The sequence below is a fragment of the Actinotignum inguinis genome, assembly GCF_051265835.1.
Taxonomy (GTDB): Bacteria; Actinomycetota; Actinomycetes; order Actinomycetales; family Actinomycetaceae; genus Actinotignum; species Actinotignum timonense.
Genome location: NZ_JBOZDP010000001.1, coordinates 230106 through 317240, shown reverse-complemented (window position 1 = coordinate 317240; position 87135 = coordinate 230106). Strand labels below are relative to the sequence as shown.

The 87135-nt window shown below is 63.1% G+C and carries 66 protein-coding genes and 1 pseudogene (1 of these 67 cut by a window edge); 22 read left to right on the top strand and 45 right to left on the bottom strand.

From position 1 onward, the window contains the following. Positions 1-240: 240 nt before the first annotated feature. The gene (locus ACRQFC_RS01305) at positions 241-501 is read left to right on the top strand and encodes a hypothetical protein (RefSeq protein ID WP_284896036.1); all 261 of its coding nucleotides are present in this window, start codon (positions 241-243) and stop codon (positions 499-501) included. 234 nt (positions 502-735) lie between these two features. Here the strand turns inward: ACRQFC_RS01305 and pgm are convergent, their stop codons facing one another. Both pgm and ACRQFC_RS01295 read right to left on the bottom strand, forming a co-directional pair. Next, positions 736-2406, bottom strand: coding sequence for a phosphoglucomutase (alpha-D-glucose-1,6-bisphosphate-dependent) (gene pgm / locus ACRQFC_RS01300; RefSeq protein WP_284896039.1), 1671 nt, complete (start codon positions 2404-2406; stop codon positions 736-738). Then, positions 2403-3599: a glutathione S-transferase family protein gene (locus ACRQFC_RS01295; RefSeq protein WP_284896041.1), complete on the bottom strand. Its 1197-nt coding sequence runs from the start codon at positions 3597-3599 to the stop codon at positions 2403-2405. The genes pgm and ACRQFC_RS01295 overlap by 4 nt, the downstream gene beginning before the upstream one ends. 361 nt (positions 3600-3960) lie before the next feature. On the opposite strand from ACRQFC_RS01295, the gene ACRQFC_RS01290 reads away from it, so the two are divergent. Beyond that, positions 3961-4185 (top strand): hypothetical protein, encoded by a 225-nt coding sequence (locus ACRQFC_RS01290; protein ID WP_284896043.1) that lies wholly within the window; start codon positions 3961-3963, stop codon positions 4183-4185. After that, positions 4182-4436, top strand: a complete 255-nt coding sequence (locus tag ACRQFC_RS01285) for a hypothetical protein (RefSeq protein WP_274735777.1) — start codon at positions 4182-4184, stop codon at positions 4434-4436. The genes ACRQFC_RS01290 and ACRQFC_RS01285 overlap by 4 nt, the downstream gene beginning before the upstream one ends. Positions 4437-4497: 61 nt before the next feature. On the opposite strand, the gene ACRQFC_RS01280 is transcribed toward ACRQFC_RS01285, so the two are convergent. The 12 genes from ACRQFC_RS01280 to ACRQFC_RS01225 all read right to left on the bottom strand — a co-directional run bounded on the left by ACRQFC_RS01280 (position 4498) and on the right by ACRQFC_RS01225 (position 21030). After that, positions 4498-4857, bottom strand: a complete 360-nt coding sequence (locus ACRQFC_RS01280) for a fluoride efflux transporter FluC (protein WP_284896044.1) — start codon at positions 4855-4857, stop codon at positions 4498-4500. After that, a complete protein-coding gene (locus ACRQFC_RS01275) occupies positions 4854-5345 on the bottom strand; it encodes a fluoride efflux transporter FluC (RefSeq protein ID WP_284896152.1) in 492 nt (163 codons plus the stop codon). Before ACRQFC_RS01275 ends, ACRQFC_RS01280 begins: the two co-directional genes overlap by 4 nt. Before the next feature lie 64 nt (positions 5346-5409). Continuing rightward, on the bottom strand, positions 5410-7269 hold the full coding sequence (locus ACRQFC_RS01270) for a DUF2079 domain-containing protein (protein WP_284896046.1): 1860 nt from the start codon (positions 7267-7269) through the stop codon (positions 5410-5412). Continuing rightward, positions 7232-8962, bottom strand: coding sequence for a DUF2079 domain-containing protein (locus ACRQFC_RS01265; protein WP_284896047.1), 1731 nt, complete (start codon positions 8960-8962; stop codon positions 7232-7234). The genes ACRQFC_RS01270 and ACRQFC_RS01265 overlap by 38 nt, the downstream gene beginning before the upstream one ends. Then, entirely contained in the window at positions 8962-11790 is a 2829-nt protein-coding gene (locus ACRQFC_RS01260; protein ID WP_284896049.1) for a lysylphosphatidylglycerol synthase transmembrane domain-containing protein, read from the bottom strand. Before ACRQFC_RS01260 ends, ACRQFC_RS01265 begins: the two co-directional genes overlap by 1 nt. A gap of 118 nt (positions 11791-11908) precedes the next feature. Further along, the gene (locus ACRQFC_RS01255; protein WP_284896051.1) at positions 11909-14419 is read right to left on the bottom strand and encodes a heavy metal translocating P-type ATPase; all 2511 of its coding nucleotides are present in this window, start codon (positions 14417-14419) and stop codon (positions 11909-11911) included. Further along, the gene (locus tag ACRQFC_RS01250; RefSeq protein WP_284889779.1) at positions 14420-14665 is read right to left on the bottom strand and encodes a heavy-metal-associated domain-containing protein; all 246 of its coding nucleotides are present in this window, start codon (positions 14663-14665) and stop codon (positions 14420-14422) included. It lies immediately after the preceding gene. A gap of 94 nt (positions 14666-14759) precedes the next feature. After that, the gene (locus ACRQFC_RS01245; RefSeq protein ID WP_284896053.1) at positions 14760-16343 is read right to left on the bottom strand and encodes an Eco57I restriction-modification methylase domain-containing protein; all 1584 of its coding nucleotides are present in this window, start codon (positions 16341-16343) and stop codon (positions 14760-14762) included. Between the two features lie 86 nt (positions 16344-16429). Then, positions 16430-17680 (bottom strand): ATP-binding protein, encoded by a 1251-nt coding sequence (locus ACRQFC_RS01240; RefSeq protein WP_284896055.1) that lies wholly within the window; start codon positions 17678-17680, stop codon positions 16430-16432. A 114-nt stretch (positions 17681-17794) separates the two neighbouring features. After that, entirely contained in the window at positions 17795-18478 is a 684-nt protein-coding gene (locus tag ACRQFC_RS01235; RefSeq protein ID WP_016441929.1) for a DedA family protein, read from the bottom strand. Between the two features lie 104 nt (positions 18479-18582). Beyond that, on the bottom strand, positions 18583-20037 hold the full coding sequence (gene purB, locus ACRQFC_RS01230) for an adenylosuccinate lyase (RefSeq protein WP_284896057.1): 1455 nt from the start codon (positions 20035-20037) through the stop codon (positions 18583-18585). Positions 20038-20133: 96 nt separating this feature from the next. Beyond that, on the bottom strand, positions 20134-21030 hold the full coding sequence (locus ACRQFC_RS01225; RefSeq protein ID WP_284896059.1) for a fructosamine kinase family protein: 897 nt from the start codon (positions 21028-21030) through the stop codon (positions 20134-20136). 190 nt (positions 21031-21220) lie between these two features. Here ACRQFC_RS01225 and ACRQFC_RS01220 point away from each other — a divergent pair, with 190 nt between their 5' ends. Next, positions 21221-22333 carry a histidinol-phosphate transaminase gene (locus tag ACRQFC_RS01220; protein WP_284896061.1) on the top strand — a complete coding sequence of 371 codons (1113 nt, stop codon included), beginning with the start codon at positions 21221-21223 and terminating at the stop codon, positions 22331-22333. Here the strand turns inward: ACRQFC_RS01220 and ACRQFC_RS01215 are convergent. After that, a complete protein-coding gene (locus ACRQFC_RS01215) occupies positions 22330-23127 on the bottom strand; it encodes a hypothetical protein (RefSeq protein WP_284896063.1) in 798 nt (265 codons plus the stop codon). The two genes, ACRQFC_RS01220 and ACRQFC_RS01215, sit on opposite strands and share 4 nt — an antisense overlap. A 120-nt stretch (positions 23128-23247) precedes the next feature. Then, on the bottom strand, positions 23248-23703 hold the full coding sequence (locus tag ACRQFC_RS01210; RefSeq protein WP_284896064.1) for a (deoxy)nucleoside triphosphate pyrophosphohydrolase: 456 nt from the start codon (positions 23701-23703) through the stop codon (positions 23248-23250). A 185-nt stretch (positions 23704-23888) separates the two neighbouring features. Between ACRQFC_RS01210 and pulA the strand changes: the two genes are divergently transcribed. After that, the gene (gene pulA, locus ACRQFC_RS01205) at positions 23889-26687 is read left to right on the top strand and encodes a pullulanase-type alpha-1,6-glucosidase (RefSeq protein ID WP_410374569.1); all 2799 of its coding nucleotides are present in this window, start codon (positions 23889-23891) and stop codon (positions 26685-26687) included. A 42-nt stretch (positions 26688-26729) separates the two neighbouring features. Here pulA and ACRQFC_RS01200 read toward each other — a convergent pair whose 3' ends face one another. From ACRQFC_RS01200 to ACRQFC_RS01190, 3 genes are all read right to left on the bottom strand, one after another. Beyond that, positions 26730-27353, bottom strand: a complete 624-nt coding sequence (locus tag ACRQFC_RS01200) for a DNA-3-methyladenine glycosylase (RefSeq protein ID WP_410374568.1) — start codon at positions 27351-27353, stop codon at positions 26730-26732. 15 nt (positions 27354-27368) lie between these two features. Beyond that, the gene (locus ACRQFC_RS01195) at positions 27369-28340 is read right to left on the bottom strand and encodes an L-lactate dehydrogenase (RefSeq protein ID WP_026428978.1); all 972 of its coding nucleotides are present in this window, start codon (positions 28338-28340) and stop codon (positions 27369-27371) included. A gap of 136 nt (positions 28341-28476) precedes the next feature. Continuing rightward, positions 28477-29472 carry an acrylyl-CoA reductase family protein gene (locus ACRQFC_RS01190; protein ID WP_410374567.1) on the bottom strand — a complete coding sequence of 332 codons (996 nt, stop codon included), beginning with the start codon at positions 29470-29472 and terminating at the stop codon, positions 28477-28479. A gap of 159 nt (positions 29473-29631) precedes the next feature. Between ACRQFC_RS01190 and ACRQFC_RS01185 the strand changes: the two genes are divergently transcribed. Together ACRQFC_RS01185 and ACRQFC_RS01180 are read left to right on the top strand one after the other, a co-directional pair. Beyond that, positions 29632-30846, top strand: coding sequence for an amidohydrolase (locus ACRQFC_RS01185; RefSeq protein WP_035276970.1), 1215 nt, complete (start codon positions 29632-29634; stop codon positions 30844-30846). 36 nt (positions 30847-30882) lie between these two features. Beyond that, positions 30883-32604 carry an MFS transporter gene (locus tag ACRQFC_RS01180; RefSeq protein WP_087070033.1) on the top strand — a complete coding sequence of 574 codons (1722 nt, stop codon included), beginning with the start codon at positions 30883-30885 and terminating at the stop codon, positions 32602-32604. Positions 32605-32746: 142 nt separating this feature from the next. Here ACRQFC_RS01180 and ACRQFC_RS01175 read toward each other — a convergent pair whose 3' ends face one another. The 4 genes from ACRQFC_RS01175 to ACRQFC_RS01160 all read right to left on the bottom strand — a co-directional run bounded on the left by ACRQFC_RS01175 (position 32747) and on the right by ACRQFC_RS01160 (position 39708). Next, positions 32747-33343: a hypothetical protein gene (locus ACRQFC_RS01175; protein WP_320753853.1), complete on the bottom strand. Its 597-nt coding sequence runs from the start codon at positions 33341-33343 to the stop codon at positions 32747-32749. A gap of 4 nt (positions 33344-33347) precedes the next feature. Beyond that, a complete protein-coding gene (locus tag ACRQFC_RS01170) occupies positions 33348-34409 on the bottom strand; it encodes a DUF7224 domain-containing protein (RefSeq protein ID WP_410374566.1) in 1062 nt (353 codons plus the stop codon). A 152-nt stretch (positions 34410-34561) separates the two neighbouring features. Next, positions 34562-35323, bottom strand: a complete 762-nt coding sequence (locus ACRQFC_RS01165) for an ATP-binding cassette domain-containing protein (protein ID WP_320753851.1) — start codon at positions 35321-35323, stop codon at positions 34562-34564. 1289 nt (positions 35324-36612) lie between these two features. Beyond that, complete coding sequence (locus ACRQFC_RS01160; protein ID WP_410374579.1) at positions 36613-39708, bottom strand: choice-of-anchor M domain-containing protein; 3096 nt, start codon at positions 39706-39708, stop codon at positions 36613-36615. Positions 39709-39832: 124 nt separating this feature from the next. Here ACRQFC_RS01160 and ACRQFC_RS01155 point away from each other — a divergent pair, with 124 nt between their 5' ends. The 9 genes from ACRQFC_RS01155 to ACRQFC_RS01115 all read left to right on the top strand — a co-directional run bounded on the left by ACRQFC_RS01155 (position 39833) and on the right by ACRQFC_RS01115 (position 55905). After that, entirely contained in the window at positions 39833-41707 is a 1875-nt protein-coding gene (locus ACRQFC_RS01155) for a choice-of-anchor M domain-containing protein (protein WP_284901444.1), read from the top strand. A 92-nt stretch (positions 41708-41799) separates the two neighbouring features. Next, positions 41800-42354: an NADPH-dependent FMN reductase gene (locus tag ACRQFC_RS01150; protein ID WP_200807162.1), complete on the top strand. Its 555-nt coding sequence runs from the start codon at positions 41800-41802 to the stop codon at positions 42352-42354. A 203-nt stretch (positions 42355-42557) separates the two neighbouring features. After that, positions 42558-43598 (top strand): class 1b ribonucleoside-diphosphate reductase subunit beta, encoded by a 1041-nt coding sequence (gene nrdF, locus ACRQFC_RS01145; protein WP_284901446.1) that lies wholly within the window; start codon positions 42558-42560, stop codon positions 43596-43598. A 1317-nt stretch (positions 43599-44915) separates the two neighbouring features. Continuing rightward, entirely contained in the window at positions 44916-49691 is a 4776-nt protein-coding gene (locus ACRQFC_RS01140) for a Rib/alpha-like domain-containing protein (RefSeq protein ID WP_435734630.1), read from the top strand. A gap of 245 nt (positions 49692-49936) precedes the next feature. Next, the gene (locus ACRQFC_RS01135; protein WP_320753566.1) at positions 49937-50962 is read left to right on the top strand and encodes a Fic family protein; all 1026 of its coding nucleotides are present in this window, start codon (positions 49937-49939) and stop codon (positions 50960-50962) included. Between the two features lie 99 nt (positions 50963-51061). Continuing rightward, the gene (locus ACRQFC_RS01130; RefSeq protein ID WP_410374577.1) at positions 51062-51742 is read left to right on the top strand and encodes a TetR family transcriptional regulator; all 681 of its coding nucleotides are present in this window, start codon (positions 51062-51064) and stop codon (positions 51740-51742) included. A gap of 12 nt (positions 51743-51754) precedes the next feature. Next, entirely contained in the window at positions 51755-53578 is a 1824-nt protein-coding gene (locus ACRQFC_RS01125; protein WP_320753564.1) for an ABC transporter ATP-binding protein, read from the top strand. After that, a complete protein-coding gene (locus ACRQFC_RS01120; protein WP_320753563.1) occupies positions 53572-55344 on the top strand; it encodes an ABC transporter ATP-binding protein in 1773 nt (590 codons plus the stop codon). Before ACRQFC_RS01125 ends, ACRQFC_RS01120 begins: the two co-directional genes overlap by 7 nt. Positions 55345-55539: 195 nt before the next feature. Beyond that, positions 55540-55905: an SdpI family protein gene (locus ACRQFC_RS01115; protein WP_320753562.1), complete on the top strand. Its 366-nt coding sequence runs from the start codon at positions 55540-55542 to the stop codon at positions 55903-55905. Positions 55906-55937: 32 nt separating this feature from the next. Here the strand turns inward: ACRQFC_RS01115 and ACRQFC_RS01110 are convergent, their stop codons facing one another. The 19 genes and pseudogenes from ACRQFC_RS01110 to ACRQFC_RS01020 form a co-directional block, all read right to left on the bottom strand. After that, positions 55938-56495, bottom strand: a complete 558-nt coding sequence (locus ACRQFC_RS01110; RefSeq protein ID WP_284890122.1) for a hypothetical protein — start codon at positions 56493-56495, stop codon at positions 55938-55940. Beyond that, complete coding sequence (locus ACRQFC_RS01105) at positions 56480-57058, bottom strand: Panacea domain-containing protein (protein WP_320753561.1); 579 nt, start codon at positions 57056-57058, stop codon at positions 56480-56482. Before ACRQFC_RS01105 ends, ACRQFC_RS01110 begins: the two co-directional genes overlap by 16 nt. A 68-nt stretch (positions 57059-57126) precedes the next feature. Beyond that, positions 57127-57507: a hypothetical protein gene (locus ACRQFC_RS01100; protein WP_320753560.1), complete on the bottom strand. Its 381-nt coding sequence runs from the start codon at positions 57505-57507 to the stop codon at positions 57127-57129. A 98-nt stretch (positions 57508-57605) separates the two neighbouring features. Further along, complete coding sequence (locus ACRQFC_RS01095; protein ID WP_320753559.1) at positions 57606-58643, bottom strand: HNH endonuclease; 1038 nt, start codon at positions 58641-58643, stop codon at positions 57606-57608. 180 nt (positions 58644-58823) lie between these two features. Continuing rightward, positions 58824-59483 (bottom strand): hypothetical protein, encoded by a 660-nt coding sequence (locus ACRQFC_RS01090; protein ID WP_320753558.1) that lies wholly within the window; start codon positions 59481-59483, stop codon positions 58824-58826. Positions 59484-59485: 2 nt separating this feature from the next. After that, positions 59486-60097: a hypothetical protein gene (locus ACRQFC_RS01085; protein WP_284901798.1), complete on the bottom strand. Its 612-nt coding sequence runs from the start codon at positions 60095-60097 to the stop codon at positions 59486-59488. Continuing rightward, on the bottom strand, positions 60090-60890 hold the full coding sequence (locus ACRQFC_RS01080) for an ABC transporter ATP-binding protein (protein WP_320753557.1): 801 nt from the start codon (positions 60888-60890) through the stop codon (positions 60090-60092). Before ACRQFC_RS01080 ends, ACRQFC_RS01085 begins: the two co-directional genes overlap by 8 nt. Further along, positions 60883-62013, bottom strand: coding sequence for a FecCD family ABC transporter permease (locus ACRQFC_RS01075; protein WP_410374576.1), 1131 nt, complete (start codon positions 62011-62013; stop codon positions 60883-60885). The genes ACRQFC_RS01080 and ACRQFC_RS01075 overlap by 8 nt, the downstream gene beginning before the upstream one ends. A 28-nt stretch (positions 62014-62041) precedes the next feature. Continuing rightward, a complete protein-coding gene (locus ACRQFC_RS01070; RefSeq protein ID WP_274736337.1) occupies positions 62042-63196 on the bottom strand; it encodes an ABC transporter substrate-binding protein in 1155 nt (384 codons plus the stop codon). Positions 63197-63358: 162 nt separating this feature from the next. Continuing rightward, positions 63359-64627 carry an ATP-binding protein gene (locus ACRQFC_RS01065; protein ID WP_320753555.1) on the bottom strand — a complete coding sequence of 423 codons (1269 nt, stop codon included), beginning with the start codon at positions 64625-64627 and terminating at the stop codon, positions 63359-63361. Between the two features lie 221 nt (positions 64628-64848). Continuing rightward, positions 64849-66738: an ABC transporter ATP-binding protein gene (locus tag ACRQFC_RS01060; RefSeq protein ID WP_435731149.1), complete on the bottom strand. Its 1890-nt coding sequence runs from the start codon at positions 66736-66738 to the stop codon at positions 64849-64851. Further along, positions 66731-68605, bottom strand: a complete 1875-nt coding sequence (locus ACRQFC_RS01055) for an ABC transporter ATP-binding protein (protein WP_435731150.1) — start codon at positions 68603-68605, stop codon at positions 66731-66733. The genes ACRQFC_RS01060 and ACRQFC_RS01055 overlap by 8 nt, the downstream gene beginning before the upstream one ends. 100 nt (positions 68606-68705) lie before the next feature. Continuing rightward, positions 68706-71216 carry a YhgE/Pip domain-containing protein gene (locus ACRQFC_RS01050; RefSeq protein ID WP_435719991.1) on the bottom strand — a complete coding sequence of 837 codons (2511 nt, stop codon included), beginning with the start codon at positions 71214-71216 and terminating at the stop codon, positions 68706-68708. Further along, positions 71213-71968, bottom strand: a complete 756-nt coding sequence (locus ACRQFC_RS01045; RefSeq protein ID WP_435719990.1) for a TetR/AcrR family transcriptional regulator — start codon at positions 71966-71968, stop codon at positions 71213-71215. The genes ACRQFC_RS01050 and ACRQFC_RS01045 overlap by 4 nt, the downstream gene beginning before the upstream one ends. A 982-nt stretch (positions 71969-72950) precedes the next feature. Beyond that, the gene (gene codA / locus ACRQFC_RS01040; protein WP_435719989.1) at positions 72951-74297 is read right to left on the bottom strand and encodes a cytosine deaminase; all 1347 of its coding nucleotides are present in this window, start codon (positions 74295-74297) and stop codon (positions 72951-72953) included. A 51-nt stretch (positions 74298-74348) separates the two neighbouring features. Continuing rightward, positions 74349-75788, bottom strand: coding sequence for a cytosine permease (codB, locus tag ACRQFC_RS01035; RefSeq protein ID WP_435719988.1), 1440 nt, complete (start codon positions 75786-75788; stop codon positions 74349-74351). A gap of 204 nt (positions 75789-75992) precedes the next feature. Further along, the gene (locus ACRQFC_RS01030) at positions 75993-76643 is read right to left on the bottom strand and encodes a Cna B-type domain-containing protein (RefSeq protein WP_284883560.1); all 651 of its coding nucleotides are present in this window, start codon (positions 76641-76643) and stop codon (positions 75993-75995) included. Positions 76644-76703: 60 nt separating this feature from the next. Then, positions 76704-76925: pseudogene (locus tag ACRQFC_RS09240) on the bottom strand (Cna B-type domain-containing protein); the annotation flags it as partial. A 26-nt stretch (positions 76926-76951) separates the two neighbouring features. Beyond that, the gene (locus ACRQFC_RS01020; protein ID WP_284883561.1) at positions 76952-78664 is read right to left on the bottom strand and encodes a right-handed parallel beta-helix repeat-containing protein; all 1713 of its coding nucleotides are present in this window, start codon (positions 78662-78664) and stop codon (positions 76952-76954) included. Positions 78665-78995: 331 nt separating this feature from the next. Between ACRQFC_RS01020 and ACRQFC_RS01015 the strand changes: the two genes are divergently transcribed. The 6 genes from ACRQFC_RS01015 (at position 78996) to ACRQFC_RS00990 (ending at position 85886) form a co-directional block, all read left to right on the top strand. Further along, positions 78996-79562 carry an MptD family putative ECF transporter S component gene (locus ACRQFC_RS01015; RefSeq protein ID WP_016441893.1) on the top strand — a complete coding sequence of 189 codons (567 nt, stop codon included), beginning with the start codon at positions 78996-78998 and terminating at the stop codon, positions 79560-79562. A gap of 13 nt (positions 79563-79575) precedes the next feature. Next, positions 79576-80484, top strand: a complete 909-nt coding sequence (locus ACRQFC_RS01010; protein WP_435719987.1) for an energy-coupling factor transporter transmembrane component T family protein — start codon at positions 79576-79578, stop codon at positions 80482-80484. Then, on the top strand, positions 80481-82067 hold the full coding sequence (locus tag ACRQFC_RS01005) for an ABC transporter ATP-binding protein (RefSeq protein ID WP_435719986.1): 1587 nt from the start codon (positions 80481-80483) through the stop codon (positions 82065-82067). The genes ACRQFC_RS01010 and ACRQFC_RS01005 overlap by 4 nt, the downstream gene beginning before the upstream one ends. A 171-nt stretch (positions 82068-82238) precedes the next feature. After that, positions 82239-83777 carry an anthranilate synthase component I family protein gene (locus ACRQFC_RS01000; protein WP_435719985.1) on the top strand — a complete coding sequence of 513 codons (1539 nt, stop codon included), beginning with the start codon at positions 82239-82241 and terminating at the stop codon, positions 83775-83777. Next, entirely contained in the window at positions 83774-84349 is a 576-nt protein-coding gene (locus ACRQFC_RS00995; RefSeq protein ID WP_320753952.1) for an anthranilate synthase component II, read from the top strand. The genes ACRQFC_RS01000 and ACRQFC_RS00995 overlap by 4 nt, the downstream gene beginning before the upstream one ends. A gap of 52 nt (positions 84350-84401) precedes the next feature. After that, a complete protein-coding gene (locus tag ACRQFC_RS00990; protein ID WP_320753951.1) occupies positions 84402-85886 on the top strand; it encodes a DUF4232 domain-containing protein in 1485 nt (494 codons plus the stop codon). Between the two features lie 22 nt (positions 85887-85908). On the opposite strand, the gene ACRQFC_RS00985 is transcribed toward ACRQFC_RS00990, so the two are convergent. The 3 genes in view from ACRQFC_RS00985 to ACRQFC_RS00975 are tightly spaced (at most 46 nt apart) and all read right to left on the bottom strand, a layout consistent with a single transcriptional unit that may run on beyond the window. Beyond that, positions 85909-86784, bottom strand: a complete 876-nt coding sequence (locus tag ACRQFC_RS00985; protein ID WP_435731177.1) for a hypothetical protein — start codon at positions 86782-86784, stop codon at positions 85909-85911. Then, positions 86781-87011: a hypothetical protein gene (locus ACRQFC_RS00980; protein WP_035276963.1), complete on the bottom strand. Its 231-nt coding sequence runs from the start codon at positions 87009-87011 to the stop codon at positions 86781-86783. The genes ACRQFC_RS00985 and ACRQFC_RS00980 overlap by 4 nt, the downstream gene beginning before the upstream one ends. 46 nt (positions 87012-87057) lie before the next feature. Beyond that, positions 87058-87135: the 3' end of a hypothetical protein gene (locus ACRQFC_RS00975; protein WP_320753602.1), read on the bottom strand. The gene runs 315 nt beyond the window's last position; the window shows 78 of its 393 coding nt (coding positions 316-393); its start codon lies beyond the right edge, outside the window; the stop codon is at positions 87058-87060.

The window sequence follows — 87135 nt, the reverse complement described above, 5'->3', positions numbered from 1 at the left end:
CGTTTAGTTTTCGCTGACTCCATTAGTTGTAGCTCCTTCGCTCCCGGCCGCGTCGTCGTAAAAAGTGTGCTGCGCATAATGTATACCACGCCGCATTTTGCAATAGGCTGGGAGTAAGAGATTCTGTCGGTTTTTCAACCTGACTTGGCTCATCACCCACTGGCCCGGCCCGCGCCTCCACCTGCCGAAGTCTCGTCTTACCGCTCCCGAATCGAAGGATCTTCGCCTCCAATTGAACACGTGGAGAAGATCATGGCTGGCGAGCTTCCGGAAGACGACGCCGTTTTCAATGACCTCCACGACGGACTCAATTCCTTGACACTCTCGTCTAAGCCGTCCCGTTCTGAAGCGGCAGCACCACCCCGCAGTCAGCCGCCGCTAACAACCACTGGCAGCGGCGTTCACGAAGGCCAGTCGCGAGAGGTGGAAAAGGACCGGCCCTGGGCTCCCACCGAAGTGGGCAGCGGAACCGGTCATGTTGCGATCAGCTTAGCAAACTAATGCCCGGCATCCCAACAAAATAAATACTTTGATGAGAGCACGCGCCAGGCTCCGCCACGAGCCACCGCCCCGCTCCCTCATTCGCCCAGATTTCTGGAAGGCGCTTCGGGAATTGTCGGTCGCCGCACGGGGAAGAAGCTACCTGCCATTATTGGGCCGTTGGCAAGGGGACGGGGCGGGTGGCTGTGCCACCCGCCCCGCGTCGTCTTCATTCCTATGTAGTGACCTACTTATTTAGTTACCCAACGCGGCCGCAACCACGGCGCGTGCCTCCTCCTGGACTTGGGCCAGGTGCTCCGGGCCGCGGAAGGATTCGGCGTAAATCTTGTAGACATCCTCCGTGCCGGAAGGCCGGGCCGCAAACCACGCGTTTTCCGTGGTGACCTTGAGGCCGCCAATCGCCGCGTGGTTCCCGGGTGCCTCCACCAGCTTCGCGGTAATCGGCTCGCCGGCCAGTTCGGTGGCCGTGACGTCCGCCGGGGAAAGCTTGCCGAGCTTGGCTTTTTCTTCCTTCGTGGCCGGGGCGTCGATCCGGGCGTAAGCCGAGGAACCGTAGCGTTCCACCTGCTCATCGTGGAGCTGGGAGGGGGACTTGCCGGTCACCGCGGTGATTTCCGCCGCGAGCAGATCAAGCACAAGCCCGTCCTTATCCGTGGTCCACACCGAACCGTCCTTGCGGAGGAAGGAAGCGCCGGCGGATTCTTCCCCGCCGAAGCCGATCTCACCGCTCACCAGGCCGGATACGAACCACTTGAAGCCCACCGGGACCTCCACGAGGGTGCGGCCAATGCCGGCCACCACCCGGTCGATAAGCGAGGAGGACACCAGGGTCTTCCCGACGTTCACCCGCTCGGACCACTGCGGGCGGTGGGTGAAGAGGTATTCGATGGCCACCGCGAGGTAGTGGTTGGGGTTCATGAGGCCGGCGTCCGGGGTGACGATGCCGTGCCGGTCGGAATCGGCGTCGTTCCCGGTGGCGAGGTCATACGGGGCGCGGCCGCTCGCATCCGGTTCCATGCGGTGGAGCAGGCCCGCCATCGCGTAGGGCGAAGAGCAATCCATGCGGATCTTGCCGTCCCAATCCAGAGTCATGAAAGGCCAGGCCGGGTCCACCTCGGGATTGACCACGGTCAGGTTAATACCGTAGCGGTCCGCGATTTCCTGCCAGTATTCGGCCGAGGCGCCGCCCATCGGGTCCGCGCCAATGCGCACGCCCGCCTTGCGGATCGCCTCGAAATCAATGATGGTATCCAGCGCGGTGACATACGCATCGCGGAAATCGTAGGTGCCTACCTTCGTGACCGCATCCTCATAGGGCACGCGGGCGATGTTCTTCCACCCCGCGGCGATGAGTTCATTGGCCCGCGCCGCGATCCACTTCGTGGCATCGGTATCCGCCGGGCCGCCATTGGGCGGGTTGTACTTGAAGCCACCATCGCGCGGCGGGTTGTGGGACGGCGTAATAACGATGCCGTCCGCCAGGCCCGGGCCGTCCAGGCGCAGCGCGTGCGGGGCGCCGTTCGCCTCCAGGATGGCCAGCGAGACCGCCGGGGTGGGAGTCCACGAGCCGCGAGCATCCACCCGCACATCAGCGCCGTTGGCTACCAGCACCTCGATAGCGGTTTTTTCCGCTGGGAGGGACAGCCCGTGGGTATCACGGCCCACGAAAATGGGGCCGTCATAGCCTTGCTTGTTACGGTAGTCCACGATCGCCTGCGTGGTTGCCGCGATATGGGCTTCATTAAAGGCGCCATCGAAAGCTGAGCCACGATGGCCGGAAGTTCCGAAAACCACCTGCTGGAGGGGGTTAGTCGGATCGGGTTCGATATCGTAATATGCCGCCACCAGCTCATCAACATTGATGAGATCTTCGGGGCGGGCCGGGGTTCCTGCGCGTTCGTTCATACATTGAGTATCCCACGAATTGCGCTCCAATCGCGGGACTTGTTCCGCGGGTGGATAACATCGCCGTTGCTGCCGTGCGTGCGGCTGTGTTCGGTTCCCTGCGCACGGCTGTGCGCGGCTTCTGTGGCGCGCGCGAGTTCTTCGTGGATATTCCCCCAGTGCCCGGCGCGCGCGGCCAGTGGAACTTCCTCGCCGGGAGCAACCGGCCCGGGCGCGGTGGAGCGTTCCCCGCGGGTGGCCGGCCCACCAAAAGGCGAGCCTCCCAGGGCTGCGCGACCGTGCGGGCTGAGCCATCCGGAGGTATCCGGGCCCAGCGGCACGATCTGGTTGGGGTTCACGTCCAGATGAACCCGGTAATAATGCGAGGTGATGTGCTCAAAATCCACGGTGTCCCCGAACCCGGGGGTCTGGAAAAGATCGCGCGCGTAGGCCCAGAGCACCGGCATCTCGGTCAGTTTCTTTTCATTGCATTTAAAATGCCCGTGGTAGACGGCATCGAAACGCACCAGGGTGGTAAAGAGGCGCACATCCGCTTCGGTGATGTGGTCACCCATGAGGTAACGGCGGCCCTCCAGCAGCTCGGAAATATTGCGCAGCGCCGTGAAAAGGCGCAGGTAGGCGCGGTTATAGGACTCCTGACTGCCGGCGAAACCACAACGGTAGACGCCATTATTAATCTCGGTGTAGATATAGCGCATGAGCGCGTCCATGGGCTGGCGCAGTTCCGCGGGGTAGAGATCCGGGGCGCCCTCGCGGTGAAAATCGCGCCACTCGGTAGAAAAATCGAGCGTCATCTGCGCAAAATCATTTGTGGCGACGGCGCCGCTAGCAAGATCCACTAGGGCTGGAACCGTAATTCCCAAGGAGAAATTCGGGTCGCGGGCCAGGTAGGCATCCCGCAGGAAATGGATCCCGAGCACCGGATCCACCCCGCCCGCATCACGGTCAAAAATCCAGGACCGCTCATCGTGGGTGGGGCCGGGGATGCCCAGCGATATAGCATTTTCCAGCCCGAGCAAGCGGCGCACAATCAGCGTGCGATTCGCCCACGGGCAGGCGCGCGCCGCGATGAGGCGGTAACGCCCCGGCTCCACGGGGAAGCTGGCGCTGTCGCGGCTCACGCGCGTGGTGATATAGCGGGCGTCGCGGCTGTAGCCTTCGCCGCGGCGAGTGAATGTTGCTCCGATGGTCATATTCGCCTCCCTGCGCGTTGGTGAGTATGGGGTGTTGATCGGGGCATCGGTCTCTGACACCCCCTGATCGTTGAAGAATATATCAGATTGTGTGGGCGGGGGCCAGGCTTTCGCGCACCACGTGCTGCCGCCGCGGTTCGAGCCTGGCCTGTTGGCGGGTGGGTGGTATTTTCTGAGCTGTACTTCGTATGTGTTACGAGTGCAGTACAGGGGTGAAAACACGCAGGGCATCTGTGGAAAATAATGTGCTTTCTGGGGGATCTGAGGTTTATGTAATCGCGGGGTTATGTGTTGTGGAGATTCTCCATGCTCCTGGTAATTTTCGTTGACGTTCGGGGTTCTGGTAATTACTGTTGACAGTGTGGAGATAGAGGACAGCGCGTACCGGCACGGCATTGCAGCTGAAGATATTCGGCATGCCGCCCGTAATGCGATAAAAACGCATTACATGGACGGCTACGTGTTGATCATCGGGCCAAGCCAGTCTGGGCAACTGCTCGAACTGTGTATTAGCGATGATGACCGTATTTTCCACGCTATGAAAGCCCGTAAAAAATTTCTGCGACTGAAAGGCGATTTCTCGTGAAACGCTCTATTGAAGAGATGCTTGATGAAGTGGAAAACGCGAACGGTGGCGAGGGGCCAGATCCCATTGCGACCGTTGATGACCCGTATCTCGCGCAAGTTGCCGTGGCTCAAATTGAGCTACGAGCGGCGGACAATCGGCTAGACGCTGCGGTCGCTCGGGCTCGTGCCGCCGGTAAAACGTGGCAAGCCATTGGTGATGTTTTGGGTATGACACGCCAGGGTGCTAACCAGCGGTTTGCGGCCGCATAATCCTTGATGGCTTGAGTGTTCTGAACCAGGAGCTCGCCGGCTCTTGGTTTTCTACCCGGCTCTACCCGAGCGCCAGGCCGGCGAAGAACGCCGCGATGCCGAGGAGGAAATTCCCGAGCAGGAGGCTGATGCAGGCCCAGTAGCGGCGCTTTTCGAAGAGGCCGAGGGCGTCGGTCATCGCCGTCGAAAACGTAGTGAAACCACCCAAAAAACCGGTGGTGACGTAAAGACTGTACGGACCGATCCAGGCGGAAAGCGCCCCGCCGCCGGTTACTAGCCCGAAGAGGAAACAGCCGATCACATTCACCGTGAAAATCCCGGCCGGCCACGTCGGCTTGAGCCGTGCGGTGAGGAAAGAATCAAGAAGCCCGCGGCACAGGGCGCCCAGCCCGCCCGCTAGACCAAGAAGCAGGAGCGTCATGCCGCATCACCGCCCGTGCTCGTGTCCGTGTCCGTGTCCGTGGGCGGTGTACATGGTGCAGGTAACGTAGGCGGAGCCGGTAATGTGGGTGCGGCGGGTTGCGCGGGCGCCGCGAGGAAGTGCCGGCCCAGCGCTCGCCCGCAGGCCATCCCGGCAAAAGCCAGCAGGAAACCACCGAAAAGAGTGCCTCCCGCAGCCAGCCCGGCCAGCCGCGCCAGCTCGCCAGGCGCCCCGCTGAGGACCTCGCCGGTGGCCAAGTGGGCGCTGAGCGCCACGAAGCTCGAATAGGTGGTGAAACCACCGCAGAAACCGGTGCCGAGCAGCAGCCGCAACCGAGCCCCGTACCGGTGCACGCCCGTGGTGAAGAAACCGGTGATGAGGCCGAGGAGGAAAGACCCCGCGAGATTGACGATAATCGGCGCCGCCACGCTCGGGACGAGCGCGCGGGCTACCGTGCCGGCCCCGCCACCGAGGAAAACAAGGAGCAGCCCGGTCGCGTCGCGATAGAGCGGGCGAGCAGAAGACGCTGAGATAGATCTAGGTGCAGCCGTGTTATTTTCCTTCCTCGCGCGCGGGGGCTTCGCCGGGCAGCACGGTCACGTAGCCGCCTTTATCGCTAGCAATATGCCAGGTGCCCCCGAAGGTGGTGCTAGCCCAGTCGAGAATCTGCTGCGCATCCCCGTGGTTGGCCTTCGATTGAGGCGCGAAGACCACCGCGTTCGCCCCGGCATTCCCGCGGGTTCCCTCCCAGTACACCGTATTATTCGGCACCAGGTAGGCCAGCATGTGTATATCAGTAACCACGTGGGAACCATCCGGCACCGCGGCCAGGGCTTCCCGCGCGCCGGCTCGCTCCTCCGCGCTCGCTCCGTCGTAACGTCCCTGGATCCACCAGCCCACCGCGTTCGCGCGGGTACCGACCAGCGTGGCAATCACGCTGGCGGCCAACGCGAGCACGATCAAGCCGCGCTTGACGTGCCCGCTGCGCGTGGCACGTTCGCTGCCCGTGGCACGTTCACTGCGCGTGGCACGTTCGCTGCCCGTGGCGCATTCACCGCACGGGGTGCACTCGCCGCGCGGGGAGCACTCGCCATGCGTCGCGTGCTCGGCATGCTCACGCCGTGCCCGAAGCCATACAGAACGCTCCAGCCGCCCCAGCCCATCCAGCAGCGCGATGGTGGCAATCGGCATGAGCACAGCGGAATAATGCCAGTCCAGCCCCCAGTAGAACTCCACGTTTCCCGTGAAACGCCAGGCCAGAGTCGGGAGCATGAGCAGAATCCACGGGCTGGCTAGGCCCACCACTCCGGCGCTGCCCAGCAGCACCGCCAGGGTCATCAGCTTCGTAGCCGCTCCGGTGAAAAGCCCAGCATCGCCCGTGAGGCGATCCGTGTAGTCCCAGGCGCCATCCGGATTGAAAGCCGGCAGCAGCACCCAGATAGAAAGTACAAACCACACCGCGCCCCATATCGCCAGGCCCACCGCCCAGCGCCCCGCGGGGCTCGCCCAGACCGTCCGAGCTCGCGCACTCCGAGTTCGCGCCGCCGTGGCGGCGCCGTCGTCGTGCTGCTCCGTTACGCCCTGCACCGTTTCCGTGACGTTGCGGCCTGCGCCCGGTGCGCTACCGTTCTGCCCCGCTACGCCGCAAACCGCCCGCCTCTGCGCGAAAAACTCCGCCAGTAGCGCGGCCGCACCGAAAGCGATCAACGTGAGGCCGAGGTCTTCCTTCACGAAGACGAGCGTTCCGAGCGGGAGCGCGGCGCGCCGGTAGCGGCCCCCCACCCAGGCCGTCAGCCCGTAGGCGAGGAGGGGCACCGCGAAGGCGATCTCGTGGAATTGCGCGGCCACCGCGGCCGATAGCCCCCAGGACACCGCGTAGAGCAGGCCGAAAGCAGTTCCCGCCCCGGCCCCGCAGCGTGCCCGCGCCAGGCGGGTGAGTGGAATCGCGGAGATTGCGAAGAGCGCGTTTTGCACAATAAGCAGGGTGGCGCCGCTGGGCCACAGCGCGAAAATCGGGCCGAGCACCACCAGGATGGGATGGAAATGATCGCCCCACAGGTTGAAGCCGGGGCCTTTAATATCCACGGTGGGTGCTTCGAGATGCGCGTAACGCTGGGCGAGCTGCGTGAAAATGCCCAGATCCCAGGAGGAGGTTTGCATAGAAGCCCACTGGTACAGCGAAAAAGCGGTAAAAAGAATGAAGCTGAGGAGCGCCACCAGGTAGGGAACCGGGTCGGTGCGCAGCGGGCGGTACCAGGTCGCGGTGCGAGCCAGCTTCATGCGGGTGCCTCCCGTGCGGTGCGATACCAATACGCGGCGCGGCACCGGCATGCGGCGCGAAACTGCCGTGCGGCGAGCCATCATCATGCGTTCCTCACCTTCCGTCCGTGCCGTCGCGAGCCACCACCACATAGCCGGCGTCCTCCGTGACAATATGCCACTGCCCGCCAACTTTCGCGGTAATCCACGCCACCACCTGGGCGCCGTCGCCGTGGTTGAGCCGGTTGGAGAACACCACCGTGTCAATATATGCGCCGCCGTAGCTGTGCTCCCAGTACACGGTATTGCCCGGCACCACGTAGGCCATCATGACCACGTCGGCGAGGATATGCCGCCCGGTGCCTGCCGCCGCCACCGCCGCGCGGGCCCCGTCGCGCTGCTCGGCGGTTTGGCTGGCGCCGTAATCGGAAAAATACACGTATTGCTGGGTATTGGAGCGCCCCGTGAGCCACGAGCCGAAGCCGTTAGAGGCGGTGCCGAGCACACTGGAGGCGAGCGCGAGGGCGAGGGCCGCCGCGGCCAGGCGCGGGCGGCGAGCCAGCACACCTAAAGTTTCGTGCTGTGTGGTTGCGGCCGCGGGAGCTTCAGATTCTTGCGCCTCCGGTGGTGGTACGACGACGCCGCGCGCGCCCGCCCGCGCGAGCCCATCGGTCAGCGCGACGGCGATTATCGGCGCGAGCACCGCCGAATAATGCCACAGAATTGTCCAGTAGTAGGGGTTATCCCCCGCGAAGCGCCAGGCGAGAGTGGGCAGCAGCAGCGCCGCCCACGGGCTGCGCAGCCCCACGATTCCCAGGGCGGCCACGATATAGCAGAGGGTGCCCCAGCGGTTAGGCTCGAGGATCATGCTCGCCAGGTTGAGGCCTTCGCGCACCCGCCCGGCGTAGTCCCACTGCCCGGAATTATTGAAAGCCGGGAGGATGACCTGGGTGGCGGCCAGGAACCAGGCGGTGCCCCAGGCGGCCAGGAAGGCGCCAATGCCGGCCATCTCGGGCCAGTCGCGCGCGCCGTGGCCGCCGCACTGCCCTGCGCTGCCGGCCGCAGCCACGCCACCGGTGCTGGACGCACCGCCGTGCCCGCGCGCTCCGCGCCAGCTGAGCAGCGCCACCAGCACCCCGAAGCAGGCCACCGTGAGGCCGAGGTCCTCCTTGACGAAAACCAGCAGGGAGATGAGCACGGCGGCGCTCCGGTAGCGGCCCTCCAGCCAGGCTGTCAGCCCGAAAGCGAGCAAGGGCACCGCGAAGGCGATTTCGTGGAATTGCACCACGAGCGCGGACGTGAGCCCCCAGCTGGCCGCGTAGGCCACCCCGATGAGGGTGCCCGGCACAGCCCCCACCCGCGCTCGGGCAAAACGCGCGATGGGATACACCGAGATCCCGAAAAGCACCGCTTGCAGGGTGAGCAGACTCAACCCCGATGGCCAGAGCCAGAACAGCGGCCCGGTCAGCAGCAAAATGGGATGGAAATGATCGCCCCACAGGTTGAAGCCCGGGCCTTTAATATCCACGATGGGTGGGAATTGCCAGCGGGCGTACTGGTCGGCCAGCTGGGTGAAAATACCCTGATCCCACGAAGGAGAGGAGAAGTTCACCCAGGTATACCAGGAAAAGAACATGTACACGGCGAAAGCTCCCGCGGCCAGGAGCAGCGCCGTCGTATCACAGTGGGTGCGCGCCCACGCGAGTACCGCGCGCGGCGCCCACGCGCGCACCGGTGCCCTTCGGGAATATGCCCGCACCCCGCGCGCGTCCAGCTCCCGCACCCCGCGCACTTCTAGCTCCCGCACCCCGCGCGCGTCCAGCTCCCGCGCCGGCCCGCCGCGCATTAGATAATGTCCTTCTTCTGGAGGTGGCGCAGCGCGAACCAGCCGATGGGTACCCGCGCCCAGAAGGTGAGCAGGCGGTACAGGATCGCGGTGGAGAAGGCCACCGAATACGGTAGGCCCGCGATGGTGAGTCCGCCGGTGAGGGCCGCTTCCACCGGGCCGATACCACCGGGGGAGGGCACCAGGGAGCCCACCGAATTAGAAACCAGGTAGGTGATCGCGAGGGTGACCACCGGCAGGGTCTCGCCGAAGGCCGCCAGGGAGAAACCGAAGGCCGCCACGAAACTCACCGTCATGAGGAGCGAACCTCCGAAACCGGCGAGAATCCGGGACGGGTGGGTGGCCAGCCACACCACGCGCGGCCACACCTGCTCGATGGTGGGGCGCACCAGCTCAATGACCTTGCGGCGCAGCGGGCGAATGAAGTAGACGGCCGCGCCCAGGGCCGCCACCGCCGCCACGATGAGCATCACGGAGGTGCTCGGGATGGAAAGATTCCCGAAGTCGCCGGTGAGCAGCCCGAGGGCCAATAGCAGCAGCACCGTGGTAATAAATTGCGCGATCTGCACCAGGGACACCGTGGCCACCGCGACCGGGGTGGCCACCTGGTTGCGTTGCAGGTAGCGCAAATTGAGAGCGAGCGGCCCGATACCGGCCGGCATAACCAGCCCCAGCACCGAGGCGGCGATCTGCACCTCGCTGGTTTCCCACAGCGGCAGGCGTTCGGCCGTGTAGGCCTTCAGGCACAGCGCCGCGCCCACGTACGTTGCGAAACTGGCGATAAAGGCGGCGAGCATCCACCACGGGTTGGCGTTGCGAATCGTTTCTTGCAGCTCGGTGAAATTAATGGAGCCGAGCAGAATAAAGATGGCAAGCACCCCGATGACGATGGTAATAATCGTCTTCGCGGAGAATTTACGCAGCTGGATGGTTTGGGTGGCGGTGCCCATATCCTGCGGGAGGACCTCCAGGAGCACCTCGCGCATGCGCTGCACGCCCTTTTTATCCTCGAGTTCGGCCAGGGTTTGCGCCGGCATAATGGTGCGCTGGATCGTCGGGGCCACCGAGGAAAGCCGGTCGCGGGAAATGCAGCGCAGCGCGGAAGCGACGGCGCGCTCCGGGCCCACCGCCACCGCCTGGAGCAGGTACAGCTGCGCCAAATCAATATGCCGGGAAAGTTCATTGGAAGAAAAACTGCCGTTGCGCCAGTGGGTGATGAGGGCTTCATCCCCGCGCACCGCGACCACCCCGGCGCGAATATCGTGGTGGGTGAGCCCGCGTGCGTGCGCGCGTTCGAGCGTGGACCACATGGAGTCCAGTGCCGCGTCGGAGATATCTTCCGGCTCCAGATCCGTGAGGGGAACGGCCTCGATATCAGCAAAAGCGACGACGGCGGACGCGCCAGCCGCCGCGTAATGTGCATCGCGCCGTGGGGCCACCCCGGCGTTCACCGCGAGGGCTTCCATGAGGAGGGTGCGTTCGGCAGTTTCCTCCACGTTATCCCCGGTCCGCTGGGTGACCTGAGTGAGGGTGGCTCGCTGCCAGGCACTGGCCAGGCGCCCGAGGACCGCACGATCCGAGTCAATGAGGGCGGCAACGTAATGGGCGCCGTCGGCCAAAGTAACCACGTAGTGGCGGGAATTGACGTCCCCGATAAGCGGGCGGACCTCGTGGCGGGCCCGGGCGATGAGGGCGCGCACGTTAATATCGTCCTCCGGTTCGCCCAGCTGGTAGGCGCCCGCCGCGCTCGCGGGGAGTGCGCCCTCGGTTTCCGCGCCCGCGTCGGCGGCGAAAGCGGCGTTGGTCTGCGCGCTGCGGCCGGTATCGCCGCCCATTCCGCTGTGGCCGGTGAGCGCCTCGCGCAGTTCTTTGAGAATCGCGGTATCCACATATCCGAGCGGGCCGGTTACGGGAACGGACCACGCGTGCATATCGGCGTCGTCGCCCGCATCCACGCGGATAATGCTGCGTGCGTCCAGGCCGGCGCGTCGAATAAGAGTGACGACGGCGGCGCCGGTGGCGCGGTCGGGCGAATCCCCAAAAGCGTAGAGCGCGAAATAGCCGCAGGCCATCCCCACGAATACGGTGGTGAGCGCGCCGGTCAGGGTTTGGGCGCCCTGGAGCACGGACAGCACCAGCACGATTCCCAGCGCCCACCAGCCGGTGCGCACCAGCCGGCCCTGACGTTCGGAAGCGGCCACCACCAGGATGGTGGCGATAATCGAAACGTAGGGGAGCATGCCCACGGCGGCCTGTTCTTGGATGGTATCCGAGAGGTCGATAGTGATTTGCGAGGTGGGCATGAAACGCTCGAAAAGCCACAGGGAACCGTAGCAGATGGCGAGTGCGCCGGCCATGGCGACTAGCGCGGTCACGAGGGTGCGCCAGCGCCGGTAGCGGATGATATCGAAGAAAAGCAGGAGGGGGAGGAAAAGCGAGACGAGGCCCTCGAGCACGTTAATAGGCATGGAGAAAATGGTGCGGAGGGTATCCGGGGCGGCGTTGGCGACGTCGTGCGTGACGGCCACGGTGGTGGTGTAGCCGAAGCGGGAGATGAGGAGCATCCCGGCGATGGCCAGGGTGAAGAGGATGCCGCGCAGCAGGTTGGCGGGGCGGCGGGTCCAGCGCGCGATTTCGTCCACGAGGAGGACGCGGTGCACGGCGGGCTCGGCGGGTTCGGCAGGTTCGGTGTGCTCCTCAAGGGAAGTTTCCGCAAGCGCCGGTGAAGCGGCGGAAACGGAAGCGGGCGCTTCGGGCGCGCTTACCGCAGCCGGGGCGGCTTCTACCTCCGCCGGCTGGACCGGGCTCGTTTCCTCGTTGTGGCGCACCAGCCCAGTCTAGTTGATAGGTATTAGTTTCTCCTGTGACCTGGCGCGGTTATTCGGTGGGCGCGGTGCCGGTCGCGGTGCGCGTGCGGCGGCGTGCGCCCAGCGATTCGGAGCGGCACTACTCGGCCCGGCGCAGCCGCAGCGAATTGAGCACCACGATAACCGAGGAGGAAGCCATGGCCGCGGCGGCCAACCCCGGGAGGATAATTCCGGCCACCGCCGCCGGAATGGCGATGAGGTTATAGCCGAAAGCCCAGGCCAGATTCTGGCGGATGACCCGCAAGGTGGCGGCGGAGATGCGCAGCGCCGCCCCCACATTGCGCAGATCGGAATTGACGATGGTGATATCGGAGGCGGCTTTGGCCACGTCCGTGCCCGAGCCCATCGCGATGGAGAGGTCCGCGGCGGCCAGAGCTGCGGCGTCGTTCACCCCGTCCCCGACCATCGCAACCCGCCGGCCCTCCGCGCGCACCGCTTCCACCACCCGGACCTTGTCCTCGGGAAGGACTTCGGCGTGCACGATCTCGATGCCGACGGCCCGGGCCACCGCGCGGGTGGTGGCCGCGTTATCCCCGGAGGCCAAAATCGGGGTGAGGTCCAGGTTTTTGAGTTCGGCGACGGCCGCGGCGGAGGTGGGGCGCAGCTGGTCGCGCACCGTCACGAGGGCGAGCGCTTCGTGTGCGCCGGTTTCGCGTGCCAGCATCACCAGGGACGCCCCGCCACTCGCGGCTTCTTCCAACACAGCCTCCCACCCGGAGAGATCCACGCCGGCCTCCCGCAGCGCCCGCGGCGAGGCCGCGTAGTAGCGCTGCCCGCCGATGGTGGCGCGCACGCCCTGCCCGGCCAGATTCTCAAAATCGGTGGCGGGGGCGAGCTCCAGCCCCTCCTCGCGTGCCCGGGCCACAATGGCGCGGGCGAGGGGATGCTCGGAATAGTTCTCCACGCTCGCGGCCAGGGCCAACGCTTCTTTCGCTTCGTTGTGCGCGTTTTCTTCGTGGGTCGCTTCTTTTTCCGCCGCTTCTTTGTCCGCGGCTTCTTGTGTGGCGACGACGCCGCCAGCCGCGCCATCAGCCCCCGCCGGCGGGAGAATCACCCGGTCCACGGCCATGGTTCCGGTGGTGAGGGTTCCGGTTTTATCCAAGATGATGGTGTCTACGCTATGGGCGCTTTCCAGGGTTTCCGGGCCGTGGATAAGGATGCCGCGCTGGCTAGCCCGCCCGGAACCCACCATGAGCGCGGTGGGGGTGGCCAAGCCTAGAGCACAGGGGCAGGCCACCACCAGCACGGTAATGGCGGTCATGATGGCCAGGTCCAGGGGGTTGCCGAGCGCCAGGCGCACCCCGAACGTCGCGAGCGCAATGAGGATAACGGCGGGCACAAATACCGCGGAGACCCGGTCCGCCAGGGCCTGCACCGGGGCTTTCCCGGATTGGGCGCGGGTGAGGAGGCGGCCCATCTGCGCCAGGGTGGTATCGCGGCCCACCCGGGTGGCCCGCACCCGGATCGCACCGGCGGTGGTGAGGGTCGCCCCGGTCACCTCATCGCCCGGGCCCACGTCAATAGGGGTGGATTCGCCGGTGAGGAGGCTGGCATCCACCGCGGTAGTCCCGGAGACCACCACCCCGTCGGTTGCAATTTTCGTGCCGGGGGCCACGAGGAATTCGTCCCCGACGGCCAGGTCGCTGGCAGAAATAATTTCATCAACATCCGCTCCGGAGGCGGTGCGTACCCGGCGTGCGTCGTCGGCCCCTAAAGCGAGGAGGGACCGCAGCGCATCGCCGGCACTGCGGCGCGAGCGGGTCTCCAGCCAGCGCCCCAAGAGGAGGAAGGTGACGATCATGGCCGCGGTTTCGAAATACACGTGGGAGCCGTGCGCGGCCCCGGTGGTGAGCGCGTGGATGCCAGTCATGGACATGCGGTAGTCGGCGCCGCCGGCTCCGCCCCACAGTAGCGCCCAGATCGACCAGCCCAGCGAGGCCAGTGTTCCCAGCGAGATGAGGGTGTCCATGGTGGTGGAGCCGTGGCGCAGCGCGGCGGCGGCCGACCGGTGGAAGGGCCAGCCGCACCAGAGCGCGATCGGGAGGGTGAGCGCACCGATGGCCCACTGCCAGTACGGGAATTGCAGGGCCGGGATCATGGAGAGGGCCACCACGGGGATGGAGAGGGCCAGCGAGATCCAGAAACGGCGCCGCAGCGAGGCGATGCGGGCGCTCGCCTGAGCGTCGGCTGCTTCACGCGTAGCTGCTGCGTGGGCGGATTCGGCTTGCGTGCTCGCGGTTGTGGTGGCCGGGTGTGCGTCGTCGTGCGGTTTGGTAGTGCCCGTGCGGGCGCCCGCGCCTGTAGTAGTGCCGCGCCCGGCCGTTGGGGTGAGGTCCGTGCGGGAAATGAGCTGGGCCTCGTAGCCGGCCGCGCTGACCTGGGCGAGGAAATCTGCGGTGTCCAGCTGCGCCCCGGTTTCGCTGAGTTCGAGGCGGGCTTCGTCGGTGGCGAGATTGACGGAGGCGCGCACCCCGGGCAGCTTATTGAGTTTCTTTTCCACGCGCGCCACGCAGGAAGCGCAGGTCATCCCGGAAATCGCGAGGTTCACTTCGGCAACGGGAGCTGCGCTATCCGGCGTGGTGGATGTCATTTAGCGGATGATCTCGGTCACGGTATAGTCGCCGGCTTCGGCTACTGCGGCTTTGAGGTCGTCGTCGGAAAAATCGTGCGGGGTGTACACGAGCACCGAGGAGGTGCCTTCCGGGTTTAGGGTGACGAGCACGCTGTTGACATCCGGGAGAGCATCGAGTTCCGCGCTTACGTGCTTGACGCAGTTTTCGCAGGTCATCCCGGTTACTTTTAGTTCAATAGTGCGATCAAATTCTTCTGTTGCCATGGTGCGCCTCCTTCTTCAGCCCCGAGGTGGGGTGCACTCGGTTTAACACGATTCCTGGTGGTGCTATTCCCGCATGGCTTGCGGCTCGGGAATCCTAGTAGCGTTCTTCTTCGCGCATCTGTTTCAGAATCTCGCTTGCGGCTGGCTCATCGGGCGTAGGCTCGGCGGGCGTAGACGCAAGCTTACGAAGGCCCGGCCAGAGAATTGTTGCTTCCTGTACGTCGCCGTTTTTCCACAGCTGCAGCAGTGGAGAATCTTTCTGCTCGAGTGGCTTTTTATCCATGTTTTTCATTGTATGGCCCAAGGAATAGCTGACCAGCGCATGACGGTCCGGGAATTTAAGGAGGCGAAGATCGGTGGCATTCACTTGAGTATGGCCACTGAAAACACGGAAGTAGGCATCAATCTGCGGGGAGTTAAGCCAGAGTGCGATCCCGCGGGCCAGCACCGGGTCGAGGCCGCCACCGGATTCGTGGATGTAATTGAGCTTATTGTCGAAAGCCGAGGGCTCTGCGCTGGTCCAAACGGCCGATACAATCCTGCGCGCTTCTTCTTTGGAGGAGAATCTTTTTACCAGCACATAGCTTCCGGCCGGACATAACAGTTTTAGCCCGGCACTATCTACGGGGTGAATCCACTGCGGCTTTGACAGTGTGGCTCGCGGATGAACAACCCGGTGATCGACGATATTCGCCGGGTAGATCAAGCGTTGAGAGCGAAGGTCGGGATCAGTATGTACTATTTCTTTGCAGCGAAAACCAACCACCTTGCCAGTTGAAACACTGAGCCCGAGATCAGCCAAAGTATAGGGGAAACTTTCCATCCAGGAAACCGCATCGCTATCGCTTTGCGAGGCCGGCACAAAAATAGCGTTGGATCGGATGACCTCCGCGGCTGATACAGTGCGTTCACGAACCGGAGCGTAAGCATCCATGGAAGAACGGATGAGGATCCGATCTCCTTGGATTCCCGCGCTCACACACATAATGAGCGACTCTTGCAGAACATCCATATCCCCAAAAATCAGGGAACGAGACTCAAAGGTGTGAATCGCGTCAAGGGAAACCCTGTTGGTGAGATCCTTGCGGAAGTGTGAATAGTAGGTGCCATTCATCCACGAGCGCGGCGAAATAGCCACCATCTGGCCCTGCGGCGTCAATTGGCGAATCCCCAGTGCAATGAAGGCCGCATACACATTAGGAACCTGTATTCCATGCGCGCGCAGCGCTACATCATCCGGGCTGCCCACGCGGAGTTTGTGATACGGAGGATTCTGAATAATGAGATCGAAATATTGCCGCGCCCGCGGAGCCCATTCGATGTAATTTTCCGGCACAAGCGTGACCGTGGCACCCAAGCGGGCGCAGTCCTCCAGGGCCTCCCTGAGCGCGGGGAGAAGATCCGGATCGTTCTCAACCGCGGTGAGCTCAAGCGTGAGATTCGGGCGAGCCGCGCGCAGATAACTAGCCACCGCAACGCTGAGCATCCCGGTTCCCGCACCGGGATCAAGGATGCGGATCACGCCAGATTCCGGCAGACGCGACATCCGCACCATCCGTGCCATGATTCCAGCAACGGCAGGCGGGGTGAAGAACTGCCCACGCGCTGCTTGTTCGGCGGAATCCAGGCAGGCTAGAGCGGCATCACGCCTGTGTTCAGCCCGCTCCATCATCTCCATGGGGCAATCCTAACGTAGGGCCCCGACACAAATATGCCCCCGAATTCGTGATCGCTGCGCGGCCGGAGTGCGCGCCGTCGCCGAATTTACGCCCCCAATAGCGCGAGGGGGATAACGTAAATCCCGTCGGGGCGGCGGTATGCCTGGGTGCCGGTGTTGAGGACCATGAGCAGCGGGTCGTGTTCGGGAATTTGCTTGCGTAACCACAGCAGGTGCTGCACATCATGCTCGCTAATCGCGTTGGCGAGTTTCACCTCCACTCCGGCGATTTCTCCGCTCGGGCCCTCAGCTATCAAGTCCACCTCGTGGTCTCCGTTGCGGGTTCGTAAATGGAATACGCGGGCCCGGTTGGCTTCGGCTGCGACTCGCACGCTCAGCGCGGCTAGGGACTCGAATAATTGCCCCAAGAACTTCTGCCCGCGCGCGCCCAGCAATGTGGTTTCGTTCAGGTTGAGTAGCCGCAGCGCCAGTGCCGGATCAGCTAGCTGGTGTTTCGGGGCGAGCTGCAGCCGCTTCAAAGCGTTACTGGCGGGTGCCCAACCGGGGATGGGGTCCAAAATCCACAGTGCGGTGAGGTGTTCCCGGTACGTAATCGTGGTACTTTTTGCAGGCTGCGTGCCATCCCCACCGGTGGTGGCATCTAATAAATTGGCGTACGAGGTTGTGAGGGAACTCGCCGCCGCGTACGCAGCTAACCAGCGGTGCAATACTTCCGGGCGGCGCACCGTTGCCCCGTAATCAGGTAAATCACGGTCGATAATCAAGCGTAGATACGAATCCAGTAACTCTTGGGTCACTTCAGCGGATTTCGTCATGATCCCGGGGAAGCCGCTCCGGGCTATGGCGCGGCAATAATCCGGCAAAGCAAAATCCGTATGGCCGGCTATGTTTTGACTCGGGTTTCTGAGCAGTTCACCGAAACTCACGCTAGGCTCAACAAGGCCGCGTTCGAATAATGCCATTGGGCGCAGCCGTAAAGAGAGCACTCGTCCGGCCCCGCTGTGCAGCCCGCTGGCATCGAAAGGCGTGGCTGAGCCGGTCAGCAGGAATCTTCCCGCAGGTGCACCCCCGTCTACCTGGCGCCGCACAGAATCCCACACCGCCGGGACTTTCTGCCATTCGTCCAATAGGAGGGTGCCGGGCGGGACGGTGGTGAAATCCGGATCCGCGGCCGCCACATATTGAGTTTCGGGGCGGTCAAGCAGCCATACTGTATTCGCGCGCTGCAAGGCGGTGGCGGTTTTCCCCACGCCTTTCGCGCCGTCAATCGCGATTGCGGGAACCTCGGGAAGTAATGCGTCTAGCCGCTTATCAATTGCTCGCTTATGGTAACGCATAGCTCTATCCTACCGTTAGCAGGCGCCCTACGCTACCATTAGCCGGATTTCTATCCTACTTTTAGCCGAACTTCTACGCTACCTTGAGCCGGAATTGCTTGAGGGTTTTACTTTCTAACGCCCCCGCCGGTTCACAACCACGCGGTGAATAATCCACCCCACCGCGATCACCAGGCACACCACCGCCACGATCTTCGCGAAAATCCCCACGTAATCTTCCACGATGGTCCAATTCGCGCCCAGCAGGTAACCGGCGTAAATCAGAATCGTATTCCAGATCGCCGAGCCCACCGCCGTCAGCGCGGTAAATTTCAGCATCCCCATATTCGTCACGCCGGCGGGAAGCGAAATAAGGGAGCGGAAAATCGGCACCATGCGCCCGAAGAACACGGTCCAACTGCCGTGCTTATCGAACCAGGCCTCGGTTTTATCCACGTCGGATTGTTTGGTGAGCGGGAACCACAGCAGAATTTTGCGGGTACGTTCCCGCCCGAGCCAGGCGCCCAGCCCGTACAGCAGCCACGCCCCGGCCAGCGAACCGGCGGTACACCACAGAATCGCGCCGATGAGCGTCATATTCGAGGTGGGCGAGGAGGCCGTGAACCCGGCCAGCGGCAAAATCACCTCGGAGGGCAGCGGCGGAAAAATATTTTCCAGCGCGATAAGAAGCGCCGCTCCGAACCCGCCGATAGCGTCCATCACGCTGACCACCCAGCCGGTGATCCCGCCCATCGCGCCCGGGTCGCCGCCCGGCGCCGGTGCGGTCGCCAGGACGCTCGTCCATGCTGCTACGTTCACGCTTCTCCTCTGGTTGCGAACGCCGCGAAGTGCGGCACATATGCCGTATTTTTTACGACGACGCCGCCGCGCTACCGCGCGGCCTGCCGGTTACCTTAGCAGGCTTAGCTGGCTGCGGTCCCGGGCGTGTCTTCCAGGAAATCCACGAGGCGGGCAGCCAGGCCGGTGTACCCGGCCGGGGTGAGAGCAAGAAGACGTTTCTCCACGTCCCCCGGCAAACCCAAGCCCGCAATAAATTCCCGCATATCTGCCGCGGTGACTTTCCGCCCGCGGGTGAGTGCCTTGAGCCGCTCGTAGGGATCTTCCAGATGTTCGGCCCCACCCAGGGCCGCGGCCCGCATGGCCTGCTGGATCGGTTCGCCCAGCACTTCCCAATTCGCTTCCAGATCCGCGGCGAGTTTAGCGGGATTGGGATCCACTCCGGCCAGCCCGCGCCGTAAATTATCGAGGGCGAGGTAGGAATGCCCGAGCGCCACCCCGATATTGCGTTTCGTGGAGGAATCGGTGAGATCGCGCTGCATCCGGGAGGTCACCAGCGTCTGGCTGAGCACCCCGAAAAGCCCGGAGCTGATCTCAAGATTCGCTTCCGCATTTTCGAAGCGAATGGGATTGACCTTATGCGGCATTGTCGAGGAGCCGGTCGAGCCCTGCGCCGCCAGGTTCTGATGGAAATAATCAAGCGAAATATAGGTCCACATATCGGTGGCGAGGTTATGGGCGATGCGATTGACGTGCGCAATATCGTCGAAAAGATCGGCGAGTGCATCATAGGACTCAATCTGGGTGGTGAGCGGATTCCAGCTCAGCCCTAAGGATTCCACAAAATCGCGGGCCAGTTCCGGCCAGTTCGCCTCCGGAATCGCGGTGGCGTGCGCGGAGAAAGTCCCGGTGGCCCCTGAGAATTTCCCATAATATTCGGCGGCTTCTACCCGGCGCAGAGACCGGTGCAGGCGGTGCGCGAAAACGGCAAGCTCCTTGCCAACGGTGGTGGGCGAAGCCGGTTGCCCGTGCGTATGAGCCAGCATGGGCAGCTCCGCGTGGGTGCGAGCCAGCTCGCTCAAATCAGAAACCAGGCTCCAAGCGCGCGGCAACCAGCAGCGGCGTACCGCATCGCGCACGCCCAGCGCCCAGGCCAGGCTATTAATATCCTCCGAGGTGCAGAAAATATGGACCATCTCGCGCAGGTGGCCCAGCCCGCCAGCGTCCATACGCTTCTTGATGAAGTATTCGACAGCCTTGACATCGTGCCGTGTTTCCGCCTCAATGGTGGCCAGCTCGCGTGCCGCGGCGTCGTCGAACTTTTCAGGAAGTGACCGCAAATATACGACGGCGCTGCCGGGCAACGCCCCCACCCCGGGAATCACGGCGCGTTCGCACAGGAAAATCAACCATTCGACTTCCACGTGAATCCGGTAGCGGTTAAGCGCGGCCTCGCACAGGTAGGGCTGGAGCGGGGCGGTGGCGCTGGCGTAGCGGCCGTCTAAGGGGGATAGCGGCCCGGAAATATTCGGGACGGGGGTGGATTCGGAAGCTGATTCTGGCGCGCGCTGCTCACTCATGGCTCTATTCTGGCAGATCCGCGCCCGGCTGGCAGAACCGCGGGCGTACACCGGGGTGCCCGGTGGTGGCCGGGAATGCACGTTCGGCTGGAATAACTAGAGGTAGGGCCGGGCGGCGGCCAGGGTTTCCGCGCCGTAGGAACCGCCGAAAAGCGCGGCGTGGAGGATGAGGATATGGAGGCTGTGCAGGCCGATGCGGTGCTGCCACCCGGAAGCCAGCGGGGAGACCTCGTTATAGCCGGCGTAGATTTCCTCCACGAACGGCGCGCGGAAGACCGTGAGGGTGGCCAGGTCGGTTTCCGCGTGTCCGCCGTGGGAAACCGGGTCGATGAGCATCCCGCCGCGCTCCGTCCACATCACATTGCCGCTCCATAAATCGCCGTGGAGCAGGGCGGCCGGGCTGTGCACCAGGGCCGGCTGAGGGCTATCGAAAGCGCCGTCGCGCAGGCGCTCGCATAAACGCTCCAGGGCGTGGGTGCCGCTCGCATCCAACGCACAGTTGTCGCGGGCGGGGCCCAGGTAGGGCTCGATGCGATCCGCGGCGTAGAACTCCCCGAAGCCGCGGGTGGGGGAATCGGCGGGAACCACCGGCAAATCCCAGGAACCCAGCCGGATCCGGCGGGAGCGGGTAGTGGCGGGCGCGGTCGTTTTTCCGGGTTTGGCGGTTCTACCTGGTGAACCCGCGTTCCCGGGCGGGGCCGTGTTGGAGGGCGAAGCCGCGCCACCGGGAGCCTGCCCGAAAATCCGGTGCCCGGAGGGATCCCAGGCGTGGGTGTGGGCCAGGCGCGCCCCGAATTCCCGCGCGGCCAGCGCGGTGGCGCGCACGGAGCGCAAGCGTTCTTCACGAATAACACCGCGGTCGTGATCCGCGGCGGTGGACAGGAGGGGCACGACGGGCGCCCCACCACTCGGCGTGGCCTCAGCCAGCTCCGCCAGCGAGAGCGCCTCACCCCAGATCTCAGCCGGATCACCGGTTTTCACAAAGGTCTCCATACCCGCATCCTACGGCGCACCGAGCTGGGTGGCGCACCGTTTCGGATAACGGTGCGCGGCAAATGGGGTGTGCGCGGCCACGGTGCGCAGTATGGAGGCGCCGGTGCTGGCGGCCACGGTCCACGGCGCGACGGTGCGGCGGCGCGGAACGGCCCCGGGGTAGCCCGCAGCGATGGTGCACAATAGAAGAATGCAATGGTTCCGCCCCGAATTAGCCGATCTGCCCAGTTATGTTGCCGGGAAACGCCCCCGCAACGCCGATAGCGTCAAACTCTCCAGCAACGAAGTTCCTTTCCCGCCCACCCCGGCGGTGGCCGCCGCGCTCGCGGCCGCGGTCGCTCAGGGCGGGGAGCTCAATCGCTATCCCGATATGTCCTGCGCGCAGCTCACCGCCGCGCTCGCGGCCTACGAGAACTGGGATCCGGCAGGCATTGTGGTGGGCAATGGCTCCACCGCCCTCATCGAAAAATTCTTGCAAGCCGTGGTCACCCCGGGCGGTGAAGTAGTGAGTCCGTGGCGCTCCTTCGAGGCCTACCCCATTGCCACCATTGCCGCGGGCGGGCGTTTCGTGGGCGTGCCGCTGCGCGCGGATGGCACCCATGACCTGGACGCCATGGCCGCCGCCATTACGGACAATACCCGCGCCATCCTCCTGTGTTCGCCCAATAATCCCACCGGCACCACCATTCCGCATGCCGAGCTAGCCAGCTTCCTGGCCAAGGTTCCCGCCCGCATCCCGGTGCTTCTCGACGAAGCCTATATTCACTTCGCTCCCGCGGTAGGCGAAAGCCAGGCGAGCCGCGCCGTCGTACAAAACGGGAAGGAACTCGCGCGCCAGTACCCGAATGTGGCGGTGGCGCGCACGTTTTCCAAGGCATTTGCGCTGGCCGGGCTGCGACTGGGTTACCTGCTCACCAGCCCCGCGCTGGCCGAGCCGCTGCGCCGTATCGCCACGCCTTTCGGCGTGAATCACCTCGCTCAGGTGGCCGGCCAGGCCGCTCTCACCGAAGCGGATACCGTGCTGGAACGCGCCGCGCAGCTCGCCGGTGCCCGCGATGAGCTGGCCGCCCAGCTCGCGGCGGCCGGTTGGCACACGCCCACCTCCCACGCGAATTTCCTGTGGGTTTCCGCGGCGGAACTGGCCCGGCACGGGGTGAGCGCCGCGCGTTTCGAAGACGCTTGCATGGATGCCGGGGTGCTGGTGCGGGTGCTCGGCGACGGCGTGCGGATCAGCGTGGCCGAACCGGAAGGCAGCGCGCGGGTGCTCGCCGCCGTGCGCGCGCTCGGCGAACGCAGCAGCTAGAACACTTCTTCGGCGGCCCGCCGCACCGTAAAGCCGTGGCCGGTCAGCTCCGACCAGCAGGAAATCCCGGCGTATTGGTCGGCGGTGCAGGCGAAACCGTGCGCGGCCACCACGCTGCCGTAGGGCACCTCTTTGGCGGTGCTCACCTGGGTGGAACACCCGGAGGTGGTGGTGCCCGTCAGCCCCACGGTGTAATTGGCCGGTTCGCCTTCGCAGCCGGGCGGCGACACATAGTCATAGGTGAAAATCGTGCAATTGGCGGCTTTTTCGTCGAGGGAGCAGCGCACGTTATTCATCGGGGTGGTGAAAGATTCCAGCCGAGTGGCCTCCGGCGGGGCGGGCCGCACCAGTTTCCACCACTGGCGCGAGGCCGCGAAAGATTGGAAATCCGCCGGGGCGGCAATATCGCCGAGCGCCGTGCTCAAGCTCAGGGTGTATTCGGCCCCGCAGCTGGAGGAGAGAGTACGCAGGGCTTCGGTGAGCAGCGGCGCTTCGGCGGTATAGGTGCCGCCCGCGGCCGCCGCGGTGGCGTAATCAGCCAGGGTTGCCGCCGCGCTCTCCGGATTCGGGCAGGCGCCCGAGCGCAAGTCGTGAACCTGTTCGCGCAGCTGGGTGAGATCGGCGGAGGCGCTGCGCCCGGGTTCGGAACCGGCGGCGGTGGGCGCCGGCCCGGCGGCGTCGTCGCCAGAAAAATACGAAACCCCCACCAGGGCGAGCACGCCCGCGAGAACGGCAGCGGCGAAAAGCAAGAAATACAGCGGCCATCGCGCCGGGCCGTGCGCGCCGTGTTTCATGCGTACTCCTTGTGCTGGGGATTGTCCTCCTAGGTTACGGCACCGCGCGCCGTGCGTCATCTTAGGTACGACGGCGCAGCTAGGAAGCCTGCCCCATGCGGCCACCGCCGTGGCTTTCGGCTAGCGCCCACCCAGGGCGGCGCGCAGCACAGGCAGAATCTGGATATCGCCGGGCAACCACTCCACGCTATCGAGCTCCGCGGCGGTGAGGACGCGGGCATCGCGGTGCGCCGGGCCCAGGGTGATCTCCCCGAAGGGTCGCGCCAGCCACACCATCATCCGCAGCCCGGCGTTATGTTCCCCGGAACTCAGGTCCCAGGAGCCGTCCGGGCTATCGGGATTGGCCAGTTGCCTGCCGATATCAATACCGCAGCCCAGCTCCTCGGAAATCTCCCGGTGCAGGGCCTCGCGCGGGGTTTCCCCGGGTTCCACTTTGCCGCCGGGGAATTCCCACAGGCCGTCCGCCCATTCAGGATAGGAACGCTGGGTGGCCAGCACGCCGCTGGGATTGGTGAGGTCGGCGACGAGGGCCGCGCCCACCACCAGGCGGGGCGCAGCTTCGGATTCGGATGTCATATCGGATACCTCCTCGCCGCCCATATTAATTCCTGGGGTGGGCGGTGCGGATACGCGTTCACCTTGTGAGTGAGTTCTGCCACCGGATAAACTGGCCGCGCATTGCCCGCCCTGCGGGCGCCGCTCGCGCACCGTCCCCGCGCGTATCCGCACCGCTCCCATTTTGCCGATCACAGGAGATCACCATGACCCACCACTGGAGTTCTGAGGCGCTTTTCGGCTGCGGGGAGTTCCTCGCGCAATCGGTTAACCGCTCGTTGATTGCCTGGCCCGCGGAGCAGATCGCGGAGGGCGACAGCTTTGAGCTGTGGGTCTGCCCGGATGGGGCTGGGGTGCTCGGGGACAGTGCGCGTGGCGATAGGAGCGCAGAACAGCTCGGCGTCACGCGGCTTTGCGCCCTCACGGTGGACCCGGGAGGTATCCCGGCCGCGGCCATTCCCACGCGCGCTCACCTGGCCGGATATACCGCGCTGCGCCTGAGCGGCGTGCCTTCCCACCAGTTGCGCGAGGCCCTGCGCGGGCAGCTCCTCGTGGCGCGCCGTAGCAGCTCCGGTGAGCTGAGCGCCCTGACCGGGGTGCAGATTGCCGGGATGATTGATGATCTTTACGCGGGTGCCCGCCAGGCAAAGCTCGGGGTCGCGTGGAATGGGGATGCGCCCGCGGCGGCACTGTGGGCGCCCACCGCCCGCCGGGTTCGTATTGAGGTGACGGGTGCGGGCGAGAGTGCGGGCGATGGCGCGGGTGCGGGTGCGGAGACCACTGGCGACGGCGCTGGCCCCGCCACTGGTGCCGCTGCGTGCACCGCTAGCTCCGCCACGTGCGCCGCCACCCGCACCGCTGCCGCGTGCACCACCACGCACCCCATGACCCGCGATGAGCTGGGTATTTGGCACGTGCATGGCACCCCGGCCTGGAAGAACGCCAGCTATCTTTTCGAGGTCGAGGTTGTGGAACCCCGGGCGGGCACCGTGGTGACCTACCGGGTAACCGACCCCTACGCGGTGGCCCTCACGGTGGATTCCGAGCGCGCCGTCTTCGTGGATATGGATGACCCGGCCTACCAGCCAGATCTCTGGCGCACCGCCCCGCAGCGCACCCTCACCAACCCGGCCGCCCACACCATTTACGAGCTGCACGTGCGTGATTTTTCAATGTCGGATCCCACCGTTCCCGATCACTTGCGCGGAAAATACGGTGCGTTTACGCTGCCGGATTCGGTCGGGATGCGCCACCTGCGCGCCCTGGCCGCCGCCGGGATGACCACCGTTCACCTCCTTCCCACCTTCGATATCGCCACCATTCCCGAACGCCCCGAGAACCAGAAAATCCCGCGGATCCCGCCGGCCGCCCCGGATTCCCCGGCCCAGCAGCAGGCCGTGAGTGCGGTGGCGGATTCCGATGCCTATAACTGGGGCTACGATCCGTTCCATTACCTGGCGCCGGAAGGTAGCTACGCGGTGGAACCCTATGGCGGGGCGCGCATAAATGAGTTCCGTGCCATGGTGGGAGGGCTGCATGCGGCTGGCCTCGGCGTCGTACTCGATCAGGTCTACAACCACACGGCCGCTGCGGGCGGGGCGCCGGCCTCCGTCCTCGATAAAGTAGTGCCCGGTTATTATTACCGGCTGGACGCGCGCGGCGCCGTCGCAACGTCGACGTGCTGCCCGAATGTGGCGACCGAAAATCTCATGGCGGAAAAACTCATGGTCGATGCGGTGGTGCTGTGGGCCAAGTACTATCGCGTGGACGGTTTCCGTTTCGACCTCATGGGCCACCATGCGCGGGCAAATATGGAGGCGGTGCGCGCCGCTCTCGATGCCCTCACGGCGGAGCGGGACGGTATCGACGGCACGCGCATCTACCTCTACGGGGAGGGCTGGAATTTCGGGGAAGTGGCCGATAATGCGCGGTTCCGTCAGGCCACCCAGCTGGAGTTGAACGGCACCGGTATCGGGGCCTTCAATGATCGCCTGCGCGATGCCGTCCACGGCGGCGGGCCTTTCGATTCCGATAAACGCCACCACCAGGGCTACGGCACCGGCCTGTTCACCGACCCGAATGGCCACAGTCCGTGCTCTCCGGAGGAGAATCGCGCACGCCTCGGGCACGCCACCGACCTGGTCAAACTCTCCCTGGCCGGGGCTCTACGCGATTTTCGCTTCCGCACCCACACCGGGGAATGGAAAAGCGGTGCCGAGCTGGATTACGGTGGGCGGCCCGCCGGTTTCGCCTCCCAGCCCCAGGAAGCCGTCAATTACGTGGACGCGCACGATAACGAAACCCTGTGGGATATTGGCGCATACAAACTGCCGCTCTCCCTGAGCACCGATGACCGCATCCGGATGGCGCTGCTCTCTCTGGCCACGGTGGTGCTCGGGCAGGCCCCGGCTTTCTGGCACGCGGGCACCGAGCTGCTCCGCTCGAAGTCCCTGGACCGGGATTCCTATAATTCCGGGGACCATTTCAACCGCCTGGATTTCTCCGGGCAGAGCAATAATTTCGGGGTGGGCCTCCCGCCCGCCAGCCGCAACGAGGCATCCTGGCCGGTCATCCGGCCGCTGCTGGCGCGCCCCGAGCTGCGCCCCGGCCCCGAACAGATCGCCCGCGCGGGCGCCATTGCCCGCGACCTACTGCGCCTGCGCCATTCCAGCCCGCTCATCACCCTGGGAAGCGCGGAGCTGATCCGCGCGAAAGTGAGTTTCCCCAACGGCGGGCCGGGCGCCACCCCCGGCCTTATCATCATGCGCATCGACGACACCGCCGGCCCGGATATCGACCCGCAGCTCGACGGCATCATCATTGCCTTCAACGCCTCCCCGCGCCCCATCACGGAAAAAATCGAGGGCGTCACGGAAAGTTATGAGCTTTCGCCCATTCAGATTCATGGGTACGACGACGCAGTCCGCGCCGCCACGCTTATCAGCGGCACCGTTACTGTGCCAGCTCGCTCCGTCGCGGTGTTCCTGTTGGCCCAGCGGCCATGACCGTACTGTGCGGTGTGCTGTGCCCCTATCCCGCGAGGGGCGCTAGCTGCGCCGCCCACTGACGGTGGGATCCCCGGGTAGCCAGAAGCGCAGCGGTGCCTCTTTATTTCGGGAAATCCCGATGCGGGGGCCCACCTTGTAGGGCAGCGGCACCGGCGGCAACTCCAGCCACAGGGCCCGCCCCGCCAATCCCGCGGGAGCGAGCATCCCGCCATCCGCATCCCTCACCGTCAGCGGCAGCCCGCTCATGGAGATATCCAAAGCTAGCACCTGGCCCAAGTTGCCCGGCCCGCGCGCCAGGGCCTGGCGCGCGGGCGGAGCGGCCCCTGGCCGGGTCCGGCGCCGGCGGGCTTCCTCCAGCCCGGCCACGACCTCGCCGGCGCGCAAGAGCACCGCGCTGGCCTGGCCATCCGCCCCGCAGACGATATTGCCGATGCGATGGATGCCGTAGCTGAGATAGACATAGAGGTGGGCGGGTGGCCCGAACATGACGCGGGCGCGCGGGGTGGGTCCGGCGAAAGCATGCGAGGCCGGATCGCTCGCCCCGAGGTAGGCTTCCACCTCGGTGAGGCGCACCGCTACGGCACCGTCGCCTACCACCGCGCCCAGCAGCAGCGGGGCCAGCTCATCAGCCGGCCGGCTCAGGTCCGCGATGCTTGCTGACACGATGCTTGCCGCCGCCTAGGCGTCGTCGCCCATACCCTCAAGGTTGGACAGCGCTTCGCGAATCTGCGCGGCGCTGGCCCGCAGGGATTCCAGTTCCGCATCCGATGGCTTCATATCGATCTGCCGGATCGCGCCGCGCGCCCCCACGATGGTGGGCACGGACATGCACACCCCGGAAATCCCGTTCCAGCCGGTCATGAGCCGGGAAACGGAAAGCACCACGTGTTCGTCGCGCAGCACCGCCTGGATAATCCGGGAGGCCGCCAGCCCGATGGCGTAATTTGTGGAGCCTTTCCCTTCGATCACTTCGTAGGCGGCGTTGATGACGCGGTCGGCGATACCGTCGAGGAGTTCGTCGGTGACCGGGCCGGAGCGTAGCTCCCATTCGCGGATCGGCACCGTGGAAATCGACGCCATCGACCACATGGGAGTTTCGGAATCCCCGTGTTCGCCGCACATATAGGCGTGCACATTCGAGGTCGCCACGTGGAACTTCTGCGAAATAAGCTGGCGCAGCCGCGAAGAATCCAGCACGGTTCCGGTCCCGAAAACGCGCGCGGGCGGCAGCCCGGAGATTTTGAGGACGGCTTGGGTGACCACGTCCACAGGATTGGCGACGACGACGAAAATCGCGTTGGGGGAGAGCTCAACGAGTGGGGGAACAATGGAGCGCATCATCGCCACACTCGCGCCCGCAAGGTCCAAGCGAGACTGGCCCGGCCGCTGGCGCGCCCCGGCAGTAATCACGATAACATCGGAATCCGCGGTGGCCTCCACGTTATCGGTGCCCTCAATTTTGGCGGTCGGCATGAACTGGCCACCGTGCATAAGATCGAGAGCTTCGGCATGCACCTTCTGTGCGTTGATATCTTGAAGAACAACATGCCGGGCCACGCCTTTAATGAGCATGGCGTAGGCGAGGGAAGTTCCCACCGCCCCGGCGCCAATAATAGAAACCTTTGAGCCTTCAGTGCGCTGGTCAATCATATTTCACTATTTTAGCCGGTGCGGGCCGCGCCAAACGGGGGCTACGGGCCGTTCGCCGGCCCGCGGCCCCCGTCGGCCTCGGCTCATGCACGCCGCGGTCTGACCGGCGCTGCCCCGCAGGTCCGCGCTGCCGCCCTTAGCTAATCCGCACCGCCGTGCGGCCGTAACGCTGGCCGGCCAGCAGCTCGCGCCCAGCTGCGGGAACCTCCTCCAGCTCGATCACGTGGGTGAGGGAATCGAGCACGCTCGTATCTACGTGCTCGGCCAGCAGCTCCCAGGCGCGCAGGCGCAGCTCGCGCGGGGCCCGCACCGAATCCACCCCGGCCAGGGTAACGCCCCGCAAAATAAAGGGCAGCACCGTGGTGGGCAGCGCGGTGCTGCCGGCCAGCCCGCAGGCGGCCACCGTCCCGCCCCAGCGGGTTTGCGCCAGCAGATTCGCGAGCACCTGCCCGCCCACGGTATCCACCCCGCCCGCGAAGCGGCTCTTCTGCAGCGGCCGCGCGGAAGGCTCCTCGAATTCCGAGCGCTCAAGCACCTCGCTGGCCCCGAGTCCGCGCAGGAAATCCCCGAAGCGCTCCGCTCGCCCGGTCAGCGCCACCGGTTCATAGCCGAGCCGTGCGAGGAGATGGAGCGCGATACTTCCCACCCCGCCGCTCGCCCCGGTTACCACAACCGGGCCGTCCTTCGCCGCGTGATCACTGAGCGCCAGCACGCACAGCGCCGCCGTATACCCGGCCGTTCCCAGGGCCGCCGCCTGCGCGGCGCTCAACACTTCCGGCACCGGCACGCAGGCATCTCCCGGAACCAGCAGCTGCGGGGTGTAACCCCCGTGCCGGAATTCGCCCAGGCCCGCCCCGTTCACGCTGACCAGATGCCCCGGGCGCACCGGGCTGTCCGGGCCGGCCTCCCGCACCGTCCCCACCGCGTCAATACCGGGAATAAGCGGGCTGACCCTAGCCACACCCCGGTCGCCTTTCAGGCACAGCGCATCTTTGTAATTGAGGGAAGACCAGGAAATATCGAGGAGCACATCGCCTTCCCCGAAGGGGGCCGCATTCGCTCCACCGGCCTGAGTATCGAAAGTGAGCGTGGGCGCGGCTGCGTCGTCGCACCGCACAAAAATAGTAGCCATGCATTAAGCGTACCGGCGCGGCATCGGCCACGCTTTCCGGCTACTATCTGAAGTAGACCCGGCGCGTGAGCCGGGCACAAGGCGCAGATAGGGCCGGCCGCTACTTCCACGCATTCGCAACGATGGCGGTCCCGCCCTATCCTGGCGGAAAGGTGATTCATGATCAACATTAAAGAGGCGGTGGATTCTTTCACCTCCTGGCAAGAAGAGCTTTATGTCCACCTGCATCAGCATCCCGAACTTTCTATGCAGGAAAAAGAAACGTGTGACACTATCGACGCGGAACTGACGCGCCTCGGGTACGCAACGCAGCGGATCGGCGGCGGCGTCGTCGGTGTGCTGGAAAACGGGGAGGGGCCCGCGGTGCTGTTCCGCGCCGATATTGACGGGCTCCCGGTCAAGGAAGCGACCGGGCTCGAGTACGCATCCACGCAGACGCGCACGGATGCGGACGGCAACGAAGTCCCGGCCATGCACGCCTGCGGCCACGATTTCCATATTTCTTGCGCGCTGGGCGCGGCCCGTATTTTCGCGGAAAACCGCGAGGCCTGGGCCGGCACCTATATCGCGCTGTTCCAGCCCGGGGAAGAAACCGCGGCCGGGGCGCGCTCCATGGTGGCCGACGGCCTGGTCGATAAGATTCCGGCGCCGGATGTGGCTCTGGGGCAGCACGTGCTGGCCGGGCCGATGCGTGCCGGGCAGGTCGGCACCCACGCCGGGGCGATTCTCTCCACCGGCGCTTCCGTTAAGGTGACGCTGCACGGGAAGGGCTCGCACGGCTCCATGCCGCATCTGAGCATCGACCCGGTGGTGCTGGCCGCCGCCGTGGTGACCCGGCTCCAGAGCGTGGTGGCGCGCGAAATTAATCCCTTCAAGATGGCGGTGCTGACCGTGGGTTCCATCCACGCCGGAAGCAAATCAAATATTATTCCGGACACGGCCACCCTGCTTATTAATATTCGCGCGTACGACATGGACGTGCGCGAACAGCTCCTTGATGGCATTAAGCGCACCGTCACGGCCGAATGCGAAGCGGCTCGCGCCCCGCAGGCACCGGAGTTTGAGATCTACGATTCCTACCCGCTTACTAATAACGACGACGCAACTACCGCCAAGGTCACCCAGGCATTCCTGGCACACTTCGGGGAAGAGCGCGTGATGGACTGCGGCGAAGTATCGGCTTCCGAAGATTTCAGCGTGATCCCGGATGCCTTCGGGATTCCCTACACCTACTGGGGCTTCGGTGGTTTCGCGGAAGGCGCGCCCACCTACCCCAACCACAACCCCGCCTTCGGGCCGGTTCTCCAACCCACCCTCGCCACCGGCACCGAAGCCGCGGCCGTTGCCGCGCTCGCCTGGCTGGCGCGGGACTAGCGGGACCACATTTCCACGATGACAAAGGATAAAACTATGGCTACCACCAATGGCGCAAAGGCGCCGGCTGGTACGGCGCAGGCTGGCACGGCGCCGGCCGGTAACCCGCCGCAAGAAACTGGCTACCGCGGCACCGAAAAACTGCTGTGGGGCATCGTCCTCGCGGTGGTGACCTTCTGGCTATTCGCCGGAACTGCCGCCACCGTGGCACCCAATATTATGGAGGACCTCGGTAACGTGGACGCGGCCGGGATGAACCTCGCGGTTTCTATCACCGGCCTGTTCTCCGGCCTCTTCATGGTGCTCATGGGCGGCCTGGCCGATAAGATCGGGCGCGTACGTATTACCCTCCTCGGGATTGTGCTCAACGCGGCCGGTTCGCTGCTGCTCATTTTCGCGGCCGGGGGCGTGGCGCTGCCGCTGCTGCTGACCGGGCGCGCGATCCAGGGCCTGGGTGCGGCCTGCATTATGCCGGCCTCGATGGCCCTCGTGAAGGCCTACTGGGATGGCCCGGCCCGCCAGCGCGCGGTGTCCATGTGGTCGATTGGTTCCTGGGGTGGCTCCGGCCTGGCCGCGATCTTCGGCGGCACCGTGGTGCAATTCGTGGGCTGGCGCGGAATCTTCATCGCCTCGATTATTATTTCCGTGCTCGCCTTCCTCATGATCCTGGGCACCCCGGAAAACCGGGTGGAAAGCACCGGCCCGCGCAAGAGCTTCGACGCCATCGGCCTGGTGCTCTTCATCGCCGGCACCCTCGGGCTTATGATCGTGCTGCTCTACGGCTCGAAACTCGGCTGGGGCAGCGCGGCAACGCTCCTGCTCACCGCGCTCGCGGTGGTGTCCTACGCGCTCTTCTTCGGGTGGGAACGCAAGCAGGCGAACCCCTTCATTGATTTCGCGCTTTTCAAGAACACCACCTTCACGGGTGCCACGATCTCCAACTTCCTGGTGAACGGCACCATCGGCATGCTCATTATTAGCCAGCAGGTCATCCAGCTGGCCGGGCACAAGGCGGACGGTTCGCTCTACACCGCGTTCGATGCGGGCCTGCTTTCGCTGGGCTACGGTGTGTGCATTATCGCCTTCATCCGCATCGGCGAGAAACTCCTCCAGCGTTTCGGGCCGCGCAAGCCGATGATTTGGGGCTGCCTCATCACCATCGTGGCCTGCGGGCTGCTCATGACCACGCACCTGCTTATCGGCCAGTACGTGCTCATGGCGGTGATCGCCTACTGCCTCTTCGGTCTGGGCTTGGCCTTCTACGCCACCCCGTCCACGGACGCGGCGCTCTCGAACCTGCCGGCTTCCCAGGCCGGTTCCGGTTCGGGTATCTACAAGATGGCCTCCTCGCTGGGCGGGGCGATCGGTACCGCGATTTCGCTGGCGGTCTTCTACGGGCTGCAGGGCGCCCCGGTGCCGGACGTGATCGCAATGTCCGGGCGCACGGATAACTCCTCGATTCGCCTGGCCGCGATGGTCGCCTTGGGTGTTTCTTTGGTGTTCTTGCTGCTCGCCATTGTTTCTATTACGACGACGGTACCCAAGGGCGGGGGCTCTGCCACCGCGGGTGCTTCGGCTCCCAGCGCGGCTCCGGCCCCGCAGCTCGCCCCGGACGACGAGCGCCAGGAGATTATCGCGCGCCTGTCCGAGCTGCCGCTGCGCGATCTCCAGCGCCTGGAGCGCCAGCTGCTCGTGGACGAACTCTCCGGCTTGGACACCAAGGCTTTGCAGGCCCTGGTGGAGAAGCAGAAGGCGTAGTTCTTCGCGCGGCGCGCTCGCGGAGCGGGTGCGCAGGCAGCGCGGGATAGCTACATGGTCGTGGGTGCGTATCGCAGGTTTCTGCGGTACGCACCCACACCTCGTTAAAGCTGATGTGCTTTCGAAACGATCCGGCAGCAACCTACCGCTTGAGGTACCGCGGCCGGATGCCTTGGCAGTACAGTGCCGAGCATAATCCTGCCGCTACACACATGCCGGCAGTGATAAGCCACAGCGAGGGGCTATTGCTCCGCGATTGCACCAGATTCCAGGTGCTCTCACGATCAGGCGCAAAAGCTGCGCTCAGGAACACCAGCACCAGGGGAAGTGCCCACATGAGGCGTGCGCCGAAGAAGTAGGCACTCACGATTCCAAGTGCTAGCCACGCAACGTGAAGCCGGAGCAGGCTGAGCCCGGTCGAGTCGTGGGTGAGTAGCACGAAAACTCCGGTTAATGCCGCAGTAGCGCTGGCGATTCCGCACCCTACCGTCAGCAACATACCCGCCGGAGCTTTACCGTAGTAGTCCTTCTCTTCACGCGGGGCCATAACACTGAGGAGAGCCAAAGGTATGCAGAAGGTGAGCATGCGGCCAAGCGGCGTGGTCCCACCTGAGACCCACGAATGGAAGGTGTGGTCTTCCCCGAGTAAATAGATAGCGATGAGGGCGGCAAGGGCGATACCGAGCGCCTTCAAAGCTCGGTGAGCGCGAAGGTAGATGAGCCACGGATGTGCGGTCATCGTGCTACCTCTCTAAATCGGCAACAGATGCTGCATACGTCGCCTGAGCCCAGGCGCGCTGTTCCGCTTCCGGTAGCGCAGTGATTGCTCGCACGCGTTCCACTGTCGCGGAATCATGACCGTCGGCAATAAAAGAACCATCGGTTTTACTCGGGGCACCTCGCATCATGAGCCATAGGTCAAGATCATTACGTGCGGCATTCCCGGCATCACTGTTTGATCCTCCTTCATAACTCCGATTCGTGAGGGGGTATACCAGCGCAGTGACGAGCATGCTTTCGTCATCCATATCCGCGCTCGCAAAGTTTAAGGTTCGCCCGCCGTAGTGATTGCCGTTGAGCGCAAATTCTTCAAAGGTATCCGCAACTGGCATTCCTTCGGGGATAAGTGGCAGGATACGGTCGCGGATATTCGTGAATGTCTTCAAAGCGGGCTCGTGTTCTTTCCATACGCACAGGAAAGGTTGGGACGTGGTGCATACCTGGCCGCCGCCCCGACGTTGGCTCGGCTCCGGGAAGAGCGTGCTGGTAGCGATGAGGGCAGCAACAGCAATAAAGGCAAATATCAAGCCTCCCACGCTTTGTTTTTTATGCCAGCCGGAACGCCAGGGAAGGAAAAGTGCGGGGATGAAGGCCAGCGCTGTCACTGCAATAAGGGTGTAGAGCTGGGGGAGCGATACCTCCATATAGGGCTCCAGCACAGTGTATTGAGTAGTAAACATGGCAATGCCTAGCATTGCTCCGAAGCTTCCCACTGCAAGTACGGCGCTAGATGCATCTATTCGCCCGATCATATGGCCAATAAGTACGCCCAGGAATCCGAGGCATAGGTACCCGATGATCGGATGAATATTGACCGGCGCGAGCTCCTCGCGTGCCATGGCAGTTATTCCTAAGGCGGCACCACTGAGCACAGCTCCCGTGAAGAGGACGGTGATGAGTCCCGACATAAGCGCGCTGGCATTTTGCATGAGCACGCGAGGCGGGGAATAAGGCACCCACGTGGGAAGATCTACCGCACGGATTCGTTCGGAGTGAATTGCCTGCACCGCAGAAACCAGCGGCATTCCGAAAATAAAACCGCAGAGAGCGTAATTCGCCGTGGCGCTTGTATAGCCCACCCAAGAATCACGTAGGAGCCATAACGCTATCGTTCCGACTATCAGGGTGAGGAGTGCGCTGATGAAATGTGGGTGACGTTTGAGGTAGGGCCAGAAAATCATGACGTGCTCCCCCGCGGAGTTTCTCCGGCCAATACCGCCATAAAGCCCGCCTCCGCCAGGCTCATATCTCGCGTATCAATGCCGGTGCCACTGCCAAGGCTTTCCAGCTCCGCCACCGTTCCCGAAAAACGGATAGTGCCCTGGTCGAAGACTAGAACAGTTTCAGTTACATGAACAATGTCCTCAATGAGGTGGGTGGAGATGATAACGGTATCCGCCAGGTGCGCGCCGAGGAGTTTCCGGAATTTCACGCGCTGCACCGGATCCAAGCCGGCCGTTGGCTCGTCAAGAAGTAATATCTGTGGGTCGCCCACTTTGGCAGCTGCTAATCCGGCTCGTTGCAATTGCCCACCAGATAGGCTCCCCATTTTCTTATTGGTGAGGTCGTCAATATCGAAATCGTGGAGGTTCGTGCGCACCGAGGTATCAATATTTGAGCGCGCCACGCCGCGCACCCAGCCGATATATGAAGCGAATTCTGCAGCAGTGAGCCTGGGATCAAATGTGATTTTCTGCGGCAGGTAGCCGATGCTTTGCCCCAATTCGCGCCAGCTGAGTTTGTGGAGTGGTTTTTCGGAAATGTAAACGCTGCCGTCACGCGGGCGTAATTGGCCGGCCAGGGTACGTAGCAGGGTGGTTTTACCGGCACCGTTTGGCCCCAGTAAAGCGGTGACCCCGGAGGGGAACTCCGCGTCAAGTCCGCTAAAGACGGGATTTGACGCGGAGTAGCCCTGGGTTAGCTTCCAAGTGGTAAGCATAGATTTTAACCTTGTTGTTGGATCGTGCCAGAAGAGATACCCCAGAAACAGGCCCCCCGAGAAACCTGGGATACCTTTGCCCCTCTCTCGATATAGGCGTAGTCTCCCTGTCGTGTCGGTTGTGCAGTACACCGGGCGTGGGTCCGGTAGTTCCCGCTTACGGTTGCTCCTCCTGTTGCGACAGAATTAGCCCAGAAACCACCGGGATTCGAAGTATTAACTTGGAAAATGACGCCGTTAGTCGATCCTCCAAATTGGCCGGCAGACATTGACGCGTAGGCAGCTGTTGGTAGAGCTGCAAGTAGGGCTACGGCAGTAGTGCCTAGTATCTTTTTCATTATATTCTCCTTTGAATGACGTGAACTATCGGTTCACAATTTAAGAATATAGCGTGATGTGGGTTACATGCAAGTGCTTAGGTGTATTTGTTATTTGAAATAAGTCGTTCTGAAGAGAAATTCACTATGTGATTTGTTTAGAACGAACGGGAGTCTGCTCTAAATCTGTGATGTCTCGAAGCTTTTTGGACAGGGAGTCCGTTGACTTTTTGGACGAGGAGTCCAGTCACTTCTTTGGCAACATGTCTGCCCGCTTTTTGGACACAGCTGCCCGTGCTGAGACGCAGGGGCAAAGCCGTGAAGCGCACGTTAGATCTGCACGAAGAGCGCAAGGAACGTCGCATAGCCTTCCGGCTCTGCAGGCGAGTGTGCCAGCCGAGCAAAGATCTAGTCAACGCATTCCCCCGCCGATACGTTCCGTCAAACGCCGCTACGTGGACTTGGGAACGGTGGTGGCCGTTGTGCTTACGCCCCGGACAGCGTGGGCCGATTCAGGTAGACGGGACCGGCTAGAAATTGTCAATGAACGTCATGGGCTTGCTGTAAAAAAGCGAGACTCCGTGTCCAAAAAGATACTGGACTCCTTGTCAAAGAAGTATATGGACATAACAAGTCTGCTCTAAATCCGCGTGCCGATTCTGTTCTAGGGGCGAGCTAGTTGTGCCATGTTAGCCGCGCATATTCTGCATTGCTCACCGGCTCGAGCCATTCGTTGGAGGTATCCGTTCCGGGAACTTCCACGGCGAGGTGGGAGAATCAACTCTCGGGGAAATCTCCCAGCTGGTCACGGCCCGCGGTTTGGGTAATCTTCTCATTCACCTGAGATCATCTCCTTCACGTATGGCCGACGCCTTTGCTCAGCCAAAAACAGACTACACCCCGGCGCATCCGGTCTCGGGTGCGCCGGGGTGTAGGGGCGAGCCTTAGTGGCCCGGTCCGTTCATAGGTGCGTTACTTGCGTCGGTGGCGTTCCAGGGCGACGCCGCCGCCCAGGCACAGGGCACACAAAGCGATGACGCCCATGATCTTCGCCAGGGTGCTCAGCTTAATGCTCCGATCCCAGCCGCTTGCCGAAGCGTCGGCATTTGCGCCGGCAGTCGCCTGGTTACCCTGGCCTGCCGCGCCGTTGGGCATTCCAACGAAAGCGGAACCGGAGGGCGTGCCCGCACCGGGCGTGGCACTCGCCGACGGCGTAGCGGAGGGGGCAGTCGCTTTCCCGGCTGCCGGCCCACCGGCCTTCGCCGGAGCGGGGGAGATGGGGCGCGGTGCCCCGCCGCCACCGGCCTGCGGTGCGCCAACCACCCGGTTACCCGTGAGGGTAGCGCCACCACCGGGGCCGAGCGGTGCGTTGCCGCTCGGCGGCAGCACCTTCGCCCCGGGATTCTCCGGAAGCGGAGCGGGCGCGGGCGGCCCGGCCGGAGTTAGCGGCTTATTCCCGGGATTATTTCCCATGCCGGGTATACCCGGCTGCGGATTTGGTTTCGGTGTGCTAATGCCCCCCGGGGTTCCGGGTGCGGCTGACGGCTGCGGTGTGGGAGTGCCGCCCGGCGTGGGCGCACCACCCGGATTAACGGTGCCGCCCGGGTTGCCACCAGGGTTACCTCCGGGGTTGCCGCCCGGATTCGGCGTGCCACCGGGATTCCCGCCCGGATTTGGATCTGCGGAGGGATGATCCGCACCGCCCGGTTCGGGAGCGGTGGGATCGCCGGGGATACTCACGGTGCCCTGCTCGTAACCGGCGATCGTCTCATCCCCAACTAAGAAGACTAGGCGGCCCGCCCGGTTGGCCCCGCCCGCGCCGGAAGCTTCCGGCGCGGCTGCGGCGTCGTCGTACCACACCCGCAACACGTACACGCCTGGCTGCGTGAAGGCCCAACCGGCGTGCTGGTGCGTGGGATCGGGCAGGTCAAGGGCGGTGCGCGAGGAGTCGAAGAGCCGATCCACGTTCCCGAAACCGCTCAGCGCGTAGGCGTGATACTGCGCGCCCGCCGGAATCGACTCCGGCTCCACGTGGAAACGCGTGGGCTTGCGGTAGCTCTCTGTGGACCACCCGGGCCAAATATGCGAACGATCCCAGTTCTGGGGCAGCTGGTAGATCCGCTCGCCCTCCGCGCCGAGGAAATCAAAAGCCGCGCCCTTCGCCCGCGGGGACTTCGCCGAATCGGGCACCGCCAGCGCCACCGTGCTCACATCGCGCTGCGCCGAGGTAGTGGCGTGCTCGAGGGTGTCGTCCTTGAGGGTGACGCCCGGGCCACCCTCACCCGGCACCGCCTGTAGGTCCACGTGGCCGCGCCGCAAAATGGTGCGCGACGGGGCAGGCTGCGGTGCGGGAGCTGGTGCGGGAGCGCTAGGCGACACAGAAGGCGTGGGCGCCGGCGCGGGCGGATTAGGCCCCGGATTCGGTCCCGGGTTCGGGTTCGGCGCAGGATTGGGGCCGGGGTTCGGCCCGGGCTCCGGTTGCGGACCCGGATTCGGCGCGGGATTCGGCCCGGGGGCCGGCTGGGTGCCGGTACCAATCGCGGGAGCAGCGGCGAGCCGCCCGGAATAGCTCTGCGGGGCGCTCAAATCCATGGTGCCGAAACGCACGTCCGCCGCCGCGCTCATATTCACTTCCGGATGCGGGTCGATGCTGAGCTTGAGATGGTAGCCCTCGCACCAGGAATCGCCCTGGGTCACGGTGGCCACGCCGCGCGAATCCGTCACCATATTCACTTCGCAATCCGGGTACTTATCCTCCGCTTTCGCGTAGTAGCCGCCGTGCACGTACGCGCGCACCTTCGGATCCGCGAAAGCAACCGAGGTGGTCACGTTTCCGGTGGCCGTCTTTTCCGTGCGTACCGTGTAATCGAAGGACGACGGCGTATATTCCCCGCCCTCCATGGCCGGCGCCGGGTCTTGCGAGTGGGGCTCGGGCAGCTGCGCGGTGCTCTCCGAAGTGCCGGCCTCGGCCGCCCCGAAGGTGTAGGAGACCGGAGCGGAAACCCAGCGGGTCCCGGTGGTGGCTTGAGCGCCTTGAGCCGAATTGGCTGCGCCGTCGGCCTTGGGCGCGCCGGCCGCGCCCTGCGTTCCCGGGGCGGCGGGCACGAAAACCGCCTGGAAATTCGAGGCGCCCGAGCCGATCATCTCCGCCCAGCGCGCCTTCCCCTTCTCTACCGGAACCTCGGCCAGGAAGTAACCATCCAGGAAGAACTGCACCTTCCCCGCCACCGTTTCCGAACCGGCATCGAAACGCAGCTCGGTGAGCTGGTCATCCGCATCATGCTCGCGGCCCGCATACGGGGCGAGGGAGAAACGGTAACCGGAGGTATCCCCGGTGGGGGCGGCGTTGAACGCGGTAGCCAGATCGGGGCCCGCCTCCTTGGCCGGGCGGGTACCACCCACCTGCCACACAAACGGAATCTCCTGCGAGGCGATAATCTTGCCGTCCACCCCGCGCGCGATGGCGCGATAGGTCAGGGTGTAGCGCCCCGGCTTGGTAAAAGCGGTCTCGTTATGGGTGTGGCTGCCGGGCACCAGGTAGGAGACCCGCCGCCCCGTCTCGTGGCTGGAGAACAGCGGGAGGTAGAGGTCCATATTGGTCATGAAGGCTTCCATGCGCCCCGGGCCGTCGAATTTGGTCAGCTCCAGGGCGAAGGTGCCGTTGCGGAATTGCTCCACCGGAATGGCAGCATCCGCACCGAAACCGGCCCAGATGGGGAAGGGGCCGCTGGGCATGCCCGGCGCGGAATACCAGCGCTCGGCCACCTTGCGCAGATGCCCGTAAGCCTCGTTATCCGGGGGCAGGAAAATGTACTGCTGCCCGCCCTGATTCGAGCCGGAGCGCGCGTAGCCGCGCCCCACCCAATTGACGGTCTTCTCCAGCGGATATAGCTCGTCATAGGCTTCGTTTTTCAGCACGAACGTACCGTTTTCCCAAAAAACTTTGGGGGCATCAACGTGCGCCGTCGTTGTGACAATCTTTCCGTCATCCGGGGCGGCCGCGGCGGCCGGAGCTATCCCGGCGGTGAGTGCGGCGGCGGCCAGGGCCGCGAGGAGGCGTCGTGCCATTCTGTCTCTTTCCGTTTCGGTGTGCGGCAGTCCGGGTGAGAGACAACCGCATCACCCCTTATTGATAATCATTATTGTTATCAAATAGGCTAGGTGGCGCAAGTACCGCAAGGAAAGGAAAGTCATGACAGCACTCACACGGCGTGCTGCGGCGGGGCTAGCGGGCGCCATGGCGGCGCTCCTGGCCGGGTGGGGAGCATTCCTTCCTGCCGCCCAGGCTGCACCGGTGCCGGCAGCGCCCGCGGGCGCGGGGGCCGGGCAGCCCACCGTTCTCACCTCCGGGCATATGGACCTCTTCAATATTGCCGCCGGGGCGGATGGCACCATCTCCCTCAATCTCAAGGAAGACGCCACCGGCACCGGGGTGGAACGCGCCCCTGAAGAAACCGTGATCGGGGTAGTGGAGCGGACGTTCACTACCAAATCGGCCGAGGTTCCGCAGCTGGGTACACCCGGCTTTTTGCTCGACCAGGTGCAGCAGCCCGGAATTGTATGGCCCGGCTGGGATTCCGGTGCGGCACGCCAGCTTGGTGGCACCGCGGCGCGTTTCGTGGTGGAGCAACTCGAAGGCCCCGGCAAGGTCTTCTTGTGGGAAACGAATTTCGCCACCCTCAACCCGATTCTGCGCGACGCCGCCGGCACCCCGAGCTTCCAGATGGCACCGGGCAGCGTGATCGCCCAGCCCGAACCCGCGCACCAGCACGCCAATTGGCTCTTCTCCGCGCCCGGCACCTACCGCATGACGGTCCGCGCCGAAGTGGATACCCCCGGCGGCACCCTCACCGCGCCCGCCCGCACCTATACCTGGGCGGTGGGCGACGCGGCGATTGCGGCCGCTCAAGGTCGCGATAACGGTCGCGATAACGGTGGCTCCGGTAGTGGTTCCGGTAGCGGTTCCGATAGTGGCTCCGGTAGCGGTTCCGGTAGTGGGTACGACGACGCCGCTGGCGCGCCGGGCAATTCTTCCACTCCGGGTAGCGGAACCACCCCGGGAGCTGGCAATGGGGGAAGCGGTGCGAATGGCGGGGCTAACGGCGCGCCCGGCACCCCGGCACCGAACGGCGGCGCTACGCAGGCACCTTCGGGCCAGACCCCCTCGGGTCAAGCGCCCCAGTCCCCCGCGGGGCAAGCTCCGCAGGCTCCCGCAGGTCAAGCGCCCCAGGCTCCGGCCGGCCAAGCACCCCAAGCGCCCGCCGCGCCGGTGTGCATCCCCACCCCGGTGGAGCGTGCCGCGAGCGGCGGCGCCAGCGGCTCGCATACAATCCCGGCCAATACCCACGTGCACCCCAATTGGGTCTTCACCCAGCCGGGCACTTATACGGTGGGCCTGGCCCTCAACGCCACCGCAACGGACGGCACCCGCCTGTCCAGCACCACCACCCTCACCTTCAACGTCGGGGGAAGTGGCACCGCCAATAGTGGCCATTACGACCTGGGCGCGGTGGTGGACGGCGGGCAGCTGCGCGCCGCCGTCAAGGACGATAATTCCGGGCAGTGGCTCGACCCAGCTTCCCTGAGCTTCGGGCTGGGGGAGGCCGCGGCCACCACCGCACCGGCAGGCATTGATTTCGTGGCGAGCGCCGGCGAGCGCATCTACATGATTTCCTCCAGCCAGGTTTCCGGAGTGCCGTGGCTGGGCGCGAATACCCAGCATCCCAGCTTCCGCGAAGCGACCACCGGTGAACTCACGCTGAGCGTCACGAGCGTGTCCGGCCCCGGCAAGATGGCCGTATTCGAATCGGGCACCTTCGGGCAGCTGGTGGGCCAGCAGTGGTTCGGTTCGAGCGGCGGCGGCACCGAAACGGTGTGGGAAGGCCGCACCGCGGATGGCCAGTCCTGCGAACTTTCCGCCGAACAAATCGCCCAGCTGGAACGCGAAGGCAAGAAGCTCGGCAATAACCTCGCCCATTCCGGCTCCGAGGTGATCGACCCGCTCTCGGTCACCCTGGCCCTCCTCTGCGTGGGTGGAGTGGTGCTGTACACCCGCAAGCGGGCCTAGCCTATGATGGTGGCAGCGTCCGCTTCGGCGCCTGTGGCGGCGGCCGGGCGCGGCACACCCAATCAAATACGAGTGAAAAGCGCGGGATACTTATGAAGATTTCAATTCTGGTGGGTAGTTTGCGGCGCGGTTCCTACGCGCGCAAAATCGCGAGCGAAGTGGCCGGCTATTTCCCCGAAGGGTACCAGGTGGAGATTGTGGAGATCGGTCACCTGCCGCTCTACAACTTCGATTACGACGACGCGGCTGTGACGGACGTACCCCTGCCGGAAAGCTACACCAGCTTCCGGGAAACCATTAAGGCCAGCGATGGCATCCTCTTCGTTACGCCGGAAAATAACCGCACCGTGCCGGCCTGCCTGAAGAACGCCGTGGATATCGGCTCCAAGCCCAATAGTGATGTGGCTTGGAAGAACAAGCCGGCCGGTATTATCAGCCACTCGGTGGGGCGCATGGGTGGCTACAGCTCGCAGAAGAACCTGCGCCTGGCGCTTTCCTACTTCGATATGCCCATGCCTGGGCAGCCCGAAGTATTCCTGGGCCGCTCCCCGGAGCTCTTCGATGAATCTGGCAAGCTGAAGGCCGATACCGCGGACTTCGTGCGCGGCTATATTGACCGCTTCGTGGCCCTGGTCGAGAAGAAGTAAATCTCGCTTATCGCGTAGCGCACCCCCGAGTTGGTTTCTAGCCGGCCCGGGGGTGCTTTTTCGTGGCTCGGGCGCTCGCGGGAAAGGAGCGGCGTCGTCGTTATGACATACACCACTGCGGCGAGCCTTAAGTCCTAGGTGTCCGCAATGCGACACTATATCTAGTGGTCTAAATTGAAGTGACCACAATATCTAGTGTTTTGATGAAAATTGGAGAAGTCATGAGCGCACCTGATGGACGGCATTACACCCTGCGTTCCTTTATGCCGCCGCAGTACATCCAGCATCCCGAGGGGCCCTTCCGGCCGATCAACTGGAATTACGTCCCGGAGGAGAAGGATTTGGAGGTGTGGCGCCGGCTCACCGCGAATTTCTGGCTGCCGGAAAAGGTGCCGCTCTCCAATGACCTGCCCTCCTGGCAGCGCATGAGCGAGGTGGAGCAGACCCTCGTGATGCGGGTCTTCACCGGCCTGACCCTGCTCGATACCGTGCAGGCCAGCATCGGTGAAATTAGCCAGATTCAGGACGCGCACACCGAACACGAGCAGGCCGTCTACGCCAATATCGCTTTCATGCAGGCAGTACACGCGCGCTCGTATTCCTCGATTTTCTCCACCCTGGCCTCGAGCGCCCAGATTGAGGAAGCCTATACCTGGGCGGTGGATAATCCGCTGCTCCAGCAGCGAGCCAAGGCGGTGCTGGAACACTACGTGGGCGAGGACCCCCTCAAGCGCAAGGTTTCCTCCACGCTGCTGTCCTCGCTGCTGCTCTACGCCGGGTTCTTCCTGCCCCTCTACCTGTCCTGCCGCGGCAAGCTCATGAATACCGCGGATCTTATTCGCCTCATCCTGCGCGATAAGGCGGTGCACGGGTATTACTCCGGGTACAAGTACCAGCGCGGCCTGGAAGAATGCAGCGAAGCGCGGCGCGCAGAAATGGAAGAATTCACATACGGGTTGCTCGAAAAGCTCTACCAGATGGAACTCGAGTACTCCGGTGAACTTTACGAGCCCGTGGGATTGATGGACGACGTCGCAATTTTCGTCCGCTACAACGCCAATAAGGCACTTATGAACCTTGGCTACCAGGCGCGCTTCAGCGGCGAAGAAACGCGGGTGAGCCCGGAGATCCTCACCGCGCTCTCCCCGGCCGCCGATGAAAACCACGATTTCTTCTCCGGTTCGGGCTCCTCCTACATTATTGGGGAATCGGAAGATACCACCGACGACGATTGGGATTTCTAAAGTAGCCCGAAGGTGAGTATCAGAAGCTGAGTAGCCGAAGGTGAATAGCTCAAGGTAAGTAATCCACAGGCGAGTAGCCCAAAGGTCCTGAACTTTGGTGCGACGATCGGGGCGGCCACCTGCGCGGGTGATGCGTGCGGGTGGCCGCCCCGAAAAACGAGAGATTGGGTACATTTCCCGGAGCGATGCCCCAGGTAGGGACCGCGGCGGCACATAAGTATTCACGCGGCGGGGCGTGGTGCGGATCGGGGAATGTACCGCGTGTGTGCCTGCTCTTTCGCCGCGCCGGCACGGGACTTTAGTACCGCCTGGGCGGTGTGGGTGGTGAGCGAAGGCCTGCGCCGCTACGGAAAAGTATTATTATTCACGCGCTTGCGGGCGGTAGTGTGACGGTGCGGGTGCGCGGCAGGGCCGCTGGAAAAGCGCCCGGGCAGGCCCGAGCGCAACGAAGCGCCCATCTCAAAACCGCGCGGCGCCGCGGGTTAATACTTAGTAAATAATTCTGAAACAGCCTGATAAAAAGTTAGTTATCTCCGCGAGAGGAGCCGTGTTGCTACGCGGTTTATATAACCTTTTGTACTGAATAATTGGATACGGCTCTTTGTGCTAGGCTCATGAATTGTTTAGGCGATTTAGCTGACAGGGTCGGTTGAATTGCGGGGGGGGGGTGCACTCCAGCGCTACCCTCCCACAATTTACGCTCTCCTCATGCTTCACCCTAACGATCCATAAACCTACTAATGGAGAAATAATGTCCCAACACACGGAGTCGACTCAGTCGGCGCCCGGAGTCTCCGCGTCTGTGTCCCGCAAGGGTGGGCATCGTCGTCGCACGAAAGTGTGGGCCGGTCTCACCGCCGCGGCGCTCATGACGACGTTTGCTTCGGGAATCGCCTACGCTGCACCGCAAGGTAATTCCGGTGCGGCGCCGACTGCTCCCACGGCGCAGTGTCCGACGTATGTCGGTGACACCGCTGTCGAAGCAGGCGCGAACCAAGCTGGCGCTAACCGACCGGATATTCCTTTCAAGCAAGATGCCATTATCGAAGCCGATGCTTTCAAGACCGGCTGGATTAAGAGCACCACCGATGCCAGTAACGCCAAGAACACGCTCTCGGGGCGTGCGTTCTTCGGCGGCGTTGGCACGCCGGCAACCACCTCCAATGGTGCAACCCCGGTTCCGGACGGAACCAAGGTGTACCTCCAGTGGCGTGATACCGACGGCGCGGCCTCCCGATTTACTCCACCACCGTCAAGACGATTGACGAGAGCGACGGAAGCCAGATCGGCCCCGGCGCCTACGCTTTTGATCTGCGCGTGCCCTGGGTGGATAACACCGGCAAGCAGCACCTCTACAAGGCCGTTGCTGGCCAGTACTACCGCCTGTGGATCAATGATTTCACCAACCCGGCCGGTAACCCCGTCACCATGGTGCGCCAGGCCGGCGGCTTCTTCCCGGGTGCCTTCGTTAATAGCGTGACAGCCAATAACCTGGGCCAGTTCCCGCTTATCGGCACGAATATGCAGCGGACCGCGGTGTTCATGTACACCGATCCGAATGATTACCTCACCCGCCCCAAGAACGAATGGGTCAATGATGACAAGGGTCCCCTGACCGACCCGGCCGTGACCCTCTCCACCCGGGACTCCGTTTCCGGCAAGGTGTGGTTCGAATCCGGTGCTGGCGATCTTGCCAACTCCGCCACCGGCCCGAACTTCAATACCTCGGGTGACGTGGTGGCCTCCGGCTACACCGTGGTGCTTTCGCAGCTGACCCCCGCGGGCAAGGCTGCGCTCCAGGAACTGCGTAATGCCACCCCGTCCGTGAATGACCGCGAGGTCAAGGTCCGTGACATGCTCACCGAGCACCCCGATTACATCGAGGGTACCTACACGGCCACCACGAACGAAAAGGGCATGTACACCATCCGCCTGCCGAAGAATGCCGGCGCGGACGTGGACCGTATTTACATGTACGTCCTGGACCCGAACGGGCGAGTAGTCCCGAACTACTCGTCCTTCATGCGCCAGACCTTCAACATGTTCAACTCGAATGCTTCGTGGACTCCGCAAACCTCCGCGGCTGTCAATCTGATTACCAATAACTGGTACAACGTCAATCTGGCGCTGGTGCTCAGCGTGCAGGTGGAACTGGATATCACGAACTTCGACGCGCAGGAAAACTACGCCCTCCCCGGGCAGACCGCTGAAGTCAAGCTGACCGGTAAGGATCTCTCCCCGTTGCCCAACCGCATCGAGTGGACCGATTCCAAGGGCAAGGTTGTGCAGACCAACGGCGGCCTGAAGAAGCTGAGCGACGCCAGCAAGGCATACTTCAAGGTTCCGGATAACGCGAAGGACGGCGAAATCTACACGGCAACTCTGTATGCCGCCGAAAACGCTGTTTCTTCCGATTCCTTCATCGTGCGTGCGATTCCCGTCAAGTACGACGCCGTCCAGGTGAAGAAGACCCAAACCGAGAAGAGCAAGGCTCCTTACGCAACCCGCGAAGCCAAGGGCTTCACGCAGGCCGGTAATAACAAGTACCAGCTGCCCGCCGATGCTACCTACGAGCTGGGTGAAGGCGCGAAGGCCTGGGCTACTGTTGATCCGGCCACCGGCGTGGTGACCGTCAAGCCCGGCGCGGACGTGGCTCCCTGTGACTACCGCATCCCGGTGGTTGCCACCGTGACCGATCCGCTCAACGCCAAGAACAAGCTCAAGCTCAAGACCTGGGTTCCGGTCAAGGTGCTCGCGCAGCTCACCGATACCTACGATCCGAATTACAAGCAGGACAATACGGTAGAGGCGGGGCAGACCATTGAGGTCCCGGCCCCCACCTTCGATAAGCTCGCTACCAAGAAGGTTGAAACTGACCCGGCTCCGACCGAAAAGGGCAAGAAGACCACCTTCAAGCTCGGCGAGAACTCCCCGATTACCGCCACGGTTAACCCCGAAACCGGCGCCATTACGGTGACCCCGGCCGCGGGCACCGCCGCTGGCCCCTACGAGGTTCCCGTTGTTGTCACCTACCCGGATGGCAGCACCGATACCGTCAAGGTTCCGGTAACCGTCACCACCCCGGCCCCGGTCGATACTGACCGCGACGGCGTGAACGACGACGCAGACCAGTGCCCCACCATCGCCGGTCCGGCTTCCAATAATGGTTGCCCGGCGTGGAACAACGGCGAGGGCAAACCCGGCACGGACGTGACGCTCACGAAGGACCCGAAGAACGGCCCGATCCCGAGCACTGCGACCTGCGAGGCCGGCAATGGTGCCACGTGCACCATCGGCACCGATGGCAACGTCGTCGTCAAGGTTCCGGAAGGCACCGCCCCCGGCACCGAAATTCCGGTGACCATCAAGAACGAGGGCAAGACCCTCCACACACCCAAGGTGACGGTTACGGCCCCGGATCCGGTTCCGAACCCCGATACCGATAATGACGGTGTGAACGACGACGCAGATAAGTGCCCCACCATCGCCGGCCCGGCCAGCAATAACGGGTGCCCGGCCTGGAGCGATGGCGAAGGTAAGCCCGGCGCGGACGTGACGCTCGCGAAGGATCCCGCTAACGGCGATATCCCGAACACCGCGACCTGCGTGGCGGGTAATGGTGCCACCTGCACCATCGGCCAGGACGGCAATATCACCGTGAAGGTTCCGGAAGGCGCGACCCCCGGTACCGAGATCCCGGTGACCATCAAGAACGACGGCAAGGACCTGGACACCTCCAAGGTGACCGTGCTTGCTCCGAATAACCCGGCCTGGAATGACACAACCACCAAGCCGAGCGAGCCGGCGCAGCTGCCTAACGCGGGTGGCCCGGTTCCGGCTGGTTCCACCGTTGAGGTGACCGGTCCGGGTACCGCCAAGCTCAACCAGGATGGCTCGATCACGGTCACTCCGAACGCGAATGCGAAGGATAAGGACCAGATCGTCGTCAAGGTCAAGGACCCGAACGGTAAGGATCTGGATACGGCGACCGTGACTATTGCTGATCCTGATCCCGATCAGGACGGGGTCTCCGGAGATGCCGATCAGTGCCCGACCATCGCAGGGCCGGCTTCCAATAATGGTTGCCCGGCGTGGAACGACGGCGAAGGTAAGCCCGGCACCGATGTGACGCTCACGAAGGACCCGGCCAATGGCCCGATCCCGGCTTCGGCCACCTGCGAAGCAACCGGTGGTGCCACGTGCACCATTGGCCAGGATGGCAACGTCGTCGTCAAGGTTCCGGAGGGTGCAACCCCCGGTACTGAGATTGCGGTGACCATCAAGGATGGTGACAAGGTCCTCGACAAGTCCAAGGTGACCGTCACGGCGCCCGCTCCGGTTCCGAACCCGGACGGCGATAACGACGGCGTGCCCGATGCTCAGGATCAGTGCCCCACCATCGCCGGCCCGGCTTCCAATAATGGTTGCCCGGCGTGGAACGACGGCGAGGGTAAGCCCGGTGCGGACGTGACACTCACGAAGGATCCGGCCAATGGCCCGATCCCGGCTTCGGCCACCTGTGAAGCGACCGGCGGTGCTACCTGCACGATCGGTGCGGATGGCAATGTTGTGGTCAAGGTGCCCGCGGGCGCCAAGGACAAGTCCGAGATCACCGTGACCATTAAGGATGGCGACAAGGTCCTCGACACCTCCAAGGTGACCGTCAAGGATCCGGATACCGATGGCGATGGCCTGACCGATTCCGAAGAGGAAAAGATCGGTACTGACCCGACCAATCCGGATACTGATGGTGATGGGATCAATGACGGTGACGAGGTCAATGGCACCAAGAACCCGTTCAAGGACGATAAGTTCAATAAGGACGGTAAGCCCGGTAACACCGACCCGCTCAACCCTGACACCGATGGTGATGGGGTGAATGACGGCGATGAAGTGACCGGCAAGAACAACGGTGGCAAACCGACCAACCCGAACAAGGCCGATACCGATGGCGATGGCGTGACCGACGCTGACGAAATCAAGGACGGCACGGACCCGAACAAGGCTGACACCGACGGTGACGGCGTGAATGACGGGGATGAGAAGAAGGACGGGACTGACCCGAAGAATCCGGATACTGACGGTGATGGTGTGACTGATGGTCGTGAAAAGGACCTGGGCACCGACCCGAAGAATCCGGATACTGATGGTGATGGCCTGACCGATGGTGAGGAAGCCGGTACGGATATCGACGAGAACGGTAAGCCTGCTCGTAATGAGGATGGCACCCCGAAGGTTGATGACTCCAAGGCCACCAAGACCGATCCGAAGAACCCGGATACCGACGGTGACGGACTCACTGATGGTGAGGAAAAGAAGATCGGTACCGACCCGAAGAACCCGGATACCGATGGTGACGGGCTCACGGATGGTGACGAGGTGAACGGCACCAAGAACCCGTTCCAGGACGATAAGTTCAATAAGGACGGTAAGCCTGGTAACACTGACCCGCTCAACCCTGACACCGACGGTGATGGTCTCACTGATGGTGACGAAGTTACCGGCAAGAATAACGGTGGTAAGCCGACTAACCCGAATAAGGCCGATACCGATGGTGACGGCGTCAATGATGGCGACGAAATCAAGAACGGTACCGACCCGAATAAAGGTGACACTGATGGTGATGGTCTGACCGATGGTGAAGAAAAGGTGATCGGTACTGATCCGAAGAACCCGGACACCGACGGTGATGGCATCAACGACGGTGACGAGGTCAATGGCACCAAGAACCCGTTCCAGGACGATAAGTTCAATAAGGACGGCAAGCCCGGTAACACCGACCCGCTCAACCCTGACACCGATGGTGATGGTCTCACTGATGGTGACGAGGTGACGGGTGCGAAGAATGGTGGCAAGCCGACCAACCCGAATAAGGCCGACACGGATGGTGACGGTATCAATGACGGTGACGAGATTAAGAACGGCACTGATCCGTTGAACCCGAACGATCCGGGTAAGCCTGCACCGAAGACCAAGAAGGTCAAGAAGGCCAAGGGCCTGACCGCGACCGGTGCCGATGTGGCATCGCTGGCCGTCTTCGCTCTGCTGGCCGCCGGTGCGGGTAGCGTGGCAATTCGCCGCCGCAAGAAGTAACACAATGTTGCTGAGGTAGCTGAAAGCTACCCAAGCAGCCGCGTGGCTGCGGAAGTTTCCAATGGGTTACGGAAGCAGCCGCACGGCTAACGCAAGGGGCCGCTCCTGAAATATCCAGGGGCGGCCCTTTTGCGTGCGCGGGGCGTGGTCCTGCTGCGTGTTTTGGAGCGGTAGGTGTTCGCGCCGAGCTCTTGGTGATGGCTTACCCAGATGAGAGAATGGGATAGATCTTTAGCGGAAGGGGAATGATGACTAACTATGAGCCGCCCTTCCATGTGACGGACTGTATAACCGTGCTGGTTGGCGAGATTAGCGAGCGAGTCGGCGCGATAACGGTTCTGAGTGAAAAAAAGGGTAACCCGAGGCTGCGCCGCGAAAATCTGATACGAACAATTCACTCTTCTCTTGCTATTGAGGGAAACTCCCTCTCGCTAGCGCAGACAACAGCGATTCTTGACGGCAAGCGTGTTCTTGGAACGGTGCAGGAGATCCGAGAAGTTCGTAACGCCGGTCTTGCCTATGAGTTGCTGACGGAAGCTGATCCTTTCTCTGTTGATGACGTATTGCGTGTGCATGACAGGATGATGAACGGACTCGTTACCGAGAGTGGGCGTTTCCGTTCTGGTGGAGTAGGAGTCTTTTCGGGAAATGTAGTTGTGCATACCGCACCGCCGGCAGATCTGGTCCCGCAGCATATTTCAGATTTGCTTAGGTGGTACCAGGAGTCGAACTTGCACCCGCTTATTAAAAGCGCGATTTTCCATTACGAATTTGAATTCATCCACCCTTTCGCTGACGGCAACGGTCGTGTGGGGCGTCTGTGGCATTCCCTGCTGCTCGGGCAATGGAAGGAGCTCTTCTTCTGGCTTCCTGTTGAGGAACTTATTCAATCGCGGCAACAGGACTATTACCGGGCTTTCGTTGTTGCGGGTAAGGAAGGGGATAGCTCGAATTTTGTTGAGCTTATGTTGGAGATAATCCGCGATTCTTTGACCGAGGTCGACGTACTTGGTCGGTCGACCGACCAAGATACCGACCAAGATACCGACCAAGATGGCGTGGTACACGATTGGAAAATCCAACAACTTCTTTCCGTACTGTCGGATAAGACGCTTTCTGCCGCTGAAATTATGGATCTTCTTGGATTGTCGCATCGTGCGTCATTCCGCGAAGGCTACTTGATGCCCGCTTTGCGCCTCGGGCTTATTGAACGCACAATTCCGGACAAGCCGACCAGCCGAAATCAAAGATACCGAAAGTCTCGCTCTTAGGTCTGTGCTCGGCTACTGCTCTCTGGTGAAACCTCTTGCCGCCCTGCCTCTGCCGGGCTATCCTTATCGCATAACAGCGTTATGTGAGGTGGGGTTGCGATGGCGGCACGTGGAAATGGCTCAACGCAGGAACGGATCCTTGCCGCGGCTTTGCGGAATTTTTCCGAGCACGGCTATGAAGCGGCCAGTTTGCGCGTGATTGCCAAAGAAGCCAATGTCACCACCGGTGCCCTCTATACCCATTTTGATGACAAACAAGCCTTGTTTGCGGCCCTTGTGGAACCCTGTTGCCAGGAATTACGCCAGCGTCATCGCGAAGGAATTATGCGCGGTCTGGCCCTCACGGAAAAATCGCTCGCCGAAAAGCCACTTCCCGAAAAGGCGCACGTGGAAGAACCGGGGCAGGGCGGTAGCCGTTCAGGTGAGGATCTCGGTAGCAGTATCACAGACTGGATGATCGATTACGTCTATGACCACCTCACCGTATTTCAGCTAGTTCTGTGGGGATCCGCGGGTACTCCCTATCAGAGCTTCGTAGCTGACCTAGCCGAATACGAAGCCCGCCTCTATATCGAGCTCGGCCCGGAAGATGCGGTGTGGCCCGCCTTCGCGCAGGTCATGTGTGAAACCGGATGGTACGGCTTCTTCGGTGCGCTCAGGCAAGGCCTCAACCGTGAGAACGCCAAAAAATACCTGGGCTTACTTCAGAACTTCCGGGAAGCCGGATGGCGGAGTCTCCTGGAAGATTCGGTGCATTCCGGCACGCATGCGCTCGGGTAGAAAGAAGATCCCATGTCTCACCATCAAGGGAAAAACGCGAAGCAGGCTCCGAAAGCGACTACGTGGCAGCTGGTCGCACCCGTGCGCACGTCAATGCTGGTCTCCTTCATTATTGCCGGGATCGGATCCGGCGCTTCGGTCATTCCGTATATCGCATTAGTTGGCCTGGCTGATGACTGGCTCGGCGGCCGCGGCACGGCACGTATCTGGTGGTGGTTAGGGCTCACTCTGGTGGGCTTGTTGGTGCATCACATCTGTTACAACTGGGCAGTTGGTATCACCCATATCAGCGAAGCAGGGCTGCGGCATCGGCTGCGCCGTCGCATCATCACACGCTTAGGCGTTCTGCCTTTGGGGCGCGTGCGGCGGCTGGGTCCCGGTGAAATCCGGAAAATCGTGGTTGATGACACCAGCGCCATCCATACCCTGGTTGCCCATGCCAGCGCCGAACTCGCCAGCGCACTTGTGGCACCGCTGGTGGGCGGCATCTACCTGTGCGTGCTCGACTGGCGGCTGGCGCTGCTCCTGGGCGGAGTATTTATTGTTGCTGTTGGCTTGGCCATGGGGATTGCTTTCCGTGGCGGGGATCAAGCCGTTAAAGATTACGACGTCGCCCAACGGAAACTCGCGGACGCAACCGTGGAGCTCGTCGATGGCATAAAAGAAATCAAAAACTACCAACTCCCCGCCACCGGAGTCGGCGGGCGCTTCACCACGGCGCGGGAAGAAAATTCCGACGCCTCCTTCCGTTGGCTGGCCGGGGCCGGTAAAGGAATCGCGGTGGTATCCGCATTGAGCCAGCCGGGCGTGATCCTCGCGTGGAGCGCCCCGATCATCTGCTGGTTCGTGTGGAGCGGCTGGATCACACCCGCGAGTAGCCTGGCGTTCTTCACTATTTGGCTCGGGTTACCCGCGGGCTTGGGGCAACTCATGACGCTCACCCAGAACCTGCAAGGCTCACTGCGGGCCGGGGAAGATACAGCAGTGCTGCTGGCAGAAAAACCGCAGGAAGTAGGGGAGTACCAGGTTCCTGCCCCGGCTGCGCGCGCTACGGATTCGGCCACTAAGGATGCGGCCGTTACAGATTCGGCCGCCCCGTCGGCTTCCGCCCCGGAACTATGTTTCCAGAATGTGTCCTTTGGATATGCTCCGGGCCGTCCGGTCCTGCACGATATTAGTTTCACCCTCCCACCCGGAACCCTGACCGCCGTGGTCGGGCCCTCGGGAGCTGGGAAAACGACCATCGGCGCGCTCGCGGCACGTTTTTGGGATCCGGAAAGTGGCTGCATTACCCTCGGCGGGCACGACCTGCGCGAATACAGCCGCGCGGGGCTCTACAGCCAAGTGGGCACAGTATTTCAAGATGTGTCCCTAGCCGCGGTGAGTGTGCGGGATAACCTCCTGCTCGGCAACCGGGAGGCTACCGATGCACAGATACAGGCAGCTGCGGCCCGCGCGCATATCGCTGAGCGTATCGAGGCGCTCCCGGCCGGGTATGACACAATCCTGGGGGAGGCCGCTGTGCTTTCCGGCGGTGAAGCGCAGCGCTTGAGTATCGCCCGTACCTTGTTAGCTGATCCTCCGCTCCTTATTTTGGACGAAGCAAGCGCGCACCAAGATACCCATACTGCGCAGGCGCTGCACCAGGTCATCGCGGCGCGGCGCGGGCATAGCTCCACCTTGGTGATCGCCCACCGGCTAAGCGGGCTCGCCCAAGCCGACCAGATTCTGGTGATCGCGGGCGGGCGGATCGTACAATCCGGCCGCCACGACGAACTCGCGGCCACCGCGGGCCTGTACCGCGACATGCTGAAAGAGCAGGGAATCCCATGCTGAAAATGCTCACGGCGATGCGCACCGTACTACACGTGCGCCAAATAAAAATCTTGATAGGGGCCTACACCGCGGCCGCGGTGGCCCAGGGCATCACCTTAGCGATGCTCATCGGGTTCCTCCGGTCACTGCTCACCGAAGGCGGCGCTAGCGGCGGCGCCGAAAGTCTCGACGCTTCCGGGATCGGAGCAGCCGGCGGTGCGCCGGCCGATGGGCAACTATCCTCCTGGCTCATTGCAATATGCATCAGCGGAGCCATCACATTTTTCCTCTACGTGGTCACGATGAGCTGGTCTTACCGGGTGAGCGTGTACGCGATCTGCGACGAGCTCATGAAGAAAATCGGCGCGGCGGTAGTGCGCCTCCCGGTCGGGTGGTTCACCCCGTCCCGCCGCACCGCGGTTATAAATGCCACTTCGAAAGACGTTAACACCCTCTCCCACCTGGCTTCCCTGGTCTTCCCCGCGGTGATCTCAGGGGTGGTCGTTCCCTTCGTTATGGCCGTGGTGGTCACGGTGGTCGAATGGCGCCTCGGGGTGGTCCTCGCGGTGACCAGTATCGGATTGTGGTTCATCTGGGGATGGATGCACCGAGCAGTGCGCGAAGCCCAAGCCAGCGAAGCCCGGCTCTCACGCCGGGTAGCCGGGCGGATTATCGAATTCGCGAAACTCCAGCAAGTCCTGCGCGGCAGCGGGCAAACCCAATGGCAGCCCCTGGATGAGGCGCTCGCTGCCGAGTCCACCGGAATCCTGCGGACGCTGCGCAGCCAAAGCCGCCCGGCCTCCGCATTCCTCCTGCTGGTTGAACTGGCTTGCGCCGTATGCCTGGGCTGGGGCGGAGCCCTGGTGGTTGGTGGCGGCCTGGATTTCCTCAGCTTCCTGGCCATCGCCGTTGTTCTCACCCGTATTAATCTGCCGCTCTCGCAATCAGTTTTATACTCCACCGCGCTCACGGATTCTATGCAAGCCCTCGAGCGGGTGCGCGAAATTATCGCGGCCGCCGAGGAACAGCCCGATATCTCGACTGTCGCCGAGCCCGTGAACGCGGATTCTGGCGTGCTCGCGCCCTCCCACGCGAACCCAGGGCCGAGCGTATCTCCCGAGGCGGATCCAGGCGTGCTCGCCGATAGCACCATCGAATTTTCCGGGGTGACCTTCGGCTACGATCCGCGCTGCCCGGTGCTGCGTGATCTCAACTTGAAAGCCCCGGCAGGTAAAGTGACAGCTTTGGTGGGCCCGTCAGGTGCGGGAAAAACCACCGCACTGGCACTGGTCGCCGGCTTTTGGCAGCCACAGGGCGGAACCATTACGCTCGGCGGGCGTGATATTCGCGAATGCCAGCCCATGCGCCACATCGCGATGGTGTTCCAGGATGTCTACCTCTTCAGCGGGTCCATCCGAGAAAACCTGACGTTGGCCAAGCCGGATGCCACGGAGGAAGAAATCCTCACCGCGGTAAGCCAAGCCGGGCTGGATCCGGTTATCGAGCGGCTACCCGCCGGACTTGACACCCAGGTAGGTCCGGGTGGAAATGCGCTCTCTGGTGGGGAGAAACAACGCGTTGCCATCGCCAGAGCTTTCCTCAAAGACAGCCCGATCCTCCTCCTCGACGAAATCACCTCCGCGCTGGACAGCATCACCGAGGCAGTCATCGGCGAAGCGATACGGCGCCTCGCCGCAGGCCGCACGGTACTGATGGTCGCCCACCGTCCCTCCACAATTGCGTGGGCGGACCAGGTCATCGATTTTTCGCATCTCACGGCACGCTGAACTTGCGTATATTCGGTAGCACAGCGCGTCCAATGGGGAAGCAACCTATCGGTATTTCCGACAGATTCTATCGGTTACGAATTTGATGTGGGTACTGGTACGACGGCGCTGCCACTCAGTAAACTGGCCCCTGGGAAAACACGGTTCACTGAGAAGAGCGCCACCAGCAACGAAGCTGGCAGATGGGAGGGGTCAATGACCTGGCAGATCGCGGTAGTGATAGTGGTTACCTTATGGGGCTCTGCGCTGGTTAGTGGCTGGCTCGCCTACGCCTCACGCAAAAAGACCCTCAAGCTCAACGGGCTCATCGGGTACCGCACCGACATCATCATGACGAACCAGGAAACTTGGCAGGAAGCGCACGCAGCAGCTTGGCCGTGGACCGCCGCCAGCACGGCATGCCTGGTCCTCGGCGGTCTCGCGGTATTGCTCCCGCTCTCCGACGGGGTGCTCGCCGCGATCATCGTCCTCAGCATGGTGGTGCTGCTCGCCTGTGTATTTGCTGGTGCACACCGCGCTCAAAAGGTTGCGAAACGGATTCTTTGCGAGCAAGAGCGGTGACCGAGCCGGGCAATAGACTTCTGCTGCTATTCCTAGGGTAAGAAATGGGTGATGGCTTCGCGTGCAGCACTAATTGTCTTGTACATCGGGAAGGTGGAAGCCTGGCTGCTGTGGAGCGAAGTGAAACCATACTCGCGCTGGTAGTAATTGGCGACGGATTTTACCTGTGTTTGCAGGATGATATAACGTACACCGATGATCTCGCTTACCGCTGCAGCCTTGGAAAATACGTGTGCCATGAGTAAGGGACCCAGCGAGCTCTTTCCTGCATAATCCGCGTGGAGAGCGAATTTACCTAGCAGCAAAGCAGGGTGATGATCGTAAGCCGCCAATAGGCTGCCGTTCTCAGGGAAATGATATCGATCTCGCTTCAAGACGCTCGTAGTAGGGACGTTTGTGCTGGTAAGCGCGAAATATCCGAGTGGCTCACTCGAGTTCTCTTGGCAAAGTACCCACACCACGCAGGTATCCTCTTCCTGGAGTTTGCGAGCTTTGTCGCGGAGCCACCTTCCGAGCGAGTCGTTGTCTTTTCCTGTGATGAAAGAATCGAGGAAAATATCTTCGTTCAGGCGAGTCAGATGGAAAGACATCCCAAATCCCGAAGTTTCTCAAAAAAAGAAGCCGGCGTTGGGGTTTCTTCGAAGGGGAAAGGATCGTAGATGATCTTGCGATCCGGTAGCGCAAAATCAGGACTCTTTCTCGTGGCGAAGTAATCGATAATCTCGAAGCTTGACAGCGTCGCACGTTTTGCTCCATGTGGGCGAGACTGCCATGCCTCGATCCATGGTTCCTCTTGCTGTGTAGCGCGGGCCAGTTCCTCAGGAGTCATGTCACCATACCGATCCCAGACCGCCTTCAGAATATCGCTGGTGTAGAGATCGAACTCTTTGGTTTCCTCTTCCCAAGCGGCGTGGACTTCTTCGAGAAGCTTTTGATCCACAGTTGCACTGCGAGCAGAAGCGGTAAGTGTAAGTAGATCACCCGCAACGGGACCGTTTTCCATTGCATAGAAGGCGTCATCGAAGAGGGCTTCGCCTGTTTGGAAGCCGTACCAACCAAAGGCATAGAAGCACAGTTTTTGCAGTTTGGGCGCGGATAAGCTGCCGGATGCTGACTGGGAAACGAAAAACTGGGCTACGTCAAAAACGCTCATGGGGAGACCTCCTGTCCCATCATTCTGGCATAAGACAGGTGGCTTGTATGCAGTCAGAAGCATTGAAATTATCCTTTCGTTAGTTGGCCGGCGCGCTGGTACGAGACTCCGAGTATGGCGCCGATATCGCGCAGAGTTAGGCCGTTTTCTTTAAGTTCGAGTGCAATGCTGCGTGTTTGTGCCGCAGCTTGCCGGGTGAGTTCTTCTGCCTCGTGGCGGAGACGGTATGTTTCTGCAATTCGAATATCGAAACCTTCGGGGAGGATGATATCAATGGACGTGTCGAAGCTATCGGCCGCCAGTCCAGTTTGAGATGCGATAGCGCTCCGGATTACCTCTTCAGCCTGATCGAGCTTCGGGCATTCTGAAACATGATCGACCGCATGGCATTCCAGGTGCCACTGTTTACCGGCACGTTCGGCGCTTGCTTTGAATACGGGTCGATTCATGTTTTCTTCTTTCTTGTAGGTGGTTGGCAAAATTCTAGCCCGGCTTGAAAAGCTAGTCAAGCCGGGCTAGAAAAGATGCTGCGTTTCACGAGCGGACTTTAGAAGGGAGCGCAGTCTTCGCTCCATCGGAGCGTTGCCGTCGCAGCGTCGTACTGTAACCAGCCAATATCAAAAGCGCGGTGATGGTTCCGGCACAGTAGCAATCCATTGTCGCTGGAGTCGGGTGAATCCAGGCGCTTGGGAATAATATGTGCGGCTTCAAGAATATCCGGCCGGTCCATTCCGCATACCTCACAGGTCTTTCTCGTTTCCAGCAGCTTTTTCCGGAACCGTTGTTGGGCCGGGCGTTCCCGCACCCAGCGTAGGATCCTTTCGCTGATCTCAGTGACATCAAACTCCGATTCAACGATGTCATCGCCATGCTCATTGAGCCATTCTTCTACTGGATCGCTAACGGAATAATGCGGCTGTTCAAGCGCCGGTCTTTCTGTAGATGAGCGAGCTACTGGGGTATTGCCGAGCCACTTTCCGAGGTATTTCCACAGATACGGGTTATGCCATTGCGCGCGCCGCTTGCGGTACCCGATTACCGAGTGCATGTAATCGAATTGTTTGACGAGAGCTGTACGCAGGACAGATGACTCAAACATGAAGTCGAAGATTTTAGGAGTATTTGCACGGATATAGGCAGCCTCGGACTTGTACGGGAGATATCCGTATTCGAAACCAAATTCTTCTTCAATTTCACGGCTCTCAAGATCTTTCTCGAGTTCGGTTTCCAGGTCTCCATCGATGTGCAGGGACACCCTCCAACTCTGGAGCTGTCCTTCGGAATTGAATACTGTGAGTAGCTGTTCCTCCATTCCGGCGGATGCCACGAATCCCATGCGTGCACCACCTCGTTTAGGAAGTGCACTTACCGCAAGATTCTGAATGGGGCCGTTATACCCACCCGTTAATTCCAGATATGCGCAGAGAATCCCCATTGCTTTGGGGAAATCTGGATACGTCATAAACGTTTCAAAAGCTTGTTGTGAGGTAGCGCCGCCATTGTCGCGAGGCTTTGCACCGTTGAATCGTGCGCGGTGACTCTGTGTATCTTCGGCAATGAGCTCGGCATATTCGGAAGCCAGCAAACGATCCTCCTCGATCTTCTGTGCGGGTGCGCCGTTTCCTCTGGTTGCTTCAATATTAGCGACCTCGTGCGTGCGAGGCCCTGGGCCGTTCTCCGAGGATAGAAAAGGTGGGCGCGCGACATCTCGCGCCCCCACCCGATTGCGTTCTCGACTAAGAGCCGGGCCCACGTGCCGCCAGTGCTAATCCCCGAGCCACTCCAGCATGCGGTAGAGCAACTGCGTGGCGCCGGGCATGAAGCCGGCCCCGTGATGATAAGTCGCGTCCATCGTGGAAACCACCAGCTCGGCTGGGAAAGTCACATTATCGTGGTAGAGCAACATATTCGGGTGATCGGGAAGCGCCAAATAATGCCCGCCCCAGGGATCCACGCCCGGCCCGGTCTGCTCCACCTGCGTGAGCACCACCAGCGCCGTCGCCCCCGCCGGAGGCGCGAGCACCCCGTGATAATGCCAGTGGACGGCCTCGTCGGAAAGATACTCCCAGAGCGGGTGATCAGTGTTCACCGAGCGCCGCCCCAGATCCTCGCCGGTACGCCAGGACCAGAAATTCGTGCCGCGCGGAGTCTCAGACGTGCCCGGCAGCCAACTATCCACCTGGTTAATGCCATCGATAAATACTTTTTTACCGGCCTGCCCCAGGAAATCCAGCACCTGGCTGTGCTTCGCGGCCACCACACCCGGGTGATTACGCGCCGCCAGATAGACGGCGTCGAACTCCGAAAAATCTCCCGAATAATCCGGCCAGTACACGGGGGTGACCGGGCGTGCCCGCACCGCCGGATCCTTTACGGTCGCGAGGTGGAAAAACGAACCGGTATGCACAAATGCTATTTTCTTCATCGCTACTTCTCCAGGTATTCGGTGATGGCGCGGCGTAGCCCGGCGGCGGAGGTCCCGGGGAAAGCGAAACCGCTCAGGTCGTTACCGTTGTGGACGATCACTTCGCCTTCGCCCAGCCGGTAGCTGATGTCCACCGGCAGCTTACCGGGGCCGATCCCCGTGATCACCCGGGTGCCTTCGGGCAGCTCAGCGAGGAAAGAACGCGCGTAAAAACCGGCCACCCCGATCTCGCGTAATTCCTCGAAGGAATGCTGGCCGGGCACGCCGGTGCGCAGCAGCATATCGCGCCGCTCCACACCCTCCCAGATCGGATGCGGCTCCACCGCGCTCAACCACACATCATCGAGCCCGTGAAATTCCATTTTTCGGTGGCTCGGCAGCCCATCCACCCAGCGCCGCATCGGCAATCCATTGGCCAGCAGTTTCCCGCCCGCGCGCACCCACGCGCTCAGGCGCTCGCGCTGAGTTTCCAAGAAAAGCTGATCGGCGCCCATCGACACCACAATTCCGCGGTAATCGGCCAGCTGGGTGCCGGGCAGCTCGTATGTATCAATAAGATCAGGTGGCGTACTCGCATCGCGCACCATATTCATAATCGTGAGGATATTACCCATCGTGGTCCTTTCTTTGCGAGGGTGGTGTGGAAGCGGAAGAGGCGGCGTCGTCGTTCGCACTAAAATCCGGTACGACGACGCACTGCGAGCCACGATCAACCGGAACATCACGGACCCGAATCGGAGTGCGATAAAGGGTGCTCAGGCGCGTTTCGGTGAGTTGGCGCGCGGTTTCCCCGATGGAGAGGTCGTCGGCATCCATGACGAGGGTGGTGCGCGAGGTGAGGAAGGCGTGCGCCGGGTCGTGCGTGGTCATAATAATGGCCAGGCCCTCGGCGGCGAGCGTGCGAATAATTGTGAGGACGCGGCGCTGATTGCGCAGGTCCAGGGCGGATGTTGGCTCGTCCAAAATGAGGGTGCTCGGGGTGGCGACCAGCGCGCGGGCAATGAGCGTGAGCTGGCGTTGCCCGCCGGAGAGCTCCGCGTAGGTGGCCCCGCCCAGGTGCGCGATGCCGACCCGTTCGAGTGCCTCCCAGGCGGCCTCGCTATCGGCGGCCGAAGGGCTGGCGAAAACTCGCATGGTGCGGGCACGGCCCATGAGGACCATGTCATGCACGGTGAACTGGTGGTTTGCGGCGTGGGATTGCGGCACGTAGCCGATGGGGCCGTCGGAATGGACGGTGCCTTCTACCGGGGTGCGCACCCCGGCTAAGCAGGTCAGCAGGGTAGTTTTCCCGCGCGCATTTGGCCCGAGCACGGTCAGCACTTCGCCGGGGCGGGCCTCCAGCTCCACCCCGCGGAACAGCCACGGGCCGCCGCGGTAATGATGCCCAAGATTATCTGCTTTAAGCAAGAGCCCGCCCCTTCCGCGCGCGCCGAATAAGCAGCCCAATAAATACCGGGGCGCCGATGGTGGCGGTCAAAATTCCCACCGGAATTTCCACCGAGGTCGCATTGCGCGCAATCGTGTCAATAATAAGGAGATACATCCCGCCCATGAGGAAAGATTCCGGGATAACCACGCGATTGTCGTGCCCCACCAGCAGGCGCACCAGGTGCGGAATCACCAGGCCCACCCAGCCAATAATGCCAGCGGCGGCCACCGAAGCCGCCGTAAGAAGGGCGACGGCGAAAATGCACACCCAGCGCATCGCACTCGGATTAATACCCAGCGCCCGGGCATCCTCATCGCCCAGCGAGAGCACATTAATACGCCAGCGCAGCGCCACCACCACGATCAGCCCAATAATAACGGGAATAATAATGGTGGTGACTTTTGCCCACGACGCCGCAGCTAGCGAGCCCATAAGCCAGAAAGTAATCGAGGGAAGTTTACTGTACGGGTCGGCCACGTAGGTCATGAGGGAAACCATGGCATTAAAGAACGCGGACACGACCACGCCGGCCAGCACAATCGTGAGGGTGGCCGAATGGGAGCGAATCCGCCCGATGAGCATGACGCAGACCACCGCGGAGAGCCCGAATACGAAGGTGGATCCCATGAGAATAAAACTCGAGGTGCCCACGAGGATCGCCAGCACCCCGCCGAAGGCAGCCGCGGAAGAAACCCCCACAATATCGGGGGAGACCAGCGGGTTGCGGAATAGGGACTGGAGCACCGCGCCGGAAACCGCCAGGCACCCACCGAGCACCACGGCAAGAATGACCCGCGGGGCCCGAATTTGGTTAATGGCCACCAGCGCGGAGCGATCTACATCATCCGGACTCGAGAAGAGGATGCGCACCACGTCCGGAGCACTAATGGAGAGCTGGCCCATGCCCATCGCCACCACCATCGCGCCGAGCAGCGCGATGGTGGTGATGAGCAGCACCGCGAAAGCCGCGGTGCGGCGCCGGGCGATGGTACTTGCGGCTGTGGTTGGCGCACTGGCCGCGGGTGCGGGGGCTACCGCCCCCGCCGTCGTCGTACTTATTGTTCCCGGCACCGCACCGGATGCACCGGATGCACCGGACACACCGGATGTGGCCGCTGAATCTGCGGATTTAGCGGACAACGTCATAATTAGCGCTGCCGGCATTAATATCGGTGCGCAGAACCAGATCGATATCTTCGTCGGTGAGGTCGTAGTTGTAGACCCACTTCGTCTTCTCGCGCATGAGCGCGGGCATATCGACCTTGAACTCGCCTGGGTAGGCGAGGGCCGCCACGTAATTCCAGTACAGCGGGGATTCCGCGCACGGAACCTGCCAGCGGTACACGCCCAGCGGGGCGCGGTAGACACGCTTATTCTTAATAGCACTTACTTCGGCCAGGCGCGGATCGTTATAAAGATCGTCGGGCACGGCCTTATCGAAAGCGGAAAGGAAAATAATTTCCGGATCCCAGGCCAGGATCTGCTCCGGGGAAACGATGCCATCCTGCACCACATCCGAGGTGGCCATATTCTGAATCCCGGCCACATCGAAAACGTGCTGCCCGTAGCTCTTTTCGGTATTCGCGGACATTTTCTCCGCCGAGTAGCTCAGCTGCAGCCCCCGCGGCTTGGGCTTGCCCAGGGCTGCAACCTGCTTGGATATCGATTCCTGCTCGCTGTGCATATAGTCGATGAGCTGCGCGGCGCGGTCTTCCTTGCCGAGGATTTCCCCGAAAAGCTTGATCCAGGTTTCCAGATTTTCCTGGGTGCCGTACTTGAGCCCGAGCACCGGAATGCCGGCCGACTCAATCGGGGTAATAAGATCCTCGCTGCGGTCACCCCACTGAATAAATACGTCCGGATCCTGCGCCAGAATAGTTTCCATATTCGGGGTGAATTGGCGATCCGCGATCACCGGGGTGGTCACCGATGCCGGGAAAATCTTCGAAATAATGCCTTGCTTATTGGCGACCAGCAGCGACTCATTAATACCAACAATGCGGTCCCAGGAGCCGTCCACCGCGGCAATAATGGTGGGCGCGGGGATCACCGCGGAGGCAATTTTTTGCACCGGGCGCGTGACTTCCACCTGGTGGCCGCGCTGATCGGTCACGGTGATGGGGCCGCTTGCGGCATCGCCCGTGGCGGGGGAGGCCGACGACGCAGCTGCGCTGGCACCACTCGAGCTGGTAGGTGATTCGGTAGAGGTGGAAGATGCGGAACAGCTCGCCAGCAACCCGGCGCAGAGCGCGCTCAGGGCAACGGTCATGACACGGCGTTTCACCAATGCTCCTTTGTTAGCGGCCGGGGCGTGAAACCGGCTCCCGACCTAGCGGTTAGGTGGCCCTAACTTTATGGACTGGAGCGCGGGGTGTCAACCGTTATGTGGCGTGAAAATCCTTGTAAATGCTTGAAAATCCGGGGCTGGGTATGAGTATGCGTAGCGTTACTGGCCCAGTGCGCTGAGCGGGAAAGTGACAACGCCCTCGGCGGCGGGCCCGGTTATTCCCGTGCCGGTAATGACGGCAAGGAAAGCGGGTTCGCCGCGTTCGGGTGTAATTTGGGCGACCGCTTTTTTGAGATTGTGTGCGCCCTGGGTGATCTGCCCGCCCCCGAGTTTGACTTCGATGCCCGCCCACACGCCTCCCGGGAATTCCAGCACCGCATCGATTTCATGGCCGTAGGAATCGCGATAATGCCGCACATGCCCGCCCAAGGTCTCGGCAAAAACGCTGAGATCGTGCACAACCGCGGACTCAAAAATAAATCCGAGAGTTTCCAGATCTCGCCGCAGTGCGGAACTATCCGCCGCAAGCGCCGCGCAGGCGAGCGCTGGATCGGCCAGGTGATACTTTGGTGACAGCCGCAACTGGGCTTTGGAACGGAGCCGAACCGACCAGGCTGGAACCGCCTCAACAACGAAAAGCCGCTGGAGGGTATCGAGAAGCGTGGATACCGTTTGCCGACTCGACGCGGGGAAAACCGCGTCCAGATCCTTTTTGAGAGTGGCGATGGAGACCTCGGTTGCCACCGAGCGGGCCAGGGACCGAAGTAGATGCAAGATGAGCTGCGGATCTTGGCGCAAGGTAATAATCCGAGGAATATCGGCACGGGCAACTTCCTGGAGGTAGCTGGTGAGCGCGAAGGACGCTGCCTCGCCTTCCAGCTCAAGCATCCCGGGGAAGCCCGGGCGCAGCAGGGCCTCAATCACGGAATCGAGAGGGGGCGTGCTGAGGTTCGTGGAAACGGGCTCCCCGGCGAGGAGCTTGTCGAGGGATACCGCGCCCGAGCTGCGCCCCTTTTCCTGCCAAGTCATCGTACGTTGGCGGATGCGGGTGAAACGCCCGGCCCCGGTATGGCGCGTGATGTCATCTGCCGGAACGGAAGAGCCGGTGAGAATGAAATCCCCGAAGCCGGGGGAGAAATCCACCGCCCGGCGCACCATATTCCACAGCGCGGGGTTGAGCTGCCATTCGTCGAGGAGCCGCGGGCGTTCGCCTTCCAGAAGCGCATCCGGAGCTATCTGCGCGAGCTGCTGCGCCTGTGGGGTGTCCAAGAAAATGGCGGATTCGCAGTGACGCAGTGCCGTCATTGTCTTTCCGCAGCCGCGCGGGCCTTCGATGACTAGCGCGCCTGACGAGGCGAGAGCCCGCGTGACCAGGCGGTCCAGAGCCCGGGGAAGGTAGGGGATTCCTGCAACTGCTTCCGTGTCCATACTCCCAGTCTAGAGGGTGGGTTGCAAAATGTAGAGTCCTTACGTTGCATTTTGTAGGCTTCATACGTTGCAAAATGTAGGATTGGGCCCGCCGGGCGTCTTGAAACGCACCGGCGGCCCCGCGACGTGTACACGAAGAGCGGCACTCAGCCGCCGAAGCGGCGCTAATCCGCCGAAACGGCGCTACCTTGCCGCGGCAGCAGCATTCCGCCAGATCGGCGTTACTCCGCCGCAGCCCCCAGCTGCCAGCCGGCCGCGCGCCGTCGATCCTCCCAGAACTTCCGGTACAGCCCGCCGTTTGCCAGTAGCTCGGCGTGGGTACCCACTTCGCGCACTGTCCCGCCGGCGTCGAGCACCACGATCTGGTCCGCACCCTGCACCGTTTCCAGCTTGTGGGCGATCACCAGGACCGTTGCCTCCTGGCGCAGCTGCTGAATGCAGGCGCGGATAGCGGCGGTATTTTCCGGGTCGAGGGCCGAGGTGGCCTCGTCGAAAAGCACGATAGGAGCGTGCTTGAGCAGAGCCCGCGCGATGGAAACCCGCTGGCGTTCCCCGCCCGATAGCATCCCGCCGCGTTCGCCCACCGGGCTCTCCCAACCGCCCGGCAACCGCGCGGCAATATCGCTCACCCCGGCCATATCCGCGGCCGCCCGCACTTCGGCATCCGTGGCGCCCTCGCGCCCCACCCGAATATTCGCTTCGAGGGTGTCGTCGTACAGATAAACATCCTGGAACACCATGGACAACTGCGCCATGAGCTGCGCCGTCGTTTGATCACGCACATCCACGCCGCCGACGCTCACGCTGCCGCCGTCCACGTCCCAGAACCGGCACATGAGCCGGAACAGGGTGGATTTGCCGGCCCCCGACGGCCCCACAATCGCGGTGAGGGTGCCGGGGCGGGCCGTGAAACTCACGCCGTTCAGTACCGGGGTATCCGCGCGGTACCCGAAACGAACGTCGCGGAGGGCAACTTCGCCGGGCGTGGGAAGGGCGACGTCGCTGGCGGGCTCGCTCGGAACAGGTGCATCGAGCACCTCGCGCATGGAGTCGAGCGGAGTGCGAGCCACCTCGGTCGCCATAACGAAAGCGGTGAAATCCTCCAGATTCCGCATGAAACGCAGCGCTACCCCGAGGAAGGCGAGGGTAGCGGCCGGGTTGAGCAGCCCGCCGGTGCACAGGTGCACCGCTAGCGCGATGAGGCTGACCACCAGCAGCTGCGCGCCCACCCCGGAAAGCAGGTTAGCGGCGATGCCCAGCCACAGCGAACGGCGCTGGGCGGCGAGGTTCGCGTTCACTGCGGTGTGGAGCGGCGCGAACGTGGCGGCCTGGCCGGTGGCCCGCAGGATCGGCTGGCACCGGGCGTATTCCACGATCCGATCAGCCAGATCGCTTTCGGTAGCACTGGTAGCCAGCTCGGAGCGGCGTCGTAAAACCCGGGCCGCGGCGGCCAGCGCGCACAGCAGCGGGAACGCAACCGTGAGGGCAAGCCCCAGCTGCCACTGCCAGATCCACATCCCTATCAGGAGCACCAGCGCGGCGGTGGCGTTGCGGATAATTGGGGTGGTGAAATGGGCGATGCCCTGGCCGATGGCCATGAGGCCGTCGGTGACCAAGCGCGAGAGGGTGCCGGCCCAGCCGGAGCGGAACCATCCCAGCGGCAGGCGGGAAAGCTGGTCGCCCAGCAGGCTGAGGCTGTGGCGGATCACGTCCATGGCGGCGGTGTAGGCCATGACCGCCTGAACGTAGGCGGTGAGCAGGCCGGTCACCGCGAGCGCGGCGAGCACGCTCATCCAGCCGCCCACGCCGAGCCCGAGGGTCGGGGTGCCGGTGGACCAGGTCAGCGCCAGGGGCACCACGGTGAGCAGCGCCAGGCCCTCGATCATCCCGGAAAGGATGACCAGGATAATCGAGCGGCGGTAGTAGCCGTGGCCTTCCTTAGTGAGGACCGAGCCGTAGGCGTGCACGAGGAGCGGATCGGAGAAACGCCCGGTGTGCGTGTGGGCGCCGTACGTGGTGGGTGCGCTCGCGGTGTGCGTGTGCCCGCCGCCCGCGCGCTCGCCGCCCGCGCGCCCGCCGTAGGTGTTCGTGGCCTCAGAGTTCTTAGGCATGTTCGCGTCCTTCCATGAGCCGCACCCAGAAGGGATGCGTGGCTACCTCGTCCGGGGTGCCCAGGGCGGAAATCCGCCCCTGTTCCAAAATGCAGACCTGATCCACCCCGAGCACCGATTCGGCGTGGTGCGCGATCACGAGCACGGTGCGCCCGGCCACCAAACGGTTGAGGGCGCTTTGGATTTCCGCTTCACATTGGGGATCGGTGGCCACGGTCGCCTCATCCAAAATAAGCAGATCGGCGTCGGCCAGCAGCGCCCGCGCGATGGCTAGGCGCTGGTTTTGACCCCCGGACATCGTGGTATCTTCCCCGAGCACCGTGTCCAGCCCCTTGGGGAGGGCGCAGATATCGTCCCAAATATTGGCGGCGCGGGCCGCCTGCTCGATGGCGGCGTCGTCGGCATTGGGGCGCGCGAGGCGAATATTATCGCGCACGGACATGCGCAGCATTTGCGCGTCTTGGAGCACGAAAGCAACCCGCGCGTAGAGGTCTTTTTCGGGGAGGGTGCGCAGGTCGCGCCCGTCGAGGAGCACCCGCCCGCTATCCGGATCGCGGAAGCGCGCGAGCATGGTCGCCAGCGTGGATTTGCCCGAACCGGAGGGCCCGAGCAGCGCGGTCACGGTGCCGCGGCGCAGCGTGAGGGATACGCCGTCGAGCGCCTGGATGGTGCGCCCGGCGCGCGGATAGGAGTAGCTCACGTTCTCGAACACAACGTGTTCGGGTACGACGCCGCCCGCGGCTTCTCCGGTGCGTGCGTCCCCGGGGGCTGCGGGTGTTTCGGACGGGGCCTCGAGCTGCGGCAACTGTTCCACGCTCGTTACCTCGATAATGCGCAGCGCCGAATTCCCGGCCAGCTGGTAGGACCACATGCTGGTGGAGAGGGTGTCGAAGGTGAGCGGCACGATGAGGCCGATGAGGGAGCAGGCGATGACCTCGGGGAGGGTGGCGCCGCCGGCCGCCAGGATGAGCGAGCCGAGCCCCATATTGATGAGCAGCACCACCGGCGCGGAAATGAAGGACATCGCCAGCGCGGAGCCTTTGAGCAGCGGCCCGCACCAGTCCCAGTAGAAATTCCCGAAATCATCGGCGGCGCGCGCGAAAGCGCGGTGCGCGTGGCCGACTTTCCCGAAGCTTTTGACTACCTGGATGCCTTCCACGAATTCCACCCCGCGTGCGGCGAGGTAGCCGAGCCGGTCGTCCATCTCCGCGGTTTTTTCGCCCATATCGCGCATCATGAACATTTGCGCCGCGAAATAGAAGGGCAGCGGGATGATGGTGAGGAGCCCCAGGCGCCAATTCACGGTAAACGCAAAAATAACGAGGGCGAGCGGGGTGGCTACCGCGGCCGTGGTTTCCACCGGGGCGTGCGCCACCAGGGTGTGCAGCGTGGTGGTATCGGCCTGGATCGCTTTGCGGATCTGCCCGGAGCGCGCCCGAGAGAACCACGAGAGCGGCGCGCGTGAAATCTGCGCGATAATGCGCTCTTGCAGCAGCCCGCGCAGTTTGAGATCCGCGAAATGCGTGATGGTGAGCGCCAGGAAATAGAGGAGCAGCTGGGTGCAAAAAGCCCCGGCAAGTAGTTTCACATTCCAGCTGAGCGCCGCGGTATCTATCGGCGTTCCCGCGCGCCAGGCCGGCAGCAGAATATCGCCAATGCGCACCAGCGCAATAAACGGCGCCACGGCCACGAGCGAGGAGCACACCGCCACGAAGCGGCCGAGCGCCAGGCGCGGGGCAATCGGCGCCATGAGTTCTTTGAGGGCGCGCTGTCCTTGCGCGCGTTTTTCTTTATACGTATCGACACGCGTGGCGACGCCGCCGTTCGGGGCGGTGCCGGCATCTGCGTGGGTGAGTTGAGCCGTCATCCCATTCCTCCGCGAACAGTAGGAGAGGTGCCCCGCGGGCGATCCGCGGAGCACCTCCATATTAGGCTTCCCTTACTTCGTGGTAAATAGGACTCAGAAATTACCGCGCCGCGGCGGGCGCCTCCTCATTTTTTGGTACGACGACGCCGCTACCGGCTTTCGCCTCGCGGGGCCGGGACGCGCCGGCGTGGCCATCGCGCCGTATTTTGATGATGGCGGCGAGGACGGTGGCCAGCACCGAAGCAGCGAACCATATCCCGAGCGCCCCGGCGTAGGTGGCGGTGTCAATGGGGCCACCGGCAATTGCGGCGCGCAGGGCGTTGACCGTGTGGGTGACGGGCAGCAGCGGGTGGACGGCCTGGAAGAAGCTCGGCGCGGTTTCCACCGGGTAGATGCCGCCGGCCGCGCCCAGCTGGATCACGATCATGAGAAGCGCGATGAAGCGACCCGGGGCGCCGAAAAGCGCAATGAGTGCCTGGTTGATCGCGATATACACAATCGAGGAGGTGACGCAGATGGCCAGGGTGGCGCCCGGGTTAATGAGATCCACATTCCCGAAGAGGTGGAGTATCCCGACCAGCAGGCCCGCCTGCACGATCCCCATGAGCGCCCCGCTAGCAACCGAACCGAGCCCGAGCCGCAGCCCGGATACGCGCGCCGCTGCGAGACGGCGCGAGAGAGGTGGCTTCATGAGGTAGAGGCCGATAGCGCCCACCCACATCGCCAGCGCGATGAAGTAGCAGGCGACTGCCGCACCGAAATCACCGACGGGATGGGCGCGGGTGGTGCTTAATTCCACCGGGGTGGCCCCCACCTGCTGCATCGTTTCTGATTCGCTCGGGGTGTAGACCGGGATTTTCTCCGCACCTTCGGAGAGTTTCACTTCCAGGGTGGCGGCGCCATCACGCAGGGTGTGCAGGCCGTCGCGCAGGGTCTCCTGGTTGGTCGCGAGGGCGGTGGCGCCGCTGCTTACCTGGGTGGCTCCGCTGTGGGCGGCGCGTGCTCCGGCGGCGAGGTCGGGGGTGCGGGCGGCCAGTTCGCCGCTTCCGGTAGCGAGGAGCGCGGTGCCTTCCGCCAGCTGGGTGGCGCCGGTTGCGGCGCGGCTGCTCCCGGCGGCGAGGGTATCGAGTTGGCTCGCAAATTCCGTGGTGGCGGCGAGGGCTTGCTGGCCTCCCGCCGCGGCGCGCTGCGCACCCGCGGCCAGCTGGGCGGCACCGTCCTTGAGCTGCGCCGCCCCGGCGCTCGCGGCCTGCGCCCCGCTGGCAAGCGCGCTCAACCCGCCGCTTCCGGCGCCCGCGCGAGGCTCGCCGCTCGCTCCGGTGGCGGTGCCCGCGCCAGGTCCGCTCCCCGTTCCGCTTTCCTCACCTACGAGCGCGGCGATTCCGCCCTGGAGCTGGGTGGATCCTTCAAGAAGCTGCGCGGTGCCGGCCTGCGCCTCAGCGAGCTTCGCCTTGACCACTTCCGGGGGCAGCACATCGTACATCGCGATAAGGGTGCTCAATCCATCATTGAGGCTGCCGAGCCCGCCGCTGAGCTTCTCCGCTCCGGTGCCCAGCTGCTGCGCGCCGGCAAGAGCGCGGTTGGCGCCCTCCGCCAGCGCGGCATTCCCCTCCGCTACTTTCTGGCTGCCCGCCGCCACATCCTGGCTGGCGGACGCCAAGGTATCCAGGCCTGCGGCGCTGCGCTCCGCACCATCCCGGAGCTGGCCGGCCGCCAGGCTCGCGGCACTGGCCCCACCGGCTATTTGGGAAACCCCCTCGCTGAGGGTGCTGGCCCCGCCCGCGGCGTCGCCTGCTCCGGCCGCAAGCTGAGCTGCGCCGTCGTTCATACGCCCCGCACCGGAAGCTAATGTTTCCGTTCCGCTGGCGAGGCTCCCGGCACCCTCGGCCAGTTTGCCGGCGCCCTGCGCGAGTCGGGTTGCGCCGCCGGCGGCGTCATGCAGCCCGGCGCCCAGCTCTCCGGCTCCGCCCGCCGCGGCGCTGAGCTGCTCGCTCAGCGTCCCGAAGGAAAGGTAGATGCCATCAAGATACTCGGCCGACACCTTCTCCGAAACCGCCGCGGTGGCGGTGGAGGCGATGACGCGTCCCACATTGCCGACAATATAGTTGAGGGCATCGTCGGTGACGAAGGAGAGCCGGGCGCGGGTGGCGGCCGCGGGGCCGCGAGCCACAGAGGTGGCATCGCTGGAGAACGACGCCGGAATACTGAGCACCGCGTAAATATCGCCGTTAGCCAGTTTCTGCTGGGCCTCCGCGGCGGAGTATTCCCGCCACTGGAAGTTCTGGCGCTCCTCGGTTTCCAGGAGCTTGGTGGTGATGCTCGCGCCCAGGTTCACCTCGGAGCCGCCCAGCTGCGTGCCGCGATCCTCATTCACAATCGCGGCCGGGATCTCATTGAGGTTGCCGAGCGGGTCATCGTAGGCGCCGGTGAGAATCAGCGCGTAGATCATCGGGATAATGGCGAGCCCGAACATAATAATCGCGGGGCGGATGCGCTCCCGCCAGCTGCGGGCGGCAGCCGGCTGCGCGGCTGGCGCGGCCTGCCCGGTTTCTGTGGCGACGCTCGGTGTCGTCGTATCCTGCTGCGGGGCGGTGTTTCGTGATTCGCTCATGAGTGTTCTCCATAGGCGGCGCGGGTAAAACTGCCCACTTCGGTGGCGAGGCGGGGAAGATCATTGGGGTCGGCGGGTTCCTCGGTCATCCAGTGGAGCACGCGCCAGAGCAGGCCGGCCGCCACCATGGAAGCGAAGTCCATTTCCGCTTTCGAGGGCGGGGGATAGTTGCCGTTCTCGCGGGCGGGCATGTTTGAGTTGGCGGTCGCAGGCGTGGGCGTGCCGTTACCCGACATTCGTTTTTCGTGTACCGGCGTGCCGAACATGACGCGCCCGCGGGCACGAATGGCCGGGGCGCTGAGAAGGCGATCGCGAATTGCCGCGATAATCGGGGCTGCGCTGCCCAGGGCCGCGGAGCTGGTGAGGGTCGCGACAATAAGATGGCGGTGCTCCAGCAGAGTGGTGAGCATGGGGAGCAGCACCTGCCGCTGCACGTCGAGCGAAGGTTCTTCCGAGGTTGGCACCGGGGTGGCATCGAAAATTGCGTGGAGCCGTGTAAGAACGACGGCGCTCACAAGCTGCCTAATCCCAGAAAAATGCTGGTAAAAGGTGGGGCGGGTGACCCCGGCTTCGCGGGTGATCCAGGAAATAGTGAGATCGTCAATCGCCGCACCGCTATCAATGAGCGCGCCGGCGGCGTGCACTAGCGCATCATAGGAGCGCCGGGCCCGCGGATCGTTTGCGGCGGGGCCGAGGTTATCGTGTTGGATTGCGGCAGGGTCGAGGCTATCGTGCTGGTTTGCGTTCGGCATTCCGCTCGTTCCACCGTTGGGATCGTCTGTGTGTACCTCTCTCATGCCGCCTAATTTACACATGTAAAATAGGCGGCGCAAGGGGAGGCGGGGCGGTATGTGTTTTCCGAGCTGTAGTGCAGATGTCGTACATGCGAAGTACATCTCGGAAAAACACACCCGACTCCCGCCCGCGCGGGGCAGGTAAAGTGACTCACTCTCAAGCGTCACGGATGCAAAACGTGCATTTCGGACCATCATCCTCGTCAAGTGCGCGTAAGAGACACGACATCACTCCAAAACGGTGCTCTTACGCGCACTATGTTTTCGGGGTTGGGCTGGACGGGCCCGGGCGGCCAGATGCCAGATCAGCTCCGGGTGGTGGCTGGCCACCAGGCCCGCGGTGCAGAGACAAAGTGGTACTGGAGAACAGTGGGCCTGACAGAGTGGTACTCCACGACAGAAAATCAGGCGTTGGCTGTAGCTCCAGTACCACTTTGTGAGCCGGCGTGATTGAGAGCGATCAGTGTCACCGCTGGCATCACAAAAAGCAACGCCCTGCCGCGGTAGCAAATAGAAAGCAACGTCCCAACCCGAATGGGCACAAAAAGCAACGTCCCAACCCGAATGGGCACAAAAAGCAACGTCCCGACAGGGAGTCTTTTCAGAATGCAACGCCTTGACGCGAGAGCTCACAGAAAGCAACGCCAGTGCACGATTTGGAAAAGTTAATGTAGCTGTGGTTGCTTTTTGTGAGTCGACGGTCGGCGGCTGTCGCTCGCAGGCCCGCCCACCGGCTTAAATTCACCGAACCCCCGGCCTGTCACTCGGCCGAGGGTCCGGGAGAAAAGCGCGCGGCGGCTCAAGCCCGGTTCAACGCCTGCTCAGCGCCGCGTGCCGGGTGGTCCGGTTCGCACCGCACCGCGCGCCGCCGCGGAAACTGCGCGAAGCCCGCACCGCGCCCGCGCGAAGCCCGCGCCGCGCACGGCGCACAACCAACCACCTACAAATACCAGGCGCGCTCCGGCTCACTCGATTCGAAGAGCAGCTCGCCGTGCCGGTAGGAAGCCAGCACCGGGGCGTGGAAAGCCAGAGCCTCCCGCCAGGACTGCGCCCCCAGCACGATGAAGTTCGCGGGATTACCCACCTTGATGCCGTAATCGGGCAGGTGGAGGGTGCGGGCCCCGTTGTGGGTGATGAAGCGATAGGAATTATCGATCTGCGAAGCGCCCATCATCTGGGTCACGTACAGCCCGATGAGGGTCACGTCGCGCAGCGAGCCCGTGCCCAGCGGATTCCACGGATCGACGATATCGTCCTGCCCGAAGGACACGTTGATCCCCGCTTCCGTCAGCTCCTTGACCCGGGTCACCCCGCGGCGCTTCGGATAGGTATCCGTGCGCCCTTGCAGGTGGGTATTGACCATCGGATTGGATACGAAATTGATTCCGCTCATCTTGAGCAGTCGCAGCAGCCGAATGAAATAGGCATTGTTATACGAATGCATCGCCGTGGTATGCGAGGCCGTGACCTTCTCCCCGATACCGGCCTCGTAGGCCCGAGTCGCCAGGGTTTCCAGGCCGCGCGAAGCGCCGTCGTCGATCTCATCACAATGCACGTCCATGAGGAGGTTGAATTCCTGCGCGAGTCCCACCGCGTAATTCAGCGAGCTCACCGAGTATTCGCGCGTGAATTCGTAATGCGGGATGGCACCGATGGCGTCCACGCCCAGCTCGGCGGCGGTGCGCAGCAGTTCGCGCCCGTGCGGGTAGGATTCGATGCCCTCCTGCGGGAAGGCCACCAGCTGCAAAGTGACGCGGTCGCGCAGTTCCTCGCGCAGTTCGAGCAGGGCGCGCAGCGCGGTGAGCTTCGGGTCGTTGATATCCACATGGGAGCGGATGTACTGGATGCCGAAACGTACCTGCTGGCGGATTGCCCGCATGGCGCGCTCCTTGACGTCCTCCACCGTGAGCTTCGCCTTGCGTTGCGACCAAATTTCGATGCCCTCGAAGAGAGTGCCCGATTCGTTGGGGTGCGGATCACCTTCGGTCATCGTGGTGTCCAGGTGCACGTGGGATTCCACGATGGGCGGCAGGGCCAGGCGCCCGCCAAAGTCACGGACGGTGGCGGCCGGCGCGTGGCTCGGCTGCGCCGTGGTACCAGAAACGGCGGCGCCAGAAACGGGGGCGGGTGAACCGGCGGCACGCGAACCGGCGCCGGCGGAAACCGCGCCGGAACCGGCAACCGGCCCGGCGGGCGTGATCGCGGTAATGATGCCGTCAGTCACGGTGATATCGGAGAGATGCTCAGCGTTTTCGATGCGCAGATTCCGGAAAATCTGGGTGCTCACGGGTGCTCCTTTCGGGTGCGTGCGATACGTTACGGTGCGGCGCGCGGGCGCTTACTTCATTTTTGCGACGACGCCGCGGCCAGCGAAGAACACGGCCAGCGTGGCCACGATAGCGTTGAGCGAGGCAATCCCCACCGGGATGGTCCAGCCCACCAGCGCTCCGGCCGCCACCGCGATCACCGCGGGCCAGGCCACCGCGCGGGTCGCCGAGGTATTCGAGGTGTCCGCGGCGGAGATCCGCCCGGTTTCCACGGCTTCCACGATGGCCTGGTAGGCGCGGCGGTTGGCGAAGTAGTCGGCTACCAGCACGGTGCCAATCGGGGGCAGGGTGGCGTTGAGGAAGCTCAGCCAGCCCACGAAGTTGTCGTAGAGCCACAGCGCGCACAGGGTGCCGAGGATGCCGGCGATGATGACCAGCGGCTTCTTGGGGCGCTTCGTCATATTCGCGAAGCCCAGGCCGGTGGTGTAGAGGGCGTTGTTATTCGTGGTCCAAATATTCGCGCCCAGCACGATGAGGGCGGGGATGGCCAGGCCCTGGGCGATCATGACGTAGAAAATATCGTCTTTGCCGGTGAAGGCCCCGCCCACCGCGCCGAAGGAGAACATGAGGGTATTGCCCAGCAGGAAGGCGATGACGGTGGTGATAACCGCGGATTTCGCGGAGCCGGCGAAGCGGGTGAAGTTCGGGGTGGCCGAGCCGCCCGAGATAAACGAGCCGACCACCAGGCCAACTCCCACCATAACCGGCATGCCGCTGGTGTTTGCGAAGATGCGGGTGAGCCCGCCGCCGTCCACCGTGGCGGTCACCATCGAGTAGGTGCCCAGGCCCGCGATAAGCGGCACGGAGATGAAGGACACGATCTCGATGGCCTTGATGCCGTAGTAGGCGGAGGCGGTCATGAGGCCGCCGGCGATGAGAACAATCGGCCAGGGGCTAATATTGAGGATTTCCGCGGTCGGGATGGCGAACATGGCCACGCCCACGCCGAACCAGCCCATCTGGGTGAAGGCGATGAGGAAGGAGGGGAGGAAGGAACCGAAGCGGCCGAAGGAGTGGCGGGCGAGTTCGTCCACGCCCATCCCGGTTTTCGCGCCCACGTAGGCCAGGGCCCCGGTGAAGGTGGCCAGGATGGCGCCGCCGATGGAGACCGCGGCGATGAAGCCGCCCAGGTCTAGGCCGATGCCGAGCTTCGCTCCGACCGACATGGACGCGGAGAAGAAAGTGAAGCCGAGCATAACAAAGCCGACGGCCCAAAAGGAACGTCGGCTTGAAGTGGGAACAACTCCGAATGAGAAATCCTCGTCCGGCCGGTTGTTAACTCCTGCGGAATCAGGAATACCGGAAAGGCCGGGATTATCGGGAATTCCAGAGCTGGTGGAAATTCCAGAACCGGTGGAAATACCGGATTCGGCGGGAATGGTGAGATTCCCATCGATGGGGTGATCAATCGGTTGAGTGGCGGTCGGGATTTTCGTTTCCGTCACGGACATGAGTGAGTGTGCCTCCGAATTTTCCTGAGCCTGCCTGATTTTGGCTCAAATTGCCAATAGCATATTCCTCTCCCGAGGCGGAGGGAAATTTTTTCGGCGTGAAACGGGTCTCAGTCGGATAGTGCCCATTAAGAGGTACGACGACGGCGGGGGTGGTACATCGCGGTGCGATGTACCACCCCCGTGAGCTGGCGCAGGGCGCGGTTAGCGGTCCGTGCGGAGGCGGCGCCAGGCCAGGATTCCGAGGCCCGCCACGAGCGCGGTGGCCGCGAGGGCTGCTCCGGAACGAGCGTCGCTACCGGTGCGCACAATCCGCGGCGGATTAGCCGGCGGGGTGCTTGGCGGCGTGCTGGCCGGTGGAGTTACCGGAGGTGTGCTCGGCGGCACCGTGGGCGGTGTCGTTGGAGGCACGCTCGGCGGAGTCGTCGGCGGAACACTCGGTGGCGTTGTAGGAGGCACCGGAGGCTCCGTGGTAGGAGGCACGCTCGGAGTGGGCGGCGTGGTTGGCGGAGTAGTCGGAGGTGTTGGCGGCTCCGTGGTGGGCGGCGGCGGTGTATGAGTATTCGTGATGACGTACCCGCTGCCCGCATCCCCGCTGATCACGCTTGTATACCCGGGAACTTGCACTTCGCGTACTGAGTACACCGCCTTGCGGCCCTCGCGGTACACCGGGAGATCCGTGAACTTCCCGGTCCATCCGCCCGCGGCGCTCAGCACCAGGCTCTGACCCACCGGCTGGCCCCCGTCCAGGAGTTCCACCGTGACCTTATCGGGGCGCAGCCCGGCAGGCGCGGCGTCGTCGTTCCATTTCTTCGCCACCGAAACTTCGGTGGACATGGTGTTGGTGAGTGCCACCGTGTAGAGCTTCGCGCCGTCGTCCGCCGTGGTGGCGGTGGTGCGCAGCGTGTACGGGGAGTTTTCCGCGCCGTGCTCGCGGAATTCGATGGGGAGTTGCTTGCCGGTGGCCGCGTCGATGAGCGTGGCCGGGTTGGGGAAGTTGGGGATCTCGGCCGTCCACTGCTGCGCGGCCGTGAGGGTGATTTCCTGGAGTTTATGCCCGCCTACCAGTACGTCCAGCGTGATGGACTCGGGGCGGGTGGCGGCGTCGTCGCCCTCCCAGGCCTTCGTGACGCGCAGGGTCCAGATGTCATCCTCGCCGAAAATCAGCTCGCCGTTATTGGCATGCCGCCGCCACTAATGCCAATGCCGGTGGCGCGATTGTTTTCGATAACAACGCTCGCCAACTGCCCAGCCAGGGCTTTTGCCTCCGCGCTCGGCACCGACTTGAAAGCCTTATTGTCATTAATGGGCTGACCGAAGGGAACCGGGGTATTCTCCCCGCCTTCCTGGTAACGCGGCAGCTGTTTCTCCGCGGGCCAATTAGTGTGAATGCCGTAGGCGGAGCCATCCTGGAACCAGGCGCGCGGGGAGCCGCCCAGCATCCGCTCAGTCACCACAACCGGCTGGCCCGCAACGGGCGTCGGGTTATCGAATTCGTGCTTGGCAACGCTGAAGAAATCATCGCCGGCGCCCTTGTATTGCTGCTGGGTACCAGCATTCGGCGCAGAATTATCGAAAATAGCCACGCCTCGGGTGATATTCATGGTGGTCCTGCCGGTGGGGCAGTTCCACACCCCGCCGCCCTGAGGGCTCGGCGGGCGGTTGCCAGCTCCGACCAGCCGCATCTCCGCGATCTCATTATTGCGGATAACCGCGTTGTGGATGGTGAGAGTGGAGCCTTTCTCATTGTAAATACCGGCACCGCCCCAGAATCCGCGGGACGTATTTCCGCTGATAAGCCCGGCGGTAAGAGTAACCTTGCTATTCGACCGGAAGGCGAGCGCACCACCGGATTCGCCGGAGATGTTATTCGTGAACGAGGTCCCGGCCAAAGTGACAGTAGCCTGAGCCGTATGCAGACCTCCGCCAGCGATGGTGGACTCATTTCCGGTGATGATTCCACCGGTGAACTTCGCTTCGCCACCGGTGATATGAATACCGCCTCCCTGGCCCTTGAATGCGCCATTGGAATTCCCGCGGACTTCGCCGCCGCTCATGGTGAAGGGGGAGTGCATAAGCGCCATAGCCCCGCCAATTTCTGTGACGTTGCCGCTCAGCGTGCCGCCACTGAGCTCCACGGTGGCACCTTCGGTGAAGACCGCTCCACCGAGACCGTTGAACTCCGGGTGGCTCACCGTGTTTTTGCTGAGCGTGCCCCCGCTGATCACGAGTTTTGCGGGTTGCTCCGCGCTGCCCCATACTCCGATAGCTCCGCCGAGTTGCAGGCCGGCATTCTCGGTGAGGGTGCCGCCACCCACGGTGATGGTTCCGCCGTAGGCGGTAATCGGTGCATATTTTTGGGCGACGACGCCGCTCGGCCCGAGCGTGCCACCCTGCGGCGCACTGGAATTACGCGAGAAATCAGCGGTGCCGCTAATAATCAGGTCCCCGCCCTTGACGAAAATAACCGGGCCGGTCAGGGCCGTATCGTGAATCGAGCCGGCATTTACCGTGAGCGTGCCCTCCACCACGAATTGGGTGCGGGTGAATGACGGACCGGCCAAGGTGAGAGAACCACCCTTGTCCACCTGGATCGCGGGCAGATCCGCGCCGGTAACCTCGCCGCTGCCGGTGAGGGTGAGCTGGGTTCCGGCCGGAACCCGCAGCACCGGCGCATCCGCGCTAAGACTCAACTTATGGGAAAGAGTCACGCTTATATCACCCGATTGGGAAGCGGTGGTGATGAGCTCGTTCCACGTGGACGGAGTGGCCTCGCCCGGCGGATTTGGCTCCCCGAGTGCGGTTGGCAAGGGCGCGATGGCCGCGAGCAGGCCAAAAATAAGAGCGATGAGGGCGCCGGAGATTTTTCTGGTCACAGGTTCCTCCTTCGGTACGATTGTGGCGCAACGCCACCGTTGGCGCGAGCGATTGAAAATCGATACAGATTTAGGCTACTCGTTTCGCGACGCTTGCGCAGGCCCTGTGGCGCGCTTCGCGGCTTGGCACATTTCCGCCTCGCGTGGCACCCGGCGCAGGCTTCCGCAATGGCCGTGAATCCACCCCGCCACCCCCGCATTTCACCCGTATTTCACACGTCCTATTGACGCACGCTCAGATCGCGCTACAGTTAATCCCCGAAAGTTCAAGTTAGGGTGCCCTAATCCGCCCCTGATTCGTTCTCACTACTTCGTTCAGGAGTGACTCACCGTGAAAACTAAAGACTTTATTAACATTGGCGTTTTTACTGCCATCTACTTCGTTGTGCTTTTCGGCTTCGGCATGCTGGGCGTCATCAACCCGGCGATGATGTTCGTGGGCTACGCGCTGGGGATTATCGCCAACGGCGTCGTCGTTTTCCTCTTCAAAGCACGCGCCCCGAAATTCGGCACCCTCGGACTTATGGCGCTGCTCGTGGGCGCACTTATGGTGCTCACCGGCCATCCGTGGGTGACCGTGCTGCTCACCTTCGGCCTGGGGCTGCTGGGCGATTACCTCTTCACCCGCGGCAAGCGCTACCTCAAGATCCTCGGCTATGCGTTGATGTCGCTGTGGTACGTCGCCCCGTGGTTCCCGGTCCTCACCGACGCCGAAGGCTACTACCAGTACATCGCCGGCTCCATGGGCACCGAGTACGCCGACGGCCTGCGCTGGTTCCTCTCCCCGACCATGATCGCCATCTGGGGCGTGGCCGTGTTCGTGCTCGGGATCATCGGCGGTTTCTTCGGCGATTCGGTGCTGCGCCGCCATTTCCGCACGTCCGGTATCGCACGCTAGCTGCGAGGTTCCGGTGGATTCCACAATTTTTAACGACGACGCCGCGGGCCCGCGTGCTCGCGGCCCGCTCGCTTCCCCTACCAGCGTGCCCGCCATGCCCGGCGCTGGCGCGCCCGCCCTGCCCGGCGCTGGCGTGCCCGCTAATCCTGGCTCCGAGGTGCCCGCGGTGCTTGATGCCGGCGCGATTCTGAGCTTGGATGAGCGCCGACGCTGGCGCCCGGACCCGCGCACCGTCCTCCTCCTGGTGCTGGTGGGTAATGCGCTGGTCATGACGCGCGGCAGTTTCCTGCTCGCGGTGATCGTGGTGCTGGTGGCGGCGCTCGCGCTCGTGAGTAACGGGCGGGTGAAACTGGCCCTCGGCATCATCGTGGTGGAATCCTTCTGGATGTTCCTTATTTTCCTCCCGAGCCTCACCGGGGCCTCCGCCTTGGGTGCCTTTTTCGTGGCCTTCGGGTTTTGGATGTTCAAATTATGCGCGGCGGCCGCCCTGGCCGGGTATGCCCTCACGGTGCTGGTGCCCGGCGAGCTGGTGGCAGCGCTGCGCGCCCTGCGTATCCCGGTGGCGGTGACCGCGCCGATCACCGTGCTGCTGCGTTTCCTGCCGATCGTGGTTTCCGAATACCGGGCGGTGCGCGAGGCCATGGCCCTGCGCGGCCTGGCCATGGGCTGGAGCGCCGTGTTGCATCCCTTGCGCTACCTGGAATTTATCCTGGTGCCGCTGCTGTCCTCCTGCGCCCGCATTGCCGATGATATGACGGCCGCGGGAACCCTGCGCGGCCTCGGCTCGCGCACCCGCCCCACCTCGCTGCATCGCCTGCGTTTCTCCTGGGTGGATGCGCTGTGGCTCGCGGTCATCGCGGCCCTCATTGTGGCGCGCTACTACCTCGCCAATATCAGCTTCACCCCGGGAGGAGTGCGATGAGCGCGCCCGATCAGCAAGCCACCGAAGCTCAGGGCACCGCGGCTCCCGAAGCTGCGGGCGCTGCGACTTCCGCTTCCGCAACCGCGGATTCCGCCACCTACCTGCGCGGCGTCACTTTCACCTACCAGAGCGATCCCGAGCTGCCCACCGCCGAATGCGGCGTGCGCGATATCGACCTCGACTTCCCGGAAGGTTCGTGCACTCTCATCACCGGGCCATCCGGCTCCGGGAAATCCACGATCCTCAAACTCCTCAACGGCCTCATCCCCGAGCTCTACCCCGGCGAGCTGCACGGCGAGGTCCGCCTGGCAGGGCACAGCACCACCGCCACCCCGATTCAGGAACTCGGGCGCGCTGCCGGCACCGTTTTCCAAAACCCGCGCGCGCAATTCTTCACCGCGAAAGTTCTCGAGGAACTCGCCTTCGCCGGTGAAAACGCCGGGGACGCACCCGAGGCCATCGCCGAACGCATTGCCCACGCCGCCACCACCTGGAATATCGAGCGTTTCCTCCCACGCCGCCTCGCCCAGCTTTCCGGGGGCGAATTGCAATTGGTGGCGAGCGCCGCCGCGCTGGTCGGCCCGCACCGCATCCTCCTTTTCGACGAACCAACCTCCAACCTCAGTCCCGAGATGGTCGGGCATTTCGCGCAGGTCGTGCGCGCCCTCAAAGCCCGCGGCTGGACCACGATCATCGCCGAGCACCGCCTCTATCCGCTGCGTGGCGTAGCGGACCGCGTCGTCGTGATGCACGGCGGGCGCATCACTGGGTGCTACGCCGCCGCGGATTTCTTCGCGATGGACGAAACCGAACGCATCGGCCTGGGCCTGCGGACCTTGCGGGTACCCGAACGTGCGGCGCGCGTGCCCGCCACCATGCATAAGGGCGACGACGCCGGCGCACCGGCCAACGCGCCCACTACCCCGGGCGTGGTGGCCGAGTCGGTGCGCTTTGCCTACGGGCCCCACGAGGTGCTCAATCTGGAGCGGGTGGAGCTCCCGGCCGGGCAGGTCACCGCGCTGACGGGCCCCAACGGGGCGGGGAAAACTACCCTGGCTCGGGTGCTCATCGGCCTGGCCCATCCGGAATCTGGTGCGCGGATTGCTTTCGGCGGGAAAGTGTGCCGGGGGCGCGAGCGGCTGCGCCATTCCAGCTTGGTTATGCAGGATGTCACCCGCCAGCTTTTCGCGGAAACCGTGCGCGGGGAAGTGGCGCTCGGGAATTCCGGGGTGAGCGCGGAACAGATCGAGCAGGTCTTGGCGGACCTCGGGCTAGGCGAGGTGGCGGACCGGCATCCGGCTACTCTATCGGGCGGGCAGAAGCAGCGCCTCGTCGTCGCCAATGCAACGGTGGCACACGCCGACTTTTATGTCTTTGACGAACCGACCTCCGGGGTGGATTATCGGCACCTCCGCTCCATCTCCACTCACATCCGCGCGCTTGCAGCGCGCGGAGCCACGGTCCTGGTGATCAGCCACGATCCGGAATTCATTAACGAGGTGGCCGATAATGAGCTGCATCTGGAGCCGCGGGATCCGGAAAGTGGAACGCAGCGCGCCGAACTATTCGGCCTGCTAAAGTGACGGGTATGGATACGGGTTGTGCAAAGCTTGCGGCGCTGGGCGCCGGCTGGCGTCGATGGCGCGCCTAATTTTTCTTCCCCGCACGCGCGTGCTTTCTAAGCGGGCCGTGCCCTCAGGGATCAACGTCACCCCATAATTAAGACCCCCGCACTGTTATCACAAAGGATAATTATGCAGTTTTACCCTGCCCTCGCTGAGCTGGGCGCCCTCAGAACCGAGAATCGCGTTGCGCCCGAGCATCACTCCGCGCCTGAGTACCGTGCCGCGCCCGAGCAGCACTCCGCGCCCGAGTATCGTGCCGCGCCCGTCGCCACCGAAATTCTTTCCGATTCCCTCACGCCCGTCACCGCTCTGAAAATCCTCAAAAACGTTTCCGATCACGTCTATATGCTCGAATCGGCCGGCCAGGATCAGACCTGGGGGCGTTACACGTTCCTTGGTTACGATCCGAAACTCGAAATTACGGCCGTGGACGGGCAGGTACGGATTAATGACCAGTCGGCTGACTATGAGTCCCCTTCGGATGCGATCCGCGAGGTTCTTGCCCGTTACCGCAGCCCGAAAATCCCGGGGATGCCGCCCTTTGCCGGCGGGCTGGTGGGATATTTTTCCTATGACTACGTGAAATATGCTGAACCCACCCTGCGCCTCGATGCCCCGAACGAGGAGGGATTTAATGATGTTGATCTTATGCTTTTCGACACCGTTATTGCCTTCGATAACTTCCGCCAAAAAATCATATTAATCAAGGTGGTGGGGCTCGATAACCTCGAGGAAGAATACCCGCGTGCCACGGAAGAATTACGCGAACTGGCCCAGTTGCTGCTGCACGGGGAGCCGGTGGCGGATACTACCGGGCGCCTGACCGGGCCAATTACCCCGGTTCTCAATAAGGCCGAATTCGTGGCGATGGTGGAGCGCGCCAAGCACTATATTCACGAGGGTGATATTTTCCAGATCGTGCTCTCTAATTGTTTGCGCGCGGAATTCACCGGTTCCCTTATTGATACTTATCGGGTGTTACGTACTATTAATCCTTCCCCGTATATGTTCTATTTCAGCGGGCATAATATTGAGGTGGCGGGGGCATCCCCGGAAACCTTGGTGAAATTGGAGGATGGCACCCTCTTCACTTTCCCGCTGGCCGGTACTCGCCCTCGCGGTGCCACGCCCGCGGAGGATGCTCGCCTGGAAGAAGAACTGCTGGCGGACCCGAAGGAGTTGGCCGAACATAATATGCTCGTGGATTTGGGGCGTAATGATATTGGGCGCCTGGCGCAATTCGGCACCGTGAACGTGGATCGTTTCCATGACGTGGTGCGTTTCTCCCACGTCATGCATATTGGTTCCACGGTGAGCGGGAAAATTCGCCCCGAGTGCGATGCCCTGGACGCTGTAGCCTCGATTCTGCCCGCGGGTACCCTGAGCGGGGCACCGAAGATTCGCGCCTGCCAGCTCATTAATGATCTTGAAGGCAATAAACGTGGTATTTATGGCGGCGCCATCGGCTACCTCGATTTTTCCGGGAACCTCGATACCTGCATCGGTATCCGCATCGCCTACAAGATCGGGAACACGGTCTACGCGCGCAGCGGCGCGGGTATCGTCCAAGATTCCGTTGCCGCCACCGAATACCAAGAAACCCTAAATAAGGCCGCGGCCGTCCTGGAAGCTTTGCACGACGCCGCCCAGCTGGAGGAATGCTCATGATCCTCATCATTGATAACTACGATTCTTTCACCTACAACCTGGTGCAGCTGGTCGGAACTTTCCGCCCGGATGTCAAGGTGGTGCGTAATGATGCCCTGAGCGTGGCGGAGATTGATGCGCTGGCCCCGGATGGAATTATTATTTCCCCCGGCCCGGGCTTCCCCCGCGACGCCGGCGTATCCATGCCGCTGGTGGAGCAGCTGGCCGGAAAATACCCCATCCTCGGTGTGTGTCTGGGCCACCAGGCAATTTGCGAGGCCTTCGGCGCTACCGTGACCTACGCGGCGGAGGTGGTGCACGGCATCGCCCGCCCGGCCCGCATGGATACCTCCAGCACCCTCTTCGCGGGGTGCGAGGATGAAGAAATGGTGGCCCGCTACCATTCCCTCGCGGTGCGCGACGATACCCTCGGCGATGATCTGGCTGTGACTTCGCGTTGCGTGGGGGATGGGGAGGTCATGGCGGTGGAGCACCGCAGCTTCCCCGTCTTCGGGGTGCAATTCCATCCCGAATCGATCCTCACCCCCTGCGGGCGCACGATCATGAAGAATATCCTCGCGCGCTGCCGGTAGCTGCGTCGTCGTACCCCTATGGTGGTACGACGGCGCGCACTAGAATCGCGGCATGACTGACGACGCGTCTGCACCCGCGCAGCTCCCCACTCCTGAGCGGCCGCTATGGCGAGCCCGCGGGCTCGGCGCGGCTGGCGTGCTGGTGCTTTCTTGGGTGGTCATTGTGTGGACTGTGCATCAGTCCCTGGTGCTGAACTCGTACGGAGATGGCGCCTGGTGCAGCTGGAATGCGACACGGCAGTGCCGGGTGGCTCCTTTTCCTTGGGATTATTTGCTTATTATCCTGGCCGGGATCGCGGTGGGGATAGGTGCTTGGATTGCTCTGGGGCGTTCACTGCCGCGAGCTTCGAGTAAGTTTGGCGGTGCCCGCGGCCCGCGCAAGCAGGTACGTTACCTGGCGATAGCGGTGGAAGTGCTGGGCACGCTCGCGGTCGTGGCGGTGGCAATACTCGGAAGCCTGGCCGCGCTCTTCGGTGGTGTGCCTGAGGGAGCCGTGGCCGGGGTGGGGCTGCTCGGGTTCGGAACGGGAATGCTCTTTTCCCTTACCCTCGCGGTGGGAACAGGTGCCTGCCGCGCGGCGTGGATGAACGGCGGAGCGGTGGCTGTGGCCGGGGCTGGCGCGGGCGTGTTGATGGCTCCTAGCCTGGTCACCGCGGGGCCACTGGGCTTGATCATTGTGGTTATCGTTTCTTGTGGGGTGATGCTGGGTGGTCTTGTTTTTGCGCGTGAAAACTGCCGGGTAGAAGTTGGCGAGGCCGCTGAACATGCTGGTGGACCTGCTGGTGGAGATGCTGGCGGACCTGCTGGCGGATCACCGGGTTTTGTCCTGAAACTTAGCCTGGGTGTCACCGCCACGGCGGTGGTGCTTTCCGCCTTAGGCTGGTGGCTGCTTCCTTCGCCGGCGGATCGCAGCTTTATGAAGGGCGAGTCGGTAACGTTCCCGCGAGAAGTGGAAGATTCCCGGGATTCTTCTGGGGCGTCCGTACCGCAAACTACGCCTACGGGGGAGGTTTCGCCCGCGCCGGAACCTTCGCCTATTTCTGGAGAGCCGTCCAGGTCTACACAAGATCCGCGCCCGGGCGCAATTTCGGAACCGTGTACGTCCGAGCAGGTGGATATGAGCCGGAGCTCGGTGGATGGTGCTCTTGGTGCGCGGCAGGTGCGAATCACGCTCACCAATCGCGGCGCGACCGCGTGCTCGGTGCGGGGCATGACCGGGGTGTGGCTCTCCGATGCGGGAGGTCAGAGCGATAGCTTTCCCGGCACCGAGCTCGCGACTACCGAGCTCAGAACCACGGAAATCACCGGAGTGGACTCCAGCGCCTATGAGCGTGGAGTTGAGCTTCCTCCGGGGGATAGTGCCACGATGGAGATTGAGTGGCGGGTAAGTAACTCCGGGGATGCTGGCGAGCAGCAGCTCTTAGGGCTCCAACTGAGTCCCGGTGGTGAAGTGATCCCCGTACCCGCGCGGAAAGGCGACGAAACGTGGTTCGACGGCGATATTACGCTGCCCATCCGGGTAGGGGCCTGGCACTAACGCAATCATTCTTATTGGTGTGCTACTCGGACTGAGCCACCCAATCAGCGAGGTAATTAGCCTGGTTCGTGAGGAACATTGTGCCGAGGTAGAGCCGGAAAAGGATCCGGGAAAACACGCTAAGCTCACCGAAACTCTCCGTGATGGTGACGAAGCAGCCTTCACCGGAAGGGCTCGATACGGCTTCAGGGTCATCTTCCGCAAGCAGGGCGAAACGGCGGGATTGCTGTGTGGCAGCATCGTGTTGGCCGGAGAATTCCCATACTGTGGGGCGGCCTTCCGCGCCCGGGTAGCGGAGTTCCCAGCCGGCGCCCGCCTCAGAAATATCGGCGAAGTTGGCGGCGGCGAATTCCGGGGACGCCGCGTATTCGCGTACCGCGCTGGCGCTGGTTGGCAGGTAGATCCGCAGCCGCGCGGTGCGCTTGATCCGGCGGGGCTGGGTGAGGGGTTCAGCTGCGGCAAGCGCAACGATAAGCTGCTTGCGGTCAATCCCTGCGCGCTCCACAATCGCGCGGCACGAGGCCTTGTTGTGGAGCAAACGCATAGCTACGCCGCAGTGATAATCACGGCCCGGGAATTTCCCGCTGAGGAATTTCTGCAGGTCTGCAGGTGGGGCGAGCTCGGCGGCGTCGTCGAAAATCTCAACGCGGGTGCGTTCACGTAACTGCACGGGCGGTAACCCAAATTCTTCGAGGCGTTCCGCGTGGAGCTGGTCAACGTGCTCACGCGCAACCCGCAGCGTGAGGCCGGCGCGGGCGCAGACGCGGCTGGCGCTGCCCCCACACGCGAGCAAGGCGACGAAAACATCGACGAGGCTGATCTCTTCGCGCCAGGCGCGGCGCGCTTCGAAAGCGGAATTCTGGATGAGCTGCAGGGCAGCGGCGGCAGGCATTTTCATGACGGGTTCCTTAGGTCGCGCGGCAGCCCCGCCGCGTATTTGCGATGGGCTGATTGCTTGGTTACCTCCAGGCAACGGCCAATATCGCTCCAGGACATGCCCGCGCGCACCGCTTCCTCGACGTAGTACTTCGTGACGCGATCAGCCTCCACGCGCATGGCGTGTGCGGCGCGCAGTTTCTCCGCGATCACCGCCGGATCTAGCCTCGCTTGTTGCTTCTTCGTCATCACGTCGTCAGTATATGCTGACGCGCATCTGTGGGGCAAGGTGGCATTACACCTGCGATGCGGAGTTGCCGGGCCGAGCGGACTGGCAGACGCGGAGCGCAGCGGCGCATATTCCCAGGGAGCC

Excerpts from the sequence above, each read along its gene's own strand:
- ACRQFC_RS01125 (WP_320753564.1), top strand. The coding sequence starts at position 51,755 with ATGTCTCACCATCAAGGGAAAAACGCGAAGCAGGCTCCGAAAGCGACT.
- ACRQFC_RS01255 (WP_284896051.1), bottom strand. The coding sequence starts at position 14,419 with ATGACATCCACCACGCCGGATAGCGCAGCTCCCGTTGCCGAAGTGAAC.
- ACRQFC_RS01090 (WP_320753558.1), bottom strand. The coding sequence starts at position 59,483 with ATGAAGAAAATAGCATTTGTGCATACCGGTTCGTTTTTCCACCTCGCG.
- ACRQFC_RS01110 (WP_284890122.1), bottom strand. The coding sequence starts at position 56,495 with ATGTCTTTCCATCTGACTCGCCTGAACGAAGATATTTTCCTCGATTCT.
- ACRQFC_RS01280 (WP_284896044.1), bottom strand. The coding sequence starts at position 4,857 with ATGACGCTCCTGCTTCTTGGTCTAGCGGGCGGGCTGGGCGCCCTGTGC.
- pgm (WP_284896039.1), bottom strand. The coding sequence starts at position 2,406 with ATGAACGAACGCGCAGGAACCCCGGCCCGCCCCGAAGATCTCATCAAT.
- ACRQFC_RS01135 (WP_320753566.1), top strand. The coding sequence starts at position 49,937 with ATGATGACTAACTATGAGCCGCCCTTCCATGTGACGGACTGTATAACC.
- ACRQFC_RS01130 (WP_410374577.1), top strand. The coding sequence starts at position 51,062 with ATGGCGGCACGTGGAAATGGCTCAACGCAGGAACGGATCCTTGCCGCG.
- ACRQFC_RS01180 (WP_087070033.1), top strand. The coding sequence starts at position 30,883 with ATGGCTACCACCAATGGCGCAAAGGCGCCGGCTGGTACGGCGCAGGCT.
- ACRQFC_RS01060 (WP_435731149.1), bottom strand. The coding sequence starts at position 66,738 with ATGCCTAAGAACTCTGAGGCCACGAACACCTACGGCGGGCGCGCGGGC.
- ACRQFC_RS01065 (WP_320753555.1), bottom strand. The coding sequence starts at position 64,627 with ATGGACACGGAAGCAGTTGCAGGAATCCCCTACCTTCCCCGGGCTCTG.
- nrdF (WP_284901446.1), top strand. The coding sequence starts at position 42,558 with ATGAAAATTGGAGAAGTCATGAGCGCACCTGATGGACGGCATTACACC.
- ACRQFC_RS01085 (WP_284901798.1), bottom strand. The coding sequence starts at position 60,097 with ATGGGTAATATCCTCACGATTATGAATATGGTGCGCGATGCGAGTACG.
- codB (WP_435719988.1), bottom strand. The coding sequence starts at position 75,788 with ATGTCCGTGACGGAAACGAAAATCCCGACCGCCACTCAACCGATTGAT.
- ACRQFC_RS01215 (WP_284896063.1), bottom strand. The coding sequence starts at position 23,127 with ATGAAACACGGCGCGCACGGCCCGGCGCGATGGCCGCTGTATTTCTTG.
- ACRQFC_RS01100 (WP_320753560.1), bottom strand. The coding sequence starts at position 57,507 with ATGAATCGACCCGTATTCAAAGCAAGCGCCGAACGTGCCGGTAAACAG.
- purB (WP_284896057.1), bottom strand. The coding sequence starts at position 20,037 with ATGAGTGAGCAGCGCGCGCCAGAATCAGCTTCCGAATCCACCCCCGTC.
- ACRQFC_RS01185 (WP_035276970.1), top strand. The coding sequence starts at position 29,632 with ATGATCAACATTAAAGAGGCGGTGGATTCTTTCACCTCCTGGCAAGAA.
- ACRQFC_RS01165 (WP_320753851.1), bottom strand. The coding sequence starts at position 35,323 with ATGCTTACCACTTGGAAGCTAACCCAGGGCTACTCCGCGTCAAATCCC.
- ACRQFC_RS01175 (WP_320753853.1), bottom strand. The coding sequence starts at position 33,343 with ATGACCGCACATCCGTGGCTCATCTACCTTCGCGCTCACCGAGCTTTG.
- ACRQFC_RS01115 (WP_320753562.1), top strand. The coding sequence starts at position 55,540 with ATGACCTGGCAGATCGCGGTAGTGATAGTGGTTACCTTATGGGGCTCT.
- ACRQFC_RS01150 (WP_200807162.1), top strand. The coding sequence starts at position 41,800 with ATGAAGATTTCAATTCTGGTGGGTAGTTTGCGGCGCGGTTCCTACGCG.
- ACRQFC_RS00990 (WP_320753951.1), top strand. The coding sequence starts at position 84,402 with ATGACTGACGACGCGTCTGCACCCGCGCAGCTCCCCACTCCTGAGCGG.
- ACRQFC_RS01295 (WP_284896041.1), bottom strand. The coding sequence starts at position 3,599 with ATGACCATCGGAGCAACATTCACTCGCCGCGGCGAAGGCTACAGCCGC.
- ACRQFC_RS00995 (WP_320753952.1), top strand. The coding sequence starts at position 83,774 with ATGATCCTCATCATTGATAACTACGATTCTTTCACCTACAACCTGGTG.
- ACRQFC_RS01105 (WP_320753561.1), bottom strand. The coding sequence starts at position 57,058 with ATGAGCGTTTTTGACGTAGCCCAGTTTTTCGTTTCCCAGTCAGCATCC.
- ACRQFC_RS01245 (WP_284896053.1), bottom strand. The coding sequence starts at position 16,343 with ATGGAGATGATGGAGCGGGCTGAACACAGGCGTGATGCCGCTCTAGCC.
- ACRQFC_RS01120 (WP_320753563.1), top strand. The coding sequence starts at position 53,572 with ATGCTGAAAATGCTCACGGCGATGCGCACCGTACTACACGTGCGCCAA.
- ACRQFC_RS01045 (WP_435719990.1), bottom strand. The coding sequence starts at position 71,968 with ATGCCGAACGCAAACCAGCACGATAGCCTCGACCCTGCCGCAATCCAA.
- ACRQFC_RS01270 (WP_284896046.1), bottom strand. The coding sequence starts at position 7,269 with ATGTGGTGGTGGCTCGCGACGGCACGGACGGAAGGTGAGGAACGCATG.
- ACRQFC_RS01225 (WP_284896059.1), bottom strand. The coding sequence starts at position 21,030 with ATGGAGACCTTTGTGAAAACCGGTGATCCGGCTGAGATCTGGGGTGAG.
- ACRQFC_RS01050 (WP_435719991.1), bottom strand. The coding sequence starts at position 71,216 with ATGAGCGAATCACGAAACACCGCCCCGCAGCAGGATACGACGACACCG.
- pulA (WP_410374569.1), top strand. The coding sequence starts at position 23,889 with ATGACCCACCACTGGAGTTCTGAGGCGCTTTTCGGCTGCGGGGAGTTC.
- ACRQFC_RS01190 (WP_410374567.1), bottom strand. The coding sequence starts at position 29,472 with ATGGCTACTATTTTTGTGCGGTGCGACGACGCAGCCGCGCCCACGCTC.
- ACRQFC_RS00985 (WP_435731177.1), bottom strand. The coding sequence starts at position 86,784 with ATGAAAATGCCTGCCGCCGCTGCCCTGCAGCTCATCCAGAATTCCGCT.
- ACRQFC_RS01250 (WP_284889779.1), bottom strand. The coding sequence starts at position 14,665 with ATGGCAACAGAAGAATTTGATCGCACTATTGAACTAAAAGTAACCGGG.
- ACRQFC_RS00980 (WP_035276963.1), bottom strand. The coding sequence starts at position 87,011 with ATGACGAAGAAGCAACAAGCGAGGCTAGATCCGGCGGTGATCGCGGAG.
- ACRQFC_RS01160 (WP_410374579.1), bottom strand. The coding sequence starts at position 39,708 with ATGGCACGACGCCTCCTCGCGGCCCTGGCCGCCGCCGCACTCACCGCC.
- ACRQFC_RS01210 (WP_284896064.1), bottom strand. The coding sequence starts at position 23,703 with ATGACATCCGAATCCGAAGCTGCGCCCCGCCTGGTGGTGGGCGCGGCC.
- ACRQFC_RS01195 (WP_026428978.1), bottom strand. The coding sequence starts at position 28,340 with ATGATTGACCAGCGCACTGAAGGCTCAAAGGTTTCTATTATTGGCGCC.
- ACRQFC_RS01265 (WP_284896047.1), bottom strand. The coding sequence starts at position 8,962 with ATGCGCGGCGGGCCGGCGCGGGAGCTGGACGCGCGCGGGGTGCGGGAG.
- ACRQFC_RS01155 (WP_284901444.1), top strand. The coding sequence starts at position 39,833 with ATGACAGCACTCACACGGCGTGCTGCGGCGGGGCTAGCGGGCGCCATG.
- ACRQFC_RS01055 (WP_435731150.1), bottom strand. The coding sequence starts at position 68,605 with ATGACGGCTCAACTCACCCACGCAGATGCCGGCACCGCCCCGAACGGC.
- ACRQFC_RS01005 (WP_435719986.1), top strand. The coding sequence starts at position 80,481 with ATGAGCGCGCCCGATCAGCAAGCCACCGAAGCTCAGGGCACCGCGGCT.
- ACRQFC_RS01220 (WP_284896061.1), top strand. The coding sequence starts at position 21,221 with ATGCAATGGTTCCGCCCCGAATTAGCCGATCTGCCCAGTTATGTTGCC.
- ACRQFC_RS01240 (WP_284896055.1), bottom strand. The coding sequence starts at position 17,680 with ATGCGTTACCATAAGCGAGCAATTGATAAGCGGCTAGACGCATTACTT.
- ACRQFC_RS01170 (WP_410374566.1), bottom strand. The coding sequence starts at position 34,409 with ATGCCGCTGGTTTCTGCGGTGCAGGCAATTCACTCCGAACGAATCCGT.
- ACRQFC_RS01000 (WP_435719985.1), top strand. The coding sequence starts at position 82,239 with ATGCAGTTTTACCCTGCCCTCGCTGAGCTGGGCGCCCTCAGAACCGAG.